Source organism: Frigoribacterium sp. Leaf415 (genome assembly GCF_001424645.1).
GTDB lineage: Bacteria > Actinomycetota > Actinomycetes > Actinomycetales > Microbacteriaceae > Frigoribacterium.
This window is the reverse complement of record NZ_LMQR01000001.1, coordinates 1-112372: the sequence shown is the minus strand read 5'-3', so window position 1 is coordinate 112372 and position 112372 is coordinate 1. Positions and strand designations below refer to the sequence as shown.

Sequence of the window (112372 nt, the reverse complement as noted above, 5' to 3'; positions counted from 1 at the left end):
GTGACGATCGCGAGAACGCGGCGTCCGGTGAGTTCGGTGCTTGCCATGGTGATGCTCCTCTCGGGGCCCCTCGAGGGCCCGGTACGCGACCGCTCCCGTCTACGCGGGCGGGCTGGGTCGCGGCTGGTGCGACGTACCCCACTCGCGCCTCCTCGTCCGGGACGACGCCGGCTCAGCTGGCCAGCAGCGCCCTGGCGGTGCCCTCGTCGAGGATCAGGTCGGTGACCAGGCCCGCGGCGAGCGCACCGCGGACGCTGACGACCTTGGCCTCGCCGGCGACGACGCAGACGCGACGCGGCGTGCGCCGGATGGTCGCCAGGTCGGGCCCCGTGGCGCGCTGGTTGAGCTCGATGTCGGCCGACGAGCCGTCCTCGCGGAAGAACACGGTCGCGACGTCGCCCACCACGTGGTCGTGGCCGAGGCTGTCGTGGTCGCTCTGCTCGAGGTACCCGCCCGAGTAGACGTGGCTCGGCACGTGCGCCTCGCGCGAGCCGACGCCGAAGACGACGAGGTCCATGGCGCCCTGCAACGAGAGGACGCGTCGGGTGCTGCGCTCCCGCCAGAGGGCGCGCTTGGTGGCCGGGTCGTCGAAGAACGCCGGCACGGGGAACTGCTGGATCAGGGCGCCGTACGCGTGACCGAACCGCCGCAGGATCTCGCTGGCGTACTCGATGCCCGTGGTGCGGGTGTTCGCCGCACCGTTCAGCTGGACGAAGACGGTGTTGTGCGTGGCCTTGGGCACCAGGTACCGGCTGACCGCGCTGACGGTGGACCCCCAGGCGACGCCGACGACCATGTTCGAGTCGACGTACTGCGTGAGCGTTCGTGCAGCCGACAGCGCGACCCGGTCGAGCCGGTCGACGTCGCTCGTCTGGTCGGGCACCGGGACCACGTGCGCGACCACGCCGAAGCGCCGGTGCAGCCCCTCGCCCACGGCCGTCGGCTGGTCGAGCGGCGACTTGATCTGGATGTCGACGAGGCCCGTCTCGCGAGCCGACTTCAGGAGGCGCGAGACCGACGAGCGGGACGTCTGCAGTTCGTGCGCGATCGCCTCCATCGTGAGGTCCTGCATGTAGTACAGATGCGCGGCACGCAGGGCCTCCTGCGTGCGTTCGGACGTGTCGCCAGCGACCAACGGGACCTCCTTGCACGTTCGTGCAGATCCGTTGCACCCTGTGTGCATCGGGACGACGATGAATCTACCGGCCCGCAGGACGAGTCGGTCACCACCACCTGACATCGCATCTCGAAAGAAGCAGTGACCATGTCGAAGAAGACAGACTCGATCCGTCCCAACGTGCAGCGCATCGTCGACCGCCCGACCGCACAGGTGCTCGTCGTCGGCGGTGGCATCAACGGCATCGCGACCTTCCGCGACCTCGCCCTCCAGGGCGTCGACGTCGTGCTGGTCGAACGCGCCGACTACGCGTCGGGCGCGTCCGCCGCCTCGTCGCACATGATCCACGGCGGCATCCGCTACCTCGAGAACGGCGAGTTCCGCCTCGTCCGCGAGAGCGTGGAAGAGCGCAACGGTCTGCTGAAGATCGCCCCTCACTACGTCAAGCCGCTGCAGACCACGATGCCGATCTTCTCGACGTTCAGCGGCATCATGAACGCCCCGCTGCGCATGCTGACGCACAAGCAGCGCTCCACGAAAGAGCGCGGCGCACTGCTGATCAAGGTCGGCATGACGATGTACGACTCGTTCTCGCGCGACGGCGGCTCGGTGCCGCGTCACAAGTTCCTCGGGCGCAAGAAGGCCCTCGCCGAGATGCCGCACCTCAACAAGGCGCTCAAGTACACGGGCACCTACTACGACGCATCGGTGCACGAGCCCGAGCGCCTCGCGCTCGACGTGTTGAAGGACGGCCTGGCCGCCGGCGACAACGCCCGCAGCGCCAACTACCTCGAGGCCGTCGGCACCGCCGACGGAGGCGTGACCCTGCGCGACGTCGTCACCGGCACCGAGTTCACGGTGAAGGCCGACGTCGTCATCAACGCCTCGGGCCCCTGGACCGACCTCACCAACAAGGCCTTCGGCGCCGAGTCCCAGTACATGGGCGGCACCAAGGGGTCGCACATCGTCGTCGACAGCCCCGAGCTGCTCGAGGCCACCAACGGTCGCGAGATCTTCTTCGAGAACAACGACGGCCGCATCGTCCTGATCTACCCGCTCAAGGGGCGCGTGCTCATCGGCACGACCGACCTCGAGGCCGACATGGCCGAGCCGGCCGTCTGCACCGAGGAAGAGGTGGACTACTTCTTCGACCTGGTGAAGCACGTCTACCCCGACATCGAGCTCGACCGCGACCACATCGTCTACCGCTACTCGGGCGTCCGCCCGCTGCCGAAGCACGACGACCTCGCCGCGGGCTTCGTGTCACGCGACTACCGCATCGTCGAGACCGAGGTCGCCGAGCTGCCCGGCACGACCGTCCTCAGCCTCGTCGGCGGCAAGTGGACCACGTTCCGCGCCCTGTCGGCGCACCTCTCGACCGAGGCGACGACGAAGCTCGGCGTGAAGCGGTCGGTCGACACGACGGGCATGGCGATCGGCGGGGGCAAGGGCTTCCCGACGACCGACGGCGCCCGCACCACCTGGGTGGCGGCCCACGCCGACGAGCTCGACCGCGACCAGGTCGACCGTCTGCTGACCCGGTACGGCACCCGCGCCTCCGACGTCATCGAGGTGCTGCTCGACCAGCCGTCGCAGGCCCTCGAGGCCGACTCGACGCTGACCACGGCCGAGATCGCGTACTTCGCCGAGCACGAGGACGCCGTCCACCTGGCCGACGTCGTGTTGCGCCGCACGAACCTCGCGTTCGTCGGTGGCGTCACCATCGAGCTGCTGACCGAGATCGCCGACGTCATGGCCGGCTCGCTCGGCTGGACGACCGAGCAGCGCGACGACGAGATCGAGCAGACCCTCACGATCCTGCGCGACTCGCACGGCGTCGAGGTCGCCTCGCAGCACGTGCCCGCAGCGACCCCCGCCGCCGCGAAGTAACCGCACCGACCCGAGTCACGAAGCCCCGCCCCCGTCGAGGAGGCGGGGCTTCGTCGTTCCTGGCTCCTGGTTCTCCCACTGGAATTGACATGTGAACTTCGCTGCCCAACGGGTAAAATGCGACGTTTTCGTATTAGGATGCTGGCCGGGCACCCGCCCGTGAGGATCTAGGAGGCCGCATGCCGATTCCCGTCACTCCCCCTGCCGCCGAGCGACAGCTGCTGCGCGACACGGTCCGCAGCCGCATCCGTGACGCGATCATCGACGGAACGCTCGAGCCCGGCGAGCGCCTGCACGACGACGAGCTGATCGCCTGGCTGCAGGTGTCGCGCACACCGATCCGCGAGGCCCTCGGCGACCTCGTGCGTGCCGGTCTCGTCGAGATGGCCCCGAACCGCTACACGAAGGTCGCGACGCCGAAGGCCGAAGAGGCCGTCGAGGCGGTCCAGACCCTCGGCGTACTCTTCGGCGGAGCGGTCCGCCTGGCCGTCCCCAACCTGCCGTCCGCCGTCAAGCGAGAGATCGTCCGGGCGATCGACGTCTGCCTCGCCGACCTCGACCGCGAAGACGGCCCGGCCCTCAACGCCCACGCCATCGCGCTCTTCTCGACCTACGTCGACCACTGTGGCAATCCGGCACTGGTCAAGGTCTGCACCGACGTCACCGACGGCCTCGCCTACAAACTGCGCGTGCCGAACATCGTGCAGGTGCTGAACTGGGACTCGATGGCGGACTCGTTCGTCGCCCTGCGCGAGGCGACCGAGGCCGGTGACCCCATCGCGGCCGAACTCGCCGCCGAAGACCTGCACGCCCTGCCCGGGCACCGCCCCGTCGACTGAGCCTGCGCGCCCGGTCGGCCGGGCACGGACGCCCGACCGGCCGGCGGCCTGTCAGACCGCCGACCCCTCAGACCGCCGACCCGTCAGACCGCCGTGACGTCGTCCACCTCGCCGACGAGCTCTTCGATTATGTCCTCCAGGAACAGCACCCCGGTGGTGACGCCCTCGGGCGAGACGGATCGCGCCACGTGCGCGCCGACCCGACGCATCGAGGCCAGGGCGTCCTCGAGGTCGGTGTCGCGACCCACGGCGCCCAGGCGGCGGATGCGCTTCTCGGGCACGGGTGCCTCGAAGGCCCCGTCGTCGGTGAGGTCCATGACGTCCTTGAGGTGCAGGTAGCCCGTGGGCTGACCGTCACCGTCGGTGAGCACGTACCGCGAGTACCCCCGGGCGGCCACGGCACGCTGCACGTCCGCCGGCGTCGCCCCCGGCGCCAGGTGCACCATCTCGTCGAGGGGCACCTCGACGTCGCGCACCTTGCGGGTGGTGAACTCGAACGCTGCCGACAGGGTGCCCGACGAGTCCGTCAGCGTGCCCTCGCGGGTCGACTGCTGGACGATCGTGGCGACCTCGTCGAGGGTGTACGAGCTCGTCGCCTCGTCCTTCGGCTCGACCCGGAAGAGCCTCAGCACGCCGTTGGCGACCGCGTTGAGCGACCAGATGACCGGCTTGAAGACCGTGGCCACGAAGACCAGCGGAGGCGCCAGGATGAGCGCCGCCCGGTCGGGCACCGAGAACGACAGGTTCTTCGGGATCATCTCGCCGACGACCACGTGCAAGAAGGTCACGAGCACGAGCGCCACGACGAACGCGACGACGCCGATCGCCTCGGCCGAGAGGCTGGTGAGGCCGAGCGGGATCTCGAGCAGGTGGTGGATCGCCGGCTCGGACACGTTCAAGATGACGAGCGAGCAGACGGTGATGCCCAGCTGGCTGGTGGCCAGCATGAGCGTGGCGTGCTCCATCGCCCAGAGGGTCTTCTTTGCGGCCTTGCTGCCGGCCTCGGCACGGGGCTCGATCTGCGAGCGGCGGGCCGAGATGACGGCGAACTCGGCGCCGACGAAGAATCCGTTGACGATCAGCAGCACGACGAGCCAGACGATGCCGGGCAGGTACTCGTTCATCGGGTCACCCCTTCTCTCAGCGAGGCGACGACGCGGTCGTGCTCGGTCGTGGGCGCGACGGCGCCGAGGCCGTCGTCAGGTGGGGCCGGAACGAAGCGCAGCCGCTCGAGGCGTCCGTTCGCGACGCGTTCGACCCGCAGGCTGCCGCTGCCGCTCTCGAGGGCGATCTCGTCGCCCACCTCGGGCAGACGGTCGAGGCGGTCGATGACGAACCCGGCCACCGTCTCGTAATCGCCGTCGTCGGGCACGCGGATGCCGGCCCGGTCGGCCAGTTCGTCGGGCCGGAGGGCACCGTCGAAGAGCACGGTGCCGGCCTGGCGCACGATGCCCACGCGGGCGCGGTCGTGCTCGTCCTCGAGCTCGCCGACCAGTTCTTCGACGACGTCCTCGAGGGTGACGAGGCCGGCGGTGCCGCCGAACTCGTCACGCACCACGGCCATCTGCAGGCCGCCGTGGCGCAGCAGGCCGAGCAGCGAGTCGGTTCCCATGCTCTCGGGCACGAAGCGCGCCTCCTGCATGAGCACGGTCGAGCCGACGGAGGCGCGCTCGGCGAGCGGGACGGCGAACGCGTGCTTCACGTGCACGACGCCGACGATGTCGTCGCTGTCGTCGCCGATCACGGGGAACCGCGAGAACCCCGAGGCCAGGGCGGCCTCGACGATGTCGGCGGCCGAGCCGGTGGAGGCGATCGTGGTCATGCGGACGCGCGGCGTCATCACCTGGGAGGCGTCGTGCTGCGAGAAGCGCAGGGTGCGCCCCAGCAGGGTCGCGTGGTCCTCGTCGAGCTGCCCTTCGAGGGCCGACCGGCGCACGAGCGAGCTCAGTTCTTCGGCCGAGCGGGCACCCGACAGTTCCTCCTTGGGCTCGATGCCCATGGCGCGGATGGCGGCGTTGGCGGTGTTGTTGAACAGCAGGATGAGCGGCTTGAAGACCGTGGTGAACGCCGCCTGGAACGGCACGACGAACTTCGCGGTGGCGAGCGGCAGCGCGAGGGCGAAGTTCTTCGGCACGAGCTCGCCGACCACCATCGAGAAGAGGGTGGCGAGCACGATGCCCGTGATGCTGCCGACGATCGGCACCACCGTCGCCGGCATGCCGAGCGAGTCGAGCGGGCCGCTCAGCATCGAGCTGATCGCGGGTTCGAAGGTGTACCCGGTCAACAGCGTCGTCAGCGTGATGCCGAGCTGCGCGCCGGAGAGGTGCGTCGAGGTGATGCGCAACGCCTTGATCGTGGGACCGAGACGTTTCTCGCCCCGGTCGCGCCGCGCCTCCAGCTCGTTGCGGTCGAGGTTGACCAGCGAGAACTCGGACGCGACGAAGAAGCCGGTGCCGACGGTGAGCACGAGGCCGATGCCGACCATGACCCAGTCATCCATGTCGCCCCTCCCCGTCTGTGACGACCGCACGGGCGGTCAGGCGTGGGAGAGGCCAGGGCATGTGAGAGGGAGGTTCGTCCATGACCGAGAACAGTAAGGAGATCCGCCGACCGATGCCTGAGAACGTGCACCCGCTGCACGCCCCTGTGGGGCTAGCCGAGGAGGCGCGGGTCAGGCCGTCGGGATCGTCGGCGTCGAGATCGTCGGCGGCAGGGCGGGCGGCGTGGCCCGCAGATCGGCCACCCGGTCGGCGGGCTCGGTGCGGGCGAGGAACCCGATGCGCGACTCGCGGACGTGCCAGCCCATCAGCTCGGCGGCGCCGGCCTCGTCGCCCGCGTCGATCGCCGCGAGGATGCGGCGGTGGTCCGGCCAGAGCCGCTTGCCGCGCGAGAAGGTGTCGAGCGCGTACAGCCACTCGATCTTGTTCGACAGCTGGCGCAGCAGGGTCGCCAGGGTGGCGCTCCCGCTCAGGTGCGCCACGCCGACGTGGAACCGGTCGTTGAGCTCGACGAGTCGGTCGAGGTCGCCGGCCTCGACGGCGGCGTCCCCGTCGTCGAGCAGTTGCCCGAGCATGCGCCGCGTCCGCCACCACTCCTCGGGCGGGCGGGGCTCGCCGAACAGCTCGCGTGCCCGCAGGGCGGCACGTCGCGCCGTCGAGATCTCGAGGGCCTCGCGGACGGCGAAGAGGTCGTCCGCCTCGTCGACCGGGATCGCCGCGACCCGACTGCCCACGTGCGGCGTCGACTCGACGAACCCCTCGGCCTCGAGCGCCCGCAGCGCCTCGCGCACCGGGACCCGCGAGACGCCGTGGCGGCGGGCGACCGAGGCCTCGGTGATGCGCGTCCCCGGCACGAGGATGCCCTCGACGACCTCGCGACGCAGGGCGTCGACGAGGACGACGGGCGGTGGGCCCTCAGAGGGCGAGGCTGGCACCGGGGATGGCTCCCAACAGTTCGGTCGTGTACTCGGCACGGGGCGACAAGAAGATGTCGTCGACGCTACCGCGCTCGACCACGGCGCCCTTGCGCATCACCACCACGTCGTGGGCGATCTGGCGCACGACCGCCAGGTCGTGCGTGATGAACAGGTAGCTGAGGCCGAGCCGACTCTGCAGGTCGCCGAGCAGCTCGAGGATCTGCTCCTGGACGAGCACGTCGAGCGCCGAGACGGCCTCGTCGCAGATCAGCAGCTCGGGCTCGAGCGCGAGCGCCCGCGCGATGGCCACCCGCTGGCGCTGACCGCCCGACAGCTCGTTCGGCCGGCTCTGGGCGACCGACCGGGGCAGGGCGACCTGGTCGAGCAGCTCGGCGACCCGCTGCCTGCGGGAGGCCCGGTCGCCGACGCCGAAGATGCGCAACGGCTCGTCGATCAGCCGCTCGACGCTGTAGGACGGGTCGAGCGAACCGTAGGGGTCCTGGAAGACGGGCTGCACCCGGCGACGCAGCGCGCGACGGGACGCACCCCGGCTCGCCGTGATGCTCTCGCCGTCGATCAGCGCCGACCCGCTCGTCGCCGACTCGAGGCCGAGCACGATGCGGGCCACGGTCGTCTTGCCCGAGCCGGACTCCCCCACGATCGCCGTCGTGGTGCCGCGCGGCACCTCGAACGAGACGTGGTCGACGGCTCGCACCTGCTCACCACGGCGACCACGGAGGCGGAACTCCTTGACCAGGTCGGTGACGGTCAGGATCGAGTCGACCCGCGCCTCCTTCGCGTCCGTCGTGTCGTCGAGGACGGCCTCGCCGCGACGGAGGGCGGTGGCCGAGGCCAGCGTCGGCGCGGCCGCGACGAGGCGCTTCGTGTACTCGTGTTGCGGGCGACGCAGGATCTGCTCGGGCGTGCCCTGCTCGACGACGCGACCCTCGAGCATCACGACGATGCGGTCGGTGCGGTCGGCGGCGAGCCCCAGGTCGTGCGTGATGAAGAGCAGCGACGTGCCACGGCTCTCGACCAGCGTCTGCAGGTGGTTGAGGATCTGCCGCTGCACCGTCACGTCGAGCGCGCTGGTCGGTTCGTCGGCGATCAACAGCTGCGGCTCGCGGGCCAGGGCGATCGCGATGAGCACGCGCTGGCGCATGCCTCCCGAGAACTCGTGGGGGAATTGCCCCGCCCGGCGCTCGGCCTCGGGGATGCCCGCCTCGGTCATCAGCGCGACGACCCGGCCCTGCACCTCGTCGTGGCCGCGGAGCCCGTGGGTGCGCAGCGCGTCCGCGATCTGGGCGCCGACCTTCATCGACGGGTTCAGGTTGGTCGACGGGTCCTGCGGCACGAGGCCGATGCGCGCGCCGCGCACCTGGCGCATGGGCGCCTCGGTGGCCTGCGCGAGGTCGAGGGTGCTGCCGTCGGGGCCCGCGAGCTCGATCGTGCCGCCCGTGATGTGACCGGCCCCGGGCAGCAGGCGCAGGATGGCCGCGACCACCGTCGACTTGCCCGAGCCGGACTGGCCGACGATCGCGACCCGCTCGCCCGGCAGGACGTCGAGGTCGACGCCGTGCACGGCGGGGGTGTCGCCGAACGAGACGCGCAGGTCGCGCACGCTCAGCAGCGGGGAGGTCGGGTTCTCAGCGTCCTGCGGCATAGGCCTGGGCTCCTCGGGGGTTGGCGGCGGCGGAGAGCACGCCGGTCTCGGGGTCTCGCGAGACGCTCGACAGCCGGCCCAGGGACCAGCCGCCGGCGCGGGTGACGACGTGGCCGCGGGCGACCAGCGCGTCGATGACGTCGTCGCCCAGGCGGTCCTCGACGACGACGCCCCCGGGCTCCCAGGTGCGGGGCCAGAAGCTGCCGGGGAACGACGTGGTGTGCAGCGCGGGGGCGTCGATCGCCTGCTGCGGGGTGTACCCGCCGACGATCGTGCGCAACAGGTAGAGCAGCTGCCACTGGTCCTGCTGGTCGCCGCCGGGCGAACCGAGCGCGACGACGGGCTCGCCGTCCTTGAGCACGAGCGTGGGCGTCAGCGTCGTGCGCGGGCGGGTGCCGGGCTCGAGGGTCGACGCCGTGCCCTCGTCCAGCCACGACATCTGCAGCCGGCTGCCCAGGCAGAAGCCGAGCTCGGGGATCGTCGGCGACGACTGCAACCAGCCGCCCGACGGGGTCGCCGAGACGACGTTTCCCCAGCGGTCGACGACGTCGAGGTGGCAGGTGTCGCCGCGCGTCTCGCCGGTCGGCTCGGTGAACGGCTCGGCCAGTCGGTCGGCAGGAGGTGCGGTGCCGGTCGGCGGGGCGTCCTCGGCCGGTGCGACGGGTGCGACGGGTGCGGCGGGTGCGGCGGGTGCGGCGGGTGCGGCGGGTGCGTCGGCGGGTGCCTGTGCCCGCCCGGGGGCGGCGACCGTGGGCTCGCCGACGCCGGCGGGTGCCTCGCTGAGCGCAGGAGGGAGGTACTCGGTGCGCATCGTGGGCAGGGCGAACGGCTCGCGCCCGGGGACGTCGCCGGGTCGCAGCTCGTGCGACGCCCGGTCGCCGATCAGCGCGCGGCGCTCGTCGGCGTAGTCCGCGGACAAGAGGGTCTCGAGGGGCACGTCCCCGGGGCCGTACCAGGCCTCGCGATCGGCCATGGCGAGCTTCTGCGCCTCGACGATGGTGTGGGCGCCGTCCGCGGTCGAGGGGTCGAGCAGCTCGTCGTCGAGCGGCTCGAGCAGCGCCAGCACCTGCAGCAGGGCGGGACCCTGGCCCCAGGCGCCGGTCTTGGCGATCGTGTGGCCCCGGAACTCGATCGTGGTCGCCGGTTCGGTCGTGGCGCGGAACGCGGCGAGGTCCGCGGCCGTGACGACCCCCGCGTGGTCGGTGCCCGACGAGTGACGGTGCGGAGTGCGGACGAACTCGTCGATCGCCTGCGCGACGTGTCCGCTGCCCCACTCGACCCGCGCCTCCTCGATCTTCGCCTCGCGCGACGCGTCGGGGCCGAGGGCCTCGCCGGCCGCGACCAGCTCGTCGAGGACGGCCGCGTAGGCCGGGTTCGTCAGCAGGTCGCCCTCGCGGGGCACCTCGCCACCGGGCATCCACTGGGCGGCCGAGGTGGGCCAGTGCTCGGTGAAGAGGTCGGCGACGGTCTCGATGGTGGACGCCACGCGGGCCACGATCGGGTGGCCGTCGCGGGCGTAGCCGATCGCGTAGGCGAGGACGTCGGCGAGGGACCAGGTGCCGTGCTCGGCCAGCAGCTTCAGCCAGGCGTCGACGGCACCGGGGACGGCGGCGGCCAGGGCTCCCGACCCGGGGACGAGCTCGAGGCCCTCGGCCAGGTAGTGCTCACGGGTCGCGGCCGCCGGGGCCGGGCCCTGGCCGACGAGCACCGTCGGCGCGTCGGGGGCTTCGGCCGTCGCGTAGATCGCCGTGAGGTCGCCGCCGGGGCCGTTGAGGTGCGGCTCGACGACGTGCAGCACGAAGGCGCCCGCGACGGCCGCGTCGAAGGCGTTGCCGCCGCGCTCGAGGACCGACTGGGCCGAGGCCGTCGCCAGCCAGTGCGTCGACGACGTCATGCCGAACGTTCCGCGCAGGTCGGGGCGGGTGACGAACTCGTCGGGGGTGGTGTAGGTCACGAGGGGGTCACTTCCGGTCGCTGGCGGTGGGGTCGAGGGCGTCGCGCAGGGCGTCCCCGAACAGGTTGAAGCCCAGGCAGATCACGGCGATCGCGAGACCCGGCACGACGGCCGCGAACGGCGCCTTGGCCAGGTACTGCTGCGCGTCGCTGAGCATGATGCCCAGACTGGCCGTCGGCGGCTGGATGCCCAGCCCGAGGAACGACAACAGGGCCTCGCCGATGACGGCGACCGGCATGATGACCGTCGCCTGCACGATGATGGCCGAGACGCAGTTGGGCAGGACGTGCTGGAAGATCACCCGCAGACCCGTGGCGTCCATGGTCGTGGCGGCGAGGACGAAGTCGGTCGACTTGATGCGCAGCGTCTCGCCGCGCACCACGCGGATCATCGTCGGCACCTGGGCGATGCCGAGGGCGACCACGGCGTTCGTCAGGCTCGGACCGCTGATCGCGGCGAGCGCCACGGCGATGATCAGGAACGGGAACGCCAGCATGACGTCGGTGAGGCGCGAGATGACGCCGTCGAGCCAGCGCCAGTAGCCCGCCAGCAACCCGAGGGGCGTGCCGACCACGACGGCCAGCAGCACCGAGAGCACGCCGACCTGCAGCGAGACGCGGATGCCGTACACGGTGCGCGACAGGATGTCGCGGCCGAGGTCGTCGGCGCCGAGCACGTAGCCGACCGTGCCGGGCACCTGGAACGGCAGCTCGAAGTTCACCCGGGTCGGGTCGTACGGGGCGATCAGCGGGGCGGCGAGGCCGGCGACGAGGACGACGAGCAGCATGACGCCGCCCGTGACGCCCAGCTTGTTGCGGACGAGGCCGCGCCAGACGCGTCCCCGCGCCGAGCCGAGCCCCGCCCCTGCCGCGGTGGGTGTCTCGATGACGGTCACGATGCGCCTCCTACCCTGATGCGCGGGTTGATGACGGAGTACAGGACGTCCACCGCCAGGTTGATCACGATGTAGCCGACCGTGATGATCAGCACGACGGCCTGGATCACCGGGTAGTCGCGGGTGAAGACCGAGTCGAGCGTGAGCTTGCCGAAGCCCGGCAGCGCGAAGATGCGCTCGGTGACGACGGCGCCCGAGATCAGGCCGCCGAGCTGCAGGCCGACGATCGTGACGACCACGATCATCGAGTTGCGGAGGCCGTAGCGCATCAGCACCCGGCCGCGACCGAGACCCTTGGCCCGCGCGGTGCGCACGTAGTCGGTCTTCATCGTCTCGATCATCGAGGCGCGGGTCTGCCGCATGATGACCGCGGCGAGGCTCGTGCCGAGGATCAGCGCGGGCAGGGTCAGGTGGTAGAACGCGCTCGCCGGGTTCTCGGCCACCGGCACGTAGCCCGACGCCGGGAACAGGCCGAGGCCGGCCGCGAGCCAGAGGATCGCGAGGATGCCGAGCCAGAAGTTCGGCACCGAGAGCCCCACCAGGGCGGCGGCGTTGGCCATCCACTCGGGCCAGCGGCCCCGATACCGCTCGGCGACGACGCCCAGGGCGACGCCCACGACGACGGCGACGACGATCGCGTAGAGGGCCAGCCACAGCGTGACCGGCAGGGTGGCGCCGATCAGCTCGGTGACCGGTGTGCCGGTACGGATGGACTCGCCGAAGTCACCGCGGACGAAGTTGCCGACGAACCGGCCGTACTGCACGAGCAACGAGTCGTCGAGGCCGAGGTCGGCACGGATGGCGGCGACGCGCTCGGGCGTCGCCTCTTCTCCGGCCAGGGCCAGGGCCGGGTCGCCGGGCAGCTGGCGCACGCCCCAGAACACGACGATCGAGGCGATCACGAGCGTGACGGCCGACTGCCAGAGCCGGGTCAACAGGTAACGGGTCATCGGGTCACTCCCCCTCGACGAAGGCGGCGTCGCTGAGGCGCACGACGCCGTCGGCGTAGGTGGACACCCCGGCGACCTCGTTCGTCAGCGCGGTCAGGCTGCGGGTGCGGTACAGGTAGATGAGCGGTTCGTCCTCTTGGACCTGCGTCACGGCCTCGCCGTAGAGCGCCGCACGCTCGTCGACGTCGATGGACGCGGCCGCGTCGGCCAGCAGCTCGTCGACCCGGGGGTTGCTGTAGCCCGAGTAGTTGTTGCCGCCACCGGTGCGGAGGAAGTTGACCATGTTGCCGTTCGGGTCGACGCGACCCGACCAACCGAGCTGCAGCGCGTCGAAGTCGCCACGCGACTGCACGTCGAGCAGGGTCGAGTACTCGACCGGGGTGATCGACAGGCGGAACCCGCCGTCGGCGACCTGGGCCTGCAACGCCTGGGCGAGGCGCAGCGTGTCGGCGTTGTTGCTGACCTGCATCTCGATCTCGTACGGCGTGGTCACACCCGCCTCGTCGAGGAGGCGCTTCGCCCCCTCGGGGTCGTAAGCCGGGCAGGCCTCGCTCGCGGGTGTCACGAAGGGACTGCTGGGCGGGATGGGCGAGCACGCGGTGTCGTTCCACCCGCCGAACACGCTCTGCACGAGCGAGTCGCGGTCGATCGACATGGCCAACGCCTGACGGATGCGCACGTCACTCGCCAGCGGGGTGTCGATCTGCACGGGGTCGGTTCCGACGCCGTCCTGGTTGCCGATGTTCACCGTCAGGCCCTGGTAGCCGAAGGAACCGACCTGCAGCACCGTCAGGCCGTCGTCGGCCATGAGGGAGTCGACGTCCATCGTCGACATCGAGTCGGCGACCTGCACGTCACCCGCCCGCACGTTCGCGGCCCGGATGCTCGCATCGGTGATGATGCGGTAGGTGATCGTGTCGAGGTGCACGTCCTCGGCGTCGTAGTAGAGCGGGTCGCGCTCGACCGAGATCGAGGTCTGCGGCACGCGGTCGACGAACTTGAACGGGCCGACGCAGACCGGGGCGTCGCCGAAGTCGTCACCCTCGGCCTCGAGCGCCGTCGGCGACATGATCATGCCCGCCCGGTCCGCGAGGGCCGCGGTGAGCGGGGCGAAGGGGCGCTCGTACGTCAGGCGCACCGTGTCGTCGTCGAGGGCCTCGACCCCGGTGACGGGGCCCAGCTCGCTGGCCCGCGACGAGTCGGGCTTGTCGAGGTGGCGGCGCAGCGTGGTGACCACGGCCTCGGCGTCGAGCGGGGTCCCGTCGGCGAACACGGCGTCGGTGCGCACGGGGATGTCGACCGTCAGCCCGCCGTCCGACAGCGTCGGCAGCTCGGTCGCCAGCAACGGCACCAGGTCGCCCTCGGCGTCGATGTCGTACAGCTTCTGGCAGACCGTCTCCATGACGTACCGCGTGTAGAGCGACGACGACGTGGTGGGATCGAGGGCGTCCGGCTCGGCCGACAGCGCCATGACCAGGTCGCCGCCCTCGACGATCGTCTTGTCGCCGATGGGGGCGGTGGTGACGTCGGTCTTGTCGGGCGGGTTCGTGCCGGCGGGCTGCTGCGGGACGCAGGCCGTCAGCGCGAGCGTCGCGGCGGCGGCGAGGGCCGGGAGCGAGAGGGCTCGGCGCAGGCGGCGACGGCCGGCCGGAACGCTCGGGGTCGCGGCACGGGACGGGCTCGCGGCGCGGGTCGCGCTCGCGGCACGGGTCGGGCGGGGTGGGCGGGCCATCGGGCCTCCGATGCTCGGGTGGTATCGGTCTCTGCGGCGCGGATTGCATACAATCCTGCCGCACGCCCCAGTTTTGTATACGAATTGTTTCGCGCGGGTAAAACGTGTGGCAGACGCACCACCCGGAACCATCGATGCGCCGTCGAACCACGCAGGTGGATGGTTCGTCGGCGCATCGGTGGTGTCGTCCCGGTGCCTGACTCGCAGGACCACCGGCCACGGGGCGTCAGCCCAGGGGCAGTCCGGCTGCGCGCAGGTTCATCGCGAGGCGCGTCGGGTGCATGACCTCGTCCCACACCGTGCGAGCGAATCCGTCGACCTCGGGCCGGTTGCGGATGCGGTCCTCGCGGATCTTCTCGTCCACGACGATCTGCTCCGGAGAACGCCCCTTCCGCCACCGGCCCTTCGCGTACTTGATCCGCCCGTCGAACTCGAGGACGACACCGAACCGGGGCCACCAGAAGTCGACCACGTCCACGAACTGACCGCGATCACCCCAGCGAAAGCTCTTCTGGAGAACCGGAGGAGGCGCACCCAGCTCGTGCAGGACGACCCGCGTAAGCGATTCCCCGGGGGACTCGGCCGCCGACGTCGCGAAGGCCACCGCACGACGAGCGCCCGTGCGACCCCGAGCCGTCGGGCGTGCATCCAGGAACCGACCGACCTCCTCCCGCGTGGTCGACCGACGGCGGAGCAACTGGTCGAGGGCGACGACGGCCTCCCGGAAGGTCCACGACAACGCGAGATCGGCAGCCGTGCGTGTCGGCGAGGTGACAAGCACCCCGCACTCCTCCCGCGCCTCCTGGGGCAATAGAGGTCCGGCGTGACGGACGACCGTCGGCGTGGACTGCGTCGTACGACGAGCGGGGTCGACGACGTGGACGCGTTCCGGCCAGTCACCCAGGATCGGAGCACCCCAGACGGCCGCCGCGGACGCGTGTGAGGCGGCGACCCGGCTCGACAGCTTGGGCAGGAGCGCGACCACGCGGAGGAGATGGCGTTGCCTCGGCGTGGCGGCCTGCCAGGCCTCCCGCTCGACGGCGACACCCGGGCACAGCCGGAGGAGCTCACCACGGTCGATCCGGCGACGGACCGAGGAGGACTCGCGCGTCCCGTGGCCCAGCTGGGACGAGCGAATGACGGGCGGTAGGGAATCGATCATCCCCACACCTTGCCGGTCGTGACCCCGCCCTGTCGTAGTTCTCCACAGGACCCTGACCCTCTGCGTGAGACGAACCGTCGATGCGCTGTCGAACCACCCATTCGGATGGTTCGACAGCGCATCGACGGCGCGATGCTGAGGGCGCCGCGCGCGGAGGTGGAGGGCGGCTACTCGAGGTTGGCGTGGCGGGGCCAGAGTTCGTCGGCGTCGGCACCCGAACGCTTCCACAGCGCGTGGAAGACGGCGTCGCCGAGCAGCACGACCGTCTGCTCGAACAGGCCGCCGGCGTACTGCGACGAGGCGGCTCCCGAGCGGTCCTGCTTGTCGGCGGCGGGGACCACGAGCACGGCCTCGGCCAGGTCGGCCAGCGGCGAGTCGGCGGCGGTGGTGATCGCGGCCACCCGGGCCCCGGCGTCGACGGCCGTGCGGGCCGCGGCGACGATGCCGGACGTCGTGCCCGAGCCGCTCGCGGTGAGCAGCACGTCTCCGTCGGCGATGGCGGGAGTCGTCACCTCGCCGACGACGTGCACCTCGAGACCGAGGTGCATCAGCCGCATCGCGGTCATGCGCAGGGCGAGCCCCGAGCGACCCGCGCCGTGGACGAAGACGCGCTCGGCGTCGTCGAGCAGGTCGGCGAAGGCGTCGAGCTGACCGGAGGTGTCGGACGAGTCGTCGCCCCCGGCGTCGGCGTCGAGCACCGCCGAGACGGCGGCGTCGACCTCGTCCGCGACGAGCTCGAGGGCGGTGGCGACGGAACCGTGGTCGTCGTCGGGGGACGTGCTGTCTGCGGGAGTCACGCGTACCAGCCTGCTCGCCCCGCGCCTCCTGCGTCCAGGTTCGGGCGGACTCCCCGGAACGACGGGGCCGCGCAGGGGTGCGACCACAAGGGGGGCCACCGCGGACCCGCACTGGGGGCAGCCCGGCGCACGCCCGCTGCCTACCCTGGGACGGGGGGACGAGACACCGAGAGACACCCGAGGAGCACCACGTGACCAGGACGGTCGACACACCCGCGCACCCGACGCGCAGCTACGAGCGGCTGAGGCCTGCCATGCGCCTGTTCTACCTGTGGACGCTCTCGCGCTCGCGCCACGTCCCTTCTCCGCGCGGCCGGCCGACCTACCGGGCGGACTCGCCCGACCCCGACACCGTGCTGCTGATCGGCACGGGCCCGACCCACGGTTTCGGCGTGACGAGCCACGAGCAGGCGCTCACAGGCCAGATCGCCAAGGAGACCTCGAAGAACACCGGACGTGCGTGCTCGGTGGACTACATCGGCGACGAGATGATGAACGCCGGGTCGGCCCGCTCGTGGATCGGCGACCACGACCTCAGCCTGTACGACACGGTCGTCGTGATGCTCGGCCTCAACGACGCCGTCATGCTCACCCCGCTCGACAGCTGGCAGCGCGACGTCACGTCGCTCGTCACCGACCTGACGCGCCGCGTCCACCCGACCGCCCGCATCGTCCTGGTCGGCGTGCAGCCCGTGCGCTCGGTGACGCGGTTCGACAACCCGTTCGGATCGGTCGCCGACCGGCACGCCGCGCGCATGAACGAGATCACCGAGCGGGTCGCCTCGCAGCACCCGTCGACCTCGTACTTCCGGCTGCCCCCGGGCGAGCTGCAGCCCGGGCGCCCGCACGGCTGCGAGACGATGTACCGGCAGTGGGGCGCCGTGGTCGCCGACCGGGTGGCCCCGACCCTCGACGTGGTGCGCCGCGGCGAATCGGTCGAGCACATCCCGCGCACCTCGGTGGCACCCCTCGTGCCCGAGCGCGTCGCGGCCCAGCTCGAGGTGGCCCGACTGGCGGCGTCGGTGGCCGCGCCGGCCCCGGTCGACCCGGTCGTCGCACGGCTCGAGGCCGCGCGGGCGGCCGTCGCCCGGCTCGAGGCCGAGCAGGCCGTCGCGGCGCGCCCGGCAGCCGTACCCGCACCCGCACCGCTGCCGACACCTGCCACGACGCCCGCGCCGATGCCGACGCCTGCACCCGTGAGCGCATCCCTGAGCACGCCCGCGACCACCGCAGGAACCGCGTCCGTCCCGTCGACCGGCACCGCGCCTCCTGCCCGTCCGCGGCGGGCACTGCCCGAGCCGACCTTCGAGTGGTCGGGCGCCGAGACGCTGGTCGAGCTCGCGAGCACCGGCGGCTCGGACACCCTGCAGGACCTCGCCCGCCGCGCCGAGAAGGAGTTCGGCGTCGACGTCGCCGTCGTCTCGCTGCTCGACGGCAAGAAGCTGTACTACGCCGTCAACACCGAGCTGCTGCCGGTGTCGATCCCGCGCGAGCTGACCTTCTGCGACGTGACCGTGGCGGCCGACGCGCCCGTGATCGTCGAGGACGCCCGCAAGGACGACCGGTTCAAGGACAACCCCTACCTCGACCTGAACCACGGGTACTTCTACGCAGGACACCCGATCCACTCGTCGACGGGCGAGGCGATCGGCACGTTCTGCCTGCACAACACCCGCCCCCGCAAGGCGAAGAGCGTGTCGTCCGAGAAGCTGGCCGAGTTCGCCCGCCTCGCCGAGATCGAGCTGCAGAGCTACGAGACGGCCGACGGGGGCCACGACCTGCCGACGATGTACGAGACCCGGGAGGCGGCGGTCGCGGCGGCCGTGTCGGGTCGCGCCCCGCAGGCGGCCGCGCTGGCCCAGGACGTGGCCGACGCCGCGGGCGCCGTCCCCGTGGGCGCCATCCCCGTGGCCGCCGCTGTCGCCGCACTGACCGCGCCGGCCCCCACGCGCGTCGGGCGCCACGCCGCCCCCTGACGCGACCCGCGAGCGAGGACGCACCACGTCCGCGTCGTCGAACCACCCGGGAGCACGGTTCGACGACGCGACGGTGGTGCGACCGTCACGCCGTCACGCCGTCACGCCGTCACCCCGGCACGCCGTCACGGTCGCCGCGGCCCCTTCCGCTGCTTCAGCCACAACACGAGCATGAAGCTGAAGATCACGAGCACCATCCACGAGCCGATCTTGCTGGGGTGCACGAGGCTCCAGCCGTCGGCCTGCGAGGCGTAGGTCCAGGCGCCGAGCAGGGTCGCGGCGTTCTCGGCGACCCAGATGAACAGCCCGATCAGGGCGAACGAGACGAGCAACGGCATGCGGCGATCGAGGCCCCGCACGCGGAAGGTCACCGACCGCCGGGCGATCAGCAGCGCGGCGACGCCGAGCAGCACCCAGCGCAGGTCGGTGATCCAGTGGTTCGTGAAGAAGTTGACGTAGAAGCCGACCGCGACGGCCATGGTCGCCACCATCGGCACGGGGTCGACGCGCAGGTCGAGCCGTCGCCACGCCTGGCAGATGTAGCTCGCGACGGCCGCGTACATGAAGCCGCTGTAGAGCGGCACGTCACCCAGGCGCAGCACGCCGGGCTCCGGGTACGACCACGATCCGATCGCCACCTTGAACACCTCGAGCCCGAGGCCCAGGACGTGGAAGACGCAGATGACGAGCAGTTCGTCCCGGGTCTCGAGCCGCGTCGCGACGAGGACGACCTGCACGAGCAGACACCAGATCAGCAGGGCGTCGTAGCGCGGGATGCCCACGTCCACCACGCGGGTCACGGCGAGCCCGGCGAAGATCGCGACGGCGAACGCGCACGAGAGGGCCTGGTCGCGGCCGAAGGCCAGCAGGTCGAGCAGGGACTCACGCGTGCGGGCGGCGCGACCCAGGCGGTGACGCGGGACGATCTCGACGGCGGACACCGCGCCTCCTCGGTTCGTCGTCGGCACGGGCCGGGTGGCCGCACCGTCGCCCCGACGGGTGCGACCTCGTCCACGCTACGAACCCCGAGGAGGCGCGGCGTCCGTCCCGAGGACCACCCGCCTCCTCCGCGGGTCGCGAGATCCGCAGGGCCGATCGGTCCGGTCTCGATCGGGTGACGACGGTTTCGCGACGAAACCTCGTCTTCTAGGCTCGGCGGCATGGAGCACAGCCGCCGCACCTCCGGGCCCTGGGCCGGGTACGCCCTCGTCGTCCCGGGCCTCGTCGCGGCGGCCTGCGTCGGCCTTCTCGTCGCGGCGTGTGCCCGGGTGATGCCCGGCGAGCCGATCGATCGTCCGGTCGCCGAGGTCGTGGGCGCCGCACCCGACTGCACGACCTCGGGGGCCGGTTTCGCGATGCCGCCCCCGACCTCGGACGACGAGGCGCCCTCACGGCCCGAGCCCCCACGCTCGGGATCGGTGCCGGAGGGGTTCGTGCCGACCTCGGTCGTGGAGTGCGGCCTCGCGTCGACGACCGTCCTGGACCGGCCCGACGGCCTCTGGAGTTCGGTCACCGAGACGACCCGCGGCGGAGACCTCGGCCGACTGCTCGCGGCCCTGTCCGAGCCGAACGGCCGGAGCCTGCCGGTCTGCACGGCGGACTTCGAGCTCGTGGCCGACCTCTGGCTCGTGGACGCATCCGGTGCCTCGATGCGCGCAGCCCACCCCGTCGACGGGTGCGGCAAGACGACGGGCGACACGCGACCGGCCGTCGCCGCCCTCCCCGTGTCGGCCGAACGGGACGTCCCCGTGAATCTGATCGAGAGCCGCGACGCCCTCGACGCGGGGTGCAGCACGTCCGCGACGACACCGACGTTCGTCGACGCGAACGATCTCGGCGTCGAGGGGCTCCCGCCCGACGGCGACGCGACGGACCACGACGACGGGGGCGCCACGTCCCTGCCCGCCGCGCCGGCGCTGCCCGAACCGGCCGTCGTCGACCCCGCCGATCTCGACCGGGTGTGCCTGTACCGCGTCGCCGCGCCGCACGACGAGCCCGTCCCGGCCGGCAGCCCCGGGGTCGGTGACGCCGACGCAGGCTTCGGCTCCGGATCCTCCGTGCCGACGAAGTCCGGGGTGTCGGCGACCTTCCATCGTGTCGTCCCGCTCGACCCGACCACGGCCGAGGCACTCGTCGAGGCGATGGACGGCCCTCCCGTCGGTGGCGACTGCTCCGACCGCCCGACCTCGATCGCCACCCTCCCGCTCTCGGAGCCCGGCGCGTGGCCGGTCGACGTCGCCCTGACGATCGAACTCGACGGGTGCCGGCGGCTCTCCGCGGGCGGCGGGCAGGCGCACGCCCTGCCGCCCGTCCTCGCCGAAGCGCTGCTCGTCCGTTGACACGCGAGAGCCCCCTCGCCGTGCGGCGAGGGGGCTCTCGTGGGGTGCTCGTCGGCGTCCCGCGCTGCGGGCCGCTGGTACGCACCGTCGACGGGCCGGGCGTCAGCCCGTCCGAAGTCGTGCACCGGGCCGAGGCCCGGGACGGTCAGATCTGGTCGTCGTCCACCAGGCCGGCCACGAAGGGGTAACGGTCGGCCACGTACTCGTGGAGGTCGGGGTGGACGAGGGTGTCGAGCGAGGGAAGCGAGGAGGTCATGGTCGGGCCGTTCAGTCGAGGTCGTCGGTGTCGTCGAGTGCCGTGTCGAAGTAGGACACGTGGTCGCCGACCTGATCGGCGAGGATGCGCTGTGCGAACGTCATCGTGCCCGCCTCAGGCCGACATCGCGTGAGCCGGGGCGGCCACGAGGAAGTCGGCGTAGGTGGGCTCGTCGAGCCGGGGGACGGCCGAGACGGCTGCCGAGATCGGTGCGGCCAGGGCGACGGCCGCGACACGCGCCCGACGGCGACGGGGGTAGGTCTCGATGCGGACGGCCGGCACGCGGGGGTCGCGGCGGTAGAGACCGGCGTCGACGCGACCGGTGGTCGGGCGGGTCGTCGCGGGGCGGGCCGAAGCGACCGTTCCGCGGACGAGGGAGACGAGTTGCTCGTGGCCGAGGCCCTGGAGCGAGGCGCTGCTGGTGTTCATGTTCTTCTCATTTCTGGCGACCCTGCGTCACCTGAGGAACTTGCTGGAACTGCGGGCACCGCCCGTGAAGTCGGTGCCCGTACCGCCGTGAACCGGTACGTCCCTCACTGTGACAGGTGGATAGCTAGAGGAACTAGCCAGATCGGCAAGAGTGCGCATTGCGGACATGGCCGACCGTCGCGGATGCGCGATCTGCGTTCTTCTTCGTTTTTCTGGTTTTGTCTTGTTTTCTCTGTGGAAGCGTCGTACAGTCGGCCCACACGGCACGGAACACCGCCGAATGGACAGCAGCAGCACGAGCAACGGCAGCACCGCGAGACGACGAGGAGGTCGCATGTACGCCACCGAACGGCACGAGTCGATCGCCGAAGCCCTGCGCTCGGCCGGCCGGGTGTCGGTCAGCGACCTCGCCCTGCGCCTCGACGTCACGGCCGAGACGGTCCGCCGCGACCTCGACGCCCTCGAGCAGGCGGGTCTGCTGCAGCGCGTGCACGGCGGTGCCGTCGCCGCCGGCCGCTCCAGCGTCAGCGAGCTGAGCCTGAGCGAGCGCGAGACCCGACACAGCCCCGAGAAGACGTCCGTCGCCCAGGCCGCCGCGCACCTCGTGCCCCCGACGTTCACGGGGTCGATCGCCCTCGATGCCGGCACCACCACGGCCGCCGTCGCCGCCGAGCTCGCCCGCTGGGCCCCGGCGACACCCGGCACCGTCCTCACCGTCATCACCAACGCCGTCCCGATCGCGGCGCTGCTGCAGCACAGCCCCCATGTCGACCTGCACCTGCTCGGCGGACGCGTCCGCGGCCTGACCAGCGCCGCCGTCGGCACGAGCACGGTCGAGCAGATCCAGGCCCTGCGACCCGACATCGTCTTCGTCGGCGCCAACGGCCTCAGCGCCGGCTTCGGCCTGTCGACCCCCGACGAGTTCGAGGGCGCCGTCAAGTCGGCCTACGTCCGCGCCGGACGTCGCGTCGTCGCCGTGGTCGACCAGACCAAGCACGGCGAGGAGGCGCTGGTGCGGTTCGCGCGCCTGGCCGAGATCGACACCGTGGTCACCGACGCGCTCCCCGCGCCCGACCTGGGCGAGGCGCTCGAGCTCGCCGACGTCGAGGTGATCGTCGCATGAGCGCCTCGACCCCCGCGCCACGCCCCGTCGTGGCCCCGCTCGACCCCGCACCGCTGCCAGGAGGCACCCGCATGATCCTCACCGTCACCGCGAACCCCTCGCTCGACCGCACGATCGAGCTGCCGGGCACCCTGCAGCGGGGTGCCGTGCAGCGCTCGGTCAGCACGACGGACGAGCCCGGCGGCAAGGGCGTCAACGTGTCCCGGGCCCTCGCGGCGTCGGGCGCCGAGACCGTGGCCCTGCTGCCCGGTGCCCTCGACGACCCGGTCCTCGTCGCCCTGCGCGAGCGGGGCGTGCCGACCGTCAACCTGCCGATCGACCAGCGCCTCCGGGCCAACGTCACCCTGACCGAGCCCGGCGGCACGACCACCAAGATCAACGAGCTCGGCCCCGACCTCGGCGCCCACGTGGACGAGCTCACCGCGCTCGTCGTCGAGCACGCGGCCCTCGCCTCGTGGCTGGTGCTCGCGGGCTCGCTGCCGCCCGGCCTGCCGACGACCTGGCTGGCCGACGTCGTCCGGGCCGTGCGCGCCTCCTGCGGTGACGCCGCCCCGCGCATCGCGGTCGACTCGTCGGGCGAGCCGTTCGCGGCCCTGATCGCGTCGGGCGTCGGGATCGACCTCGTCAAGCCCAACGCCGACGAACTCGCCGAGATCGTCGGCGGCGACCCCGAGGCGTACGAGGCCGACCCGGCCTCGGCCGTCGCCGGAGCCCGACGCCTGCGCGAACTCGGCGTCGAGACCGTGCTGCTCACCCTCGGCAGCGCGGGCGCCCTGTTGATCGACGACGAGGGGTCGTGGTTCGCCGCCGCCCCCGTCATCACCGCCCTGAGCACGGTGGGCGCCGGCGACTCGTCGCTGTCCGGCTACCTGCTCGCCGAGACGGCCGGGGCCCCCGCCCCGGCCCGCCTCGCCCAGGCCGTCGCGTCCGGGGCCGCCGCCGCGGCCCTGCCCGGCAGCATCGTCCCCCGCCTCGACCAGACCTTCCCTGACGACATCGACGTCGTCCCGATGGCCCCCGCGGCCGTCGGGCACCTCTGAGCAGCGTCGCCCAACCCCAAGGAGCAGAACAGCATGTCATCCCTCATCAGCACCGACCTCGTCGGTCTCGACGAAGACCTGGGCGGCACGTCGACCGACGTCATCCGCGCCCTGGCCGCGCGCGTCGCGGCCTCGGGCCGCGCCGGCTCGGCCGACTCGCTCGCCGACGACGCCATCAAGCGTGAGGCCTCGGTCGGCACCGGCGTCCCCGGCGGCATCGCGATCCCCCACGCCCGGTCGGCCTCGGTCACCGAGCCCACCCTCGCCTTCTCCCGGCTCGCGCGCACGGTCGGCTTCGGAGCCCCCGACGGCGATGCCGACATCGTCTTCATGATCGCGGTGCCCGAGGGCGCCGACGGCGACCACCTGACGGTCCTCTCGACCCTCGCCCGCGCCCTCATCCGCGACGACTTCACCGCCGCCCTCCGCGCCGCGAAGACGCCCGCCGACATCGTGCAGCTCGTCGACGACGAGGTCAGCGGCGAGGTCGCCGAGACGCGCGGCACCACCGCCACCTCCGCGGCCGGCGCGACCAGCGCCTCCTCGTCCGCGGCCGAACCCACGGGTGACGGCGCGCGTCGCCCGAAGCTGGTCGGCGTCACCGCCTGCCCCACCGGCATCGCTCACACCTTCATGGCCGCCGACGCCCTCGTCGCCGCGGCGAAGCGCCTCGGCGCCGACCTGCAGATCGAACCGCAGGGCTCGGGCACGGTCACCCCCCTCGACCCGGCCGTCATCGCCGAGGCCGACGCCGTGATCTTCGCCGTCGACGTCGACGTGCGCGACCAGGGCCGCTTCGCCGGCAAGCCCGTCGTCCGCGGACCGGTCAAGCGCGGCGTCGACGCTCCCGACGCCATGGTGAAGGAGGCGCTGGCCGCCGCCAAGGACCCGAACGCCGCCCGCGTGGGCGGCACGGCCGGCGCCGCCGGTGCCGCCGCGGGCTCCGCCACCGAGAAGCAGGGCTTCGGCTCGTCGCTCAAGCGCTGGCTGCTGACCGGCGTCTCGTACATGATCCCGTTCGTCGCCGGTGGCGGCCTGCTGCTCGCCCTGGGCTTCCTGCTCTCGGGCTACGAGATCGCCGGCAACGCCGCCACGGTGCTGACCGACTACTCGCTGTTCAACCTGCCGCCCGAGGGCCTGATGTACTTCCTCGGTGCCGCCGCGTTCCAGATCGGCAACCTGTCGATGGGCTTCCTCGTCGCCGCCTTGGCCGGTTACATCGCCTACGCGATCGCCGATCGACCCGGCATCGCCCCCGGTTTCGTCGCCGGCGCCGTCGCCGTCTTCATGGGCGCCGGCTTCATCGGCGGTCTCGTCGGTGGTCTGCTCGCCGGCTTCGCCGCCTACTGGATCGGCAAGCCCGACGTGCCCCGCTGGCTGCGCGGCCTGATGCCCGTCGTGATCATCCCGCTGCTCGCGTCGATCTTCGCCTCGGGTCTGCTCGTGCTCGTGCTCGGCGGCCCGATCGCCGCCCTGACGGTCGCCCTGACCGACTTCCTCAACGGCCTCAGCGGCACCGGGGCGATCGTCCTCGGCGTCATCCTCGGCCTCATGATGTGCATCGACCTCGGTGGCCCGGTCAACAAGGTCGCGTACTCGTTCGCCGTCGCCGGCCTGTCGGCGGGCTCCATCAGCGACAACCCCGCTCCGCTGATGATCATGGCCGCCGTGATGGGCGCCGGCATGGTGCCGCCCCTGGCCATGGCCCTCGCCTCGACCGTGCTCTACCGCAAGGGCTTCTCGCAGGTCGAGCGCTCCAACGGCACGGCCGCCTGGCTGCTCGGCGCCTCGTTCATCTCGGAGGGCGCCATCCCGTTCGCCGCGGCCGACCCGCTGCGCGTCATCCCCGCGAGCATGGTCGGAGGCGCGGTGACCGGAGCCATCTCGATGGCCGCCGGCGTCACGTCGCAGGCACCCCACGGTGGCATCTTCGTGTTCTTCGCGATCGGCAACCTGGGCATGTGGGCGCTGGCGATCGTCGCCGGCACCGTGGTGAGCGCGTTCGTGCTCGTCCTGCTGAAGAAGTTCGTCCGCCGCGGCGCGGCCGCCGGGGCCGACGCGTCGGCCGAGGCCGCCGAGGCCGGTTCGGTCGTCGGCCAGCGCAGCCCCGTCGCCGCGTAGGCGCGGAGGCGCGTCGCCGCTGAGGTGACCACACGAGGAGGCGCGCTCCGGGGAGTCCCGGAGCGCGCCTCCTTCGCCGTGGACGGGCCGCGGACGGGCGGTCGCGTCCTCTACCCTGGCGTGAGCAACCGATTGGACCCCACGCCGTGACCGACATGAGCCTGAGGCTCCCCACCACCCATTTCCGTGCCGTGCTCGACCTGGGCCAGCGCCCGGCCGCGCAGACGCCGCTGCCGACCGCGCTCGGCAAGCCGAACCTCTACGCCGAGTACGACGACGACGACCTGATCACCGCGCTGTACGTCGGCTACGAGACCGGGCAGGTGCACCTCGAGACCACGCCCTCCGGCGACGTCGAGCACCACTTCCACCTCGCGAACGGCGACGACAGCGACCTCAGCCCCTTCGGCGTCGCCGACACGCGGGTGCTCGTCGAGTGGTCGACCCGGCTGATCGTCGACCTGCACCGCCGCATGCCCGACCTGCTCGACGAGGTCGACGAGGCCGCCGCCTGGCACGACGCCGGCTTCGACCTCTACGTCTGCGAGGTCGAGGAGCCCCGCAAGCTCGACCTGATCGAGGTCGACATCGAAGGCGAGCTGCTCACCCTGCCGTGGCTCGGCTCGGGCGCCGTCGAGCACGACCACATCGAGGGCGACGACCACCCGATCGCGCTGAGCTGGACGCCGCAGGGCGCGTCCGACGCCGTGCCGATCGCCGAGGCCTGGCTCGACCCGCGGACCGACCAGCCCCTCACGAAGGCCCTGCCCGGCATCGACTGGGACGCCGTCGGCTGGGGTCGCGACGAGGTGCTCCCCTGGCTCGAGGCGATCTACATGAACCACCACGTGCTGCCCGACGCGGCCGGCACGATCCTCACGGGCGTGCTCGAACGGCTCGGCGGGATCGACGGCACCGACTAGCGACCCGTCGCGCCCGGCTCCGCGGGGCCGGGGCGGGGACGGCGTCGCGGGGCCGGGGCCGGGGCCGGGCTGCCAGGATGGCGAGATGAGCGACTCGCCCACACCGCGCCTCCTGAACCTGTTGGTCCTCGACGTGACCGACGAGGCCCGCGACGACCCCGCGTTCGAGCGCGAGCTCGACGAGCTGTCGACCTCCGTGGTCGCCGCCGCCGAGCAGGTCGGCTTCGCGGTGCGCCGGGTGCCCGCGAACCGGCTCGGCGACGTGCACGCCGCCCTCGCCGAGGCCGACGCGGTGCTCGTCACCGGCGGTGAGGACGTCGACCCGAGCCACTACGGCGGCCCCGCCGACTACCCGGGGCGGGGCCAGACCTTCGCCGACGCCGACCGGGTGCAGTTCGAGGTGGTGCGCGGGTCCGTGGAGGCGCGGGTGCCGCTGGTCGGCATCTGTCGCGGCATGCAGGTGGTCGACGTGGCGCTCGGCGGCGACCTCGTGCAGCACCTCGACCACCCCGGCCACGTGAACCCCGACAGCGTCGAGGACAGCATGGTCGACCACCCGGTCCGCCTCGCGGACGGCAGCACGCTCGCGACGATGCTCGGCACGACGTCGCTCGTCGTGCGCAGCTCGCACCACCAGGCGGTGGGACGCCTGGGCGAGGGGCTGCGCGCGGTGGCCTGGGCCGACGACGGCACGGTCGAGGCCGTCGAACACGACACGGCGCCGGTGTGGTGCGTCCAGTGGCACCCCGAGGACCGCGGGGCGACCGGCACGGTGCTGACCGACCTGCTCGTCGCGGCACGCGACGCCGCCCTCGTTCGTCGAGAGAACGTTTGATCCACTAACCATGGCTAAGGTGGATGGCATGCCCATGGTTCCTCCGCCCTCGTGGCCGCGGGTCGAGTACGAGAGCCACCCCTGGGACGACGACGAGGACGCCCCGCTCTCCCGCCGAGCTCGACTGCGGTCACGCGGGCCGTACGAGGCCGCCGTCACCCCGGCCATCGCCGGGGCGGCCGCGCCGAACCTGCCCGCGGACCTCGTGGTCGACTGCGAGGACGCCGTCGCCGAGCTGGCCCGCTTCGACGCCGAGGTGGGAGCGTTCACCGCCCCTTTCGCGGCGATCCTGCTGCGGAGCGAGAGCGCGTCGAGCTCCGAGATCGAGAACCTCACGGCCATGCCCCGTGGCATCGCCCTCGCCGCCCTCGGCCGCAAGGCCGGGACGAACGCCCGGCTCGTCATCGCCAACGCCCACGCGATGGAGGCCGCCGTCGCCCTGGCCGACGACCTCGACGACGCTGCCGTGATCGCGATGCACGCGGCCCTCCTGGGCGACGAGCAACCGCATCACACGGGCCGCTGGCGCGATCAGCAGGTGTGGATCGGCGGCACGGGAACGAGCCCGCACACGGCGGACTTCGTGCCGCCCCGCGCCGAGAGGGTGACGCGAGCCATGGAGGACGTGCTCGCCTTCGCCCGTCGTGACGACCTGCCGGCCCTCGTGCACGTCGCGCTGACCCACGCGCAGTTCGAGACCATCCACCCCTTCCCCGACGGCAACGGCAGGACGGGTCGCGCGATCGTCCACTCGATGCTGCGACGGCTGGGCGTCATGCGTCAGGTGACGGTGCCGGTCTCGGCCGGCCTCCTGCGGGACGCCTCGGGGTACTTCGACGCACTCGGGGCCTATCGCGACGGCGACGTCGAGCCGATCGTCCGCGCCTTCACCCGCGCGACCGTCGAGGCGGTCGACAACGGCCGTTCGCTCGTGACCGACCTGACCCGGCTCCGCCTGCAGTGGGACGAACTCACGACCGCCCGCGCGGGGTCGGTCGGTCGACGCCTGCTCGACGTGCTGCAACGCCAGCCCGTCGTCGACGTGCCGTCGGTCGCCCGCGAACTCGGGGTCGCGACGAACAACGCCCGGGCCGGCATCGAGCGACTCGTCGACGACGGCATCGTGCGGCCGATCGGTGAGGCACGCCGCGGACGCCTGTACGAGGCGCCCGACGTGCTCGTCGCCCTCGACGCGTTCGCCGTGCGGGCCAAGCGCGGCCGACGACCCGGGCCCGGCGCCTAGCGCTCGCGGACGATCAGGGCCGAGGCCGCGGTCACGAGCCGGCGGGGCAGGAAGCGGTGCGCCTGGGCGCCGATCGCGTTGCCGAGCCCGCTGACCACGACGGGACGACGGCGGCGCACGGCCCGCAGTGCCGCGGTGACGACCTGCTCGGGCGTCTGGCGACCGCTCGTGAGGAAGTCGCTCCCGGTCGCGGCGAAGAACCCGGTCTCGGTCGCCCCCGGGCAGAGGGCCGTGACGGTGACGCCCGACCCGCGCACCTCGGCGTGCAGCGCCTCGCTGAACGAGAGCACGAACGCCTTGGTCGCCCCGTAGACCGCCATCGTCGGGATCGGCTGGAACGCCGCGGTCGAGGCGACGTTGACCACCGTGCCGCGTCGGCGGGCCGTCATGCCGGGCAGCAGCGCGCGCGTCAGCGCGACCACCTGCGAGCAGTTGAGGTGTACCTGCCCCTGGACGGCGGCGGGGTCGGACTCGGCGAACGCCCCGTGCGAGCCGACGCCGGCGTTGTTCACCAGCACGTCGATCGCGCGGTCGGCGACCGCGGCCAGGACGGTCTCGACCCCGTCGGGCGTCGACAGGTCGGCGACCACGGCCGTGAACGACCCGGAGGCGCGGGTCGCCTCGAGCTCGGCCCTCACCTGCTCGAGGCGGTCGCCGCTACGCGCCACGATCACCACATCGTGGTCGGGCGCGAGCCGCCGGGCGAACTCGGCGCCGATGCCGCCGGACGCGCCGGTGACGAGGGCGGTGGGCAGGGACGCGGTGGGTGCGGGCATGCGCCCATCCTGCCCGACGGGGTGCCGGCCCTCCGACGAGGACGCACCACCGTCGCGTCGTCGAACCACCCGCGGGGGTGGTTCGACGACGCGAGCGTGGTGCGGCCTCGAGCAGGAGGCGCGGCTCGGGGCGCGCGGGGCGGGCGGCACGTCCTGGCCGAGAAACGAGGATCGGCCCGCATTGTTTTGAATCCTTCAAAAGAAGGCGTATGGTGGGGACAACGCCGACGGAGGCCAGGGCCACCGTCGAGCATCTCGGCGCAGCCCTCCCCGCCATCGGCCGCCCGCTCGATCCCCCGATCGCGGGCCCCCGACCAGCACGATCCGCCCAGCCCCGAGGAGTCACCGTGAACACCACCGCCACGACCACCCGCACCGCCGTCACCCCGCTCGGCGGCCGCTACGTCAGCACGACCGCCGCCCCGACGGTCGGCTCCTACGTCGGCTCGCTCGCCGCCGACGTCGCCCCCGGCTCGTACGTCAGCACCTCGGCTCGCCGCGACCTGTCGATCGGCCGGTACACCGCCAGCGCGCTGCGTCGCCTCTCGGCCGCCACGGCATCCGTTCGCACGGCCACGGGCACGATCCACACCGCGACCGGTTCGATCCGCACCGCGTAGTCGGCACCGGCCGGTCGGGGTCGCCCCACCCCGACTGTCCCGCCCGGGCGGCCCGTCCGGGCTGCCCCATGAGACCCGGGCCCGCCGCGCGACCTGAATCCGCGCGGCGGGCCCGTTCCTGCACCCAGGAGACACGACGTGCCGCCCACCTCCGAAGGTGAGCGGCACGTCGTGACATCCCGGCGGCCAGGCCCGGCCCGCCCGCCCGCCGGACTAGAGCGTCGCGGCCGAGGGGTCCCAGCTCTCGTCGAGCGGCACCGGCTGCTGCACGGCGGACTCGACCGAGACCGGCGCACCCTGCTCGGCGGCCGACGAGATCGCCAGCAGCACGTCGAGCACGTGCGAGGCGACGGCCCCGCTGGCGCGCTCGGCATCGCCACCGCGGATCGCCCGTGCCAGGTCGAGCACGCCCGAGCCACGGCCGTAGGTCGACCCCGCGGCGGCGAGCGTCTCGGGTTCGTCCTGGCCGAAGCGCCACAGGCTCGAGTCGCCCTCGAACGTGTTGGGGTCGGGCAGCACGAGGGTGCCCTCGGTGCCGCTGATCTCGACGAAGCCCATGCGGGGCAGCGCGTTCTGGAACGAGAACGTGGACTGGGCCGACTGCCCGCCCGCGAACTCGATGAGCGCCGCGTGGTGCGTCGGCACCTCGACCGGGAACGTCTGACCCGCGCGCGGGCCGCTGCCGATGGTGCGGGTGTCGAACGACTTCGACGAGACCGCGCTGACGCGGCTGGCCGAGCCGAACGCGTGCACCAAGGTCGTCACGTAGTACGGCCCCATGTCGAAGAGCGGGCCGGCCCCGAGTGCGAACAGGAAGTCGGGGTTGGGGTGCCACGACTCGGGCCCGGGCACGTGGAACATCGTGGTCGCCGTCAGGGGCTGGCCGATGTCACCACGGGCGATGGCGCGCATCGCGGTCTGGATGCCGGCGCCGAGCACCGTGTCGGGCGCACACGCGACGCGCACGCCGGCCGCCTCGGCGGCGGCGAGCAGGTCACGCGCGGACTCGTGGTCGAGGGCGAGGGGCTTCTCGCTCCAGACGTTCTTGCCGGCGGCGATGATCTGACGTCCGACCTCGGCGTGCACGGCCGGGATCGTCAGGTTGACGACGATCTCGATCTCGTCGATCGCGAGCAGCTCGTCGACCGTGCCGTGACCCGGGACGCCGTACGTCTCGGCCTGCGCCTTGGCACGGTCGAGGTCGAGGTCGGCGACGAAGAGCACCTCGAGGTCGGCGAACTGCGTCATGTTCTCGAAGTAGGTGCCGCTGATGACGCCCGCGCCGATGACGCCGACGCCGACGCGTCCCGTGCGACCGGCGGTCGTGTCGACGCCGCTCACTTGTCGTTCTCCTGCAGCCAGGCGAAGGACTCGGCGACGCCTTCGAAGACGTCCTTCGCGTAGTCGTCGAACTCGACGACGCGCAGCGCGTGCGGCGCGGCGGCGAGCACGGCGGCGACGTCCACGTCGCCCTGTCCGGCCGGGGTCTGGTTCTTGAAGGCGGCGGCGAGCGCGTCGGGCACCTCGAGGGCGCTCTCGCTGCTGGGCAGGGCGGTCGCGATGTCGCCCGAGATCTTGCCGTCCTTGACGTGCAGGAACTGCACGCGGTCACCCAGCGAACGCAGCAGCGCCGGGGTGTCCATGCCGCCGACGGTCGACCAGAAGGTGTCGATCTCGAGGACGACGTCGTCGTTCAGGCGCTCGAGGAAGAAGTCGTAGACGGGACGGCCGTCGACCTTGTTCGCGAACTCCCACTGGTGGTTGTGGTAGCCGAACTTCAGGCCCGACGCCGCGGCGAGCACCTGCAGCTCGTTGACGCGGTCGGCGATCTTCGCGGCGTCGTCGGCGGTCTGCCAGCGGTCGCTCGGGATGAACGGGTCGATCACGGTGCCGATGCCGAGCTGGGCCGCGGCGGCGAAAGCGCGCTCGGGCTCGTCGGAGTCGATCACGGGGGCGTGACCGGAGGGGGCGGTGACGCCGGAGGCGGCGAAGGCCTTCTCGAACTCGTCGGCGCGCTCGACGAACGAGTAGGGCTCGACCTGGGTGAAGCCGATCTCGGCGATGCGGGCGACGGCGCCCTGCAGGTCGGCCGAGACGGCGTCTCGGACCGTGTAGAGCTGGACGGAGGGTGACGAGGTCATGGGATGACTCCTTTGTCGTGAGGGGTTCCGGTGGTCTGCGCCCAACTCTGTCACTTATGTCGACCGATGACAAAAGTTCGTCCGAAATCGACGCATCGGCTTGCCCGGGCGACACCCGCTGTGTATTCTGCGAACACCTAGCGCGACTAGGTTTTGACTCGAGGAGGCGTCATGGCCAACCCAGGCCCCATCGGCACGCAGGGCGTGCTCACCCAACCCGTCAGCACCGTGAGGGTGTCGCGGGGCTACATGATCGCGCTGGGGCTGGCTCAGTTCGGCCTGTTCGCGGCCTTGCTGTCACCGGTGTACGTGAGCATGCAGCTCAAGGCGCAGCAGCTGAACCCCGACGACCCGGCGAGCATCATCGGGCTCGTCCTGCCGTTCGGCGCCTTCGGTGCACTGCTCGCCAACCCCCTCGTCGGCGCGCTGAGTGACCGCACGCGCACCCGCTGGGGGCGCCGCCGGCCCTACCTGGTGGGCGGCATCGTCGTCTTCACGCTCGCCCTCGCCTGGCTCGCATTCGCCCCCACCGTGCTGCAGCTCGGAATCGCCTGGGTCATCGCGCAGGTCGCGGCCAACGCCGTGCTCGCCGCCCTGACCGCGAGCTTCGCCGACAACGTGCCGCAGTTCCAGCGAGGCAAGGCCTCGAGCGTGATCGCGCTGGCGCAGAACATCGCCGTGCTCGCGGGCACCTACCTCGCCGTGCTCTTCGTCGCGAACCTGCCGGTGCTCTTCATCGCGCCGGGCATCCTCGCGATCGTCCTGATCCTCGTCTACGCCGTCGTCGCTCGCGACGACCTGCCCGAGTACGACCTCAAGCCCTTCACCTTCGTCAACCTGGTCAGCTCGTTCTGGACGAACCCGCTGAAGCACCGCGACTTCGCCTTCGCCTGGTGGTCGCGGTTCCTGATCATCCTCGCGACGTTCATGTTCACGACCTACCGGCTGCTCTACATGCAGGAGCACCTCGGCATCGCGGACGTCGCCGACGCCACGGCCGCGGTCGCCTTCGGCGTCCTGCTCTACACGATCGCGTTGATGGCGAGCGCCGCGCTCTCGGGCTGGCTGAGCGACAAGCTCAAGATGCGCAAGGTCTTCGTCGGAGGTTCGACCGCCCTCTTCGCGGTCGGCCTGATCCTGCTGGCCCATGCCGAGACGGTCACCGGCTTCTACGTCGCCGAGATCGTCATGGGCTTCGCCTACGGCATCTACGCCGCCGTCGACACGGCACTCGTCGTCGACGTCCTGCCGAACGCCGACCGCCCGGGCAAGGACCTCGGCGTCATCAACATCGCCAACGCCCTGCCGCAGTCTCTCGCACCGGCGATCGCGCTGTTCTTCCTCGGCATCGGCAACGCCGGCTCGGGGAACTACACCCTGATGCTCTGGGCCGCCGGCGTCGCGGCGATCCTCGGCGCCCTGGCCGTCATCCCCATCAAGCGCGTGCGCTGAGTCGGGCGGTGGCGTGTGCGACGGCCTACCGTCGCACACGCCATGACGCCCCCGACCGACACCTCCGCCGCCACCCCCGCCACCACCGGTCCGGGTGACCACAGGGTCGTGCCGACAGTCGGCCCGGTCGCCGCCCCCGACCTGCACCTCATGACCTACAACGTGCGGCGGCGCATGCCGCAGGTCCTGGGCACCCGTCACGCGCTGGCCGACCGGTGGTCGACCCGCCTGCCGACACTGCGCCTCCTGCTCGAGGCCGAGCGCCCCTCGGTGCTGGGCATCCAGGAGGCGCTGCCCGACCAGTCCGCGCAACTCGCGGACGCCCTCGGCGCCGACTACGCCTCGGTCGGCACGGGTCGCGACCGCGACCGCGGCGGCGAGCGCGTCGAACTGCACGTCGACACCGCCCGGCTGAGGATCGTCCGTCACGAGGCACTCTGGCTCTCGGCCACCCCCACGGTGCCCGGGTCACGCTCGTACGGCAACATGATCCCCCGCACGGCCGTCCACGCCGAGCTCGACGACCTCGCGACCGGGGCCCGACTGCACGTCGTCGTGACGCACTTCGACCACCTCTCCGCCCGCTCGCGGCGGCACTCGGCCGTGCAGCTGCGCACCTTCACCGACGCCCTCGACGGGCCCGTCGTCGTGATGGGCGACTTCAACGCCGGTGTCGGCTCCCCCGCGCACCGCGAACTGACCCGCGATCGCCTCGTCGACAGCCGCGAGGTCGCCGACGAACGCCTCGACCCCGGCTGGGGCTCGTACTCGAACTACGGCCCGCCACGCACCGGCGGCCGACGCCTGGACTGGCTCCTCGTCGACACCGGGGCCCACGTCGATCGGGCCGGCGTCGGCGGGGTCCGTCCCGGCGGCGTCGCCCCGTCCGACCACGACCCGGTGCACGCCGTCGTGCGCTGGCCGTCCGGGCACGCCGCACAGCGCCCCGCCGAGCACCGTCCCGCCGAACAGCGCCCCGCCGAGCACCGCCCCCAGGAGTCCTGAGATGTCCACCGTCGCCGAGACCTTCCTCCGCCGCCCGCACGGAGTCCTCGAGTACGCCGCCGACGCCGTCCGAGTGGTCGCCGCCCTGAGCGTCGTCGTGGTGGGCGTCGGCTGGGGCGTCGTCGAGATCGCCGTGCTGATGCTGGCCTTGCTCGGCACCCTCGTGCCCCGCATGCTCGGCCTGCGGACGACGTTCGACCTGATGATGGGCATCGCGGCGCTCGGCGCCGCCTGGAGCAGCGTCTTCGAGCTCTACACCCGCATCGTCGGTTACGACACGGTCGTGCACTTCGTGCTCAACGGCCTTCTGGCCGCGGTGTTCGTCGTCCTCGCCCACCGCGCCGGTTGGGTCGTGTCGCCGGGCCACGGCGACGGACGAGGAGGCGCGGGTCGCTCCGCGCGCGTCGGCTCAGTCCTGGTGACGGTCGCGTTCGGCCTGGCGGCCGGCACCCTGTGGGAGATGGGCGAGTGGGCGGGCCACACCCTCGTCGACTCGGCGATCTTCGTCGGCTACGACGACACGATCGGCGACCTCGCCGCCGGAGGCCTCGGCTCGCTGCTGGCCGGGCTGGCGCTGCCGTTCCTCGTGGGAGGCGACGTCCGCGGCCGGGCCGCGCGCGCCTCCTCGTCCGGAGCCGGGGACGACGGAGTCGACGGTGCCGACGGGCACGGGGCCGACGGACCGGGGGTCGACGCCGTCGGCCACGGCCGCCCGCGCATCCACCACCGCTGAGGGCGCCCAGCCGAGCCGCGTGAAGAGGCCGGCCGGATCGGCGCGCAGCCAGCGCGACCACGGAAGGCCGTCGGTGCCGTGCACCGTGAACGAGTGCAGCGCCCGGTACGTGCGCAACCACGGGGCGTTGCCCGGGTTCAGGGGACGAGCCGAGATGCCCGTGACGACGTCGCGCCGGTAGGCGATGCGGCCCCGGCCGGCGAGCTGGCGGTCACCGAGGTGCAGGGCGAGGTCCATGTCGTCGTGCAGCAGGGTCTCGTGCCGGTGCACCTCGTCGCGGACGTCGAGCCAGGCGGTGCGGCGCATCATCATCGTCGAACCGAACAGCGGCCAGTGCGCCAGGGCGGCCCCGATCACGAGGTGGTACGCGCCGACGTAGAGGGCCGAGAGCAGGCGTTCGGCACCGACGGGCGCGTCGTAGAAACGGGCGTTCGTGCTGACGGCGAGCACGTCCGGCTCGTCGACGAGGGTGCCGACCAGGTCGGCGACCCAGGTGCGGGGCAGGACGCTGTCGGCGTCGACCCGCCCGATCAGGTCGGCGGGTGCGCGGGTGCCCGCCTCGGAACCCACGCCGGCGGCGGCGTCGTAGCCCGTGCTGGCGGCCGCGGCGATGCCGACCTCGGCCTCGGTGACGACGCGGGCACCGTGCCGTAGGGCCACCTCGACGGTGTCGTCCGTGCTGCCGTTGTCGACGACGATCACCTCGTCGGGCACGCGCGTCTGCCGCGCGAGCGACCGGAGGCACGCGTCGAGCAGGGCTCCGTCGTCTCGGACGGGGACGACCACACAGACACGCACCCGCCCATCCAACCCGGTCGCGGGCGTTCCCGTCGATCGCTCACACCCCAGAAAGTCGCCGAGACCCCTCGGCGCGCACGAGGGTCTCGGCGGTTTCCCGGGGTCTGGCCGCACGTGCGCCCGGCGAGAGCAGACTCGGCGCATGATCCCGACCGCCGCCGAACCGATCGTCCCGATGCTCGCCAAGGCCGCGGCCGACGTGCCCGAGCCCGACTCCGTCGAGGGCGGGCTCGTCTACGAACCCAAGTGGGACGGGTTCCGCGGCATCGTCTACGCCGAGCGCGCCGCCGCCGCCGCCGCCGACGCCGACGGCCCCGACGCCGAAGCCGGGCCCGCCGACACCGACGGCCCCGACGGCCCCGACGCCACCCCGCTCACGATCGAGATCGGCAGCCGCGGCTCGAAGATGCTGACCCGGTACTTCCCCGAGCTGGTCGAGGCCCTCGCCCGCCTGCTGCCGGGGCCCTGTGTGCTCGACGGCGAGATCGTCGTGCGCACCGGCGAGCCCGGCCACGAACGCCTCGACTGGGACGCCCTCGGCCAGCGCATCCACCCCGCGGCCTCGCGCGTCGCGAAGCTCAGCGTCGAGACCCCCGCGATGTTCGTAGCGTTCGACCTGCTCGCCCTGGGCGACCGCGACCTGCTCGACGCCCCGTTCGCCGAGCGCCGCGCGCTGCTGCTCGATACGGTCGGCACCGACGGCGGTGCCGACGCCACGGCAGGAGGCGCGGGTCACCCCCTGCACGTCAGCCAGGCCACCGACGACGTCGCGACCGCACGTCGGTGGCTGACCGAGTTCGAGGGCGCCGGGCTCGACGGGGTCGTCGCGAAGCCGACCCGCGCCTCCTACGCTCCGGGCAAGCGGACGATGCTCAAGGTCAAGCACCACCGCACCGCGGACGTCGTGGTGCTCGGCTACCGCGTCCACAAGAGCGGCTCGGGCGTGGGGTCGCTGCTGCTCGGGCTCTACGACGACGAGGGCGAACTGCGCAACGTCGGAGGCGCGTCCGCCTTCTCGGACGCCCGTCGCCTCGAGCTCGTCGACGAGCTGGCGCCTTTCGTCGACCGCGACGACGACGGTGAGGTGCGGCACGCCGAGACCGAGCGCAGCCGCTTCTCGTCGGGCAAGGACGTGTCGTTCGTCCCGCTGCGCCCCGAGCGCGTGGTCGAGGTGCGGTACGACCAGATGGAGGGCTCCCGGTTCCGGCACACCGTGCAGGTCGAACGGTGGCGCGACGACCGCGAGGCCTGCTCGTGCGGGTTCGACCAGCTCGAGGTGCCGGCGGCGTACGACCTGGGCGAGGTGCTGACCTAGGCGGGCGTCGGCGAGCGCGACGTGCTCGCGGTGGCGACCCGCGCCTCCTCGGCCCTCGCCTCCTCGGCCCTCGCGCCTCAGTCGGCGGCGGGCTGGCGCGCCCGGCTGGGTTGCACACGGGGCGGCTCGCCGGGCATCTTGGGGAAGTCCGGCGGGAAGGGCAGCTCGCCGAGGCCGTCGGCGACGTCGCGCTCCCACCAGGCGAGCAGCGTGTCGATGCGCCCGGGCGACTCGTGCATCGTGGCCCACGGGTCGCCGTGCGTCTGCAGCCGCTCGGGCACCGTCAGCACGGTGTGCTCGGCGGGGTCGACGCCCGGCAGGTCGTCCCAGGTGACCGGCAGGGACACGGAGGCGCGGGGCAGCGCCCGAGGAGACCACGCCCCCGCCATGGTGCGGTCGCGGTTGGCCTGGTTGTAGTCGACGAAGAGGCGGTCGCCGCGCTCCTCCTTCCACCACGCGGTGGTGACGCGGTCGGGGGTGCGGCGCTCGAGCTCCCGGGCGGCGGCGATCACGGCGTGCCTCACGTCGAGGAACTCGTGCGTCGGCTCGATCGGCGCGAAGACGTGCAGGCCGCGGTTGCCGCTCGTCTTGACGAAGGCGGTGAGGCCCGCCTCGTCGAGCACGGCCCGGAGGTCGAGTGCGGCGGTCACGGCGTCGGCGAAGTCCGTGCCCGGCTGGGGGTCGAGATCGATGCGCAGCTGGTCGGGCAGGTCGGGTTGCTCGGCGCGCGACGCCCACGGATGGAAGACCAGGGTGTTCATCTGGGCGGCCCAGACCGCGGCGGCGGGCTCGTCGACGACGAGCTGGGGATGCACGCGGCCGCTCGGGTAGGTGACGTCGACCGCTCGCACGTAGTCGGGGGTGCCGCGCGGCGGGTTCTTCGAGAAGTACTGGTCACCGTCGACGTCGCCGCCGAAGCGCTGCAGCGAGATCGGGCGGTCGCCGTTGGCCGCGACGAAGGGCGTGCCGACCTCGGCCAGGTACCGGGCCAGGTCGAGCTTCGTCACGCCGAGGTCGGGCCAGAGCACGCGCGACGGACTGCTGATGCGGACGTCGCGGTCGCCCACCCGCAGGGTCGTCGCCTCGGATGCCATGTGCGTGACGCTAGTCCTGCCGCGCCGTCGCGGGGCGGGCCGGACCTGCCGGGTCGGGCCGGACCGGCCGGGTCGGGCCGGACCGGCCGGGTCGGGCCGAACCGGCCGCGGCGGGGCGGCGCCGTTCACGGGGTGTTCACCCGGGCGTCGCTTCCGTCCGAGATGGTTCGGTCCACACCCGACCGAACGGACCCCCGCATGCGCACGCCCCTGCTCCGCCTCGGCGCCCTGACCCTGGCCGGCTCGATCGCCGCCGCCGGGCTCGTGGCCACGAGCGCCCTGCCCGCCCTGGCGGCCGACGCCGACGTCGTCGTCAACGAGATCGACACCACCGACGACTGGGTCGAGCTGCTCAACACGGGCGCCACCCCGACCGACGTGTCGGGCTTCGTCCTGCGCGACAACAACGACACGCGCACCCTGGCGTTGCCCGCGGGCACCGTCCTGGCCGCCGGAGCACGCCTCGTCGTCGACGTCAACGACGACGCCGTCTGGGGCGCCGCCGCCTACGGGCTCGGACGCGACGACGCCGTCCGCCTCTACGCCGCCGACGGCACGACCCTGCTCGACTCGTACGCCTGGACGCAGTTCCCGACGACGACCTACGGCCGCTGCGCCGACGGCACCGGCGAGTTCGCGACGACGGCCGCGGGCACGCGGGGCACCGCCAACGAGTGTGCGACGACACCGGCACCGACCGACCCGACGGACCCCGATCCGACGACCCCGGCACCGGCTCCGGCCGAACCCGCCACCACCGACGTCGTGATCAACGAGGTCGAGTCGAACGGCGACGACACCGACTGGGTGGAACTGACGAACGTGGGCACGGCGCCCGTCGACATCTCGGGCTACACCTTCCGCGACGAGGACGACGTCCGCACCCCCTTCACCCTGCCCACCGGTTCGGTCGTGCAGCCCGGCGCGTTCTTCGTGATCGACCAGGCCTCGGGCTCGAACCCGGTCGGCTTCGACTTCGGCCTCGGCCAGCCCGACTCGGCACGGCTGTTCGACCCGGCGGGCACGCTCGTCGCGTCGTACGCCTGGACCGTCCACAGCACCGTCAGCTACGGCCGCTGCCCCGACGGAGCCGGCGAGCTGACGACGACGACCGCGACCACGAAGGGCGCGGCGAACGACTGCTCGTCGCCCGTGCGCGTCAACGAGGTCGAGAGCCAGGGAGGCGCGCCCGGCGACTGGGTCGAGCTCACCACCGTGGGCACCTCGTCGGTCGACCTCGGCGGCTACGTGCTGACCGACTCCGACCCGACGCACCGCTACGTCATCCCGGCCGGGACGACCGTCGCCCCCGGCGGGTTCGTCGTGTTCGACGAGCAGACCCCGACCTCGGTCGGCTTCGACTTCGGCCTGGGCGGTGCCGACTCGGTGCGCCTGCTGCTGCCGGACGGCACGACGGCGGCCGACGGATCGACCGTCGCCGACGAGTACTCGTGGACCTCGCACGCCGCCACCACCTACGGCCGCGGCCCCGACGGCACGGGCGACTTCGCCGTCACGTCGGCCGCCACCAAGGGCACGGCGAACACCTTCGCCGGCGTCTCCGTGCCGACGGCCTGGCCCGGCGGACCCGACGAGGTCCCCCTGGACGACGAGGGCACCTTCACGGGCGACCTGAGCGGTCTCGACTACGAGCCGACCGGCACGGCCACCCCCGGCACGCTCTGGGCGGTGCAGAACGGAGACGGCCTGCTCTACCGCATCGTCCCGGACGGCGCCGGCGGCTGGGCTCCGCAGACGACCGACGGCTGGGTCGCCGGCAAGAAGCTGCTGTACCCGAGCGGCGTCGCGACCGACATCGTGGACGCCGAGGGCGTCACGGTCGCCGACGACTCGTCGGCCGGTGGCGTCTACGTGTCGACCGAGCGCAACAACGCGTCCGGGTCGGTCAGCCGCCCCTCGGTGCTGCGGTACGACACCACGGCGGCCGGCTCGGCGACGGCGCTCGTCGCGACCGACGAGTGGAACCTCGCCGCGGACTTCCCCGGCCTGGGGGCGAACGCGGGTCTCGAGGGCATCACCTGGGTGCCCGACTCGTGGCTTACCGAGGCGGGGTTCGTCGACGAGGCGACCGGCGCCTCCTACGATCCGGCCACCTACGCCGGCCACGGCGACGGGCTGTTCTTCGTCGGCGTCGAGGGCACCGCGAGCGTCTACGCCTACGCCCTGATGGACGACGGTTCGTTCGAGCGCGTCGCGACGATCGCGACGTCGTTCGCCCTGGTCGCCGACCTGCAGTTCGACGCCGACCTCGACGCGCTCTGGGTCGTCTGCGACGAGGCCTGCTCGGGCCGCACGGCGCTCTTCTCGGTCGACGAGTCGGGAGCGTTCGCCGAGGACGTCGTCTACGAGGCGCCGGCGAACGCCGACCGGGGGTTGGCCAACGAGGGCTTCGCGATCGCCCCGGCGGCGACGAGCGTCGACGGGTTCCGTCAGACGTTCTACGCGGACGACAACGACACGGACGGGTTCTCGCTGCGGGCCGGGACCTTCCCCGGTGTGGCGGCCGAGCCCGGCACGCCCGGTGACCCCGGGACGCCCGGCACGCCCGGTGCGCCCGGCTCTCCCGTCGACCCCGGCGCGGGCGTGACGCCGATCGGTCAGGGTCAGGGCCCGGCGGCGGTCGACGGGCAGCTCGCCTTCACCGGTTCGGACGCCCGGTGGGCAGCGGCTGCGGCCCTGCTGCTCGTGCTCGCCGGGGCGGGCACCCTGATCGCCCGTCGCCGTCGACTCACCCGCGACTGAGGCACGACGCCCCACGAACCCCGTTTCGAACGTTGCACCCGGAAGCTTCCGGGTTCATCGTTCGAAACGGGGTTCATCGTCGTGCGGGGCCCGGGCGACGGCGGTCCTCGACGCCACCTCCGCCTCACACGACGCGACCGGCCTCGAGCCGGACGATGCGATGTGCCGCGTCGAGCAACAGGGGATCGTGCGAGACGCCGAGGACGGCCGTGCCCCGGGCCGCCTCGTCGAGCAGCGTCACCCGGATGCGTTCGGCGCTCACCGCGTCGAGCCCGGTCGTGGGCTCGTCGAGCAGCAGCAGGTCGGCCCCGCGCGCCAGACCGTGGGCGAGGAGCGTGCGCTGCCGCTGACCACCCGAGAGCGCGGCGAACGGTCGCTGCGCGAGGTCGGCGACGTCCAGGCGGTCGAGCGCCTCGTCGACGACGGCGCGGGCCCGACGGTCGAGGGGACGCCACCGGCCCACGCGGCCCCAGGCGCCGACCGTCACGACGTCGCGCACGGTGACCGGCAGTCCGTCCGGGATCGCCGTGCGCTGCGGGACGAACGCGATCGTCGCGGTCACGGACCGCGTGCCCGACGTCGGCCGCCGGACGCCCGCGACCACCTCGAGCAACGTCGACTTGCCGGCCCCGTTCGGACCGGCCACCACCGTGACGGCGCCGGCGGGCACGTCGAGGTCGACATCGGCCAGGGCCGTCCGCTCACCGAACGAGACGCCCACCCCCAGGAGGCGCGCCAGGGTCGCGCGAGCGGCGGCGGTGTTCGTCGTCATGCGCCCACTCTAGTTGATAAGCGTTCTCATTCTCAGCTACGGTCGTGTCTCATGCCCCTCCTCTCCACCGCCGTCCTCGAGCCGTTCTCGCTCGACTTCGTCCAGCGCGCCCTCGTCGGCGGCGGCCTCGTCGCGGTCCTCTGCGGGGTCGTCGGCACGTGGGTCGTGGTGCGCGGCATGGCCTTCCTCGGCGAGGCGCTCGCGCACGGCATGCTGCCCGGCGTCGCCCTCGCGACCGTGCTCGGGGCGCCCGTCCTCGTCGGCGGGGCGCTCAGCGCCGTCGTCATGAGCCTGGGCGTCGCGGCACTGCAACGGCGCGGTCGCCTGTCATACGACACGAGCATCGGCCTGCTCTTCGTCGCGATGCTCGCGCTCGGCGTCGTCGTCATCTCGCACTCGGGCAGCTTCGCGACCGACGCCACCTCGATCCTGTTCGGCGACGTCCTCGCGATCACGACAGCTGACCTCGGCCTGCTCGCCGGCGCGGCCGTCGTCGGCGTCGGCCTCGCCGTCGCCTTCCACCGCTCCCTGCTCGCCCTCGCCCTCGACCCGCGGCTGGCCGCCGTGCTGGGGCTCGGCCCGCGCTCGGCCCAGGCCGTGCTCGTGGGCCTGGTCACGCTCGCCGTCGTCGCCTCGTACCAGGCCGTCGGGTCGCTGCTCGTCGTCGGGCTGCTGCTCGCGCCGGCCGTCGCCGCGGGCCACTGGACGACGCGCCTGCCGACGCGGATGGTCCTCTCCGCGGTGATCGGCGTGCTCGCGGTCGCCGTCGGGTTGCTCGTCTCGTGGCACGCCGCCACGGCCGCGGGTGCCTCGATCGCGGCGACGGCCATCGCGTTCGCCGGCCTGTCGGGCGTCGGCCACGCCGCCGTGGGCCGACGCCGGAAGCGACGGGCCGACACCGCCGCCCCGGGGCCGGCGAGCACGGCACCCGTCGTGACCCGCGCCTCCTGACCCGCCCGCACTCCCCCACCCACGCCCCCACCACGCCCACCCGGAAGGACCGCATGCGATCCCCCCTCCTCTCGACCTGCCTGCTCGGCGCGCTCGCCCTCGGGCTGACCGCCTGTTCGACCGGCACCGCCCCGGGCGGCGACGGCGCCGACCGGGAGTCGTCGACCGACTCGAGCGACACCACGGGCGAGGGCCACGGTGCCGTCTCCGGTGCCGAGGAACTCGCCGAACCGCGCCTCGGCCTCACCACGATCGACCCGGAGGGCACGGTCGCCCACCTGGACCTGCTCGACGAGAGCGTCGTCGAGCTCGGCTCGATCGAGGCCCCGACCGCCGTGGAGACCGACGGGCGGTACCTCTTCGCCGAGACCTCTCGCGGCCTCGAGATCGTCGACAGCGGGGTCTGGACGTGGGACCACGTGGACCACTTCCACTACTACCGGGCCGACCCGCGCCTCCTCGGCACGGTCGAGGGCGACGGCCCGGTCACCGTCGCGACCACCAACCTGTCGACCTCGGGCTCGACCGGCGTGCACTTCGCCGGCTCGGGCGACGCGGTGCTGCTCGACACCGAGGCGCTGTCACGGGGCGAGCTGCGCGAACGATTCCGCCTCGACGGCGAACCCGGCGCCGGCCTGGTCGTGCCCGTGGGGTCGTACGCCCTGGTGACCGAGGGACGCGGCGAGGCGACGACGCTCGTCGGGCACACCGCCGACGGCGACGAGACGGGCCTGCGCGAGGCCTGCCCGGACGCCTCCGGCACGATCACGACCCGCGTCGGGGCCGTCGTCGGCTGCTCGGACGGCGCGCTGCTCGCGACCGTCGACGACGACGAGCTCGTCGTCGAGCACATCCCCTACCCCGCCGGCACGGTCCTGTCGTCGGGAGGCACGGCGGCCCCGGCCACCGCGTTCGACAACAGGGAGGGGCGACCCACCGTGGCCGGGCTCGCCGGCTCCGAGGGCGTCTGGCTGCTCGACACCCGTGCCCGGGCCTGGACGCTGCTGGCGGCGCCGACGCCGCTGGTCACGGTGACCGCCGTGGACGACGCCGACCAGCGCCTCCTGGCCCTCGCGCAGGACGGCCGGGTGCTCGTCCTCGACGGCACCACCGGCCAGGTCGTCGCCGAGACCGCGCCGCTCGTCGCGGACTCGCTCGCCGCGGGCCGCACGCCGACGCTGATCGCCGACCAGCAGCGCGCGTACCTCTCGGCCCCGGTCGAAGGGCGGCTGTACGAGATCGACCCCGCCGACGGCGCACGGATCGCCCGCAGCTTCGACACGACGACCGAACCGGCCTTCGTCGCGGAGACCGGACGATGACGGCACCGTCGACGGCCCGCCACAGGACCGGACTCGCCACCGCCCGACCCGCCGCCACCCGCATCGCCGCCCGCATCGCCGCCGTGACCGTCGCGGCCGCGCTGGCCCTGACCGGCTGTGCGCCCGCCGGCGACGACCGCCCGGTCGTCTTCGTGTCGACGAACATCCTCGGCGACGTCGTCGACGAGCTCGTCGGCGACCAGGCCGAGGTCGTCACCCTGATGAAGCCGGACGCCGACCCGCACTCGTTCGAGATCTCGGCGCAGCAGGCGGCGCGGATGCGGGCGGCCGACCTCGTCGTCTCGAACGGCCTCGGCCTCGAGGAAGGCCTCCAGCAGCACCTCGACGCGGCGGTCGACGCCGGCGTGCCCTCGTTCGTCGCGGCCGACGCGATCGACGTGCTCGACTACCGCGAGGGCGACGCCGCCGGCACCCCCGACCCGCACTTCTGGACCGACCCGGGACGCATGCTCGACGTCGTCGACGCCCTCGGTCCGGTGCTCGCCGAGGTCGACGGCGTCGACACCGCGGCGCTCACCGCCCGCACCGCCGACTACCGGGCCGAGCTCGACCGGCTCGACGCCGAGATGACCACGGCGTTCGCGGCGATCCCGGCCGAGCGTCGCGCGCTCGTGACGAACCATCACGTCTTCGGCTACCTCGCCGACCGCTTCGACTTCGACGTCGTCGGGGCCGTGATCCCCGGCGGGACGACGCTCGCGGCGCCGTCGGCCTCCGACCTCGCCGACCTGGTCGACGCCGTCGAGACGACGGGCGTCCCGACCGTGTTCGCCGAGTCGTCGTCGCCCGACCGGCTCGTGCAGGCCCTGGCGAGCGAGGCGGACGTCCACGTCGACGTCGTCGAGCTCTTCACCGAGTCGCTCACCGCGGCCGACGGCGACGCCCCCGACTACCTGACCATGATGCGCGTCGACACCGAGCGCATCGCCACCGGGCTCTCGCCCTGAGCGCCCGACCACCAGAAAGAGGAACACCCATGCGCACCACCCACCTGCGACGAACCGGCGGCACACTGCTCGCCCTCGGCGTCGCCGCGACCCTCGTCGCCTGCTCGACCGGCGGACCCGGAACCGCGTCCGACGGCACCGACGGCACCGACGCGACCGGCGCCTCCTCGTCCGGCCCCCGCCTCGCGGTCTCGTCCGAGGGCCGCGTCACCGTGCTCGACGGCGAGACCCTCGAGACCGTCGGCGAGTTCGACTCCGAGGAATTCACCCGCCTGAACCCCGCCGGCGACGGCCGACACGTCATGGTGACGACGAGCGAGGGCTTCCAGGTGCTCGACACCGCGGCCGGCAGCTCGGACGACCCCGCCCTGACCGACCTCGTCTTCGACGCCGACACCGCGGGCCACGTCGTCCGCCACGGCGGCAAGACGATCCTCTACGCCGACGGCACGAGCGACACCACCGTGTTCGAGTCCGCCGACCTGACGGCCGCGGTCGCGGACGGCGAGCTGCCCGCGGTCGAGACGATCGAGGGCGTCGAGCCGCACCACGGCGTCTCGGTCGTGCTCGAGGACGGCACCTTCCTGACGACGGTCGGCGACTCCGACGGCCGCACGGGCATCGAGGTCCGCGACGCCGACGGCACGGTCGTCGCGCAGAGCGACGAGTGCCCGGGCGTCCACGGCGAGGGCACCGCGGCCGACGAGACCGTCGTGTTCGGCTGCGAGGACGGCGCGCTGGTGTACCACGACGGCACGATCACCGAGCTCGACTCCCCCTCGCAGCCCTACGGCCGCATGGGCAACGCCTGGGTGAGCGAGACCAGCCCGATCGTCGTCGGCGACCACAAGGACGACCCCGACGCCGAGGGCTACCTGCTGCACGCCGTCACCCTGATCGACACCGCCGCCGACACCCTCGACGTGGTCGACCTGCCCGAGGGCGTCGAGTACACCTTCCGTGGCGTGGCCCGCGGCCCGGGCGACCTCGCGTACCTGATCGGCACCGACGGCGCCGTGCACGTGCTCGACCCCGCGACGGGCGAGCTCACGGCCTCGTGGCCCGTTGTCGCCCCCTGGGAGGGCCCGGCCGAGTGGCAGGACGCCCACCCCGCGATCGTCGTCGCGGGTGACGTCGGCTACGTCACCGAGCCGGCCACGAACAGCGTGCACGCGGTCGACCTGAGCACCGGCGAGGTGCTGTCGTCGCGCGAACTCGACGTCACCCCGAACGAGATCGCGGTGGCCACGGCCGACTGACGCGACCACCCCGGGGACGAGGAGGCGCGGTGCGACGGCACCGCGCCTCCTTCGTCGTCCGGGGCTGCGCACGGCCCGCTGCGATGCCCCCGGCCCGCCCCCGCTGGCCCGCCGATTGGGGGCACCTCGAGTCCCGTCGCCGAGTCCCGCCGCACCGAAGCTCGGGAGAGTCCGACGATTTCGTGACGTTTCGCCCTCGGGCATCGTCTCCATCGTGTGCCGCCCTTCACCGCGGCGGTGCAGCAGGACGACGGATCGAGAGGACCACCATGCCGAGCTTCTACGTCAGTGAGCCCGACGGAGAACCGGACCCCACGGGCGGAGTCACCTCGCACCCCGTCGACCTCACGGGCGGCACCGCGTCGACCTACCGGCGCGTGCAGGACGGCGGCACCGACCTGCGCGAGGCGACCCGCCGCCTCGAGACGCACTACCGGGGCCGACGTTTCCGGGCCCAGCCGGGCGGCACCCCCTTCGAGTACTCGTACGTGCTCGCCGGCGACCACCGTCTCGTGCTGCAGACCTCGTCGTTCGCCGCCCCGATGCAGGGCGAGATCCCCTTCCCGGGGCAGTACATCGTCGCGTGGAACCGCAGTGGTCGCACCACGCTGCACCAGCGCGGCCACACCTTCACGAGCGAGGGCTCCACGCCGTTCCTCATGCCGGCGGAGGAGGCCTTCTCGTTCGAGTCGACCCCGCGGACGAACAGCATGGTGCAGGTCGGCAGCGCGTTCCTCGAGCAGACCGCCGCCGAACGCCACGGCGGACCGTCGCAGCGCATCGTGTTCGACTACGCGGTCACCCCGCGGCCCGAGGCGGTCGCGGCCTGGCGCGCCGCCGTCGGCTCGAGCGCCGCGGCCGTCGTGGCCGAGCAGGCGTCCCCCCTCGTGCGGCTCGAGGCCCAGCTCGCCCTGGCCCGGGCCATGCTCGACCTCTTCCCGTGGCGGGCCGTCGACGTGCCGGTCGGCCTCCGCACGCAGGAGGCCGCCCGCGTCCGGCACGCGGTCGAGTACATCCACGCCCACGCCGCCGAACCGATCACCCCCGCCGACATCGCCGAGGCGTCGGGCATGCACACCCGCACCCTGCAGACGTCGATGAAGGAGCACCTCGGCACGTCGCCCGCGGCGTACCTGCGGCAGGTGCGGCTCGACCGCGTCCGGGACGACCTGCTGGCGGCGTCGCCGAACGAGACCCGTGTGTCGGACGTCGCCCGGCGCTGGGGCTTCGGCAACTTCGGCCGCTTCGCCGGCGCCTACGCCGAGCGGTTCGACGAGTACCCGCGCGACACGCTCGCCCGCTGAGCACCCGGGCGACGGCTCAGTCCGTCGCGTGGGGCGGCGTGGGTGCGAGAGCGGTGGCGTCGAGGTGCCCGCGACCCTCGTAGCTCGTCGTGACGAGGGCCCGCACCACGGACGAGTCGATCGCCCCGACGGGCTCGTCGTACCGGAACACCAGCGGGATGCCCGGGGCGCACCAGAGGCTCAGGCGGCCCGAGCCCTCGTCGGGGCTCAGCCGCCAGGTCAGCAGGAAGCCCTCGCCGTTGCGCAGCTTCCCCGCCATCGCGCGTTGGACGTGGCCGAGCGTCCGGTCGTCCATCGAGATCGCCTCGGCGCCGTAGCGCAGTGTGCCCACGCGGCCATCATGAGCCATCCTCGGGCTTCGCGCCCGACGGGGCGGTGGTCGAGTGGGCAGAAATCGTCCTTCCCGGTCGCACCAAGGACGACTTCTGCCCACTCGATCGTCAGGCGCCGCGCGGGTCGACGCCCTGCGGGTCGACGCCCTGCTGCTGCGCGTAGGCCTCGGGGCCCTGTTCGGCGGCGGCCGGTTCCATCCAGCCGAACTCGAGGATGTTGCCGTCCGGGTCGGTCAGCTGACGTTGGTACATGAAGCCGTAGTCGGTCGCGGGGCGCGCTTCCGCACCTCCGGCGTCGAGGCCGGCCGTGACCGTCGAGTCGACCTCGTCCCGCGAGTCGAGCATGACGGCCGTGGCGACCGAGGCCGCGGCGGTCGGGTCGCCGATGGGCAGGTCGGTGAAGGTCTGGAAGAAGTCGCGCGTGAGGATCATGAACGCGCTGTGGTCCTCCTCCACGACCATGCAGGCGGCGTTCTCGTCGGTGAAGTGCGGGTTGACGGTGAACCCGAGCGCCGTGTAGAACGACTTCGCCCGGTCGAGGTCGGTCACGGGCAGGTTGACGAAGATCATGGGCACGGGGTTCTCCTTCGAACGGTCCACGAGTGGTGAGCCACACAGGGGACCCGCCCCGGCGCACCGTCAAGACCCAGGGCCCGCTCAGAAGTCGAGCAGGCGCAACCTCACGGCGACGGTGTCGCCGACCGCGACGCCCTCGGCATCGCGCACGGCCCGCTTGACAGGCAGCGCGTAGGCATTGTCGTCACCGAGGGGGAAGACCGACGTGGCGAACGTCGACGAGCCGACCCGCGCCTCCACCCGGACGGAACCCCAGCCGCGCAGCAGATCGCCGGCCACCATCAGGACGTGGTCCTCGACCTCGGGCGGCAGGCTGACGAACGTGTAGAAGGCCCGACGACTCTCCCACCGCCACAGGTCGGCGTCGAACGCGAACTCCATGGCCACCCCCTTTTCGCCGCGAGCCGTCCCTCGAACCTAGTGCCGGTGCCCCGGCCCGGCCCCCGGCCCGCTCCACACCGGGAACGGGTCGGCGAAGTCGCGCCAGCCGGCCGGGTCGCCCAGCAACTCGTCGTCGGTCAGGAGGCACGCGTCGAGCTCTCGACGGATCGTCGCGACGTCGAGGTCGAGACCGAAGAAGGCGATCTGCTGGCCGTGTGGCGAATCGGGGTGCCACGACGGGCTCGAGGTCGGGTCGAGGCTCAGCATCTGCCCGACGCTCGACCACGAGCCCACCCGGTCGCAGCGCGTCGCGAACTGCGTGAACCCGCGGGAGCGCAGCACCGTGCCGACGGCGCCCGGGGCGAAGGTGTGCTCGACCGCCACGGCGAGGCGGCCGGGGTGGAACGGTCGCTCGTCCCGGTAGACGCACGTCGTGATGACCCCGTCGTGGTCGAGGTCGGGGGTGTGCTCCGAGAGGGCCTGCATCCAGCCGGCGGCGCCACCGAGCTGCGCCGCGCCTCCCGGGCTCTCGAGGGTCTCGCGTCGCACGGCGTCGACGCTCGTCACGCGGCTCTCCGGTGCCAGTCGTGCGAGCAACCGGCGGATCGTCCGCAGGTCGCGCGGGGGTACGGCGGCCGTGTCGACCAGGACGATCACGGTCGCGTACTCGACGAGGTCGACGACGTGCTCGGCGGCGAGGAATCGGTCGTCGACACCGCCCAGCACGAGGTCGACCAGGTCGACCGCGCTGACGACCGAGACGACGTGCTGCAGCAGCGAGCGACCGTCGGGGCGACCCAGGGACGAGTCGAGCAGGGAACCGAGCAGCAGCCCGGCGGCGCGGCTCGGCGTGCCGGCCGCGAGCGTGGCGACGACGTCGATCGGCTGCCCGTCGTGCGCGAGGTCGAGCGCGAGCCGGTGCACGGCGTCCGCGGCGTCGTGCACGTCCGGCCCCGAGTCCACCTGACGGGTCGTCGACCCGGCCAGCCGGTCGGCCACCCGGTCCACCACCGTGGGGCTCTGCCCCGTCACGAGGACGACGCCCCGGTGGCGTGAGGACGAGGAGGCGCGGGTCGATTCGGTCATGCCCCCACGCTAGGTGATAATGGTTCTCACTAACAACCGGCACCACCACACCGACACCAGGAGGCACCCATGAAGGTCCGCAACTCACTCAAGGCACTCAAGGCCATCCCCGGCTCGCAGGTCGTCCGCCGCCGCGGTCGGGTCTACGTCATCAACAAGAAGGACCCGCGGTGGAACACCCGCCAGGGGTGAGGCTCACTCCGCCGTCGGGCGCGCGAGCGGCAGGGTGACCTCGATCGTCGTGCCGGTGTCCGACGTCGCCGCGACCCGGACGTCACCGCCGTGACGGCGGGCGATCTCGCGGACGAGGGCGAGACCGATGCCGAAGCCCGGGCGCGCAGAGGCCGGGCCCGACGGCTGGTCGGCCCGGGCGAAGCGGTCGAAGACCCGCGCGGGGTCGATCCCGGTGATGCCGGGTCCCCGGTCGGCGACCGCGATCACCACGGTCGCCGCGGCGTCCCGGCCGTCGGCGCGGACGGTCGTCACGACCACCGATCCCTCGGGGGCGTGGCCGAGGGCGTTGTCGACCAGGGCGAGGACCGACCGTCGCAGGCTCGTCCTCGGCACGGCGACCCGCGCCTCCCCACCGCCGGCGACGAGCTCGAGACGGACCGCCCGCTCGTCGGCCAGCACGGCCATCGACCCGAGGACCTCCGCCACCACGGCGTCCACGTCGACGACCCCGGGTGCACCCCCGTCGTGGTCCTCGCCACCGGCGGCCTCCAGCAGGTCGCCGACGATGTCGATCAGCGCCCGAGAATCCTCGCGGAGGTGCGCGACGTCCGACGCGACCTGCGCGTCGGCCGCCACCGCGCCTCCGGAGATCTTGCGCTCGAGGGCCTGGAGCCGCGCGTCGAGGACGGCCAGCGGGGTGCGCAGCTCGTGGCTGGCGTCGGCGACGAACCGGCGTTGCCGGCGCAGGGCGTCGCCGAGCGGCCGGACGGCGCGTCGGGCGATGACGACGCTCACGACCCCGGCGAAGACCACGCCGGCGAGTCCGAGCACGACCAGACCGGCCACGACGTCGGTGGCGCTGATGAAGACCTCGCCGCGGCGGGCCGCCGCGACCTGCTCGAGCCGCTCGCTCGGCACCGTCTGGTGCAGCACCCACGCGATCGTCAGCGCGAGGGCGGCCACGACCACCACGGCCGAGACGAGCACGATCTGGCGGCCGACCGACCGCGCCGCCGCGTGGAGCGCCGCCGCGTCGGGGTCGGGCCCCCGCACGATCGGCGGCCGGCCGGAGGGACGTCGGCCCGGCCACCCCGCCCCCCGGGGTCGCCCGGTCACAACGCTCCGATCCGGTAGCCGCGCCCGCGCACGGTCAGCACGACGTCGCGGTCGAGCTTGCGCCGGAGGTAGCTGACGTAGGTGTCGACGGTGCCGAGCTGCTCCCCGCGGGGGAACACCGCGGCCAACAGCTCGGCCCGGTCGAAGGTGTGGTCGGGCCGCTCGGCGAGCGCGGCCAGCAGCCCGGCCTCGCGGTCGCTCAGCACCACCCGGCTCGACCACGGAGTGACCACGATGCGGCTGTCGGGGAAGAACCGCCCGGCACCGACGTCGAGCCACGGCTCGTGGGAAGCGAACGACCGGGTCAAGGCGCGCAGCCGCGCGAACAGCTCGTCGAACTCGAACGGCTTGACGAGGTAGTCGTCGGCGCCGAGGTCGAGGCCCTCGACCCGGTCGGCCGTCGAGCCGAGCGCGGTCAGCATCAGCACCGGGGTGGTCACGTGCTCGCGACGCAGGGTCGCGACGAGTGCGGTGCCGTCGAGCCCGGGCAGGCGTCGGTCGACGACCAGCACGGCGTGGACGCCGCTGCGGGCGACGTCGAGCCCTCGACGGCCGTCGGCCACGAGGTCGACGCGCCACGCCTCGGCGAGCACGTCGGCGACGATCGGCCCCAGCGCGGGGTCGTCCTCGACCAGCAGGAGGCGCGGGCGCGGATCAGGATCGGTCACCCAGGGCCTCCTTCCGCCGTCGTGTCCCTGCCGATCGTCGCACGGCGGCGATCACGACGGGCCCCCGTCGACACATCGCCGGTCGAACCGGTCGAGGACTCGACGCCAGAAGGGAAGAGCGAGCGCGACGACCGAGCAGCCGAGCACGACCGACGCGATCGTGTCGGTGGGGTAGTGCACGCCGATCCAGACCCGTGACGCCGCCACGACGACGACGCCAAGCGCGGCCACGACGGCGACCAGGCGCCGCCCGCTCCGCCCTCGGACGACGATCACGATCGCCAGCGCGAGACCGGTCGCCAGGGCGGTGTGGCCGCTGGGGAACGAGAACGAGTGCGCTTCGACCAGCAGAGGGTCGACGAGGAGGCGCGGGTCGGGTCGGTCGCGTCCGACGATCAGCTTGACGGTCTCGGCCGCTGCCCACGGCAGCACCGAGACGCCGAGGACGGTCAGCGCTTCGGCGGCCCGCCGTGTCGTCACCCACACGGCGACGGCGAACAGCAGGACGAGCGCCGCCCCGAGCTGCGGCCCGAGAAGTCGGTCGATCAGCAGCGCCGCCCCGTCGAGCAGGGGCGAGTGCATCCCACTGACGTCCTCGACGACGGCGAGGTCGGCTGCCGTGACTCCCCCGGCACCCGACGTGATCACGAGTCCCGCCGCGACGACCGCGACGATGCCGATCCCACCCGCCGCCGCGATCCCGACGCCGCGGCGGACCGGCCGACGAGCAGGACGAGAGGCAGGAGGCGCGGGTCGTCCACCCGGGGACGTCACCGGGGGTCTTCCGTCGAGTGCGGTCATGGTCCGAGGGTCGCCGCGCCCCTCCCAGAAAGCGCCCAGCGGCGGGATCGAGCCGACCCGCGCCTCCTCGATCCGCTGTCTGGGGGGTTTCTGGGACGCCCCCGATCAGGATCACGCCATGGACTGGCAACTGAACGGACTCCCCCTCCACCCGCTGATCGTGCACCTCGTCACGGTCGCCTTCCCGACGGCCTCGCTGCTGATCGTGGCCGGCGCCGTGTCGACGCGGCTGCGCCGACGACTGGGCATCATCACGCCGCTCGTCGCCCTCGTCTCGCTCGTCGCGGTGCCCCTGGCGACGTCGTCGGGCGAATCGCTCGAGGAGCGGGTCGGCCACAGCGCCCTGCTCGAGACGCACACGCAGCTCGGCGACACACTGTTGCCCTGGGCGATCGCCGTGTTCGTCGTCGCCGTGGCGCAGTGGGCCTGGCAGCACTACGTGCTGACCCCGGACGCGAAGCGACCGCATCCCACCCTGAAGAAGGGCACGCGCACGATCGTCGGGGTCGCGCTCACCGTGGCGGTCGCCGTCGCCGCGATCGGCGGCATCGTCACGACGGTGCGCATCGGGGACTCGGGCGCGAAGGCGGTCTGGTCGGATTCGAGCGAGGGCTGACGGATGACCGACGTCTCCTCCGTTCTGCCCACGCACCCGGACGAACCGCACGCCGGCAGTCTCGCCGGGCGTCTCAACTGGCTGCGCGCCGGAGTGCTCGGCGCCAACGACGGGATCGTGTCGGTCGCCGCCGTCGTCGTCGGCGTCGCGGGTGCGACCACGTCGACGTCGGCCGTCGCGACGGCCGGTGCCGCGGCACTGGTCGGCGGCGCCATCTCGATGGCCCTCGGCGAGTACGTGTCCGTCAGCAGCCAGAGCGACAGCCAGCGAGCCCTGATCGAGAAGGAACGCGCCGAGCTGGCCGACGACCCCGAGGCCGAACTCGCCGAGTTGACGGCTCTCTGGCGCGCACAGGGACTCAGCGAGCAGACGGCGTCCCTCGTGGCGACCGAACTGACCGAGCGCGACGCCCTCGCGGCGCACCTCTCGGCCGAGTTGCACATCGACCAGGACGACGTCGCCAACCCGTGGCACGCCGCCCTGTCGTCGGCCGTGGCCTTCCTCGCCGGCGCGATCCTGCCGCTGCTCGCCGTGCTGCTGACGCCCGAGGGGCTGCGGATTCCGGTGACGGTCGCGGTGGTCCTGCTCGCGCTGGCGGCGACCGGCGCACTCGGGGCACGCCTCGGACGTGGGGCCGTCGGCCGTGCCACGCTCCGCGTCGTCGTCGGCGGTGCCCTCGCCCTCGCGGCGACCTACCTCGTGGGCAGCCTGCTCGGCACTGCGGGCATCGGATGACCGACACCTCGCCCCGTCGTGGCACGACCGCCCCGAACCGCCCACCAGGAGAGATCGAGGACAGCATGACCCAGATCACCGTCGACCGGTTGGCTGCCCTCCCGGCCCCGTTCGTCGTCGACGTGAGGAGCGCCGACCGGTTCGCCGAGGGCCACCTCCCCGGCGCGCTCAACCTCCACCCCTCGCAGCTCGCCGACCGGCTCGACGAGATGCCCCACGGAGTCGCCGTGTACCTCGTCTGCCAGGGCGGGATGCGGAGCGCCCGCGCGGCACGGGTCTTGCGGTCTCGCGGCATCGACGCCGTCGACGTCGTCGGAGGAACGACCGCCTGGGCAGCGGCAGGACTGCCCCTCGTTCAGTCCTGAGGGGCGACCCGGGCGACCGGTACCGGGGTGATCGTGAAGGCGTCGAGGTTCGGGAGCGCCCCTCGGACGCGTAGGCAGGCGTGGTCGGCGATGCCCGATGCGTCGACAAGGTCGTCGGTGGCGACCTCGACGGTCGCCGAGCCCGTCAGCCGGTGCCCGATCCACCGGAGTCGGAGGTCGCGCACGGCGACGACCCTGGCGGCGTGCTCGAGCGCGTGCTCGACCCGGTCGAGCAGGTCGGGGTCGACGGCGTCCATCAGGCGGGCACCGACGGACTTCACGGTGCCCCACAACAGGATCATGATCGACACGGCGATCAGCAGGCCGATGATCGGGTCCGCGAGGGGGAAGCCGAGCAGCACACCGACGGCCCCCAGCACCACCGACAGCGACGTGAACCCGTCGAGGCGAGCGTGCACGCCGTCCGCCACCAGCGCGGCCGAACCGATCCGGCGGCCGACCCGGATGCGGTAGATCGCGACCACCTCGTTGCCGGCGAAGCCGACGACGCCGGCCAGGACGAGCAACCAAGGCGCCTGGACGGGCTGCGGGTGGACGAGACGGTCGACCGCCTCCCACCCGGCGACCACGGCCGAGAGGGCCACGACGATGACGATGAAGAGACCGGCGAGGTCCTCGGCGCGGCCGAAACCGAAGGTGTGACGGCGGGTGGCGACTCGTCGACCGAGGACGAAGGCGATCCAGAGCGGCACCGCGGTCAGCGCGTCGGCGAAGTTGTGGATCGTGTCGGCCAGGAGGGCGACGGACCCGGTGGCCACGACGAGGACGGCCTGCAACACCGTCGTCGCGAGCAGGACGAACAAGCTGATCTTGACCGCTCGGATGCCCGCCGTCGATGCCTCGAGGGCGTCGTCGACGGAATCGGCGGAGTCGTGCGTGTGCGGGACGAACAGGTCGTAGAGCCAGGCCTTCACCCGACCGTGCGGGTGCCCGTGCTCATGCTCGTGCTCGTGCTCGTGCTCGTGGCTGTGTTCGTGCTCATGGCTGTGTTCGTGTTCGTGTTCGGCCACCTCACTGCCCCCCGGCGTGGTGGGGTGCGTTGCCGACGGCGTGCTCGGCCTGTCTCACGGCGTCGCTGACGAGCTCGGACGCGTGCTCGTCCGTCAGACGGTAGAAGGCGGTCGTCCCCTCGCGGCGCGGCTGCACCATGCGAGCGAGTCGCAGCTTGGCCAGGTGCTGTGACACCGCCGCCGGGCTCTTGTCGACTATGTCGGCGAGGTGGTTCACCGACAGCTCTTCGGCGTTCCGCAGCGCCAGGATGATGCGGATGCGGGTCGCGTCGGCGAGCATCGCGAACACCTCGACGGCGAGTTCGACGTACTCGGAATCGGGGTCGAGTCCGCAAACCTTCTTATCTACGTGCATGCGCAGATGTTAGTACAGGGTCGACCGGTTCCGGCGTCTGGCAGGATCTCCTGATGCCTGCCGACCGGACCCCCCGCCGACCCGACGTCACGACCACCGAGATCGTGGGCGGTGCCGAGGCCGTCCACGTCTCGTTGCACGAGTACGACGAGCGCTGGCCCTCGGTGTTCGTGGAGCACCGACGCCGCATCGTCGAGGCCCTCGCGCCGTCGGGGATCGCGGCCGACGTCGAACACATCGGCTCGACGTCGGTGCCCGGCCTGGCCGCGAAGCCGATCGTCGACGTCGTGGTCGCGGTGCCCGACATCACCGCCGAGGAGGACTACCTCGCCCCGCTGCTCACCGCGGGCTACGAGCTGCGGGTGCGCGAACCCGGGCACCGACTCGTGCGGACGCCCGAGCGCAGCGTGCACGTGCACGTCTACGAGCAGGGCGCCGACGCGATCGACGGGTACCTGCTGCTGCGCGACCACCTGCGCACCGACGTCGCCGACCGCGAGCTCTACGCGAGCGTCAAGCGTGACCTGCTCGGCCGCCGCTGGGAGGACATGAACGACTACGCCGATGCCAAGACCGAGGTCATCGCCGCGATCAAGGCGCGGGCTCGCGCGGCCCGGGCAGCGGCCCGGGAAGGGGCCCGCGAGCGCTGACCACGCCACGGCCTCCGCGGTCGGCCGGGCCGAGGTGTCAGACGACCGGCGTCGCCGCCAACGACTGCAGCCCGGTCACGCGCAACAGGTCGAGTCGCGCCTCGTCATCGGAGCCCGGTGCGACCGTGTAGACGACGATCCGCAGGTCGCCGGGTGCGGTCAGCACGTCGCAGTCGATCGTGATCGGGCCGGCCGGCGTGTCCGTCACCGTCTTGCGGCTGGCCCGGTGCTCGGCCACCTTGGCCTCGGCCCAGCGGCGTGCGAACTCGGGAGACGTCTCGAGCAGGCGCGACACGAGGTGGTCGAGCGAGCGGTCCGACGGGTAGCGCCCCACGGCGGCCCGCAGGTCGGCGGCCAGGTCGCTCGCGAAGTCCTCTTCGTGCTGCGCGTCGAAGTCGGTGCCCGCGTGGCCCGACGTGAAGTGCCGCCAGACGAGGTTGCGCTCGAGCCCGACGAGGCGCGACGGGTCGCCGTTCACCGCGGCCCACAGCGGGTTCCACAGCAGGATGTCGTGGGTCGCCGAGAAGACGGCCAGGGGCACGTCGCCGAGCCGGTCGACGATGCGCTGCACGCCGGGCCCCACGTGGCGCGGGACGACCCCGGCGGACGGAGGCGCGGCGCCGGCCGAGCGGTAGAGATGGTCGCGTTCGTCGTCGCTCAGGCGCAGGGCGACCGCCAGGGCACGGAGCATCTGCGGTGACGGGTTCGTCGCCCGCCCTTGCTCGAGGCGGACGACGTAGTCGACGCTCACCCCGGCGAGCGCCGCCAGCTCTTCGCGGCGCAGGCCCGTCGTCCGGCGTCCCGCCCCCGCCGGCAGCCCCACGTCGGCCGGGTTCACCCGGTCACGCCACGACCGCAAGACATCCGCGAACTCGCTCATGCGCCCATCCTCCCCCGGTCCGGTCGCCCGAGGGTGGTACCGGCAGTCCTCCCGTCGTGCGGGGCCTGGGTGCCGGGGCGGTGTCGGGCGCAGCATGGACCCATGACCACCACACTCATCACCGGGGCCAACAAGAGCCTCGGCCTCGAGACCGCCCGCCGCCTCCTCGAGGCGGGCCACACCGTCTACGCCGGCATGCGCGACCTCGACTCGGGGGACGCCGTCCGGGCCCTCGGCGCCCGTGCCGTGCAGCTCGACGTCACCGACCAGGCGAGCGTCGACGCGGCGCTCGCCTCCCTGCCCGAGCTCGACGTCCTCGTCAACAACGCGGGCGTGCTCGGCTCGTCGTTCGGCGTCGACGACCTCAGCCCCGAGACGATGCAGGAGGTGCTCGACGTCAACGTCGTCGGGCTCGTCCGCGTCACCCAGGCCGCGCTGCCGCTGCTGCGCCGCTCCGACCGGCCCGTGATCGTCAACGTCGCCTCGGGCGTCGGCTGGCCGCGCTGGCTGAGCACGGAGGGCCACGACGAGCACCCCGTCGCCGCGGTGCCCTACGCGTCCTCGAAGGCGGCCGTGATCGCCCTGACCGTGCAGTACGCCAAGAACCTGCCCACCTTCCGCGTGAACGTCAGCGACCCCGGCTACACCGCCACCGACTTCAACGGTCACGGCGGCCACCAGACCGTCACCGAGGGCACGGACGCCACCGTCGCCCTCGCCCTGCTCGGCCCCGACGGGCCGACCGGCGAGTTCCACGACCGCCGGGGCCGCATCGACTACTGAACGGTGACCGCAGGAGGCGCGGTGCCGGTCCTCGGGGCCGGCACCGCGCCTCCTGCGTTCCGGGCCGGGCCGGGCGGCCCGCACGCGTGTAGCTTCGGCCTCATCCGGACATCGAGGGCGTGCCCGTCGGGCGGCCCGGCGACGCGACGACGCAGGAGGCCCGATGGCGAGCAACCGACGCCTCACGGCGGTCGCCGGACGCGTCGAGGAGTTCGGTTGGTCCGCGCTGAGGCCGGTCCTCCGGCTCCGACTCGCCTACTTCCGGCACGTCATCCGGACGGGGACCTTCCCGCCCCGGCGTCCTGACGCGATGACCTGCGCGGCCGACCACGTGGGCTACCTCGGCAGTGCCGCCGCGGCGCGTTTCGGCGTGCTCGACGACGACCTGACGACCCTGAGCCGGGTCGCGTCGCAGGTGGGAGCCCTGCGCGGCAGGCCGTTCGCCTGGATCGAGGTGGCTCCGGGAGTGCTGACGGTGCACGACGCCGCCGAGTCGTCGTCGTCCCTGGCGGAGGCCGACGTCGACGCGGTGGTCGTGGCACTGGGCTTCAGCGACGTGCTGCTGATGACCTCGGCACGGGCGTGGCAGCGCGACCTCGACCGACTGCTCGACCATGCGCGACGTCCGGGCCGGGGGCTCAGCCCGGTGATCGTGGCGGGCATCCCGCCGATGCACCGCTTCGCGCAGACCGCCCGACTCGGCCGGGGACGCATCCGACGCCAGGTGGCTCGTCTCGACGCCGCGACCCGGACCGTCGTGGGTCGCCGCGGGGACTGCGTGTTCGTGCCGTTCCCCGACCCCGACGGCCCCGCCCGGGTCGGACCCGAGTTCTACTCGTGGGCGCAGGTGCACAAGTCCTGGGCCTCGGCCCTCGCACCCGAGCTCGCGCGCCTCCTCGACACGCACGCCTGACGGCCCCCGCGGGCCCGCGGCACCGCCGGCGGCACCGCCCGCGGCGACCGTCACGGCCCCGAACGGGGTCATCCGTTTCGCGCCGCCCTGGCGACACCGGGGGCGACGCTCGAATAACCTGCTGTCGTGAGCCCCGACCTTCCCGCCACTCCGGAGAACCACCCGGAGTCCGTCCGGCGTCTCGCCGCGACCCTGCAGAGCCTGGACGAGGCACACCGCCGCTACCGACTCCACGCCGCGAAGGTCGTCGGCATGGGCCACACCGAACTGGCCGCGCTGCTCGCCGTCGCCGATGCCCCGGGACTCACCCCGGGCGCGCTCGCCCAAGAGCTCCTGCTCAGCACGGGGGCGACGACGGCCGTGGTCGACCGGCTCGAGAAGTCGGGGCACGTCACGCGCAGCCGGCACCCGGGCGACCGCCGCAGCCTCTTCCTGCACCTGACCGCGCAGGGCGAGGACACCACGACCACCCTGCGCGAGGCCTACCAGTACGTCCTCTCGACCACGGGCACGGACGAGACCATCGGCGAGGCCCTCCCCCAGCTCGACAGCATCGCCGCGGCGCTCGACGCGGCCGCCCGCGAATCCGCGTCCTGACCCGCGCCGCGCCTCCTCGAGGTCGAGGTCGAGGTCGAGGTCGAGGTCGCACCACCGATGTGTCGTCGAACCACGGAACACGATGGTTCGACGACCCATCGATGGTTCGACTGCGAGTCCCGACTGCGCGGCAGGCCTCCTAGGATGCGGGGCATGACACGGGAGGTCGGGGCACGCTACGCCGCGCGGGCCCGTGAGTACGTCGACCACCTCGGCTCGATGTCGTCGGTGCACCCGTCCGACGAGCACCTGGTCACGTCGTGGGCGACCGCGGTCGAGGGCCCCGTGCTCGACGCGGGCTGTGGGCCGGGCCACTGGTCGGGACACCTCGCCGCGCGGGGCGTCCACGTGCGCGGACTCGACCAGGTCCCGGCCTTCGTCGAGCACGCGCGCCGCACCCACCCGGGCGTCTCGTTCGACCTGGGCGACGTCGACGCCCTGCCCTACGAGCCCGACGCGTTCTCGGGAGTCCTCGCCTGGTACTCGCTGATCCATCACGACCCGAGCAGCATCCGGCGCCCCCTCCGCGAGTTCGCGCGCGTCCTCCGACCGGGCGGTGGGCTGCTCGTCGGTTTCTTCACCGGGTCGGGCAACGAACCGTTCGACCACGCGATCGCGACCGCGTGGCGCTGGGCGCCCGACCTGCTCGCGGACGAGCTGCGCGCCTCCGGGTTCGTCGTGCTCGAGACCCACACGCGGACGGGACCACCGTCCGGCCCGAGGCCCCACGGCGCGATCGTCGCCCGTGTCGCACCGTGAACTGAGCATCGCACCGTCCATTTCCGCGGTGCGATGTCCAATCGGTGGTGCGACTTCCGCGTGACCGGCACCGAGGCCGGCGCGGCGTCCGTCAGCCGCCCTGCCGCACCTGTCGCACGTACCGGTACACCGTCGGCTCGGACACGTGCAACGCCTCGGCCACCTGAGCCACCGCCCCCTTGAGCAGGAACACCCCCGCCCGTTCGATCTCGCGCACCGCCGCGACCTTCTCGTCGGGCGTCATGCGGTGCGGCTCGACGCCCTGGGCGGCGACGATGCGGGCGACACCGTCGAGGGCGAGCTCGTCGACGTTCATGCTCAGCCGCTCGGCGACCGGCCCCGACGACGACGTCGAGGCAGGGCCCGCCTCGGAGCCGGAGCCCAAGGTCGCCCCCTTGACCAACCCCGTCGTCGCCGTGATGGCCGCGAGCAGGTCGCGGGCCCGGGTCAACGGCTCGTCGTCGATGTTGAGGCACAACATGCCGACGACGTCGCCGCCGGCGTCGCGGATGAAGAAGGTCGACGAGCGGAACGTGCCGCCGGTGCGGGACTCGGCCAGGTAGTTCGCCAGGTAGTCGCGGTCGTCGTGCTCGTGGTTCTGCAACACCTTGAGCACGAGGTCGGTCGCCGGCCCGCCGACGCTGCGACCGCTCACGTGGCCGTTCGTCAGGGCGACGATCGACCGACTCAGGTCGCTCGTGTCGTGCAGCACGACCTCGGTCCGAGGCCCGAGCAACTCGGCGAAGAAGTCCATGAGCGGCAGATAGGGCTCGAACTCGGCCCGCAGGACGCGGCTGGCGTCGACCACGGTGGCGCTGCTGGCTCTCGACATGGGTCCAGGTTACCGGCATGTAACGAAATCGTCGCACTGTGATAATTTCTTCTCACCCGGCCGATCACTCGGCTAGCTTGCGATGACCGACGATGCTCACGAAAGGCTCGACCATGACCCGAACCCGCTCCCGCTCCGCCCTCTGGGGCACCGTCGCCACGGGCGCCGTCCTGGCCCTGGGCCTGACGGCGTGCGGCGGCCCGAGCGCACCTCAGCCCGGCGACGCGTCCGGCGACGCCTCGTCGTCGTCGTCGTCGACCATCCCCGACACGAGCGCACTGCTCGACGCGGTCCAGGTCGACGACACCCTCGCCGCCCAGGTGCCCACGGACATCAAGGACAAGGGCACGCTCGTCGTCGGCTCGAACGTCCAGTCCGCGCCGAACAACTTCTACGCGGCCGACGGCTCGACCGTCATCGGCTCGGACCACGACCTCATCACCGCGGTCGGCAAGAAGCTCGGCCTCGACGTCGAGTACCAGAACCAGGACTTCGGCTCACTCATCACCAGCCTGCAGTCCGGCCGCGTCGACGTGACGATCGCCGCGATGAACGACACGGCCGAGCGCCAGCAGGCGATCGACTTCGTCGACTACCTGACCTCGGGCATCACGCTGATGGTGCAGAAGGGCAACCCCGACGACATCACCGGCCCCGACGCGCTCTGCGGCAAGTCGATCGCCGTCGTCACCGGCACCAGCCAGCAGGAGTTCGCCGAGGCGACCAGCACGCAGTGCGAGTCCGACGGCGACGAGGCACTCGACATCACGGTGACCGACAGCGACAGCCAGAACCAGACGCAGCTGCGCACCGGCCGCATCGACGCCATCGTCAACGACCTGCCCAGCGCGGTCTACATCTCGAAGACCGCCCAGGACGGCCAGGCCTTCGAGGTCGTCCCCGGTGACGTCATCGACGGCGCCCCCTACGGCATCGGCGTCAACAAGGACGACGCCGAGCTGCGCGACGCCATCGCCGCCGCCCTCGACTCGCTCATCGACGACGGCACCTACGGCGAGGTGCTCGACGCCTGGGGCATCACCTCGGGCAGCGTCGCCGAGGCCACCGTCAACGGCGGCAAGTAGGTGGCGACCGCACGACCGACGGGAACCGACCCGGGCGACACGACCCGCGCCTCCTCGGGTGGACGCGACGGCGGGCCCGCAGGCGGCCGCGAGCTGCTGCCCCAGGTCCGCCTGAAGCACTGGGGCCGCTGGGTCAGCGCCGTCGTCATCGTGGTGCTGCTCGTCGCCCTGGTCTACGGGGCGTCGCAGGGCGACATCTCGTACCGCGACATCCCGTACTACCTGGTGTCGCCGATCATCCTGCAGGGCCTCGTCGGCACGATCGTGCTCGCCGTGGTCGCCCAGGTGAGCGCGGTGGTCATCGGCGTCGTCATCGCCCTGATGCGCATCTCGAAGAACCCGGTCGCGCAGGCCTTCGCGGCCGGCTACACCTGGCTGTTCCGCGGCCTGCCCGTGCTGCTGCAGATCCTGCTCTGGTACAACCTGGCGCTGATCTTCCCGCGCCTGACCGTCGGGGTGCCGTTCACCGACGTGGTGTTCCTCGACGTCAGCACGAACGACGTCATGACCACGTTCGTCGCGGCATTCCTCGGCCTCGCCCTCAACGAGAGCGCCTACATGGCCGAGATCGTGCGTGCCGGCCTGAAGAGCGTCGACCGCGGCCAGATCGAGGCCGCCCAGTCGATCGGGCAGACCCCGATGCAGCGGATGGCCCGCATCGTGCTGCCCCAGGCGATGCGCATCATCATCCCGCCGACCGGCAACGACTTCATCAACATGCTCAAGGGCACGGCGATGGCGTCGGTCATCGGCTACCTCGAGCTGATCAAGGCGGCGAACAACATCGCCTCGTTCAACCTGCAGGTGATGGAGACCCTGATCGCCGCGGCCATCTGGTACATGGTCATCGTCAGCGTCGCGAGCGTCGGCCAGTTCTACCTCGAGCGCAGCTTCGACCGGCAGGACCGCCGCCCCGGCGGGCCGCCCAACGCCCGCGCCCTCCGCCGCAAAGTCGCCGCCGACCTCGGCCGCGCACCCCTCGTGAGGAGCACCCCGTGACCACGACCGACACGACGACCGCAGGAGGCGCGGGTCCCGCCGCCGAGGCGGCCCCCGTCCTCGAGGCCATCGGCATCGGCAAGTCGTACGGCAGCCACGAGGTGTTGCGCGACGTCTCGATGACGGTGCGCAGCGGCGAGGTGGTCTGCATCATCGGCCCGTCCGGAGCCGGCAAGTCGACGTTCCTCCGCACCCTGAACCGGCTCGAGGAACCCGACGCGGGCGAGGTCTGGGTCGGAGGCGAACCGATGGGCTTCGAGCTGCGCGACGGCAGGCTGCACGAGCTCAGCGAACGCCGCCTGTCGGCTCAGCGGGCACGCACGGCCATGGTGTTCCAGCACTTCAACCTGTTCCCGCACCTGACCGTGCTGGGCAACGTGCTCGAGGGCCCCGTCCGCGTGCAGCGCCGGTCGGCGAAGGAGGCGCGGCGCGAGGCCGTCGAGATCCTCGAGCGGGTGGGCCTCGGCGACAAGGTCGACGCCTACCCCGGTCAGCTCTCGGGCGGGCAGCGACAGCGCGTGGCGATCGCCCGGGCCGTCGCGATGAAGCCGCTGTTCCTTCTTTTCGACGAGCCGACCTCGGCCCTCGACCCCGAGCTGGTCGGCGAGGTGCTGAAGGTGATGGGCGACCTGGCCCGGGACGGCATGACCATGCTCGTCGTGACGCACGAGATCCAGTTCGCCCGCGAGGTCGCCGACCGCGTCGTCTTCATGGCCGACGGCGGCATCGTCGAGCAAGGGCCGGTCGACCAGGTGCTCGGCACCCCGCGCGAGGCCCGCACGAAGCAGTTCCTGCAGCGGGTGCTGGCGTGACGTCGGGCACGGCGACGGGCTCGGGCCCGGGGACGGGCTCGGGCCCGGCGGCGACCCCCGGCTCGGCGCTCGACGCCTACCTCGCGTCGTTCGCCGAGCCGGTCGGCTACCTGAACTTCGGCAGCTACGGGCCGCCGTCACGGGACGTCGTCGAGACGATCGGCCGCCTCGCCTCCGCGGCGAGCGCCGGCGTCCCCTCGTCCGGCCTGCACGCCGAGGACGAGCGGGCCCTCGCCGCGGTCTCGCGCCTCACCGGGTTCGACCGCGGCGGGGTCGCCCTCACCGGCAGCACGTCGCTGGGGCTGATGCAGATCGCGTTCGGCCTGCCCCGGGGCGAGGTCGTGGTCAGCAGCGCCGAGTTCCCGTCGAACCTGTACGCGTGGTGGCGCTCGGAAGAGGCAGGGCTCACGACGGTCCGGCCGTTGCCCGCCGTCCCGGGGCAGCCGCTCGCGCCCGTCACGCCCGAGCGCGTGGCCGACGCGGTCGGGCCCGACACCGTGGCCGTCGCGGTGAGCGCGGTCGACTTCCGCACCGGCACCGTCGCCGACCTCGCCGGGCTGAGGGAGGCCGTGGGCGACCGTCTGCTCGTCGTCGACGGCATCCAGGGGTTCGGCGTCCTCGACGCCGACTGGACCCTCGCCGACGCCCTCGTCGTCGGCGGCCAGAAGTGGCTGCGCGCGGGCTGGGGAACCGGGTTCGTGGCGCTGTCCTCGCGGGCACTCGCGCGCCTCCGTCCGGTCCTCGGGGGGTGGACGGGCGTCGAGGGTGCCTCGCGCTACGACGGCCTGCCGCACGCCCCGCTGCCCGGGGCGCAGCGCCTGTCGGTGACCAACGGATCGCCGTTCGCGTCGGGGGCGTTGGCCACGGCGCTCGAGCAGCTCGAGTCGGTGGGGGTCGACGTCGTGGCGTCCCGCGTGGCCGACACGGCGGGCGACCTGATCGGCCGACTCGAGTCCACCGGGGTGCCCGTGCTCTCCCCCGTCGACCGATCGCGGCGGGCAGGACTCGTCGTGGCGGGCGTTCCGGCTGGTGAGGCCGCCGCCGCCGGGGCACGACTCGAGACCGCCGGCGTCACGGCGACCGTCCACGGCGACGACCGCGTGCGCCTCAGCGTGCACGCCACCACCACCCCGGCCGCGATCGACGCGGCCCTGACCGTCCTGGGAGGACGCCGATGACCCTCGACCCGAACCCCCTCCACGCCGTGCACACCGACGAGGCCCCGGCCGCGATCGGCCCCTACTCACAGGCCGTCCGCGTCGGCGACCTGGTCTTCGTGTCGGGCCAGCTGCCGATCGACCCGGCCACGGGCGAGTTCGCCGGGCCGGACGTCCGCGACGAGGCGGCCCAGTCGTTGCGCAACGGTGCCGCCGTGCTCGAGGCCGCGGGATCGGGCATGGACCTCGTCGTCAAGACGACGGTGCTGCTGGCCGACATCGCCGACTTCGCCGTCGTGAACGAGGCCTACGCCGAGGTGTTCCACGGTGCGGTGCTGCCGGCCCGCGCCGCGTACCAGGTCGCCGCCCTGCCCAAGGGCGCCCGGGTCGAGATCGAGTTCGTCGCGGCGGTCGCCCCGAGGCACGCCGCGTAGCATCGCGGCATGCCCGAGGGTGACAGCGTCCACCTGCTGGCGGCGCGCCTCCGTCCCTCGCTCGTCGACCGCGTCGTCGTCGACGGCGAGCTGCGGTCGGGCGGCCGGGCGGGCGAGTCGCTCGCCGGTCGGCGCATCGTCGAGGTCGACACCCACGGCAAGCACCTGCTGACCCGCTTCGACGACGCCACCACCCTCCACACGCACCTGCGCATGCAGGGGTCGTGGACGCTGACCCGACCCGGTCGCGTCCTGCCGTCGCGGCTGCAGCGGCAGGTCCGCGTGCGCGCCCGGCTCGACGACGGCCACACCCTCTGGGGCGTCGACCTGCCGGTCGTCGACCTCGTGCCGACCCGGGACGAGCACGCCCTCATCGGCCACCTGGGCCCCGACCCGCTGCGCCCCGACTGGGACCCCGAGGAGGCGCGACGTCGCCTGGCCGCGCTGCCGGACGTCACGATCCGTGCCGCCCTGCTCGACCAACGTCCGATGGCCGGCCTCGGCAACCTCTGGGTCAACGAGGTGGGCTACCTGCGCGGGGTGCACCCGGCCACGCCGATCGGCGAGGTCGACCTGGTGAAGCTCGTCGACGTCGCCGCGCGCGCCCTGCGCTTCTCGGCCACGACGCCCGGCGCGTACCAGGTCACGACGGGCCGGACCCACCGCGGCGAGACGCACTGGGTGGTCGGCCGCGCCGGACGCCCGTGCCTGCGCTGCGGCACCCGCGTCGAGGCGCGCGACGACCCGCCGACGCCGGACGGGCGCACGCGTCGGGCCTGGTGGTGCCCGCGATGTCAGCCCGCGACGTGACGTGGGTCGGTCGCGACGACGGCCCCCAGGGGTGAGCCGCGGTCGGCTCAGCGCACGCTGACGAAGATCGGGTTCGCGTAGAGCCAGGTGTCGGCCCACGGGTCGGCCGGGGCGACGGGGTACGGCTGGGGCGCGCGGGGGTCGACCTCGGAGCCGAGCGGGCCGACGCCGTGCACCCGGCCGTCGCTGCCGCGGAGGCGCACGTAACCGTCCTCGGTGGCGGGCTCGAGCGGCACCACGACGCGGAACGGAGCGGCGGAGCGGTCGGCGACGTCGAGCAGCTCGACGACCCGGGTGCCGGGCGCGCGCTGCTCGTCACGGTCGGCCGCGGGTCCGGTGACGCGGCCGCGGATCACGTCCAGGTGGGCGAGCCGCGGGACGGTGCCCCGCGAGGTGGGCGTCGTCGTGGGCACGACGTCCACCACGAGCTCGAGGGCGGTACCGCGCGGGACGGTGAGGGTCCCGCCCAGGGTGGCCTGCGCCTCCTGACCGCCGGTGGCCCGGAGCACGACGGAGAGCCCGGCGACCAGGTGCCCGTGGTCGACCCAGAGCCGACCGGCACGGACGGCGTCGAGCAGGGCGGCGGACGACCGGTCGACGGCCCCGACGTGGTTCCGGCTGAACTCGCCCGGCCAGAAGTCGGCGCCGTTCTGGGGCGTGGCCGTGGCGACCGGGTCGGGCCGACGGCCGGCACGGTCGAAGTTGGCGAGCGTCGCCCCGGCCTCCCAGCCGGGCCCGGTCGGGAAGTCGCCGACGCGCGTCGAGTCGGACTCCTTGAGGTGGAGGTCGCTGTTCGAGGTGACCCACCAGCGCCGCCCCTCGCTGAGCAACGAGTCCCACACGCCGCCGACGACGGCCGTCGTCCAGTCGAAGCCACCGTGGGTGAGGTAGGCCTCGGTGGGGTAGCCGGCGAACGAGAACTCGCTGGGGGCGTTCTCGTACTCTCCCCGCCGCGAGCGCTCGCCGGCGTTCGCGGCGATCGCGCCGGCCTGGGCGCCGGGAGCACCTTCCATGCCGACGAACACTTCGGGGTCGGCGTCCTGCCAGGCACGCAGCTCACCGGGCGAGTCGATGCCGAGACGGCTCGGGTGGTTCGCCAGGACGATCACGTCGTCGACGACGCCCGCGCTCTTCTGGGCGCCGAGCCAGGCGATGGCGTCGGTGGCGTGCACGAGCCACTCGGCGGCGTCGTCGGTGCCGGGGCGCGGTTTCTCCCAGCCGTTGAGCTTGCCGTCGTGGTCGAGCTCGAAGCGGCGCAGCACGCGGGTCGTCGCGGGCCCGGGAGCGACGAGCACGGTGGCGTGCTCGGCGCCGGGGATGTACCACTCGAGACCCTGCAGCACGAGCAGGTCGGGGCGCGCCGCCCGCGCGGTCTCGATCTCGCGGGCGGCGTTGAACACCCCGCCGACGTTGGCGTGGCCCTTGTTGCTGTGCTCGGTGAAGGCGATCGCGTCGACCCCGAAGCGCTGCGCCTGGTCGAGGATCGTCGTCATGGGGTACTTCGCGTCGTGCGAGTAGACCGAGTGCACGTGGTGGTCGAACACCAACCACGAGAGCGCGGCCGGGTCGACCACGGCGGACGCCGACGGCAGCGGCGCGGCCTCGGCGGGGTCCGCTCCCCGCAGTCCCTGGGCGGTCGCCCCCACGGCGACCGTCGCGGCGACGGAGGCCCCCAGGAAGGCCCGGCGGGAGAAGCCCGATCCGGTCGGGGCGGACTGCTCGGGGCGGGGGTCGAGGGACATGGCATCACTTTCGTCGGGTGGGCGTCCCGACCGTAGGCATCGGGCCTGAACCGCAGGCCAACGGTCGGGGACGTGGGCGACACCCGGCGTTCACGAACCGTTCCCCCGGGTGCGCGACAGTCCTGGCGTCGCCGCGCGCTCCCCGCCGCGGGGGCCCACCGCACCCACCGAAGGTCCCGATGCCCTCCTCCGCCCCCACCGCCCGCCGCCTCCCCTCGCGCGCCTCCGTCCCGGCCGCCCGCCGCCTCGCCTCGCGCGCCTCCGGACGGGCCCTGCTCGTCGGGGCGGTCCTCGCCGCCGGCACGGTCGCGGGCCTGGCCGGGCCCGGTGCCGCCGTCGCCGCCCAGGCAGCCGCCGGCCCCGCACCGCTCGTGCTGCGCGACGCCGCCGGCACCGCGGTCGTGTCGGGCGACGCCCGTGCCGACCCGTCGTTCGCCTCGGCGCTGTTCGCCGCGGGCTGCCCGTCCGACGCGGACGATGCCGCCCGACTCTCGGTGACGTCAGGAGGCGCGACCGTCGTCACGTCGCCGAGTGTCGCGGTGGCCGCGGGGCAGCCGGTCGAGGTGCCCATGGCGATCTCGCTCGAGGAGGTCGTCGCCGCCGGCGTCGAGGCGGGCGGAGCGACGCTCTCGCTGGAATGCCTCGTCGTCGAGTCGGGCATCCCGTCGACGGTCGTTGTGGCCGCGACGCTGCCGGTGACCTTCGCCGCAGGGACCTGGTCGGTGCCCGGCGCCGAGGTCGACCCGGCGCCGCCGACGGACGACCCGACCGCGGTGCCGACCGATCCCGGCACGGAGCCCTCCCCCGCGCCCACGGACGGTGCCGGGGCGGGAACGGGCTCGACGCCGCGCCCCTCGGCCACGGCCCGGCCCTCCGCCGACGGAGCCCTCGCCTTCACCGGCGGACAGGTCGCCGGGGTCGGCGCCCTCGCCGCCGGCCTGCTCGCGGCAGGCACCACCCTCGTGCTGCGACGACGTCGGACCGTGCCCGTCGACGGGCCGCCCGCGGAGTAGGACTACAGCGCGCTCGGTGCCTGCTCGTCCGCGGCGACGTCCTTCTGCACGGCGAACTGCGTGCGGTGCAGTTCTTCGTAGCGTCCCCCCGCGGCCAGCAACTCCTCGTGCGTGCCGCGCTCCACGATCGAGCCGTCCTCGACCACGAGGATCTGGTCCGCGCTGCGGATGGTGGACAGGCGGTGCGCGATGACCAGGGCGGTCCGCCCCTCGAGCGCCTCACTGAGGGCGGCCTGCACGGCGGCCTCGGACGTCGAGTCGAGAGCCGCGGTCGCCTCGTCGAGGATGACGACGCGGGGCTGTGCCAGCAGGAGGCGCGCGATGGTCATCCGCTGACGCTCGCCTCCCGAGAGCCGGTAGCCGCGCTCGCCCACCATCGTGTCGAGCTGGTCCGGCAGGGACCGGATGAGCGGCTCGAGCCGCGCACGGCGGACGGCGTCCCACACCTCCTCGTCGGTCGCCTCGGGTCTCGCGAGGCGCAGGTTGCTGAGGATGGTCTCGTGGAACAGGTGGCCGTCCTGCGTCACCATGCCCAGGGTGTGACGCATCGAGGCGAAGGTCACGTCGCGGACGTCCGTGCCCGCGAGACGCACGGCGCCGCCGTCGACGTCGTACAGACGCGACATCAGCTGCGCGATCGTGGATTTCCCGGCACCGGACGTACCCACGAGCGCGACGGTCTGCCCCGGCTCGATCCGGAAGGACACGCCGTGCAGCACCTCCTCACCGCCGCGGGTGTCCAGGGTGGAGACCTCTTCGAGGGAGGCGAGGGACACCTTGTCGGCGGACGGGTACGCGAAGCGGACGTCGTCGAACTCGACGCTGACCGGGCCCTCGGGGACGGAGGCGGCGGCGGGCTTCTCCTGGATCAGCGGTTCGAGGTCCAAGACCTCGAAGACGCGCTCGAAGCTGACCACCGCGCTCATGATCTCGACCCGCGCGTTCGCGAGTCCGGTCAGCGGAACGTAGAGGCGGGTGAGGAGGAGGGCCAGGGTGACGACTTCTCCGGTGTCGAGCTGGCCGGCGAGCGCGAGGGCACCGCCGAGCCCGTAGACGAGTGCGAGGGCGAGAGCGGAGACGAGCGTCAGCGCGGTGACGAAGACGAACTGCAGCAGCGCGGTCCGGACCCCGATGTCGCGGACGCGGGCGGCGCGGACGCGGAACTCCTCGGCCTCTTCGTCGGGGCGGCCGAACAGCTTCACGAGCGTGGCGCCGGGCGCGGAGAAGCGCTCGGTCATCTGCGTGCTCATCGCGGAGTTGTGGTCGGCGGCCTCGCGGCGGAGGGCCGCGAGACGGCTGCCCATGCGCCGCGCGGGCACCAGGAAGATCGGGAGCATGACCACGGCGAGGACCGTCACGAGCCAGGAGGTGCTGAGCATGACGATCAGGGTGAGGACGAGGGCAACCACGTTCGTGACGACGCCCGAGAGGGTGCCGCTGAAGGCCTGCTGGGCGCCGATGACGTCGTTGTTGAGACGGCTCACGAGGGCGCCCGTCCGGGTGCGGGTGAAGAACGCGATCGGCATCTTCTGCACGTGGTCGAAGACGGCCGTGCGGAGGTCGAGGATCACGCCCTCGCCGATCCGGGCCGAGAACCAGCGCGTCACGAGCGAGACGCCGGCGTCGGCCAACGCCACGACGGCGATGAGGACGGCGAGCCGCACGATGGCCGCGAGTTCGCCCCGCGCGACGATGACGTCGACCACGCGGCCGGCCAGCACCGGTGTCGCGACCGCGAGGAAGGCGCCCACGACGGAGAGGGCGATGAAGATCACCAGCTTGGACCGGTAGGGCACGGCGAACGTCATGATCCGCCGGACGGACTCGCGGGAGATGCCGTGCCCGCCGTCTCGTGCCGACGAGATCTTGTAGAGCGAGCTCCAGGCCGCGCCTTCCATGCTCATGGGGGTTCCTTCCGTGGGGGCCTGGCCCAATGTAGACGGCAGGCCGCCCCGGGCTCGCAGCAGCAGCATCCGTCGGGCGGTCGTGACCGGTGATGCGGGAGGATCGAGGTCATGGACACGGACACGCTGGCGACGACTGCCCGGTTGATCCTCCGCCTGCACCGGGAGAGCGATCTGGGTCGACTCGTTTCGATCTACTCACGACCGGACGTCGCGCGGTACCTCCTGGAGGAGCCCTGGACGGTCGAGTCCGCGCGGGTGCAACTCGAACGACGCCTGGGTCGGACGGACCTGGCCGAGCCCGTCGGGGCACTCGCTCTCGTCGTCGAGCGGGAGGGGTCGGCGATCGGCACGGTGTCGCTGTGGCGCACGGAGCAGGAACGGCGCACGCTCGAGATCGGGTGGACGCTCGATCCCGAGCACGGGGGCCGGGGGTACGCGAGCGAGGCGGTCGCGGCCGCTCTGCAGCTCGCGTTCGCGCGCGACGACGTCCACCGTGTGACCGCGCAGATGGACGCTCGCAACACGTCGTCCGCGCGCCTCGCGGCCCGGGTCGGCATGCGGCAGGAGGCACACCACCGGCAGGACTTCTGGAGCAAGGGCGAGTGGACCGACACCCTCGTCTTCGCGATGCTCGCCGACGAACTCCCCGCGTGACGCGTCGGTCCTGGAGGGGCCGCCGCCGGACAGACTCGGCCTGGCTCGCCTGCGCGTGCGGCCGCGATCCGATCCCCTATCGGCCGCGGGAGAACCGTTCATCGAGCAGCATCGCCAGCCGATCGAGGTCACCGCGCACGAGGTGAGCGTCTGACGCGAGGTCCGCCTCCGACATGCCGTCACGGCGGAAGAGGGTGAAGACGGCCTCGCTGCCCTCGTCGTTGGCCACGACACGGAAGGGGTTGCTCACGACCGATCCGTCCGGCAGGGTCACGTCGTGGTCGAGGATGCCGAGCTCGACCGGCCCGGTGAACGCGACCTCGACGACCCCCATGGGTGAGTCCGTGATCCACCGCCCCTCGTCCTGACGGATGCCGGCACTCAGACCGGCCGCCCACGCGGGGAGGTTCTCCGGGTCGCCGGCGATGCTCGAGACGGCGGCGACGTCGTGGTCGAACGCGCGCGAGATGTGGACGACGGGCCAGGTCATGCAGGGAAGCTAGCAGCGTTCCGTTCGGCGAGCGACCCTCACGACGTCGAGTCGGGGTCGGCGTTCCGGGACCGCTCGGGTTGCAGGTGCCGCAGCGTCATGTGGTCTGCTCGAAGCACGTCCCGTCTCGTCCCGCGTCGAAAGGCCCGCCATGCACGCCATCCCCGTTCCGCCCCGTCAGGTCCTGATCGGTGACGCCGCGGCGTTCGTGGGCATCACTCCCCGGGCGATCCGCCATTACCACCAGATCGGCCTGCTGCCCGAGCGCGAGCGGGGTGCCGACGGCAGGCGCCGTTACGGCTACGCCGAGATCATCCGGCTGCTGTGGATCCGACGGATGGCCGACGCCGGGATCGCCCTCGAGGACATCCGTGACGCGTTCGCCGGGGCCGCGTCGGGCGGGGCCGACGGTGCTGACACCGGCGTGTCCGACGGCACGGACGAGGTCGCCGGCGTTCTCGCCCGACTGGAAGACGCCCTCGAGGCGCAGGAGGACGAGCTGCGACGGAAGCGGGACTCGGTTCGGCGCATGCGAACGCTCGGCAGCCGTCTGGGGCTGCTCGACGACATCGTCTCCACCCGCCTCGAGGCCGCGCCCGAGGGCTCCCTGCGCGAGGACGACCTCGACACGCTGCTGGTCACCGAGCGGATCTTCGGTCCGCTCGGTGCCGTCCTCCAGGCGAGCCGGTTCCTCGTGCTGGCCCTCCATCCCGACCTCCGCGCCGAGTCCGACCGCGTCGACGCCGCAGAGGAGGCGCTCGACGACTCGGTCGCCGTCGACGATCCCCGGGTCGCACAGGTGGCGGCCGAACGTCACGCCTTCGACACCAGACTGCTGGGCATGATCGAGGAGTCCGGCCAGCCGGACGAGGACGACGCGATCTTCGACGCCTGGGACGAGCGGCACCCACCCGAGGACGCCGCCGGGGCACCGGCCCCCGGGAAGGCAGGGGACTCTCGCGCCAGGAGCGCGGGAGACATCATCCGGAGCATGCCCTACGACTTCTCCCCGGCCCGCCTGCGCTGCATGGAACTGGCACTGCGACTCGCGATGGACGAGACGGAGACGGAGACGGCGGCACCCTGACGGGCCTGCAGGCGTTCAGATCAGGGGCCCCTCGGGCCGCGTCGCAGCTCTAGGAGTTCTCGCCGACGTGTTCGACGGCGTCGTCGACGATGTGCGAGACGTGCCGGTCACTCACGGAGTAGATCGCCTCGCGACCCACACGGGTGACCTCGACGAGGCCTGCCGATCGGAGGACGCGCAGGTGCTGGGACACGAGCGGTTGCGCCAGGCCCGAGGACTCGACGAGGGCGGTCACCCCGGCCTCGCCCTGCCCGAGGCGACGGAGGAGGCGGAGCCTCGAGGCCGATGAGAGAGCTTTGAAGAGCTCCGCGGCGGACTCGAGGGCATCGGTGCTCATGACGGACACATTAGCGCCGACGAATGTGACCGAGGGCCCCACCAGCCGGTGGGGCCCTCGGTCACGCGGCGCCGATCGGCGCCCGACGATCAGTGCTCGTCGTAGTGGTCGCCGTGCTGGGCGTGCTTGTGGTCGCCGTGGACGTAGTCCACGTGGTCGTCGTGCATCACCGTCTCGTGACCACAGGCGCTGCCGTGCTCGTGCTCCGTGACGGTGTGCTCTGCGTGGACTTCGGTGTCAGCCATGGTGGTGCCTCTCTCAGCGGGTGGATGGGTCCATGACACCAGATGCATGCACGTATGGCAATGCGTTGACGTAATCGATATCGACAACCGGAATCACCGACCTCGCCGGTCGCTGCGTCAGGGCCGGCGGCGCACACCCCGTCGGTAGCCGAACCATGCGGCGAGCACGAGCAAGCCGAGGACGAGGACGCCCGCGCCCACGAGGCTCGTGGTCGAGAACAGGTGCACACCGTCAGGGGTGAACGTCGTGTCCGACGAGGGCGCGTACGCGAACCACCCGAAGGACACGGGTCGCGCCGAGGCCACGGCGAAGACGACGACGCCCACGACCGACAGGGCCGAGCCGGCAGCCAGGACGAGGCGGGAGGTCTGGAAGGCACGACGCGTCATGCCCGGACCCTAGCGCGCCGTCGGGGTCGGTCGGTGCCGTGGCCGGCCGTGCTCCGGAGGGTCGTGCGGACGCAGAAGTCTCTGCGGTCCCGGACCGGTTCGGACGCGTGTGAGCACTACTCGCGTAGGACACGCCGCACGGAAGCGTTCGCGAGCGTCCCGATCCTGCGCGGGCGGTGCAGGCGGTTCCACGATTCCGACATCCACGTGAGTGGCTTACGAGAAAGTGCGTACCTCCGTTCGACGGGGCTTCCTGAGATGCTGCGATCACCCGCCGACCATCGCTGAAGGAGCCTTCATGTCCGTCGCATCCAGCCGCCTCGCCCGCGGCACGGCCGTCCTCGCCGGAGCCGCCCTCCTCGCCGGACTCGGCGTCTCCACGCCGGCAGCCGCTGCTCCCGGATCCACACCGAAGCCGACCGTGACGACTGCCGCGGACCGGCGGGACACCACCACCGAACGCCGCAACGCCTGCGCCGTGCGGACGCTCATCACCACGACCTTCGCCGATCCCGACAGCACGTCCTCCCAGCAGCTCGCGGGGCGGTTCGTCTCCCCGGGCGCGGTCGCGCACGGAGCAGGGACCACCGCCGGGCCGCAGGGACTCCTCGCCCAGTTCGCGGCGGACCGGACCCGCGTCCCCGGTGCTCACGCCGTGATCAAGCGCGTCGCAGCCGACGGCGACCTCGTCGCGGTGCACTGGCAGATCACCCCCGACCCGCGCGACGAACGACGCGGTGACGCCGCCGTCGACCTGTTCCGCCTCGAGCACGGCCGGATCGTCGAGCACTGGTCGCTCGAGCAGCCCGTTCCGACCGGCACGCCGGCCAGCGGGAACACGAACACCATGTTCAGCGACCTGTACCGGCCGGCACGTCCGACCGCCGCGCCGTCGGAACGTCAGGAAGAACGCAATCGCGTCCTCGCGGTGTCGGCGTACGACACGCTGTTCCGTGACCACGACGCGTCAATCCTCGACCGCGCCTTCGACCCCGCGTACCTGCAGCACAACCCGGTCGCTCCGAACGGGACGGCGGCGCTGAAGCAGCTGTTCGGCAGCGGTTCGCAGTTCCCGGCGCAGCAGTCCGTCATCTCGCTCTCCGACGGCGACATCGTCTGGACCTTCTCCCAGGCGGTCGGCGCGAAACCCGGCGACCCGCTGCTCGCTGCCGACCTGTTCCGCGTCGACGACGGCCTCATCCGCGAGCACTGGGACGTGGTCCCGACGAACTAGCCGCGACGGTCTCGGTGACGGGGGCTCATCGAGGTCGTAGCTGGGTGGCGGCCGGGCAGTCGAACACGTCGCCCCCGGTCGCGAGTCCGACCCGGTTCAGGTACCGGATCACGATGCCGTAGGACTGCCACAGCGTCGTCTCGGTGTACGGGATGCCGTGCTCGGCGCAATGCCGCTTGACGAGCACGCTGGCCTGACGGAGGTGCGGCCTGGCCATGCTCGGGAAGAGGTGGTGCTCGACCTGGAAGTTCAGCCCGCCCAGCGCGGCGTTCATGAGGGGGCTGCCCCCGACGTTCCGCGAGGTGAGCACCTGCTTGGACAGGAAGTCCACCCGCGTGCCCTCGGGGATCATCGCCATCCCCTTGTGGTTCGGAGCGAACGACGCGCCCATGTAGAGGCCGAAGACCCCGAGTTGCACGCCGACGAACGCCACGGCCATGCCAGGGTCCAGCAGCCAGAACACCAGCCCGAGGTAGACGGCGAAGCGTGCGGTGATCAAGCCGATCTCGTGCCAGCGTTTGTCGACGCGTCCCCGACCGACGAGGGTCTTGTACGACGTCACGTGCAGGTTGACGCCCTCCAGCAAGATTATCGGGAAGAACGCGTACCCCTGGCGGTGCGCGAACCACCGGGCGACGCCGGTCTTGCCGACCGCGTCCTCTTCCCGGAAGACGATCACGTCGGGGGCGATGTCGGGGTCCTTGCCCACCGTGTTCGGGTTGCCGTGGTGACGGGTGTGCTTGCTCATCCACCACGCGTACGACATGCCGACCACGCCCGCGGCGAGCACGCGACCGACCCGCTCACTGGCACGGCCCGACTCGAACACCTGCTTGTGCGCCGTCTCGTGGGCGAGGAACGCGTACTGGGTGAAGATGACGCCGAGGGCCGCCGCGATCAGCAGCTGGAACCAGCTGTCGCCGAGCAGGGCCGACCCGGTCACGGCGGCTGCCAAACAGACGGTGACGAGCACGAACGCCGTCACGTAGAAGCCCGTCCGTCGGCGCATCAGGCCGGCGTCGCGCACCTGGGACAGAAGGGTCGAATACGTGCTCACCGGAGTCGACGGCGTGCCGGCGACGGTGGGTCGGAACCCGGGAGGCGCGTGCCCGTCGACGGGGTCAGGTCCGGTCGCCGAGACGGGCGTGGTGGTCGTGGTGGTCGTCATGGTGCCCGCCTTCGAGTCGCGTGGGCAGCCGTCGTCGAGCACGCGGGAGCGGAGGGAGCGCTCGCTCGGACGGGGCTGCGACGGCGTCCGCCGGGTGCGGAAGGGGCCGTCAGGTCGCGGCCTGGGTCTCGGGGCGCTGACCTCCGACGCTAGGCCTCCGGGCGCCTCCGTTCACGTCCGGTCGGTGCATTGTCAGCTTCCGGCGGTTCGGTGAGCTCGAGGACGAGGCCGCCTTCGACGATGGCTCGGGCGACCTCGCCGATCTTGGTCTGGGTCTTCCGGGCCTCGTGCCTGATGAGCCGGTACGAAGCCTCCATGTCCAGATCGTGGGTGTGCGCGACGAAACCCTTCGCCTGCTCGATCAGGACGCGACTGTCGAGGGCCCGTTGCAGCTGCTGCTTGGTCACCGACAGATCGGAGACGACCCGCTCCTGCAGGATGCTGATCGTCGCCACGTCCGCCAAGGCCTGCGCGGCGACGGCGTCGGCGTCGTTGAGCTCGCCCTCTCGGTCGCGGAAGAGGTTCAACGAACCGATCGTCTCGTCCCGTAGCCGCAACGGGATGGCGTGGACGGCGACGAAGCCGAGCCCTTCGGACATCGTCGCGAACGTCGGCCACCGCTCCTGGATCTCACGGGCAGAGCCGACGGAGACGACCCGCGCCGAAGTGATGGCCTCCACACACGGACCTTCGTCCGCGCGCAGCTGCATCAGCCCGACGAACTGGCTGCGCTCGCTGGTGGACGCGACGACGTCGTACCCGTCGGAGGCGTTGCCGAGGACGATGCCCGCCGCCGAGGCGTGGAACAGGCCGATGGACCGGTCGACGAGGGACTGCAGCAGGCCGATGAGGTCGTAATCGCGGACGAGGCTGTCGGCGACGGTCACGAACGCATCGACGAGTTGCCGTTCTCGATGGATCTGTGTGGCGCTCATGGAACGATGCCCCCTCGGGGTGTCGTGGGCTGGATGAAGGTCAGGGTGCGGTCGAGGACCCGCTGGGCGGTCTCGTCGACCGTCTCGCCGGCGCTGTAGGCATGGCTGCGGAGCATCAACAATGCATCCGCTGCCGACACCGACGCCTGGGCGATCACCATGCCGGTGGCCTGGTGGATCTCGCGGCGACTGAAGGTCGCCGGAGCTGCGGCGTCGTCGCCCTGTGCTGTTGCCTGCTCGATCCCGCGGACCAGGAGCGTCCTGCCCACCATCGCGGCCATCCGCTGGACGTCGGGCGTCCGGGTGAGGTCGAAGGTGTGGGTGGTGTCGTCGTAGAGGTCGAGCACCCCGATGGGGATGGTGCCGACCGAGAGCGGGAACGAGTACACCGCGGAGAGCCCCTCGGCGACGAGCGCAGACAACGCGAACGGCCAGGCCTCGCCGGCGGCCGAGCGGAGATCGGGTTCCAGGACCGCCCGGTGGGAGGCGGCGGCCTGCCATGCCGGCCCTTCCCCGAGGTCCAGCTGGATCTCCTCCCACCGGGCGGAGCGAGCATCGGAGGCCGAGAGGGTCTCGACCCCCAGGGGATCGCCGAGGGACGAGACGGCAGCACCGGTCACCCCGAAGGCCGCGACGAAAGGCGAGGTCAGGTCCGAGGCCCTGTCGGTGGGTTCGTCGCCGGCCGCCCGGGCGAGGGCGACCAGTCCGACATCGGTGCGGGACAGGTCAACCATGAGCCGACGGGGGTTCGTTGAAGGTGTGCATCAGGACCGATCTCGCGATGACGGTGACGGGGTCGCGAGGTCTTGGCGAGAGCCGATAGCCCCCGAGCATGGCACACCGACACCACCGACGGGAAGCCCGTGATTGCCCGTTGTGCACACCCCTTTGATCGCTCCTCGACGTCCTGCCCGCCCCCTTCCCGGTCCGGTGATGACGAGAGAAGGTTGCGGTCGTGTGGCCATCGGCCCTACCGTGAAGCACGGCCACCCCAGACCACAGGCAGCCGGCACCCCACGAGCGCGAGCCCTGCCCGAACCACGGTCTGAAGTCACCTTCCTCCGTTCTCGAGCCAGGCCACGACCGGCCCCGCCCCGAACAGGCCTGAACGACACCTCGCCGTCCGGCGCCCCGGCACCAGGCTCCGGTCGCCCCTGACTTGCACCCTCGTGATCTCACCCGTTGGTCTCGAGGATGCAAGCGGTCCTCCCGACGGGACGACAGGTCGTGCCCTCATCGACTCCGGTCACAGCGGGGGTGGTCTGCTCCTCGCGGCCGAGCCCTGCGAAGTCCCCATCGACGCGGGGGTTCGTTGCCGCTAGGGTCAGGTCGTCGGCCGAGACCCCGCTGATGGCACGTCGCACTGTGTTGCGCTCCCCGGGGACCGGTTCCGCCTTCTCTCGTGGTCGCATCCACAGTCGCACCGCCTGGCGGTCGAGCAGACGAGAGCGGGCATCCGGCACCTGAACCGCCGGATGCCCACTCTTCTCGACGGCGAACCGTGCCTCCCCCGCAGCGCGCCGGCGCGGCGTTCGACGAGCGATCGGATGACGAGGCCCACATGACGAACGGTTCTCCTGCAGCGAAGCCACTCCGTCTGGCGGCGACTGCCGTGCACTGGGTCGAGTTCTTCTTCCGCCGAGCCGACCGCTCCGGCGACATCTACCCGGACGACGAGCCTCACGGGCAGGTCCCGGGAGTGGACCCTGACCGGATCATGGTGATGGGTGAACGAGGCGAGATCAGCCTCGGGGTCGTGACCCACGAACTGTCGATCGCCGGATACACCGCTCGAGAGCACCACCAGCGAACGGGACGCGGCTGCGCCTGGTCCGTCGCCACGCTTCCCGGCGACAGCATCGACGACGGGCGAGTCCTCGTGGGCAGGCACGCCGGTGACATCGCGAAGACCGATCTCGTCGTCGTCCTGGCCGGGATCTCCGACTGCCTGACCTTGACCTCGGCAGCGCGGTGGCACCGGGGCCTCGACGAGATGCTGACGGCTCTCTTCGAGCACCTTCCCCTCGACGCACACGTCGCGGTCGCCGAGATCCCCCCGCTCGAGAACGCCGGCAGTCTGAGCCGATCAGCCCGCCTCGCAGCCGGATACCGCTCGACGCTGCTCAACCACCGGACGAGGAAACTCCTCCGGTCCCACCCGCGCGCGACGGCGGTCCCGTTCCCGCCGGAGCTCACCGATCGACTCTGGGTCCCCCAGTCCCAGCAGGAGCGGTACACCCGCACCTATTCCCTGTGGAGCCGGAGCCTCATGGCGGCGTGCCTCGAGGCACGAGAGCTCGTCTCCTCGTCCGGACGTCACTCCTCCCTGCGCAACCCCCCACCGGTCCACGACCCGGACCGTGAGGTTCGGTGACGAGCCCGTCCGCGGCGCCACGGGCATGCTCTTGGGTCGAGCACAGGAGCTGGGTGCGTAATCTCGATTCATGACGCGCATCTCAGATCCTTCGTCCGACTGCCATAGTCCGGGCGCCCGGAAGACCCCGGGCACCCCCCGGCCGATCGACCTCCCCGCCCGATGAACGGCGACCTGCTCCTCAACATCGTCCTGGTCGTCGTCTTCGTCCTGGTCGGCGGTGTCTTCGCCGCCACCGAGATGGCGCTCGTCACCCTCCGCGAGAGCCAGGTCAACGCGATCGCCGCGCGCGGCAAGCGCGGCGAGAAGGTCGCGGGCCTCGCCCGCGACCCGAACATGTTCCTCGCCGCCGTCCAGATCGGCGTCACGGTCGCCGGGTTCGCGTCCGCGGCGTACGGCGCTTCCTCCATCGCCCCCTCGGTCACGCCGGTACTCATCGGGTTCGGGCTCGGCGAACAGGCCGCCTCCACGGTCGCGACCATCGTCCTCACCCTCGTGATCGCCTACCTGTCCCTGGTGCTCGGAGAACTGGCACCGAAGCGGCTCGCGATCCAGCGGAACGCCTCCTTCGCCTACGCCGTCGCCCCCGTCCTCGCGGTGTTCGCCGTGCTGATGCGGCCCGTCATCTGGTTGCTGTCGATCTCGACCAACCTCGTGGTCCGCCTGCTCGGAGGCGACCCGCACAAGACGGGCGAGGAGATGACCGAGGAGGAGCTGCGCGACATCGTCTCGAGCCACGAGGGGCTCCCCGAGGACGAACGCCGCATCCTCGACGACGTGCTCTCCCTCCGGCACCGTCAGCTCAGCCAGGTCATGCGCCCTCGCCCCGAGGTCACGGCCGTCGACGGCACCGGGAGCGTCAGCGACGCCGCCCGCGAGGTCCACGACCAGCCCTATTCGCGCTACCCGGTCATCGACCGGTCCATCGACGACATCATCGGCTTCGTGCACGTCCGCGACCTGTTCGAGGCGATCACCAAGGACTCGGCGACGCCGGTCCGCGACATCGTGCGGACGATCTCGTACCTGCCGGCCACGGCGCGCGTCCTCCCGACGCTCACCTCGATGCGGGCGGACGGCCACCACATCGCGGTCATCGTCGACGAGTACGGCGGAACCGACGGCATCGTCACCCTCGAGGATCTCGTCGAGGAAGTCGTCGGCGAGATCTTCGACGAGTACGACACCGAGTTCGCCGCTGCCGACCTCGAGGCGGGCGGCGGGATCGTGGACGGCCGCCTGAACTTCCAGGACTTCGAGGAGGCGACCGGCATCCACCTGCCCGAGAGCGCCTCCGACACCGTCGCCGGCTACGTCATCGAGACCCTCGGGCGCCTGGCGGCCGTGGGCGACGTCGTCGAGATCGACGGCGCCCGCCTGCAGGTGACCCAGATGGACCGACGCCGCATCTCCGAGCTGCTCGTCATCCCCGACGTCGACGAGACACCCGCGGACGACGCGACCACCCCGGACACCACGCGGAACTGAGCCCGGGCCATCGGGGCGTGTGGCCCGTAGGTGGCGTGCATGCGTCCCGATGACGATCGGTTGCGCTCCGTCCCGACTGGCGAGCTGGGGGTGATCGATTGACGTCCGCATCGCCCAGCGGCGCGACTCACTGCACGCCAGCGGTCTCGAGTCGAGTCGTCGCGGGCAAGTCGGTGTCCGTGATCTTGCCGTCCACGACGGTGACGAGAGCGTCGAGTGCGTCACGGTGGATGAGTTCGTGGGTGACGAGCATCGTCGCGGAGCTTTGCTCGTGGGCGAGTCGTGCGATGAGGTCCATGATCTCCGCACCACGGTCCTGGTCGAGGGCGCTGGTGGGTTCGTCGACGAGCAGGACGGAGGGGTTGTTCACCAGTGCTCGAACGATGGAGACTCGTTGACGTTGACCGCCGGAGAGCTGTGCGGGACGTTTCCGACCGTGCTTGGCGAGACCGACTGCGTCCAGCAGCTCATCAGCAGGAGCGCGGACCTGGTCACGGTGACGGCGTCTGCCGCCGAACGCTCGCGACAGGATCGGCACCACTGAACGCTGTCTTACCACGGACACCGATTTTTACGACCGAGGGCAGGGGTCGTGAACGAGTGATGCCCACGGGCGGAGATCGCGCGTGGGCATCGCTGTTGCTCAGGAAGGGAAACTAGGCCGCGAGCTCGCAGTGGAGCCCGTTGTGAACGACTTCGAAGGCGGTGCCGCGTTTGGTTCCGAGGTCGTTGCCGAAGAAGTTGACGCTTACGTCGTAGTTGTATGTGTACCCGGCCGCGTAGGCGAAGTACTTCGAGTTGGCCGGCAGCTCTGGTGAGGTGCATTGGACTTCGACTGAGGCGGAGTGGGTCCAGGTCTTGGAGAGCGATCCGGTCAGCCAGCCGTAGAACTCTGCCGCGATGCCGACGTCGACGGAACTCTCGGAGCTTTTCGTCGAGGCGATGCTGCAGACACCTCCGCCGTTCCCGATGGAGCAGAACGCTAGTGGCTGGTCGTAGTCGACGGAGAGGGTTCCGTCCTTGTGGGCGCCAGATACCTGCTTGGACGCATCCCAGTTCTGGTCACTGTGGCATTTGGACGACGACCCCATCATGCCGGCGTCGAACCAGAGCCCGAGGGTCGAGGCTCGTGACAAGTCGATCTTGTGACTGATGGTGTTCGCCTCGACCGAGTGCCAGGCCCCGTCCATGGAAAGGTAATTAGCTGACGATCTGTCCTGTCCGTAGTCGATGAGTGAGCCACCCGCCATCGCCGCGACACTGATGACGCCACGAGCCATCGATGGCTGCTTTCCGAAGCGATAGTCGGTCCCTTGAGATGTCCACGTGACGTTCGAGGCCCATGGGTCGCCGTCTGCGGTCACCTTGACCTTGACGTCGGCCGTCACGGAGCCTGTGCAGCTCACGGTGAGAACTGCGGACGGGGGCGTTGCCGCCACAGCCGCAGGCGCACCCGCCACGAGAACGACCGCCGAGGTGGCGACGACGGCAAGAGCCGCCACCCCACCGGTGACGACTCGAGCCACTCCCGACCGACCGTGAGAAGAGAACCAGTGTCTTACATTATTTATGTTTCCGATCAAATCAGACTGAGCGCGCACAGACAAACATTTCACTCATATTTCTGAAGGGGCTCGCATGACCGTCCGGCTGCGACCACCGGCGCCCAGTAGGACTTCGTCGGCGTGCGTCCGCCCCCTCGCCAGATAAGCGGCTCGGCTGACTCGAAGTGCGGGATGACAGCCGATGCGAGCTGCGGACTCCGCCTCGACTACACACGCCAGATCGAGGAGTCCTCATATGATGTGGCCCATGGGGAGACTGACGACGAGGGTCGCCGTCGCGGCGCTTGCACTGCTGCTGACGGGGTGTGCCGGGACGGGCGGCGAGGCAGGCGGCCCGCCCAGCTCGAGCGGCACGGCGACGACCGCGGCCGGGGTGCCGGACCGGCAGGCCGTCCTCGACGCGCTCGGCGCGCCTCCTGCCTCGGGGCCACCCGACCGGACCCGCCTCGCCGAACTGCGGCAGGAAGCCACCGACCAGCGCTGGGACCAGGTGACACAGCAGTTCCCCGACGCGGTCCGACCCGAGGTCGCCCTGGTCCACGAGATCGACGGCGGCGACCTCGAGCCGCTCGTCTCGTGCCTGCGCGAGGCCGGCCTGCCGGTGGTCGACGACGACGGGGTCGGCGAGGACGGCTCGATCGCCCAGGGCTACTCCATCGAGATGCCCGACGGCGGGCCGCTGCCCGAGTGGGGCGAGCTCGCCAGGTACCGGTGCGACGTCATGTACCCGAGCCCCGTCGGCGAATCACTCACGGTCGATCAAGCGGCGTGGTTGTTCGACTACCTGACGACGTTCCAGCTGCCGTGCTTCGAGGCGCTCGGCGCCCCCTCGACCGAGCCGGGCATGACCCGCGAGGAGTTCGCGACGACGTGGCCCCACCAGGGCTGGTACCCGAGCGCGGGCTCGAAATCCAACCGAGGACTGTCGAATGCCGAGCTGGCACGTGTCGAGGCGGCGTGCCCGGCACTGGACCCGGACACCTTCGGCTGAAGCCGGGGCGGACCGGTCTCTCTCCGGCTCGTCTGCTCGTCGACCCGCCGGCCATCCGGTCCGTCACCCCGAGAAGGCGTGCAGCTCGACGGTGACTCGCAGGCCGCCGCCGACCCGCGGCCGCACCTCGAGCGTCCCGTCGTGGGCGCGCACGATCGCGTCGACGATCGCCAGACCGAGCCCGGAGCCCTGGTGGTCGCCCCGCACGCGGGCGTCGCCGCGCTGGAACGGCTCGACCAGCGTCGCCACGAGACTCGGCGACACGACCGGCCCCGAGTTCTCCACGACGAGGACGGCCCCACCACCCTGCGGGGCCGCGGCGACCGACACCCACGCCGCCGATCGACCGACCACCGACCCCACTTCGGGCGCCGATCGACCGACCACCGACCCCACTTCGGGCGCCGATCCCGCCGAGTCCGTGACCCCGGAGCCCGCCCGCTCCGCGGTCCCCGCCAAGACGTTGTGGACGATGCCGTTGTGCACGAGGTTCGTGACCACCTGACGCAGCAGGGCGGACGACCCGGTCGTCGGCGTCACCTCGCCCTCGACCTCGAGGGCGACGCCCCGTGCGTCGGCGAGAGGCGCGAGCAGCTCCACGGCCTCGTCCGCGAGCAGCGACAGGTCGACGGGTGACCGGTCGAACGATCGCTGGTCGGCCCGGCTCAACACCAGCAGCGCCTCGGTCAGGTCGATCGCCCGGTCGTTGACCTCGCGCAGTCGACCCGCGAGCACCCGGGCGTCCGCCGCCGGGTCGTCGTGCGCGACCTCGAGCAGGGTCCGCGAGATGGCGAGGGGCGTGCGCAACTCGTGCGAGGCGTTCGCCGCGAACCGGCGTTGCGCCGAGACGTGGGCCTCGAGCCGCTCGAGCATCGTGTCGAACGCGTCGGCCAGCTCGCGGAACTCGTCGGCCCGACCGGGCAACGCGATGCGGTGCGACAGCGACCCCTCGGCCGCCCGCCGCGCCGCCCCGGTCATCCGGTCGAGCGGTGCGAGCAGGCGCCCCGCGAGCAGCCAACCACCCAGCAGCCCCACCGCGAGCAGCACGACCAGCGCGCCCACGGCCCGCGGCAGGAACGCCCGGGTCAGGTCGCCCCGGTTCGGCACGAACCCTGCCGAGACACCCGAGAGCGACTCCTGCGGGACGTAGCGCAACAGGAACAACCACACCACGCCGAGCAGCAGCACCCCCGTCACCACGACGACCGCGGCGTAGCTGAGGGCCAGACGCAGGCGGACGCTGGGGCCGCGCGTCCTACCCACGACCCCGCGCCTCCTCGACGGGGTCGACGCCGACGGGGTCGACACCGGCGTGGTCGACGCCCACGGGGTCGACGCCGACGGGAGCGATGCCGACAGGGTCGGCCTCGATGCGGTAGCCGACGCCGGGCACCGTCGCGATCACCCAGGGCTCGCCGAGCCGCTTGCGCAGCGCCGAGACCGTGATGCGGACGGCGTTCGTGAACGGGTCGGCGTTCTCGTCCCAGGCCCGCTCGAGCAGCTGCTCGGCGCTGACCACCCCGCCACCCGCCGCCACGAGCACCTCGAGCACGGCGAACTGCTTGCGGGTGAGCGCCACGTAGCGACCGTCACGGTGCACCTCGCGGCGGAACGGGTCGACGCGCAGGCCCGCCAGTTCGGTGACCGGTGGCCGATGGTGCGCCCGACGCCGGTCGAGCGCGCGCAGCCGCAGCACCAGTTCGCGCAGCTCGAACGGCTTGGTGAGGTAGTCGTCCGCCCCCGCCTCGAAGCCCGAGGCCTTGTCGTCGAGGCGGTCGGCGGCCGTCAGCATCAGGATCGGCGTACCGCTGCCGGTCGCGACGAGGTGCTCGGCGATCTCGTCGCCCGAGGGCCCGGGCACGTCGCGGTCGAGGACGGCGACGTCGTACTCGTTCACGCTCAGCAACTCGAGCGCGGTGTCGCCGTCGCCCGCGACGTCGGACGCGATGGCCGCGAGACGGAGTCCGTCGCGGATGGCCTCGGCCAACAGGGGCTCGTCCTCGACGATCAGCACACGCACGTCCCGATGCTACGAGCCGGGCCGTATCGTCCGCGTATCGAGAAACGCATACGGGCCGGCAACGGCGGATCCCGTCGACTGAGGGCATGCGAAACCTCGACACGTCGCCCTCCACACGCCCCGTCCCCGCCCGGCACCGACGACGCCCCGCCGTCGTCCTGGCCGTCGTCGCCGGCGCGATCGCGTTCTCGCTCGTCGTCCTGCTGGCCGTGGCCGTCGCGGTCTCCCGCGCCGCGACGGTGGACGGACCAGGAGGCGCGGGCCGGCTCCTCGGGACCGCCGCGGTCGGTGCCGCCCTCGGTCGCGACGAGGCGACGGGCGAGGCGGGCGGCGTCGTCCCGCCCGGGACCTCGCCGTTCGACGAGGACGTGCCGGCCGTCTCGGGACTCGACCCGCGCCTCCTCGACGCCCTGCAGCGGGCCACGACGGACGCGACCGCCGCCGGCGTCGTGGTCGTCGTGAACGGCGGCTGGCGGTCGGCGGCCTACCAGGAGCAGTTGTTGGACGACGCGGTGGTCCAGTACGGCTCGCGCACCGAGGCGGCCCGCTGGGTCGCGACCCCCGAGACGTCGGCCCACGTGCACGGCGACGCGGTCGACGTCGGCTCGTGGGACGCGACGTCGTGGCTGTCGGGGAACGGGGCCGCCTACGGCCTCTGCCAGATCTACGAGAACGAGTCGTGGCACTACGAGCTGCGCCCCGAGGCCGCCGACCAGGGCTGCCCGCCGATGTTCCGCGACCCGACCGAGGACCCGCGGATGAATCCGTAGGCGGTCGGGCCGCGCCCGGGTCAGCGGGCGGCGAGCGCCTCGACCGGGGTGACCGACGTGGCACGGCGGGCCGGGACGAGGGCGGCGGCCCCGGCCAGCACGGCAGCCGTCACGGCCAGCCCGAGCAGCAGCGGCACGGGCAGCGTCGGCGCGATCAGCAGGCCCTGGTTGGCCGAACCGAGCAGCGCCTGGGCTCCGGCCCAGCCGTAGACGACGCCGAGCACGACCCCGACGACGATCGCCGTCAGCGCCATCTGGGTCGCCTCGAGCAGGATCATGCGGCGCACCTGACCCGCGGTCGAGCCGATCGCGCGCAGCAGACCCAGCTCGCGCCTCCGTTGCATGACGCTCAGCGACATGTCGTTGACCATGCCGACGGCGGCGATCACGGCCGAGAAACCGACCAGGGCGGCGACGATCAGCAGCGTCGTGGTGAACATCTGGTCGAGCTCGGCGGCGTACGACGGGTCCTGCTCGATCGAGTAGATGAAGGAGCGCAGCGTCTCGAGGGCGACCGACAGGGTGGTGACGAGGGTCACGCCGATGACGATGCCGATCGTCGCCCGGGTGCTGCGCTCGGGCTGACGCACCGCGTTCTCGGCGGCGAGGCGTGCCACCTGGCTCGTGCCGAAGGCGCGGCCGACGGCGCTCAGCACGGTGGGCATCAGCGCGTGGGCGCCGACGACGACCCCGGTGAACGACAGCACGCCACCGAAGAACGCGATCAGCACGCCCATCGCGTCGGCGAGCCCGACGACGACCCCGGCGACGAGCAGCAGACCACCGCCTCCGACGAGCAGGGCGGCGAAGACCGTCCGGACGACGCGTCGTGACCGAGCCGCGACGGGCGCGTCCTGTGCGGCGTCGGTCGCCTGCAGCGGCGTCACCTGGAGGACGCGGCGCGAACCGACCCAGGCCGCGGCGACCGTGGTCAGCACGACCGCGACGGCCGGGACGAGACCGCCCACCGAGGCGTACGAGTACGCGAGGTCGGGCAGTTGACCCCGACCGACGAGTACCCGCACGGCGACGACGACGAGGGCGAGCCCCACGATCGTTCCGAGCACGGCCCCGGCGACGCCGACCACGAGACCCTCCCGGGCGACGGCCCGACGCTGGTCGCGAGCGGACGAGCCGAGCAGGCGCATCAGGGCGATCGTCGGCGTGCGGCCGGCGACCACGGTGGCGAAGGTGTTGGCCGTCACGATCGCGCCGACGTAGAGCGCGAGGCCGACGAAGACCGCGGCGACGAAGCCGAGCATCGTCGAGACCGTGCCGCTCGTGGCGACCGCGGCGTCGGAGGCGATGACCTGCTCGAGCACGTGGGTGACGCCGAGCAGCCCGACGCCGAACGTCGTGCCGAGCCCGGCGACGAGGATGCTCGGACGGTGCTCGACCAGCTGGTCGCGGGCGCTCACGCGACACGCTCCAGATCGAGCATGACGCCCGAGATCTCGGTGGCGCTGCTGCGGTCGATCTCGTGCACGATGCGGCCGTCGGCGAGGAAGACCACGCGGTCGGCGTAACTCGCCGCGACCGGGTCGTGGGTCACCATGGCGATGCTCTGGCCGTGGTCGGTCGACGCGGTGCGCAGCACGTCGAGCACGTCGCGGCCGGCCTTCGAGTCGAGGTTGCCGGTGGGCTCGTCCGCGAAGATCAGGTCGGGCCTCGTGGCCAGGGCGCGGGCGATCGCGACGCGCTGCTGCTGCCCGCCCGAGAGCTGGTGGGGGCGGTGGGTCAGCCGGGCGCCGAGGCCGAGCGTGGCGACGAGCCAGTCGATCCAGGCCCGCTCGTCGGCGGTGGCGCGGCGTCCGTCGAGACGGAACGGCAGCTCGATGTTGGCCGACACGTCGAGGGTCGGCACGAGGTTGAACGCCTGGAAGACGAAGCCGATGCGACGGCGGCGCAGCAGGGTCAGCTGCGTGTCGTCGAGGCCGGTGATGTCGGTGTCGCCGAGCAGCACCCGGCCCGAGGTGGCCGAGTCGAGGCCTGCGGTGATGTGCATCAGCGTCGACTTGCCCGAACCGCTCGGGCCCATGACGGCGGTGAACTGTCCGGCCTGCAGGTCGAGCGAGACGTCGCGCAGCGCGTCGACGCGGCCGTCGCCCTGGCCGAAGGACTTCGTGACGTTCCGGACGCGGGCGACGGGGCCCGCGCCTCCTCGGGTCGGGTCGGCGGGACGGGCGGACGGGACGCCCTGGGGCTGGTCGGGACGGGACATGGTGGTCTTCCTGTTCGTGAGGCGGGTGCGTGAGGCGGGAGCGGGTGAAGGCGTCGGGCGATCAGTGGCGCAGCGTCGAGTTGACGTCGTCGCCGGGCACCGCGTCGACGGTCGTCCAGCTGGCCCAGCGGCCGTCGACCTGGGCGACGACGCGGCCGTCGCCACAGCTGACGAGCCCCGAGGTCGGCAGGGGCTCGGGCAGCGTGGTCGGCTCGAGGGCCGGGCCGCCGAGGTCGCCGTCGACGGGGGTGCACGCCGCGAGGTCGGGGCCGGTCTCCGACGTGAACGAGAGCTCGTAGCCGGGCTCCTGCGTGTCGAGGCGCACGTCGACGTCGCGCGCGTCGGTGGGCACCCACTCGGGCAGGAACCAGGCGACGTCGGTCGAGTCGGCCGAGCTCGGCGCGTCGGCCGCGGTGTCGAAGTGGCGCTCCTGCACCTGCTCGGCACCGAGGGCGCTCTTCGCGGCGTCGACCGCGCCCGAGCAGCCGGTGAGCGTGACGGCGGCGAGCGCCGCGAGGCCGAGACCGGCGGCGAGGGCGCCACGGCGGCGGGTGGTGGTCGTGGTGGGGGACGAGGAGGCGCGGGTCGCGATGGTCGCGGAGGTCGTGTCGTTCATGTCCACGATCCTCGCCGCGGGGCCCGGTACCGGAACATCACGTGCACCCACGGACTCGCCCGGGGGTTATCCCCCGACGGTCCGCCGGCGAGGTCGACGCCCTAGGGTGGGCAGCAGGTCCCGGGACGCAGACGTCCGGGCGGACGACGGGCGGGTGGACTCCCACCCGGGAACGAGGGGGACATCGTGACCGACCACCGAGGCCTCGGCCAGGGCGACATCGCGTCAGGGGCAGCCGCGGCCGAACCGCGGATCGCCCTCACGGCGACCCCGTTCGTCACCGCGATCGCGCTGTCGCCGATCATCACGATGGGCTTGGTCGTGGTGACCATGCGACGCGCTCTCGAACTGGCGATCCCGGGCCGGACGGGCGTCGACGCCGGCGACCTGGGCGTCGTGCAGATCGCCTCGCTCGTGCTCTGGATCGGGACCGTGGTGCTCGCCTGGCTCGACCACCGCACCCTGCGCGACCGCGGGGTCGACCGGCCCTTCCCGTGGGGGTGGTCGATCATCGGCCCGCTGGTCTACCTGATCGGACGCAGCGTCGTCGTCCGCCGCCGCGCCGGCGGCAGTGCCGCGCCTCTCTGGCTCTACCTCGGATTGACCGTTCTCGGATTCGCCGTCGCCATGATCGTCGTCGTGTCGTCGGGGGTGCCGACACCGTGAGCATCGTGGACGTCAGCACCGTCGTCGTCGTCTCCCTGATCGTCGCCGTCGGCATCGTGGCCGCCGTCGGCGTCGTGCGGCGCGGGCGACGTGACCGGGCGATCGCCGCCCGCCTCGACGCCACCGACCCCGGGGCCGGTGTCCGCGCGCAGGCCGAGTCCGAGCGCCGGCACGAGGGCCCTCGCGGCGAAGCGGCCGGCATGTCCCGCTCGGCCGGCGGCAAGAACTCGGCCTGATCCGCGACGACCTGAGAACACGTTCGGCGACGACCGCGTACCGTCCCACGGGTCGAAGGCGTTTCTTGCGTCTTCATTGGCCGGTGTTGCTCGCATCCCTGCCCGTGAAGCTCATGCGACAACATCGGCATCCGGGGCACGGCTGCGGACTCTTCCGCGGCCGTGCCCCTCTCTCGTCTCCCGCCGAGATGTCACGACATGCCGCTCACCTCTCGCAGGACGCGGCATGTCGTGACATCTCGAGGCTCGCCCCTCAGCGCCCCGAGCCGTAGGCCCCGGCGTCGAGGTCCTCGAGCAGGGTCGGTCCGGTCGGAGTCCACCCGAGCAGGCGACGCGTGGCCTCGGACGACGCAGCTAGGTCGAGGCCGAAGAAGCCCCCGATCCACCCGAAGTGCTCGGTCACGCGCTCGGTCGGCACCGACTCGACGGGCAGGCCGTAAGCGCGACCGATGGCCCCGGCGATGGCACGCGTCGACACGCCCTCCTCGGCCACGACGTGCAACACGTCGCCGGCCGCGGCCTTCTCGAGCCCGAGCGCGACCGCGCGCGCGGCGTCCGACCGGTGCACGGCCGGCCACCGGTTCGATCCGTCGCCCGGGTAGGCCGAGACGCCCTTCTCCCGTGCGACGGCGACGAGCGACGCGACGAACCCGTGGTCGCCTGCTCCGTGCACGGTCGGTCCGAAGCGGACGCTCACCGTGTGGACTCCCCGCTCGGCCGCGTCCAGGGCGAGGTTCTCGCTCCCGCCGCGCGGGGCGTCGGGACCGCGGAACGGCGTGCGGTCCGCCTCGGTGGCGAGTCGACCCTGGGCGAGACCGGCGGTGCCCGAGGCGAGCAGCAGCGGGCGGCCGCTGCCCTCGACGACCGCGACCAGCGCCTCCACGGCTCCGCGTTCTGCGCGGTTCGACGCCGCCATGTCCGACCAGTCGTGCTTGTTCGCCAGGTGCAGCACGGCGTCGGCGTCAGTCGCGCCCGCGCGGACGGCGCCCAGGTCGTCGAGGTCGCCCCGTCGGACCGAGGCGCCCTTCGCCTCGAGCGAGGCCGCCGAGGCGTCGGATCGCGCGAGGCCCGTGACGCGGTGGCCCGCGGCGAGGAGTTCGTCGACGACGGCCGACCCGATCCAGCCGGATGCTCCGGTGACGAAGACGTTCATGAGTGCTCCCTTGTCCCTGCCCACCCTCGGAACGGCGCCCGGAGGTGAGCATGATGTCAGCGACTGTCATCAGCCGCGACCGTGACGTTACACCCGATGTCAGCGACTGACAACACTCGGCCCGGAACCCGTAGACTCGCGCCATGGTCCGCTGGCAACCCGACACCCGAGCCCGCCTGCAGGCGGCGGCGCTCGAGTTGTTCGTCGACCGCGGCTACGACGAGACGACCGCCGCCGACATCGCCGACGCCGCCGGCGTCACCGAGCGCACCTTCTTCCGACACTTCGCCGACAAGCGCGAGGTGCTCTTCGACGGGCAGCAGTTCTTCTCCAGAGCGTTCCTCGACGGCGTCCAGGCCGCCCGGCCCGACGACGCGCCGCTCACGGTCGTGGCCTCGGCCCTCGAGGGGGCGGCAGCGTTCTTCCCCGACGAACGGCGCGAGTGGTCACGCAGCCGTCAGGCGATCATCGACGCGCACCCCGCCCTGCAAGAACGCGAGCTGCTCAAGCTGTCGGGGCTCGCGATCGAGGTGGCCGCCGCCCTGCGCGCCCACGGGGTCGCCGAGCCCGCGGCCACGCTGGCGGCCCAGTCGTGCCTCACGGTGTTCGGCGTCTCGTTCACGAGCTGGATCGCCGACGGCGAGACCCGCCCGTTCGCCGAGATCTCGCGCGACACGCTCGCGCAGCTGCGCGCGCTCGCCGGCTGACGCAGACCCGCGAGCGGAAGCCCGAGACCCCAGGAAGTCGCCGAGACCCTCTCGCGCGCGCGGGTGTCTCGGCGACTTCCTGGGGTCTCGGCGGCCACGGAAGGAGGCGCGGTGCGAGACCCGCTCGCACCGCGCCTCCTTCATGGCCGGTTCATCGGAGGCGCAGGGCCGGGTCATCGGGACCGGCGTCAGGCTGACGGCGATCCCATCCGAGGCGACCAGCCCCGAGCCGAGAGCGTGACCATGAGCGACCCCCGCCCCACCCGCATCCCCGAACCCGACCGCACCCCCGAGGGCCCGGCCTACGAGGGCCGACTGCTCGACCGCGTCGACGACGAGGTCGTCGACCAGGGCGTCGCCTTCGACCTGCGGACGCTGGTCTCGCGCCGCGGCGTGCTGAGCCTGATCGGGCTCGGCGCGGGCAGCGTCGTGCTCGCCGCCTGCACGTCGGCCACGGGGACCGGCGGAACCGGCGCCTCCTCGACCGCCACGGCGACGCCGAGCCCGAGCGCGTCCGCGGGCACGGCGACCACCCTGCCGGCGGGTGAGATCCCCGACGAGACCGCCGGACCCTATCCGGGCGACGGGTCGAACGGCGCCGACGTGCTCGAGCGGTCGGGCATCGTGCGCAGCGACATCCGGTCGAGCCTCGACGGCGGCACCACCGCGGCGGGGGTGCCCATCACGCTGAGCATGACGGTGCTCGACATGGCGAACGGCGACGTGCCGTTCGCCGACGTCGCCGTCTACGTCTGGCACTGCGACGCGGCCGGCGGGTACTCGATGTACTCGGACGGCATCACGGACGAGACGTACCTGCGCGGCGTGCAGGTCGCCGACGCCTCCGGCACCGTGACCTTCTCGTCGGTCTTCCCGGCCTGCTACTCGGGGCGGTGGCCGCACATCCACTTCGAGGTCTACCCCGACGTGGGGTCGATCATCGATTCGACGAACGCGATCGCCACGTCACAGCTCGCCCTGCCCGAGGACGCGTGTCGGACCGTCTACGCACTCTCGGACTACGACGGGTCGACGGCCAACCTCGCGCAGGTGAGCCTCGCGAGCGACAACGTGTTCAGCGACGACAGCGGGGCGCTGCAGCTGCCGACGGTGACCGGAGACGCGACCTCGGGCTACGCGCTGGCCCTGACCGTCCGCGTCGACACGGGCACCGCGCCCACCGCCGGTGCCGCACCCGGCGGCGGCACCCCCGGCTCGCGCTGAGCCACCGAGACCCCAGGAAGTCGCCGAGACCCTCTCGCGCGCGCGGGTGTCTCGGCGACTTCCTGGGGTCTCGAGGCCACGGAAGGAGGCGCGGTGCGAGACCTCCTCGCACCGCGCCTCCTTCGTCACCGAGACGGCACGACTTGCCGCTCACCTCTGAAGGTGAGCGGCAAGTCGTGACATCTCGGGCGGCCGGTCCGGGCCCGGCCGGCCGGCCCGGTCACCGGTACACGCGCACGTAGTCGACCTTCATCTGCTGCGGCAGCTGGGTGCTGCCGTCGGGGTAGCCGGGCCACGCACCCCCGACCGCCACGTTGAGGATGAGGAAGAACGGCTTGTCGAAGACCCACGGGTCACCGCCGGTGCTGGCCGGGGTGACCTGGTGGTAGACCTGCCCGTCGACCGACCACGTGATCGAGCCGGGTGCCCAGTCGACCGCGAAGGTGTGGAAGTCGTCGGCGATCGACCAGCCCTGCGGGTGCTGCCACGTGCTGGTCAGGCCCTCACCGCCCGAGTAGCCGGGGCCGTGCACGGTCCCGTGCACGCGGTGCGGTTCGAAGCCGACGTTCTCCATGATGTCGATCTCGCCCGCGCTCGGCCAGGCGTTCGTCGGCAGGTCGGCGCCGAGCATCCAGAAGGCCGGCCAGATGCCCTGACCACGCGGGATCTGGATGCGCGCCTCCACCCGGCCGTACTGCGCCGTGTACTTGTTCTGCGTCGTGAGTCGGGCCGAGGTGTACGACCCGTCACTCTCACGCTTGGCCGTGATCACGAGGTTGCCGTTGCCGTCGAGCGCCGAGTTCGAGCGCGACGACGTGTAGTTCTGCAACTCGCCGTTGCCCCAGCCGCCCCCACCGGTCTCGAGGTTCCAGACCGAGGGGTCGGGCGCGCTGCCGGCGCCGCCGTCGAACTCCTGCGACCAGACGATCGCCTGCTGGGCCGAGGTCTCGGCCGAGGCCGGGGCGGGTGCGGCGGCTACCGTGGTCGCGGCGAGCGCGGCAGCGGCCGCCAGGCCGACGCCGGTCAGGGCGCGGCGCGTCAGGTGCTGGTGGGTTCTCATGATGTCTCCGCTCGTCGTCGTGCGTCGATCAGTGTCCGTACGTGGCTTGGTGTCGCTCCGTGGGTCCGTGTCGATCGGGCGTGCGCTCACGGGTACGTCACCACCCGGCTGGGGACGGTGTTGCCCGCGGGCGTCGGCACCGAGTCGCCGACGCCGTTGATGACGCTCGAGATCGTGCCGACGTCACCGAGCGAGACCGTGAAGACGCCGTGGGCCTTCACGCCCGACGTGCGGGGCACCTCGAACGCCTGGGCCAGGCGCACCTGCGGGTTCGCGTTGAAGAACGAGTAGACGCCGCCACCCCAGATCTCGTGGCTGGTCACGCCGTCCGCGACCTTGTAGGCCGCCCACCCCTCGCCGGTCGGGCTCTGCCACGAGGCGTTGTCGGGCACGTCGTACGGCAGCTCGTTCTGGAAGAAGACCGTGCGACCACGCTCCCCGTTCCACACCACCTGGTACTGCTGGTAGTGCTCGACGAACAGGCCGGTGGCCAGCACGTCGTCGCCGTTCACCTCGACGCCCGTCGCGCCGCGGTTGACGGTCCAGCCCGTGGGGGCACCGCCGTGGTCGGCGCGCCAGGCCCAGATGTGGTCGACGATCGTGTCGTCGCTGTTCACCTGCAGCGTGGTGGTCGCGTTGCCCTGGATGCTCGAGCCGACGCGGAAGTACACGTCCTGCACGCTCTGCGGGTTCGCCGCGTGGTCGACGTGCGAGCCCGTGGTGCCGAGCCGCATCAGCTGGTCGCTGTTCTGCGTGCCGGCGTCGACGACGAGGCCCGAGACGGTCACCCCGGCCACGTCGGCCGTGGTCAGGACCGCGTTTCCGCTGGTCGGGACGAGCGTCGGGAAGCCGATGCCGGTGACGACGGTGTCGGCCCGCGTGACCTCGATCGCCTGGTCGAGCCGGTAGGTGCCCGGCGTGAGGAACAGGTTCAGGCCCTGCGCCAGCGCACCGTTCAGGGTCGCGGCCGAGTCACCGGGGTGGGCGACGTAGAAGTCGTGCATCGGCAGGTCGGTGCCGGCCGTGTCGGGCCAGGTGACCCCGGCCGAGTCCCGTCGCAGCGCGGGGACGAACACGTGGTAATCACCCGCGTCGTCGACGTAGAGGTACGGCTTCTCGCGCGTGACCGGCGTCGTGGCGAGGGTCGTGTAGCTCTTCGAGAAGTCGTTCGCGGGGGCGCCCTGCACACCCGAGAAGGTCATGTTCCAGTTGCCGCCCTGCCACGACCCGAGGGTCGAGTCCCGGGTGTACCACTGCTGCTGCGAACCCGAGGTGACGGTGCCGTCGACCTTGCTGTCGGCGATGTACCCGCCGGACGAGTAGCCCTGTCCGCCGTCCTGGTTCGACGGCCCCATGGTCAGGTCGCCCTTGATGTGGACGCGGCGCATGGGGGCAGCCTGCGACACGGCCCACCGGTCGACGCCCGACTCGGGCTCGACGGCCAGGTTCTCGACCGACCGCCAGAAGTTCTGTGTCGCGTTCTTCTCGTCGCCGTAGTTCCAGCCCGAGTCGACGTTGACCGCACCCTGGATCGTGACGTCGTCGGGGTTCTTGCCGAGGCCCTGAAGGGCCGTGTAGAAGCCGAGGTTGGCGAAGACCCGGCCGTAGGTGCCGGGCTCGAACAGGAAGGCGTGGCGCTGGTCGCCGAACTGCGCCGTGGGGTTGCGCAGCTGCGCGTCGAAGGCCGCGTCGATGTCGGCCTGGATCGTCGAGGCCGGCACGCTCGGGTCGTACACGGTCACGTTCGGCCCGAAGTCCGGCCGGTCGCTGGTGGTCACGGCCGGTGCCGACTGCGCGGCGAGCGCGGGCACCACCGCCCCCACTACGCTCGCGGCGACCCCCGCCGCGATCAGAGTCCTCATCCGTCTGTGCATGATCTTCTCGTCTCCGGTGGCGTCGTTGCCACCCGATCCGGACGCTACGCCCGCCTCGACGACGAAACAAGACCTCCCTGTCCAGTACGCGAACGGGGGGCACGAGAAAAGTGCGGAGACTGCAGGAGGCGCGGTTCCGGCCCCGCCGACACCGCGCCTCCTCGGGTCCCTCGGTTCAGAGCACCTGGTCGAGGAACGTCTTCAGCCGGTCGGTGCGCGGGTGGTCGAAGAGTTGGGCCGGCGGCCCGGCCTCGACGACGACGCCGCGGTCCATGAAGACGACCTGGTCGGCGGCCTCGCGGGCGAAGCCCATCTCGTGGGTGACCACGACCATGGTCATGCCCGCACCGGCCAGCCCCTTCATCAGGGCGAGCACGCCCTTCACCAGCTCGGGGTCGAGCGCCGACGTGGCCTCGTCGAAGAGCATCACCTCGGGTCCGAGCGCCAGGGCCCGGGCGATGGCGACGCGCTGCTTCTGGCCTCCCGAGAGCGACGCGGGCCGGACGTCGGCCTTCTCGGCGAGCCCGACCTCGGTGAGGCGTTCGAGCGCGACCCGTCGGGCCTCGGCCTTCGACACCCGACGGACCCGACGCAGCGGCAGCACGATGTTGTCGAGCACCGTCCGGTGCGGGAACAGGTTGAAGTGCTGGAACACCATGCCGACCCGACGACGCAACGCGTCCTCGGAGCCGTGCAGCACGTCCGTCCCGTCGAGCAGCACCTCGCCGCCCGAGGGCTCCTCGAGGCGGTTGACGCAGCGCAACACCGTCGACTTGCCCGACCCCGACGGGCCGATGATGCAGGTCGTCGTGCCGGCGGGCACCACGAGGTCGATGCCGTGCAGCACCCGGGTGGCCCCGAAGTCCTTGGTCAGCCCCCGGATCTCGAGGGCGCCGGCGGTCTGCACCGAGGGCACGGCCGGTGGCGCGGTGAGGGTGGTCATCGAGGGGCTCCTGACGTGGCGGGGGCGAGGGGTTCGGTGGTGGGGGCGCCCGCGGCCGAGGGGGCGCCCGCGGCGTCCGCGGCCGGTGCCGACGATGCCGAGGCCGAGGCCGATGCCAAGGCCGAGGGCGACGGCGGGGTGCCCGGCGGAACCGCGCCCGACGGACGCCGTCCGAACGAGCGGCCCTCGCGCAGCCGGCGGTCGATGACGTTGACCAGGTGCGTCAACGGCACCGTGATGATCAGGTAGAACACGCCCGCCAGCACCAGCGGAGAGAGGTTGCCGTTCGTGATGGCCGCGTCCTGGCCGATGCGGAACAGCTCGCGCTGCGACGTGATCAGCCCGAGGAAGTACACGAGCGACGAGTCCTTCACGATGGCGATGAACTGGTTCACCAGCGACGGCAGCACCTGACGGATGCCCTGCGGGATCACGACGAGCCGCATCGAGTCGCCGTGGCTCATGCCGAGCGCCCGGGACGCCTCGAGCTGGCCGCGGTCGACCGCGAGGATGCCGGCCCGGAAGATCTCGCCGATGTAGGCGCTGGCGATCAGGCTGAGCGCCAGGATGCCCAGCGGGTACGGGTTGCCCCGCGTGAACAGGTTGAACAGCGGCGACAAGCCCGTCCCGATGAGCAGGATCGTCAGGATGGCGGGGAGCCCACGGAACACGTCGGTGTAGATGCGGCTGAGCACGCGGGGCAGGAGGTGACGACTCGTGCCCATCACGGCGAGCAGCAGGCCGACCACGACGCCGATCGCCGTGGCGCAGATCGCCAGCAGCAGCGTGTTCCACACCCCGTAGGCGAGCATGTCGGGCAGCGTGCGCAGCATCGCCTCGCCGTCGAAGAAACTGCGTCCGATGTTGGCCAGCGCGTCGGAGAAGTTCACGGTCGCACCCCGCTCACTCGCTCGGCTGGAACTCGTCGGGGACGGGCTGGTCCGGGAAGAACTTCTGGTCGATCTCGAGCCAGGTGCCGTCGGCGACGATGTCGGCCACGGCCCCGTCCACGGCGGTCTTCAGCGCGTCGTTGCCCTTCGCGATCGGGAAGCCGACCGGGAACTCGGGCACGGCGACGTTGATCGCGATGCTCTGCGAGCCGTTCGACGCCGCCGCGTACTCCTCGGCCACGGGGAAGTCGAGGAAGTGCGCGTCGATCGTGCCCGAGCTCAGCGCCGCGACGGCACTGTTGTTGTCGGGGAAGCGGACGAGCTCGGCGCCGGTGAAGTTCTCCTGGGCGTAGCTGTCCTGGATCGTGCCCTGGACGATGCCGAGCCGCTTGCCGTCGAGCGAGGACTCGTCGTCGGTGATGCCCGAGCCGTCTGCGGCCAGCACCGAGATGTACCCGATGAAGTAGTGGTCGCTGAAGTCGACGGTCTTCTCGCGCTCCTCGGTGTCGCTGATGGACGCGGCGGCCATGTCGAGCTGCCCGTTGGCGACGGCGGGCAGCAGGGCCGAGAACTCCTGCGTGACGAACTCGGTCTTCAGCCCGAGGCGCTTGGCGACCTCCTTCGCCATCTCGACGTCGAAGCCCTGCAGCTCGCCGTCCTCGGTGTAGGCGTACGGCTTGGTGTCGCCGGTCGTGCCGATGCGCAGCGTGCCGGCCGAGATGGTGCCCAATTCGTTCGAGGCGCCGGCCTCGGCCCCGCCCGACGAGCAGGCGGTCAGGGCGAGGCCGAGGGCTGCGACCGCGGCGAGGGCGGCCGTGAGGCGGGTGGTCGTTCGTCTGGTCATGGTTCTCTCCTGTCGGGGCGATGCGAGGCGGGGCGATGCGAGGCGGTGCGGTGCGAGGGGAGTGCGGGGTGGGTTCGGGAGGCGCGGGTCGGCCGGGTCAGGACGGCACCGTCAGGCGCTCGGTCGCGTCGGCCGCCGCGGCCGGGTCTGCTGTCGCGGCGCGGGTGGCCTCGTGGTCGTCCTCGTCGAGCCAGGACGTGCCGTCGTAGCCGCGGTCCGGGCTCATGAAGTCGATGTCGGTGAACGGTTCCTCGTCGACGGCGAGCTGGGCGAGCAGCTCACCGATCGCGGGGGCGTGCTTGAAACCGTGGCCGCTGTCGCCGCCGGCGACGACGACGCGGGGGTCGCCGCCCGGGTGGCCGATGACGAACTGGCGGTCGGGCGAGTTCGTCACCATGCAGGCGATCGCCTTGGCGGGGGTCGGGTCGAGCCCCGGGAAGGCTCGGGCCACGGCCGCCGAGAGCATGCCGTAATCCGCCGCGGGGTGGATGTACCGGTCGACCGTGTCGGCCTCGGCGTCCTCGAAGGCGCCGCCCGAGTCCTCGAGCCCGATCTTGACGGCGTAGCCGTCGCCGTCGCCGTGGTCCGCGCCGTGACCCCAGAGGGTGGTGCCGTCGGGCAGCTGGCGGATGAACACCGGGAACGCCGCGAGGTCGAAGTCGCCGCCCGGTGCCGTCGCCTCGGGAGTCGTGCCCTCGAACCAGAACAGCGGGGTGCGGCGGGCGACGAGCGGATGGTCGACGAACTGCGGGGTCCAGGCGCCGAGCGTCACCACGACGCGGGCGGCCCGCAGCACCCGTCCGCCGGCCGTGACCTCGACTCCCCCTTCGACCGGGTCGATCGATGTCACCCGGGTGTCGGTCAGCACCGTCGCCCCGAGCGACCGGGCCACCTCGACCGCGGCCCGCACGCCCTTCTCGGGGTAGCTGATGCCGGCGGCCGGGTCCCACACGCCGATGTCGTCCGGGCCGAAACCGGCGTACTGCGGGAAGCGGGCGACGAGTTCGTCGTGCTCGAACACGGTCGACTCGAGCCCGGCCTCGTGGACGGCTCGCAGGGTGCCGGCGACGACGTGACCGTCGCGGGGGCCGACCATGACGCCGCCCGTCTGACGCAACAGGGTCTGTCCGGTGCGCTCACCCAGGTCGTACCAGAGGTCGCGGGCGCGGGTCGCGATCGGGGCGAGCCCCGGGTGCTCCATGCAGGCGATGCGGAACAGCCGGGTCGCGCCGTGGGTCGAGCCCATCGGGTGGCCGATGCCGAAGCGCTCGACGCCGATCACGCGCTGCCCGCGCTCGGCCAGCCGCCAGAGCGCCTGGGCTCCCCAGGCGCCGAGACCGACGACGATGACGTCGGCGTCGAGGGGCGGGTCGAGGGGTCCGGGTGCCGAGGAGGCGCTGGTGGCGTCGTTCATGGAGCCTGTCTATCGAGCCGACGCTTGCGCTCTCAAATACCAAAAAGGGATGATCTGATACCCGCTGCGTATGAGGCGTGACCGACGAGAGGCCGACGATGGAGATCCGAGAGCTCACCTACTTCATGGCGGTCGCCGACGACCTCTCGTTCACGAAGGCCGCGGCGCGGCTGCAGATGAGCCAGCCGCCGCTCAGCCAGGCGATCTCGCGGCTCGAGGCGAAGCTCGGCACGCGGTTGTTCGAGCGGCAGGCGCGCACGGCCCCGCGGTTGACCCCCGCGGGCGAGCTGCTCAAGCGTGAGGGCAAGCGCATCCTGCACCAGATCGAGCAGACCGAGTCGCTGCTCGACTCGGTCGTGGCCGACGTGCAGCCGCTGCGGGTGGGCAGCATCAGCTCGGTTCTCGCCGGGCTGCTGCCGACCGTGGTGCGGGCGTTCTCGGCGTCGCACCCGGGTGCCCGGGTGCTGGTCGAGGAGAGCGAGGAGCAGGCGATCCTGTCCGACCTCGTGCGGGGCTCGGTCGACCTGGGCTTCACGCGCGTGCGCTCGATCGACGACCGGTTCGAGGTCGAGCAGCTGGCGCTCGAGCCCTTGGTCGTGGCCCTGCCCGACACGCACCGGCTGGCCGGTGAGACCTCGGTACCCCTGGGCGAGCTGGCCGACGACGACTTCATCATGTTCAACCGCGAGGACGCACCCCAGGCCTACGACCGCATCGTGATGTCGTGCGTCCGGGCCGGTTTCAACCCGCGCATCCCCATCCACGCGGTGAACGACCTCTCGATGCTGAGCACGGTCGCCTGCGGCCTCGGCGTCTCGCTCATGCCCTACCTGTCGTCCTACATCCCGATCCCCGGCGTCCGGTTCGTCACGATCGCCGAGGACTGGGCCCGCACGGCCCTCTCGATGCTCTGGCTCTCGGGGCGACCGAACCCCATGACGACGGCGTTCACGGCCCAGATCCGCACCGAGCTCACCGTGATGCGCGACCGCGACCTGCGGGCCGGCCGCATCACCCTCGAGCTCATCGGCGCCTGAGGCCCGGACCAACCGACCGAGATGTCACGACCTGCCGCTCACGTCCGGAGCTGAGCGGCACGTCGTGACATCTCGGGGAGTGACGCCGTACCCGCTCGCGAGTCGTCCGGGGGACAAATCGGTCACGGTCTCATCACGGCGGACCCTGGGGACGATCCGCCCCCTCGACCTGCCCGACAGGGCTGTCTACAGTCGACCGACCGCGCTCACCCGACGCGCGGCACCACTCGTCCCGGGGGAACCATGTCCAGATCACGCCGCCTCGGCGCCGCCACCGCCCTGCCCGCCGTCGTCCTCGCCGCGGCCCTCGTCCTCACGCCCGCCACGGCCTTCGCCGCCGACGGCGACCCCGTGGCCGCCGAGGCCACGACCGACGCCACGACCGGCACCACGACGACGGGCGACTCGACGAGCGTCTCCGCCGTCGCCGTCCCGGGCGATGCCTCACCGGCAGCGGCCGAGCCAGCCGGACCCGGCGCCCAGGCCGTCGCCCCGGCAACACTCCCGACCGACGTCCCCGACGCGACAGGATCGTCGGAGGACGCGTCCGACGCAGCCGCTCCCGAGGTCGACGCCCCGGTCGAGACCTCTGCTCCGACCCGCGAGGTCGCCCCGACAGAAGTGGCGACCGACATGGTGGTCGACGACCTCTTCGTGTTCATCCCCGTCAACGCAGCCCACCCGGGCCAGGCCTTCCCCGTCTTCGCCCAGGGCTTCACGCCCGGTGATGTCGTCGGCGTCACGGTGTCGGGCGAAGGCGTGCCCGCCGATGCCGACTACGTCACCTTCGACGACTCCCCCGTTTTCGACGAGGACGGCTCGACCGTGTTCTTCGTGGAGCTGCCCGCGACCTTCGCCGTCGGGGGCTTCGTCACGGTCACGGTCACGGACGGCAGCGGCCTCTCGTCCTCGTCCGACGTGCCGGTGACGACCTCCGTCCCCGCCCCGGCGCTCACCGCACCGGTCGGCGCGACGGCCGGTGTCGTCACGGTGAACGGCCAGAACGGCGTACCCGGCGGCTATGCCCTCGTCGAGGTCTACGACGCCGACGAGCTGGTCACCGACCTGCCCGATCCGTCGACAGACGCGCCGTCGGACGCCGACCCGTCGGCTGAGCCCGACCCGGCGTCCGACGCCGAGCCCACCGGCGACGAGATCGCCTTCGAGATCCCGGTGGACGTCGACCCCGTCCCGTACGAGGTCTCGGGCTCCGCGACGGCCGTGGTGCCCGTGGACGCCGACGGACGCTTCGCGGCCCGCTTCGTCCTGCCCGTCGGCGACTTCGCGACGGACGCCTACACCTTCGACGCCGACCTGACGACGGAGAGCGATTTCTCGGCCGCCGTGGTGTTCTCGGTCGCCTCCGCCGCGACCGTCCCCGTCACCACGACGCCGAGCACCGTCGCCCCGGCCGCACTGCCGGTGCGTCGCGTCGCCGCCGTGACGCCGACCCGCGCGACGTCGCTCGCCTACACCGGGTCGGAGCCGTCGGGTGCGCTGACCTGGGCCCTCGGTGCGGTCCTCGCCGGTGCCGGGGCCCTCGTCGCCGGACGTCTGCGCCTGCGTCGCCGCTGAGCCGAGCCCGACCGACCGGTCACGCCGCCACGAAGTGAACAGCCCGCCACGACATCTCGTGGCGGGCTGTTCACTTCGTGGCGGGTAGGTCGTCGCGGGGTGGCTCGTGAGGACGTGCGTCAGGGCGGCGGTACGTCAGGACGGCGGCCCGTCACGGCGCGGACTCGCCCGGCGCCGGCGGGTCGCGGACGACCAGCTCGGCCCCGTCCTTGTCCAGCATCCCCGGGAAGTTGAACCGCCCGAAGGTCCCCGTCGGGTCGTGGGGGCTGACCGGGCGGGCGATCGAGGAGGCGCGGATCACCTCGATCAGCAGGTCGCGTCGGGCGTCGTCGAGCACGGGCGTCGAGCGCTCCCGCAGCAGCACGGACGCCGTGGGCCCCCGACGACGGCCGATCTTGAGCAGGAGGCCGGCCCGGTCGCCGTCGCTGAGTCCCACGAGCTCGGCCCGCTCGACCTGGTCGAACGGCACCACGCGATGGCGGATGCGCAGTCGACGACCCTCGAGGTCGATCGCGAAGGGGGCGTTGAGCCACAGCACGACGTTCCACCCGACCGCGGCGGCGGTCGCCCAGAACACGAACGAGATCGGCACGGCGATCGGGCCGAACAGATCGACCAGCGACTCGCCGCCTCGAGAGAAGAAGGCACCGGCCGTCCCGAGGATCACGATCGCCGGCAGGAACACCCGCATCGCCCGCACCAGCACGCGCTGCTTCGGCTCGTCGTCGAACACGACCCAGGTCTCGTCGGGCATGCGGTCACGGTACCGGCCGGCGGCTCCGGAGGCCCCGAGGTGGGCCCACCACACCCCCTGGTGTAGACAATCCCTCATGGACAAGGCCGTTCCCGACCCACCCCGGAGCCGCTCGGAGCAGAAGCTGCGGGGCGGTCAGTGGTGGACGCTCGGCTGGGGCGCGCTGCTGACCGTGCTCTTCGTCGCCCAGTCGTCCTGGCAATTTACGACCGATGGCCCCGACGGCCTCTGGTACGTCATGGTGGCCCTCATCATCGTGTACGTCGTCGCCCTGGTCCGCCAGGTCCGGCGCGTCTTCGCGATCACGTCCTGGCGACGACTCCCGGTCGGGCCGGACGAGCGCCTCCTCTGGGGCACCTTCGCCGACCGGGTCCTGCCGACAGGAGGCGCGGCCTACCCCGGTCGCTTCGCCCTGTCGACGACGCGGTTGCGCTACCTGCCCGACCCGATCTCGCGCCTCCGTGGGGTGACGGGCGAGGAGTGGCCCGCCACCGCCCTGCACGACGTCCGTGTCACCCCGGTCGACGAACGCCGGCGCCGCCGCGGCGGCCGCTGGGTGATGGTCGACGTCGACGGCGGCGCCCCGATCACGCTGATGTCGAACGAGGCGCACCTCGTCGCCGACGAGCTCTTCGAGGCGCTCCGAGTCGCCTCCCCGGCCATCCGCGACTGACGTCCCCGACGGACACGCGCCGCGTACGAAGCGGCCGCACTCCCGGTAACCGTCGCCATCGCCATCGCCATCGCCGTGGCCGTGGCCGTGGCCGTCACAGTCACCGTCGCGGACAGTCGTTCACCCTGCGCTTGATCCGGTACGTACCGGATCACCCCGGCCTGATCCGGTACGTACCGGATCATCGGTCCCTCATCCGGTACGTATCGGATCACCCTGCCTTGATCCGGTACGTACCGGATCAGAAGAAGAGAGGAAGCCCCGCGGGCGAGCGCGAGCACAGGCACGACGCGGGCACGAACACAGGCACGAGCACGGGCACGCGACCCACCCGCTCAGGCGAGCCGCGCCTCCAGACCGGCCCGCACGTCGGGCCATTCGCCACGCACGATCGAGAAGTAGGCCGTGTCGCCCACGGTGCCGTCGGCGGCGACCCGGTGCGACCGGAGCACCCCCTCGGGCACGGCGCCCAACCGGCGGATCGCCGCAGCGCTCCGCAGGTTGCGGGCGTCGCAGCGCAGCGCGACCCGGTTCAGCCCGAGGGTGTCGAACGCGTGCCCGAGCAGCAGCAGCTTCGTCGCCGGGTTCGTCCGTCCGCCCCAGAACGCACGGGCGTACCAGGTGCTGCCGATCTCGACCCGCCCCTGCGCCGGGACGAGGTCGTACAGCGTCGTCGTGCCCCGCACCTCGCCGTCGTCCGCGCCACGCACCGTGAACGCGAGGGTCGTCGGGTTCGCGACCTGCGCCTCCACGTGCTCGGCGTACGCCTCGACGCTCGCCGGACGCGGCGTCACCATGCCCGCCCACAGCGCGTCGTCGGTCAGCGGCCAGAGAGCGGCCGCGTCGGCGACCCCGAGCGGGTCGAGCCGCACGCCGTCACCGGCCAGCCGCACGTCGTGGATCACCGGACTCCGCCTCGCGCACTCATGCGCACGATCCTAGGGAACGGCCACGAGGAGGCGCGGTGCCGGTCCTCGATCGCCGGTCGCGACACCTCGTGCCGATCGGCTACGGTGATCGATCGACAGCCCACGAACTGGGGGCCGCGGCACGACCCCACCGTGCCGCACCATCGTCTGACGCGTCCGACCCGACGGCCCGCCCGAGGAGACATCCATGAGCACCCACAACACCCCCACGCGCCTGCGCGAGGACGACGTCGACGGCGTCGTCTGGGACACCGCCCAGGAGGCGCGACTCGCGTCCGCCCCCGCCCGCACCTCGACCGCGGCCGCGACCCTGCCCGCCCAGGGTCCCGCCGCCGTCTGACCCGGCGCCCCGCGCCCGCGTCGGCGCCCGCTCCTGCCCCTGCCCGAACGCAGAACACCGTCGAGTGGACAGGGCACCGTCGCAGAACGCGGTGTCCCGTCCACTCGACGGTGTCCTCGGGACCGGCTACCGCCGGTCGGCGTCGGCTCGCTCGTCCCGCTCGTCGACCCCGTCGAGCGGCGCGACCGGAGCCCCGGTGGCGACCGCACCGGCGGTCGCGGCCTCCGACGCCGTCCCGGCACCGCGCCTCGCGGCACGCCCCGCGCCACGCCCCTGCGCGGCCCGCTCGGCCGCCTCGAGCTGCTCGGCCTCGTCGCCCGACAGCGCCTCACCGCGTGACACCATGCCCGCCACGTCGGAGAGCTTGATCTGCGGCAGGAAGAGCGACAGGACGAACGCCACCGCGATGAACGGGATCAGGTAGGCGAAGACCGGCGCGAGCGAGTCGGCGTAGGCCTCGACGACCAGGCGACGGATCTGCTCGGGCAGCTGGTTCAGCGTCGCCGGGTCGAGGGTGGCCGTCGCCTGCGAGGCGTCACCGGCCGAGGCCCCGGCGCCCGTGAACACGTCCGTCAGGTTCGAGGTGAGCCGGCTCGTGAACAGCGCGCCGAAGATGGCGACGCCCAGGGCGGCACCGACCTCACGGAAGTAGTTGTTGGTACTGGTCGCCGTGCCGACGTTCTGCGCGTCGACCGAGTTCTGCACCACGAGGACGACGACCTGCATGATCAGGCCGAGGCCCGCACCGAAGAGGAAGAGGAACACGCAGATCAGCCAGAGCGGGGTGTCGGCGGTCAGGGTCGTGAACAGGGCCATGGCGATGCCGGTGAGGATCGTACCGACGACCGGGAAGACCTTGTACTTGCCGGTCTTGGTGATCAGGTTGCCCGACAGGATCGAGGTGCCGATCAGGCCGACCATCATCGGCAGCAGCAGCAGGCCCGAGACCGCGGCCGAGGCGCCCGACGACATCTGCAAGAAGGTGGGCACGAACGCGATGGCCGAGAACATGCCGATGCCGAGCACGAAGCCGACGGCGGTGGCGAGCACGAACACCTTGTTGCGGAAGAACGACAGCGGGATGATCGGGTCGTCCGCGCGCGACTCGACGAGTACGAACAGCGACGCCGCGATCACGACGCCGGCGCCCCACAGCCAGGTCTCGGGAGCACCCCAGCCGTGGTCGTCCTGCCCGCCGAACTCGGTGAAGAAGATCAGGCACGTGGTCGCCGCCGACAGCAGCACCACGCCCAGCACGTCGATGCGCTTGGTGGCCTTCTTGCTCGGCAGGGTCAGCGCCGCCCACGTGATGACGAACGCGGCGATGCCGACGGGGATGTTGATGTAGAACGCCCACTGCCAGGTGAGGTGGTCCACGAAGAATCCGCCGAGCAGGGGCCCGCCGATGGCCGAGAGGCCGAAGACCGCGCCGAGCGGGCCGAGGTACTTGCCTCGCTCCGAGGCGGGGACGATGTCGGCGATGATCGCCTGCGACAGGATCATCAGACCACCGCCGCCCAGGCCCTGGATCGCGCGGAAGACGACGAACATCCAGAAGTCGGTGGCGAAGGCGCAGCCGATGCTGGCGAGGGTGAAGATGGCGATCGCCGTGAGGAACAGGTTGCGTCGACCGAGGACGTCACCGAACTTGCCGTAGATCGGCATGACGATGGTCGTGGCGAGCAGGTACGCCGTGGTGATCCAGGCCTGGTGCTCGACGCCGCCGAGCTCGCCGACGATGGTCGGCATGGCCGTCGACACGATCGTCTGGTCGAGGCTCGACAGCAGCATGCCCGAGATGAGGGCGCCGAAGATGATCCAGATGCGCCTCTTGGTCAGGAGGAAGGGCGCGTCGGCCTTCGCTGTGGTGGTGGTCGTCATGGCTGGGTCACAGCGCCTTTCGGTCGTGGTCGGCAGGGAGGGTCGAGGAAGCAGAGGGGGCGAGGGGGCCACGAGGCGTGGCGGCCGACGTGGCGAACAGGTCGCGGGCGATGACGAGGTGCTCGTCGAGGACCGCCTCGAACCGTTCGTCGTCCCGTCCCTCGGTGAAGAAGAAGCGTTCGAAGGCCCGTTGCACGAGCCCGGTGAGCAGCGTCACCGCGACGTCGATGCGCGGATCGCCCTCGTCGAGCCCCTCGTGCGCGGCGACGGCCGAGACGAGGCGCCGGCGCTGCTCGTCGCCCTGGCGCATCATGGCGCCGAACAGGCGGGGCTCGCGGTCGAGGGCGGCCTTGAAGTCGGCCGCCCGACCGCGGGTGAGGCCGACGTTCTCGACCCGCTCGACGACGAGCGCACCGAGATCGTCGAAGACGGTCGACAAGGGCGGGAGGCGCGGGTCGCGTCGCGAGAACGCGTACCCGTCGAGCGTCTCGTCGTCCTCGTCGAGCGCGACGCCGACCACGACGTCGTCCTTCGAGGCGAAGTGGTTGAAGAAGGTGCGGCGCGAGATGCCGACCGAGGCGCACAGCTCTTCGATCGTGAACCCCGCGAGTCCGTGCTCGGCCGTCAGACGCCGGGCGGCGGCGGTCAGCTCGGACCGGGTGCGCGTCCGACGCTGGGCCGTCTTGCCGGTGGCCGTGACCATCGCGCGCCTCCTCGTCTCGTCGCTCCGTGTGATCGGCGACGTCGCCGGAGGCCTCGTGGCCGAAGACGATGATTGCACTTTGAGCGCCAGAGTGCAATTCTGCTTCCTGTGAACCCGCCGAGCCGCGGGACAGGCTGAGGGCTACGCGGCAGAACGATCCGCGTCCCCTGAGAACGCCGTTGCCGGACGGCAGGTGTTGCCTACGCTGGCCGGATGAGTGCACCGAGAGCCCGCCGCGTCTGCCTGTCGGTCGCCGGTTTCGCCCTCGTGGCGATCGGCCTGGCCGTGCTGGCGTTCACCTTCGACTGGAACGCCCCGACGATGTTCGGCCTGCCCACCGGTCTCGCCGGCTTCTCGCTGATGATCGCGGGCGCGATCGTCGCCGAGGTCGGCTTCCGCGGGGCGGTCAGAGCCCGGAGGCGCGAGGTCGCGATCCGCCGACGCTCCCACGTCACCGACCTCGAGCGCACCTCGTAGAGGCGACCGTCAGACGGTGAGCCACTTGATCGCCGGGTAGAGCACCCGGGCGATCTTGCGGGGGCACGGGAACGACGTGCTCGTGCCGTCGTGCTCGTTCAGCGTGATGACGGGCCGGTCGCCGACGGTCGAGTAGTCGACGGTGGAGAGCGAGTCGGCCGGGATCTCGCGGGTCGTGGGCCGCCCGGCGGTGTCGCGAAGGACGTAGACGAGGCGGTCGTCATGCACCTGCATGCCGTGCTGCGCGTCGCCTGCCGTCCAGGTCACCGAGAGTCTCACGAGCCGACCCTAGCGGGTCGTCGCACGGCAGGGCCGAGACCGTCGGACCCTCCGCCCCCACCCGACCCCGTGACCAGGAGGCGCGGTGGCGGTCGCCGTCACCAGGCCAGTGCCCGCAGCGCGTCGCCCAGGTCGCGGAAGACCGCCTCGGCGACGGGCCTGCGGGACGCGGGCAGCGCCTCCTGCACGGCCCGGCCGTAGGTGGCGCCGGCGTCGTTGACGCCCCGCGCCCCCTCGTCGGTCAGGGCGAGGACGAAGCTGCGACGGTCGGTGGGGTGCTGCAGCCTGGTCACGAGACCGCCCGCCTCGAGGCGGTCGGCGAGGGCCGTCATCGCCCCCGACGAGAGCCCCAGCGCCTCGCCGACCTTCTTCGGCGCGGTGTCGCCCTGCACCGAGAGGTGCACCAGGGCGAGGAAGTCGGTCGCGCCGACGCCGATGCGTTTGGCCATCTGGTCGTTGACGAACGCGATCTGCGACCGCAGGTGCTGAAGTGCGATGAGCACGGCGGCGACGTCACCGGACTGCGGCTCGGTGGGGGCGTCGCGGGTGGGTTCGGCGGACGTGGACGTCCGGGTTGCGGGGGTCATGGGGTCTCCGGGGGTTCGGGGCCACTGCGATCGGGGTCGGCGTGCCGTCGGGGGCACGTGTCACTTGGACGACAAGCAACTCGATCAGCGAGTAGTTCGATGAACGTAACATCTGATGGGCGTCCCGACAAGACCCCCAGCCGGGGCGAGGAGCATCGATCTCGGAGGTACGGACGGCCTCTCGAGGCGAGTAAACTCGCCGCGGACTCGCCGCTCGGGTCCGGCCAACCGGGGTCGACGACGATCCGACGACACGATCGACACCGCAGGAGCAACCCCCATGACCGCAGACCCCCGCCCCCACGTCGTCATCGTCGGCGGCGGCTTCGCCGGCATCGCGGCGATGAGGTCCTTGCGAGACGCCGACGTCCGCATCACCCTCATCGACCGCCACGTCTACAACATGTTCCAGCCGCTCATGTACCAGGTCGCCACGGGTGGCCTCAACGCCGGCGACGTCACCTACTTCCTGCGCAGCCTGCGGTCCAAGCAGTCGAACGCCGAGTTCCGTCACGGGTTGCTCACCACGATCCGGGCCGACGAGCGCATCATCACCCTGCGCGACGGCGAGGAGATCGCCTACGACGCCCTGGTCCTCGCCAACGGCGTCAACACCAGCTACTTCGGCACCAAGGGCGCCTACGAGTACGCCTACTCGATGTACTCCCGCTCGCAGGCGCTGCGCATCCGCGACGAGCTGTTCACGCAGCTCGAGAACGCGGCGGCCTCTGTGGGCAGCGGCGAGGTGCGAGTCGTCATCGTCGGCGGCGGCGCCACGGGCGTCGAGATGGCCGGCGCGCTGGCCGAACTGCGCGACCAGGCGTTGAAGGACGCCTACCCCGAGATCGACGCGTCGAGCATCACGATCACCCTCGTTCACCGCAGCGGTGAGTTGCTCAAGCCCTTCTCCCCCCGTCTGCGCAAGTACGCCGCCAAGGTGCTGCGCAAGCGCGGCGTCGACCTTCGGCTCGACACGGGTGTCGAAGAGGTCCGACCCGACGGCGTCGTCGCCGCCGACGGCGAGTTCATCCCGGCCGAGCTCGTCATCTGGGCCACCGGCGTCGCCGCGCACGCCGAGGTCGCGTCGTGGGGCGTGCCGCAGACCGACGGCGGACGCATCCAGGTCAACGACGACCTCACGGTCAAGGGACTCGACTGCATCTTCGCCGCGGGCGACATCGCCGCGACCGACGAGGCTCTCGCGCAGCTCGCCCAGCCCGCGATCCAGGGCGGCGAACACATCGGCGAGCAGATCGTCCGCCTGCTCGCCGGCAAGAAGCTCCTGCCGTTCAAGTACCACGACAAGGGCACCATGGCCACGGTCGGCACCAACGCCGCCGTGGTGCAGCTGCCCAACGGCTTCACGATGACCGGCCCCGTCGCCTGGCTGCTGTGGGTGTTCGTCCACATCACGAGCCTGCTCGGCAACGGCAACCGGCTCTCGACCCTCACGCACTTCTTCGTCCGCTACCTCTGGGCGCTGCGGAAGCGGGCGATCCCCATCGTGGGCGACGTCCGGCCGGTCCGCCCGAACGGTGACCGCGCACCCGAGAAGTGGCAGACCGAGAAGGTCGAGTAGCGGCCGAGCCGCCGGGTCGGGTCGTCGCGGTCTCGCCGGACCGCGCCTCCTGACCTGCGCGCTCCCTCCTGCCATACGCCGAACAACCCCGTTTCGAACCATGAACCCGGAAGAAAGCGGGTGCATGGTTCGAAACGGGGTTCGGGGGTGTTCCGGTACGTACCGGATCAGGCCGTGGCGGCGGTAGCCGGCCGGGCGGGCCGAGCCGGCGGTAGCCGACCGGACGGGTACTACTCCGTGGCGGCGGTGATCTTCGCGACGCCGACGAGCATCTCGTCCTGGACGGCGTCGGTCTTGAAGGTCTGGTTCAGCAGCGACGCGGCGTCGGGGCTGATGTGGACGGTGGTGCCCGATCAGCTTGTCGGCCTCGTCGACGACGCC

Annotated in this window: 113 protein-coding genes and 1 pseudogene (1 of these 114 cut by a window edge); 54 read left to right on the top strand and 60 right to left on the bottom strand. The window is 72.2% G+C overall.

Translation table 11 applies throughout. The features are described 5' to 3' along the window. A protein-coding gene (locus ASG28_RS00560) for a type 1 glutamine amidotransferase domain-containing protein (RefSeq protein ID WP_055970902.1) crosses the window boundary here: on the bottom strand, nt 1–47 show its beginning. 520 nt of this gene lie to the left of the window's left edge; the window shows 47 of its 567 coding nt (coding positions 1–47); the start codon lies at nt 45–47; the stop codon falls past the left edge of the window. Nucleotides 48–172: 125 nt separating this feature from the next. Further along, nucleotides 173–1072, bottom strand: a complete 900-nt coding sequence (locus ASG28_RS00555; RefSeq protein ID WP_235477807.1) for a sugar-binding transcriptional regulator — start codon at nt 1070–1072, stop codon at nt 173–175. Between the two features lie 192 nt (nt 1073–1264). Here ASG28_RS00555 and ASG28_RS00550 point away from each other — a divergent pair, with 192 nt between their 5' ends. Then, on the top strand, nt 1265–3007 hold the full coding sequence (locus ASG28_RS00550) for a glycerol-3-phosphate dehydrogenase/oxidase (RefSeq protein WP_055970898.1): 1743 nt from the start codon (nt 1265–1267) through the stop codon (nt 3005–3007). A 179-nt stretch (nt 3008–3186) separates the two neighbouring features. After that, the gene (locus ASG28_RS00545; protein WP_055970895.1) at nt 3187–3846 is read left to right on the top strand and encodes a GntR family transcriptional regulator; all 660 of its coding nucleotides are present in this window, start codon (nt 3187–3189) and stop codon (nt 3844–3846) included. A gap of 83 nt (nt 3847–3929) precedes the next feature. On the opposite strand, the gene ASG28_RS00540 is transcribed toward ASG28_RS00545, so the two are convergent. The 10 genes from ASG28_RS00540 to hxlB form a co-directional block, all read right to left on the bottom strand. Continuing rightward, nucleotides 3930–4970 (bottom strand): hemolysin family protein, encoded by a 1041-nt coding sequence (locus ASG28_RS00540; RefSeq protein WP_055970893.1) that lies wholly within the window; start codon nt 4968–4970, stop codon nt 3930–3932. After that, nucleotides 4967–6346 (bottom strand): hemolysin family protein, encoded by a 1380-nt coding sequence (locus tag ASG28_RS00535; RefSeq protein WP_055970892.1) that lies wholly within the window; start codon nt 6344–6346, stop codon nt 4967–4969. The genes ASG28_RS00540 and ASG28_RS00535 overlap by 4 nt, the downstream gene beginning before the upstream one ends. 171 nt (nt 6347–6517) lie before the next feature. Next, entirely contained in the window at nt 6518–7279 is a 762-nt protein-coding gene (locus ASG28_RS00530; RefSeq protein ID WP_200925227.1) for a GntR family transcriptional regulator, read from the bottom strand. Then, complete coding sequence (locus ASG28_RS00525; RefSeq protein WP_055970890.1) at nt 7260–8924, bottom strand: dipeptide ABC transporter ATP-binding protein; 1665 nt, start codon at nt 8922–8924, stop codon at nt 7260–7262. The genes ASG28_RS00530 and ASG28_RS00525 overlap by 20 nt, the downstream gene beginning before the upstream one ends. Continuing rightward, nucleotides 8908–10878 carry a gamma-glutamyltransferase family protein gene (locus ASG28_RS00520; RefSeq protein WP_082454147.1) on the bottom strand — a complete coding sequence of 657 codons (1971 nt, stop codon included), beginning with the start codon at nt 10876–10878 and terminating at the stop codon, nt 8908–8910. The genes ASG28_RS00525 and ASG28_RS00520 overlap by 17 nt, the downstream gene beginning before the upstream one ends. Nucleotides 10879–10885: 7 nt before the next feature. Then, nucleotides 10886–11773 carry an ABC transporter permease gene (locus tag ASG28_RS00515; protein ID WP_055970888.1) on the bottom strand — a complete coding sequence of 296 codons (888 nt, stop codon included), beginning with the start codon at nt 11771–11773 and terminating at the stop codon, nt 10886–10888. Next, nucleotides 11770–12723, bottom strand: a complete 954-nt coding sequence (locus tag ASG28_RS00510; RefSeq protein ID WP_055970886.1) for an ABC transporter permease — start codon at nt 12721–12723, stop codon at nt 11770–11772. Before ASG28_RS00510 ends, ASG28_RS00515 begins: the two co-directional genes overlap by 4 nt. A 4-nt stretch (nt 12724–12727) precedes the next feature. Continuing rightward, nucleotides 12728–14455, bottom strand: a complete 1728-nt coding sequence (locus tag ASG28_RS00505) for an ABC transporter substrate-binding protein (protein ID WP_082454145.1) — start codon at nt 14453–14455, stop codon at nt 12728–12730. 226 nt (nt 14456–14681) lie between these two features. Then, complete coding sequence (locus ASG28_RS00500) at nt 14682–15617, bottom strand: hypothetical protein (RefSeq protein WP_056051079.1); 936 nt, start codon at nt 15615–15617, stop codon at nt 14682–14684. Nucleotides 15618–15784: 167 nt separating this feature from the next. Beyond that, nucleotides 15785–16414, bottom strand: a complete 630-nt coding sequence (hxlB, locus tag ASG28_RS00495) for a 6-phospho-3-hexuloisomerase (RefSeq protein ID WP_055970883.1) — start codon at nt 16412–16414, stop codon at nt 15785–15787. 191 nt (nt 16415–16605) lie between these two features. Here hxlB and ASG28_RS00490 point away from each other — a divergent pair, with 191 nt between their 5' ends. Continuing rightward, nucleotides 16606–18390, top strand: a complete 1785-nt coding sequence (locus ASG28_RS00490) for a GAF domain-containing protein (RefSeq protein ID WP_157485590.1) — start codon at nt 16606–16608, stop codon at nt 18388–18390. Nucleotides 18391–18515: 125 nt separating this feature from the next. Here the strand turns inward: ASG28_RS00490 and ASG28_RS00485 are convergent, their stop codons facing one another. Next, entirely contained in the window at nt 18516–19331 is an 816-nt protein-coding gene (locus ASG28_RS00485; protein WP_200925226.1) for a DUF817 domain-containing protein, read from the bottom strand. Between the two features lie 219 nt (nt 19332–19550). On the opposite strand from ASG28_RS00485, the gene ASG28_RS00480 reads away from it, so the two are divergent. Continuing rightward, the gene (locus tag ASG28_RS00480; protein ID WP_055970879.1) at nt 19551–20729 is read left to right on the top strand and encodes a hypothetical protein; all 1179 of its coding nucleotides are present in this window, start codon (nt 19551–19553) and stop codon (nt 20727–20729) included. A gap of 370 nt (nt 20730–21099) precedes the next feature. Here ASG28_RS00480 and ASG28_RS00475 read toward each other — a convergent pair whose 3' ends face one another. After that, nucleotides 21100–21414 (bottom strand): hypothetical protein, encoded by a 315-nt coding sequence (locus tag ASG28_RS00475; protein WP_055970877.1) that lies wholly within the window; start codon nt 21412–21414, stop codon nt 21100–21102. Between the two features lie 334 nt (nt 21415–21748). Between ASG28_RS00475 and ASG28_RS00470 the strand changes: the two genes are divergently transcribed. The 6 genes from ASG28_RS00470 to ASG28_RS00445 all read left to right on the top strand — a co-directional run bounded on the left by ASG28_RS00470 (nt 21749) and on the right by ASG28_RS00445 (nt 28699). Then, the gene (locus ASG28_RS00470) at nt 21749–22537 is read left to right on the top strand and encodes a DeoR/GlpR family DNA-binding transcription regulator (protein WP_043595999.1); all 789 of its coding nucleotides are present in this window, start codon (nt 21749–21751) and stop codon (nt 22535–22537) included. A 71-nt stretch (nt 22538–22608) separates the two neighbouring features. Then, on the top strand, nt 22609–23577 hold the full coding sequence (locus ASG28_RS00465) for a 1-phosphofructokinase family hexose kinase (RefSeq protein ID WP_055970875.1): 969 nt from the start codon (nt 22609–22611) through the stop codon (nt 23575–23577). 33 nt (nt 23578–23610) lie between these two features. Then, the gene (locus ASG28_RS00460) at nt 23611–25698 is read left to right on the top strand and encodes a PTS fructose transporter subunit IIABC (protein ID WP_055970873.1); all 2088 of its coding nucleotides are present in this window, start codon (nt 23611–23613) and stop codon (nt 25696–25698) included. Nucleotides 25699–25844: 146 nt separating this feature from the next. Beyond that, nucleotides 25845–26621, top strand: a complete 777-nt coding sequence (locus ASG28_RS00455; protein WP_055970872.1) for a hypothetical protein — start codon at nt 25845–25847, stop codon at nt 26619–26621. 85 nt (nt 26622–26706) lie between these two features. Further along, nucleotides 26707–27456 (top strand): gamma-glutamyl-gamma-aminobutyrate hydrolase family protein, encoded by a 750-nt coding sequence (locus ASG28_RS00450; protein WP_055970869.1) that lies wholly within the window; start codon nt 26707–26709, stop codon nt 27454–27456. Between the two features lie 28 nt (nt 27457–27484). After that, nucleotides 27485–28699 carry a Fic family protein gene (locus ASG28_RS00445; protein ID WP_157485589.1) on the top strand — a complete coding sequence of 405 codons (1215 nt, stop codon included), beginning with the start codon at nt 27485–27487 and terminating at the stop codon, nt 28697–28699. Here ASG28_RS00445 and ASG28_RS00440 read toward each other — a convergent pair. Beyond that, a complete protein-coding gene (locus tag ASG28_RS00440) occupies nt 28696–29475 on the bottom strand; it encodes an SDR family NAD(P)-dependent oxidoreductase (protein WP_055970865.1) in 780 nt (259 codons plus the stop codon). The two genes, ASG28_RS00445 and ASG28_RS00440, sit on opposite strands and share 4 nt — an antisense overlap. Nucleotides 29476–29822: 347 nt before the next feature. Here ASG28_RS00440 and ASG28_RS16280 point away from each other — a divergent pair, with 347 nt between their 5' ends. Beyond that, on the top strand, nt 29823–30095 hold the full coding sequence (locus tag ASG28_RS16280) for a hypothetical protein (RefSeq protein ID WP_055970863.1): 273 nt from the start codon (nt 29823–29825) through the stop codon (nt 30093–30095). A 213-nt stretch (nt 30096–30308) separates the two neighbouring features. Here the strand turns inward: ASG28_RS16280 and ASG28_RS00430 are convergent, their stop codons facing one another. After that, nucleotides 30309–31436, bottom strand: coding sequence for a Gfo/Idh/MocA family protein (locus tag ASG28_RS00430; RefSeq protein WP_055970861.1), 1128 nt, complete (start codon nt 31434–31436; stop codon nt 30309–30311). After that, the gene (locus ASG28_RS00425) at nt 31433–32236 is read right to left on the bottom strand and encodes a sugar phosphate isomerase/epimerase family protein (RefSeq protein WP_055970859.1); all 804 of its coding nucleotides are present in this window, start codon (nt 32234–32236) and stop codon (nt 31433–31435) included. The genes ASG28_RS00430 and ASG28_RS00425 overlap by 4 nt, the downstream gene beginning before the upstream one ends. 171 nt (nt 32237–32407) lie before the next feature. Here ASG28_RS00425 and ASG28_RS00420 point away from each other — a divergent pair, with 171 nt between their 5' ends. Genes ASG28_RS00420 through ASG28_RS16815 form a run of 3 tightly spaced genes read left to right on the top strand, consistent with a single transcriptional unit; the run spans nt 32408 to nt 35426 of the window. Further along, nucleotides 32408–33688: an MFS transporter gene (locus ASG28_RS00420; RefSeq protein WP_055970857.1), complete on the top strand. Its 1281-nt coding sequence runs from the start codon at nt 32408–32410 to the stop codon at nt 33686–33688. A gap of 42 nt (nt 33689–33730) precedes the next feature. Continuing rightward, nucleotides 33731–34693 carry an endonuclease/exonuclease/phosphatase family protein gene (locus tag ASG28_RS00415; protein ID WP_055970855.1) on the top strand — a complete coding sequence of 321 codons (963 nt, stop codon included), beginning with the start codon at nt 33731–33733 and terminating at the stop codon, nt 34691–34693. 1 nt (nt 34694) lies between these two features. Beyond that, complete coding sequence (locus ASG28_RS16815; RefSeq protein ID WP_235477429.1) at nt 34695–35426, top strand: hypothetical protein; 732 nt, start codon at nt 34695–34697, stop codon at nt 35424–35426. 276 nt (nt 35427–35702) lie between these two features. Here ASG28_RS16815 and ASG28_RS17075 read toward each other — a convergent pair. Further along, nucleotides 35703–36368: pseudogene (locus ASG28_RS17075) on the bottom strand (glycosyltransferase family A protein); the annotation flags it as partial. On the opposite strand from ASG28_RS17075, the gene ASG28_RS00405 reads away from it, so the two are divergent. Further along, on the top strand, nt 36367–37539 hold the full coding sequence (locus tag ASG28_RS00405) for an ATP-dependent DNA ligase (RefSeq protein WP_055970849.1): 1173 nt from the start codon (nt 36367–36369) through the stop codon (nt 37537–37539). The pseudogene ASG28_RS17075 and the gene ASG28_RS00405 overlap by 2 nt on opposite strands. A 77-nt stretch (nt 37540–37616) precedes the next feature. Here the strand turns inward: ASG28_RS00405 and ligD are convergent, their stop codons facing one another. After that, the gene (gene ligD / locus ASG28_RS00400; protein ID WP_055970847.1) at nt 37617–38633 is read right to left on the bottom strand and encodes a non-homologous end-joining DNA ligase; all 1017 of its coding nucleotides are present in this window, start codon (nt 38631–38633) and stop codon (nt 37617–37619) included. A 198-nt stretch (nt 38634–38831) separates the two neighbouring features. Between ligD and ASG28_RS00395 the strand changes: the two genes are divergently transcribed. Next, nucleotides 38832–41396: a lamin tail domain-containing protein gene (locus ASG28_RS00395; protein ID WP_055970845.1), complete on the top strand. Its 2565-nt coding sequence runs from the start codon at nt 38832–38834 to the stop codon at nt 41394–41396. Nucleotides 41397–41520: 124 nt separating this feature from the next. On the opposite strand, the gene aztA is transcribed toward ASG28_RS00395, so the two are convergent. Next, nucleotides 41521–42168, bottom strand: a complete 648-nt coding sequence (gene aztA, locus ASG28_RS00390) for a zinc ABC transporter ATP-binding protein AztA (protein WP_055970842.1) — start codon at nt 42166–42168, stop codon at nt 41521–41523. A 51-nt stretch (nt 42169–42219) separates the two neighbouring features. Here aztA and aztB point away from each other — a divergent pair, with 51 nt between their 5' ends. From aztB to ASG28_RS00365, 5 genes are all read left to right on the top strand, one after another. Continuing rightward, nucleotides 42220–43119 carry a zinc ABC transporter permease AztB gene (gene aztB, locus ASG28_RS00385; protein ID WP_055970840.1) on the top strand — a complete coding sequence of 300 codons (900 nt, stop codon included), beginning with the start codon at nt 42220–42222 and terminating at the stop codon, nt 43117–43119. Nucleotides 43120–43172: 53 nt separating this feature from the next. Beyond that, on the top strand, nt 43173–44441 hold the full coding sequence (locus tag ASG28_RS00380; protein ID WP_055970838.1) for a hypothetical protein: 1269 nt from the start codon (nt 43173–43175) through the stop codon (nt 44439–44441). Continuing rightward, nucleotides 44438–45409, top strand: coding sequence for a zinc ABC transporter substrate-binding protein AztC (aztC, locus tag ASG28_RS00375; protein WP_082454141.1), 972 nt, complete (start codon nt 44438–44440; stop codon nt 45407–45409). The genes ASG28_RS00380 and aztC overlap by 4 nt, the downstream gene beginning before the upstream one ends. 29 nt (nt 45410–45438) lie before the next feature. Next, nucleotides 45439–46668 carry a zinc metallochaperone AztD gene (gene aztD, locus ASG28_RS00370; RefSeq protein WP_055970836.1) on the top strand — a complete coding sequence of 410 codons (1230 nt, stop codon included), beginning with the start codon at nt 45439–45441 and terminating at the stop codon, nt 46666–46668. Between the two features lie 269 nt (nt 46669–46937). Next, on the top strand, nt 46938–47972 hold the full coding sequence (locus ASG28_RS00365) for a helix-turn-helix transcriptional regulator (protein ID WP_055970834.1): 1035 nt from the start codon (nt 46938–46940) through the stop codon (nt 47970–47972). A gap of 16 nt (nt 47973–47988) precedes the next feature. Here ASG28_RS00365 and ASG28_RS00360 read toward each other — a convergent pair whose 3' ends face one another. The 4 genes from ASG28_RS00360 to ASG28_RS00345 all read right to left on the bottom strand — a co-directional run bounded on the left by ASG28_RS00360 (nt 47989) and on the right by ASG28_RS00345 (nt 50347). Further along, nucleotides 47989–48303, bottom strand: a complete 315-nt coding sequence (locus ASG28_RS00360; protein ID WP_055970832.1) for a DUF7882 family protein — start codon at nt 48301–48303, stop codon at nt 47989–47991. A 109-nt stretch (nt 48304–48412) separates the two neighbouring features. After that, nucleotides 48413–48880, bottom strand: a complete 468-nt coding sequence (locus ASG28_RS00355; RefSeq protein WP_157485587.1) for a VOC family protein — start codon at nt 48878–48880, stop codon at nt 48413–48415. 81 nt (nt 48881–48961) lie between these two features. Then, entirely contained in the window at nt 48962–49261 is a 300-nt protein-coding gene (locus tag ASG28_RS00350; RefSeq protein WP_055970830.1) for a DUF1905 domain-containing protein, read from the bottom strand. A gap of 36 nt (nt 49262–49297) precedes the next feature. Further along, a complete protein-coding gene (locus ASG28_RS00345) occupies nt 49298–50347 on the bottom strand; it encodes a GTP-binding protein (protein ID WP_055970828.1) in 1050 nt (349 codons plus the stop codon). Between the two features lie 69 nt (nt 50348–50416). Between ASG28_RS00345 and ykgO the strand changes: the two genes are divergently transcribed. Continuing rightward, entirely contained in the window at nt 50417–50539 is a 123-nt protein-coding gene (ykgO, locus tag ASG28_RS00340; RefSeq protein ID WP_055970826.1) for a type B 50S ribosomal protein L36, read from the top strand. A 3-nt stretch (nt 50540–50542) separates the two neighbouring features. On the opposite strand, the gene ASG28_RS00335 is transcribed toward ykgO, so the two are convergent. Genes ASG28_RS00335 through ASG28_RS00325 form a run of 3 tightly spaced genes read right to left on the bottom strand, consistent with a single transcriptional unit; the run spans nt 50543 to nt 53106 of the window. Next, a complete protein-coding gene (locus ASG28_RS00335) occupies nt 50543–51574 on the bottom strand; it encodes a sensor histidine kinase (protein ID WP_055970824.1) in 1032 nt (343 codons plus the stop codon). 59 nt (nt 51575–51633) lie between these two features. Then, nucleotides 51634–52305, bottom strand: coding sequence for a response regulator transcription factor (locus tag ASG28_RS00330; RefSeq protein WP_055970822.1), 672 nt, complete (start codon nt 52303–52305; stop codon nt 51634–51636). Nucleotides 52306–52356: 51 nt separating this feature from the next. Continuing rightward, on the bottom strand, nt 52357–53106 hold the full coding sequence (locus tag ASG28_RS00325) for a phosphatase PAP2 family protein (RefSeq protein WP_082454139.1): 750 nt from the start codon (nt 53104–53106) through the stop codon (nt 52357–52359). A gap of 118 nt (nt 53107–53224) precedes the next feature. Here ASG28_RS00325 and ASG28_RS00320 point away from each other — a divergent pair, with 118 nt between their 5' ends. The 3 genes from ASG28_RS00320 to ASG28_RS00310 all read left to right on the top strand — a co-directional run bounded on the left by ASG28_RS00320 (nt 53225) and on the right by ASG28_RS00310 (nt 54822). Beyond that, nucleotides 53225–53722, top strand: coding sequence for a DUF2231 domain-containing protein (locus ASG28_RS00320; RefSeq protein WP_055970818.1), 498 nt, complete (start codon nt 53225–53227; stop codon nt 53720–53722). Nucleotides 53723–53725: 3 nt separating this feature from the next. Further along, the gene (locus ASG28_RS00315; protein ID WP_055970816.1) at nt 53726–54457 is read left to right on the top strand and encodes a VIT1/CCC1 transporter family protein; all 732 of its coding nucleotides are present in this window, start codon (nt 53726–53728) and stop codon (nt 54455–54457) included. Nucleotides 54458–54522: 65 nt separating this feature from the next. Then, entirely contained in the window at nt 54523–54822 is a 300-nt protein-coding gene (locus ASG28_RS00310) for a rhodanese-like domain-containing protein (protein WP_055976570.1), read from the top strand. Here the strand turns inward: ASG28_RS00310 and ASG28_RS00305 are convergent. Next, nucleotides 54813–55853 carry a cation diffusion facilitator family transporter gene (locus ASG28_RS00305; RefSeq protein ID WP_055970814.1) on the bottom strand — a complete coding sequence of 347 codons (1041 nt, stop codon included), beginning with the start codon at nt 55851–55853 and terminating at the stop codon, nt 54813–54815. The two genes, ASG28_RS00310 and ASG28_RS00305, sit on opposite strands and share 10 nt — an antisense overlap. A gap of 1 nt (nt 55854) precedes the next feature. Further along, on the bottom strand, nt 55855–56208 hold the full coding sequence (locus tag ASG28_RS00300) for an ArsR/SmtB family transcription factor (RefSeq protein WP_055970812.1): 354 nt from the start codon (nt 56206–56208) through the stop codon (nt 55855–55857). Between the two features lie 53 nt (nt 56209–56261). On the opposite strand from ASG28_RS00300, the gene ASG28_RS00295 reads away from it, so the two are divergent. Beyond that, nucleotides 56262–56858, top strand: coding sequence for a GrpB family protein (locus ASG28_RS00295; protein WP_055970810.1), 597 nt, complete (start codon nt 56262–56264; stop codon nt 56856–56858). 37 nt (nt 56859–56895) lie between these two features. Here ASG28_RS00295 and ASG28_RS00290 read toward each other — a convergent pair whose 3' ends face one another. Further along, complete coding sequence (locus ASG28_RS00290) at nt 56896–57738, bottom strand: helix-turn-helix transcriptional regulator (RefSeq protein ID WP_055970808.1); 843 nt, start codon at nt 57736–57738, stop codon at nt 56896–56898. Nucleotides 57739–57840: 102 nt separating this feature from the next. Here ASG28_RS00290 and ASG28_RS00285 point away from each other — a divergent pair, with 102 nt between their 5' ends. The 4 genes from ASG28_RS00285 (at nt 57841) to ASG28_RS00270 (ending at nt 60790) form a co-directional block, all read left to right on the top strand. Next, nucleotides 57841–58521 carry an SDR family NAD(P)-dependent oxidoreductase gene (locus ASG28_RS00285; RefSeq protein WP_055970806.1) on the top strand — a complete coding sequence of 227 codons (681 nt, stop codon included), beginning with the start codon at nt 57841–57843 and terminating at the stop codon, nt 58519–58521. A gap of 163 nt (nt 58522–58684) precedes the next feature. After that, nucleotides 58685–59434, top strand: coding sequence for a hypothetical protein (locus ASG28_RS00280; protein WP_055970804.1), 750 nt, complete (start codon nt 58685–58687; stop codon nt 59432–59434). Nucleotides 59435–59560: 126 nt separating this feature from the next. Next, a complete protein-coding gene (locus tag ASG28_RS00275) occupies nt 59561–60031 on the top strand; it encodes a MarR family winged helix-turn-helix transcriptional regulator (protein ID WP_055970801.1) in 471 nt (156 codons plus the stop codon). Nucleotides 60032–60184: 153 nt separating this feature from the next. After that, nucleotides 60185–60790 (top strand): class I SAM-dependent methyltransferase, encoded by a 606-nt coding sequence (locus tag ASG28_RS00270; protein WP_055976567.1) that lies wholly within the window; start codon nt 60185–60187, stop codon nt 60788–60790. Nucleotides 60791–60881: 91 nt separating this feature from the next. Here the strand turns inward: ASG28_RS00270 and ASG28_RS00265 are convergent, their stop codons facing one another. Further along, complete coding sequence (locus tag ASG28_RS00265) at nt 60882–61622, bottom strand: helix-turn-helix transcriptional regulator (protein WP_055970799.1); 741 nt, start codon at nt 61620–61622, stop codon at nt 60882–60884. Between the two features lie 113 nt (nt 61623–61735). Here ASG28_RS00265 and ASG28_RS00260 point away from each other — a divergent pair, with 113 nt between their 5' ends. From ASG28_RS00260 to ASG28_RS00235, 6 genes are read left to right on the top strand one after another with little or no spacing between them, the layout of a single operon-like run. Further along, nucleotides 61736–62707, top strand: a complete 972-nt coding sequence (locus ASG28_RS00260; RefSeq protein WP_055976564.1) for an ABC transporter substrate-binding protein — start codon at nt 61736–61738, stop codon at nt 62705–62707. Continuing rightward, nucleotides 62708–63706: an amino acid ABC transporter permease gene (locus ASG28_RS00255; protein ID WP_082454138.1), complete on the top strand. Its 999-nt coding sequence runs from the start codon at nt 62708–62710 to the stop codon at nt 63704–63706. After that, nucleotides 63703–64518 (top strand): amino acid ABC transporter ATP-binding protein, encoded by an 816-nt coding sequence (locus ASG28_RS00250; protein ID WP_055970797.1) that lies wholly within the window; start codon nt 63703–63705, stop codon nt 64516–64518. The genes ASG28_RS00255 and ASG28_RS00250 overlap by 4 nt, the downstream gene beginning before the upstream one ends. Further along, nucleotides 64515–65696: an aminotransferase class V-fold PLP-dependent enzyme gene (locus tag ASG28_RS00245; RefSeq protein ID WP_055970795.1), complete on the top strand. Its 1182-nt coding sequence runs from the start codon at nt 64515–64517 to the stop codon at nt 65694–65696. The genes ASG28_RS00250 and ASG28_RS00245 overlap by 4 nt, the downstream gene beginning before the upstream one ends. After that, nucleotides 65693–66109 carry a RidA family protein gene (locus ASG28_RS00240; RefSeq protein WP_055970793.1) on the top strand — a complete coding sequence of 139 codons (417 nt, stop codon included), beginning with the start codon at nt 65693–65695 and terminating at the stop codon, nt 66107–66109. The genes ASG28_RS00245 and ASG28_RS00240 overlap by 4 nt, the downstream gene beginning before the upstream one ends. Before the next feature lie 9 nt (nt 66110–66118). Further along, nucleotides 66119–66919: an Fpg/Nei family DNA glycosylase gene (locus tag ASG28_RS00235; RefSeq protein WP_055970791.1), complete on the top strand. Its 801-nt coding sequence runs from the start codon at nt 66119–66121 to the stop codon at nt 66917–66919. A 47-nt stretch (nt 66920–66966) separates the two neighbouring features. Here ASG28_RS00235 and ASG28_RS00230 read toward each other — a convergent pair whose 3' ends face one another. Continuing rightward, entirely contained in the window at nt 66967–68661 is a 1695-nt protein-coding gene (locus ASG28_RS00230; protein WP_055970790.1) for a PHP domain-containing protein, read from the bottom strand. Between the two features lie 179 nt (nt 68662–68840). Between ASG28_RS00230 and ASG28_RS00225 the strand changes: the two genes are divergently transcribed. After that, nucleotides 68841–69674, top strand: coding sequence for a hypothetical protein (locus ASG28_RS00225; protein WP_055970788.1), 834 nt, complete (start codon nt 68841–68843; stop codon nt 69672–69674). Nucleotides 69675–69676: 2 nt separating this feature from the next. On the opposite strand, the gene ASG28_RS00220 is transcribed toward ASG28_RS00225, so the two are convergent. Next, nucleotides 69677–71578 (bottom strand): ABC transporter ATP-binding protein, encoded by a 1902-nt coding sequence (locus tag ASG28_RS00220; RefSeq protein WP_055970786.1) that lies wholly within the window; start codon nt 71576–71578, stop codon nt 69677–69679. 111 nt (nt 71579–71689) lie between these two features. Between ASG28_RS00220 and ASG28_RS00215 the strand changes: the two genes are divergently transcribed. Then, nucleotides 71690–72235: a GNAT family N-acetyltransferase gene (locus ASG28_RS00215; RefSeq protein ID WP_055970783.1), complete on the top strand. Its 546-nt coding sequence runs from the start codon at nt 71690–71692 to the stop codon at nt 72233–72235. Nucleotides 72236–72311: 76 nt separating this feature from the next. On the opposite strand, the gene ASG28_RS00210 is transcribed toward ASG28_RS00215, so the two are convergent. Further along, a complete protein-coding gene (locus ASG28_RS00210; protein WP_055970781.1) occupies nt 72312–72725 on the bottom strand; it encodes a hypothetical protein in 414 nt (137 codons plus the stop codon). A gap of 151 nt (nt 72726–72876) precedes the next feature. Here ASG28_RS00210 and ASG28_RS00205 point away from each other — a divergent pair, with 151 nt between their 5' ends. After that, nucleotides 72877–73812, top strand: coding sequence for a helix-turn-helix domain-containing protein (locus ASG28_RS00205; RefSeq protein WP_055970780.1), 936 nt, complete (start codon nt 72877–72879; stop codon nt 73810–73812). Between the two features lie 49 nt (nt 73813–73861). Here the strand turns inward: ASG28_RS00205 and ASG28_RS00200 are convergent, their stop codons facing one another. The 3 genes from ASG28_RS00200 to ASG28_RS00190 form a co-directional block, all read right to left on the bottom strand. Next, entirely contained in the window at nt 73862–74149 is a 288-nt protein-coding gene (locus ASG28_RS00200; RefSeq protein WP_055970778.1) for an ArsR/SmtB family transcription factor, read from the bottom strand. An 89-nt stretch (nt 74150–74238) separates the two neighbouring features. Next, on the bottom strand, nt 74239–74394 hold the full coding sequence (locus tag ASG28_RS00195) for a hypothetical protein (protein ID WP_055970776.1): 156 nt from the start codon (nt 74392–74394) through the stop codon (nt 74239–74241). A gap of 117 nt (nt 74395–74511) precedes the next feature. Then, nucleotides 74512–74784, bottom strand: a complete 273-nt coding sequence (locus tag ASG28_RS00190; RefSeq protein ID WP_055970774.1) for a hypothetical protein — start codon at nt 74782–74784, stop codon at nt 74512–74514. 298 nt (nt 74785–75082) lie between these two features. Between ASG28_RS00190 and ASG28_RS00185 the strand changes: the two genes are divergently transcribed. Further along, on the top strand, nt 75083–76018 hold the full coding sequence (locus tag ASG28_RS00185) for a nuclear transport factor 2 family protein (RefSeq protein WP_055970773.1): 936 nt from the start codon (nt 75083–75085) through the stop codon (nt 76016–76018). Nucleotides 76019–76043: 25 nt separating this feature from the next. On the opposite strand, the gene ASG28_RS00180 is transcribed toward ASG28_RS00185, so the two are convergent. The 3 genes from ASG28_RS00180 to ASG28_RS00170 all read right to left on the bottom strand — a co-directional run bounded on the left by ASG28_RS00180 (nt 76044) and on the right by ASG28_RS00170 (nt 78855). Continuing rightward, entirely contained in the window at nt 76044–77186 is a 1143-nt protein-coding gene (locus ASG28_RS00180; RefSeq protein WP_082454678.1) for a fatty acid desaturase family protein, read from the bottom strand. Nucleotides 77187–77335: 149 nt separating this feature from the next. Next, complete coding sequence (locus ASG28_RS00175; protein WP_055970770.1) at nt 77336–78121, bottom strand: ANTAR domain-containing protein; 786 nt, start codon at nt 78119–78121, stop codon at nt 77336–77338. Then, nucleotides 78118–78855 (bottom strand): ANTAR domain-containing protein, encoded by a 738-nt coding sequence (locus ASG28_RS00170; protein WP_055970769.1) that lies wholly within the window; start codon nt 78853–78855, stop codon nt 78118–78120. Before ASG28_RS00170 ends, ASG28_RS00175 begins: the two co-directional genes overlap by 4 nt. Before the next feature lie 827 nt (nt 78856–79682). Between ASG28_RS00170 and ASG28_RS00165 the strand changes: the two genes are divergently transcribed. Then, on the top strand, nt 79683–80495 hold the full coding sequence (locus ASG28_RS00165; protein WP_157485585.1) for a hypothetical protein: 813 nt from the start codon (nt 79683–79685) through the stop codon (nt 80493–80495). Between the two features lie 162 nt (nt 80496–80657). Further along, nucleotides 80658–81983 (top strand): hemolysin family protein, encoded by a 1326-nt coding sequence (locus tag ASG28_RS00160; RefSeq protein ID WP_055970766.1) that lies wholly within the window; start codon nt 80658–80660, stop codon nt 81981–81983. A 127-nt stretch (nt 81984–82110) separates the two neighbouring features. Here ASG28_RS00160 and ASG28_RS00155 read toward each other — a convergent pair whose 3' ends face one another. Together ASG28_RS00155 and ASG28_RS16275 are read right to left on the bottom strand one after the other, a co-directional pair. After that, complete coding sequence (locus ASG28_RS00155; protein WP_369814168.1) at nt 82111–82521, bottom strand: ATP-binding cassette domain-containing protein; 411 nt, start codon at nt 82519–82521, stop codon at nt 82111–82113. Between the two features lie 118 nt (nt 82522–82639). After that, complete coding sequence (locus ASG28_RS16275; RefSeq protein ID WP_157485584.1) at nt 82640–83509, bottom strand: hypothetical protein; 870 nt, start codon at nt 83507–83509, stop codon at nt 82640–82642. 286 nt (nt 83510–83795) lie between these two features. Between ASG28_RS16275 and ASG28_RS00145 the strand changes: the two genes are divergently transcribed. Continuing rightward, a complete protein-coding gene (locus ASG28_RS00145) occupies nt 83796–84539 on the top strand; it encodes a hypothetical protein (RefSeq protein WP_055970763.1) in 744 nt (247 codons plus the stop codon). A 63-nt stretch (nt 84540–84602) separates the two neighbouring features. Here the strand turns inward: ASG28_RS00145 and ASG28_RS00140 are convergent, their stop codons facing one another. Both ASG28_RS00140 and ASG28_RS00135 read right to left on the bottom strand, forming a co-directional pair. Further along, a complete protein-coding gene (locus ASG28_RS00140; RefSeq protein ID WP_055976557.1) occupies nt 84603–85802 on the bottom strand; it encodes a sensor histidine kinase in 1200 nt (399 codons plus the stop codon). Then, a complete protein-coding gene (locus tag ASG28_RS00135; protein ID WP_082454136.1) occupies nt 85795–86559 on the bottom strand; it encodes a response regulator transcription factor in 765 nt (254 codons plus the stop codon). Before ASG28_RS00135 ends, ASG28_RS00140 begins: the two co-directional genes overlap by 8 nt. An 86-nt stretch (nt 86560–86645) precedes the next feature. Here ASG28_RS00135 and ASG28_RS00130 point away from each other — a divergent pair, with 86 nt between their 5' ends. Beyond that, nucleotides 86646–87329: a M15 family metallopeptidase gene (locus ASG28_RS00130; protein ID WP_055970759.1), complete on the top strand. Its 684-nt coding sequence runs from the start codon at nt 86646–86648 to the stop codon at nt 87327–87329. Nucleotides 87330–87349: 20 nt separating this feature from the next. On the opposite strand, the gene ASG28_RS00125 is transcribed toward ASG28_RS00130, so the two are convergent. The 3 genes from ASG28_RS00125 to ASG28_RS00115 form a co-directional block, all read right to left on the bottom strand. Further along, on the bottom strand, nt 87350–88747 hold the full coding sequence (locus ASG28_RS00125; RefSeq protein ID WP_055970758.1) for an ABC transporter permease: 1398 nt from the start codon (nt 88745–88747) through the stop codon (nt 87350–87352). Next, nucleotides 88744–89550 carry an ABC transporter ATP-binding protein gene (locus ASG28_RS00120; protein WP_082454135.1) on the bottom strand — a complete coding sequence of 269 codons (807 nt, stop codon included), beginning with the start codon at nt 89548–89550 and terminating at the stop codon, nt 88744–88746. The genes ASG28_RS00125 and ASG28_RS00120 overlap by 4 nt, the downstream gene beginning before the upstream one ends. A 61-nt stretch (nt 89551–89611) precedes the next feature. Then, nucleotides 89612–90166: a hypothetical protein gene (locus ASG28_RS00115; RefSeq protein ID WP_055970756.1), complete on the bottom strand. Its 555-nt coding sequence runs from the start codon at nt 90164–90166 to the stop codon at nt 89612–89614. Nucleotides 90167–90352: 186 nt separating this feature from the next. Between ASG28_RS00115 and ASG28_RS00110 the strand changes: the two genes are divergently transcribed. Continuing rightward, nucleotides 90353–90832 (top strand): hypothetical protein, encoded by a 480-nt coding sequence (locus ASG28_RS00110; RefSeq protein WP_055970752.1) that lies wholly within the window; start codon nt 90353–90355, stop codon nt 90830–90832. Nucleotides 90833–90837: 5 nt separating this feature from the next. Further along, nucleotides 90838–91068 carry a hypothetical protein gene (locus ASG28_RS00105; protein WP_157485583.1) on the top strand — a complete coding sequence of 77 codons (231 nt, stop codon included), beginning with the start codon at nt 90838–90840 and terminating at the stop codon, nt 91066–91068. A gap of 253 nt (nt 91069–91321) precedes the next feature. Here ASG28_RS00105 and ASG28_RS00100 read toward each other — a convergent pair whose 3' ends face one another. After that, on the bottom strand, nt 91322–92221 hold the full coding sequence (locus tag ASG28_RS00100) for an SDR family oxidoreductase (RefSeq protein ID WP_055970748.1): 900 nt from the start codon (nt 92219–92221) through the stop codon (nt 91322–91324). Nucleotides 92222–92364: 143 nt separating this feature from the next. On the opposite strand from ASG28_RS00100, the gene ASG28_RS00095 reads away from it, so the two are divergent. After that, nucleotides 92365–92928 (top strand): TetR/AcrR family transcriptional regulator, encoded by a 564-nt coding sequence (locus ASG28_RS00095; protein ID WP_055970746.1) that lies wholly within the window; start codon nt 92365–92367, stop codon nt 92926–92928. A 243-nt stretch (nt 92929–93171) separates the two neighbouring features. Next, nucleotides 93172–94152 (top strand): intradiol ring-cleavage dioxygenase, encoded by a 981-nt coding sequence (locus tag ASG28_RS00090; protein WP_055970744.1) that lies wholly within the window; start codon nt 93172–93174, stop codon nt 94150–94152. Nucleotides 94153–94372: 220 nt separating this feature from the next. On the opposite strand, the gene ASG28_RS00085 is transcribed toward ASG28_RS00090, so the two are convergent. The 6 genes from ASG28_RS00085 to solA all read right to left on the bottom strand — a co-directional run bounded on the left by ASG28_RS00085 (nt 94373) and on the right by solA (nt 101177). Continuing rightward, on the bottom strand, nt 94373–95212 hold the full coding sequence (locus ASG28_RS00085; RefSeq protein WP_055970740.1) for a glycoside hydrolase family 16 protein: 840 nt from the start codon (nt 95210–95212) through the stop codon (nt 94373–94375). 86 nt (nt 95213–95298) lie between these two features. Next, the gene (locus ASG28_RS00080) at nt 95299–97074 is read right to left on the bottom strand and encodes a hypothetical protein (protein WP_055970739.1); all 1776 of its coding nucleotides are present in this window, start codon (nt 97072–97074) and stop codon (nt 95299–95301) included. Nucleotides 97075–97261: 187 nt separating this feature from the next. Beyond that, nucleotides 97262–98029, bottom strand: a complete 768-nt coding sequence (locus ASG28_RS00075; protein ID WP_055970737.1) for an amino acid ABC transporter ATP-binding protein — start codon at nt 98027–98029, stop codon at nt 97262–97264. Next, nucleotides 98026–98862, bottom strand: coding sequence for an amino acid ABC transporter permease (locus ASG28_RS00070; RefSeq protein WP_082454677.1), 837 nt, complete (start codon nt 98860–98862; stop codon nt 98026–98028). The genes ASG28_RS00075 and ASG28_RS00070 overlap by 4 nt, the downstream gene beginning before the upstream one ends. A gap of 70 nt (nt 98863–98932) precedes the next feature. Then, nucleotides 98933–99763: an ABC transporter substrate-binding protein gene (locus ASG28_RS00065; RefSeq protein WP_055970735.1), complete on the bottom strand. Its 831-nt coding sequence runs from the start codon at nt 99761–99763 to the stop codon at nt 98933–98935. A 97-nt stretch (nt 99764–99860) separates the two neighbouring features. Further along, entirely contained in the window at nt 99861–101177 is a 1317-nt protein-coding gene (solA, locus tag ASG28_RS00060) for an N-methyl-L-tryptophan oxidase (RefSeq protein ID WP_082454134.1), read from the bottom strand. Nucleotides 101178–101254: 77 nt separating this feature from the next. Between solA and ASG28_RS00055 the strand changes: the two genes are divergently transcribed. After that, nucleotides 101255–102214, top strand: coding sequence for a LysR family transcriptional regulator (locus ASG28_RS00055; protein WP_157485582.1), 960 nt, complete (start codon nt 101255–101257; stop codon nt 102212–102214). Nucleotides 102215–102457: 243 nt separating this feature from the next. After that, entirely contained in the window at nt 102458–103789 is a 1332-nt protein-coding gene (locus ASG28_RS00050) for a hypothetical protein (RefSeq protein WP_055970730.1), read from the top strand. Nucleotides 103790–103940: 151 nt separating this feature from the next. Here the strand turns inward: ASG28_RS00050 and ASG28_RS00045 are convergent, their stop codons facing one another. Further along, nucleotides 103941–104543 (bottom strand): hypothetical protein, encoded by a 603-nt coding sequence (locus ASG28_RS00045; RefSeq protein ID WP_157485581.1) that lies wholly within the window; start codon nt 104541–104543, stop codon nt 103941–103943. A gap of 76 nt (nt 104544–104619) precedes the next feature. Here ASG28_RS00045 and ASG28_RS00040 point away from each other — a divergent pair, with 76 nt between their 5' ends. Further along, nucleotides 104620–105216 (top strand): hypothetical protein, encoded by a 597-nt coding sequence (locus ASG28_RS00040; protein WP_055970725.1) that lies wholly within the window; start codon nt 104620–104622, stop codon nt 105214–105216. Between the two features lie 335 nt (nt 105217–105551). Here ASG28_RS00040 and ASG28_RS00035 read toward each other — a convergent pair whose 3' ends face one another. Further along, nucleotides 105552–106121, bottom strand: coding sequence for a GNAT family N-acetyltransferase (locus ASG28_RS00035; RefSeq protein ID WP_055970723.1), 570 nt, complete (start codon nt 106119–106121; stop codon nt 105552–105554). 211 nt (nt 106122–106332) lie between these two features. Here ASG28_RS00035 and ASG28_RS16270 point away from each other — a divergent pair, with 211 nt between their 5' ends. Beyond that, nucleotides 106333–106485 carry a hypothetical protein gene (locus ASG28_RS16270; RefSeq protein WP_157485580.1) on the top strand — a complete coding sequence of 51 codons (153 nt, stop codon included), beginning with the start codon at nt 106333–106335 and terminating at the stop codon, nt 106483–106485. A 126-nt stretch (nt 106486–106611) separates the two neighbouring features. Here ASG28_RS16270 and ASG28_RS00030 read toward each other — a convergent pair whose 3' ends face one another. Together ASG28_RS00030 and ASG28_RS00025 are read right to left on the bottom strand one after the other, a co-directional pair. Next, nucleotides 106612–108366 carry an MDR family MFS transporter gene (locus ASG28_RS00030; protein WP_082454133.1) on the bottom strand — a complete coding sequence of 585 codons (1755 nt, stop codon included), beginning with the start codon at nt 108364–108366 and terminating at the stop codon, nt 106612–106614. A gap of 7 nt (nt 108367–108373) precedes the next feature. Then, nucleotides 108374–109069, bottom strand: a complete 696-nt coding sequence (locus tag ASG28_RS00025; RefSeq protein WP_055970722.1) for a TetR/AcrR family transcriptional regulator — start codon at nt 109067–109069, stop codon at nt 108374–108376. A gap of 213 nt (nt 109070–109282) precedes the next feature. Here ASG28_RS00025 and ASG28_RS00020 point away from each other — a divergent pair, with 213 nt between their 5' ends. After that, the gene (locus ASG28_RS00020) at nt 109283–109546 is read left to right on the top strand and encodes a hypothetical protein (protein ID WP_055970720.1); all 264 of its coding nucleotides are present in this window, start codon (nt 109283–109285) and stop codon (nt 109544–109546) included. 9 nt (nt 109547–109555) lie between these two features. Here the strand turns inward: ASG28_RS00020 and ASG28_RS00015 are convergent, their stop codons facing one another. Both ASG28_RS00015 and ASG28_RS00010 read right to left on the bottom strand, forming a co-directional pair. Beyond that, a complete protein-coding gene (locus tag ASG28_RS00015; RefSeq protein WP_055970718.1) occupies nt 109556–109825 on the bottom strand; it encodes a hypothetical protein in 270 nt (89 codons plus the stop codon). Nucleotides 109826–109923: 98 nt separating this feature from the next. Continuing rightward, a complete protein-coding gene (locus tag ASG28_RS00010) occupies nt 109924–110412 on the bottom strand; it encodes a MarR family winged helix-turn-helix transcriptional regulator (protein WP_055970716.1) in 489 nt (162 codons plus the stop codon). 280 nt (nt 110413–110692) lie between these two features. Here ASG28_RS00010 and ASG28_RS00005 point away from each other — a divergent pair, with 280 nt between their 5' ends. Beyond that, a complete protein-coding gene (locus tag ASG28_RS00005) occupies nt 110693–111991 on the top strand; it encodes an NAD(P)/FAD-dependent oxidoreductase (RefSeq protein WP_055970714.1) in 1299 nt (432 codons plus the stop codon). Nucleotides 111992–112372: the final 381 nt, after the last annotated feature.

Bases quoted from the DNA above. Each gene is read 5' to 3' on its own strand.
- ASG28_RS00555 (WP_235477807.1), bottom strand. From the start codon at position 1,072: ATGCAGGACCTCACGATGGAGGCGATCGCGCACGAACTGCAGACGTCC.
- ASG28_RS00550 (WP_055970898.1), top strand. From the start codon at position 1,265: ATGTCGAAGAAGACAGACTCGATCCGTCCCAACGTGCAGCGCATCGTC.
- ASG28_RS00545 (WP_055970895.1), top strand. From the start codon at position 3,187: ATGCCGATTCCCGTCACTCCCCCTGCCGCCGAGCGACAGCTGCTGCGC.
- ASG28_RS00540 (WP_055970893.1), bottom strand. From the start codon at position 4,970: ATGAACGAGTACCTGCCCGGCATCGTCTGGCTCGTCGTGCTGCTGATC.
- ASG28_RS00535 (WP_055970892.1), bottom strand. From the start codon at position 6,346: ATGGATGACTGGGTCATGGTCGGCATCGGCCTCGTGCTCACCGTCGGC.
- ASG28_RS00525 (WP_055970890.1), bottom strand. From the start codon at position 8,924: ATGCCGCAGGACGCTGAGAACCCGACCTCCCCGCTGCTGAGCGTGCGC.
- ASG28_RS00510 (WP_055970886.1), bottom strand. From the start codon at position 12,723: ATGACCCGTTACCTGTTGACCCGGCTCTGGCAGTCGGCCGTCACGCTC.
- ASG28_RS00505 (WP_082454145.1), bottom strand. From the start codon at position 14,455: ATGGCCCGCCCACCCCGCCCGACCCGTGCCGCGAGCGCGACCCGCGCC.
- ASG28_RS00500 (WP_056051079.1), bottom strand. From the start codon at position 15,617: ATGATCGATTCCCTACCGCCCGTCATTCGCTCGTCCCAGCTGGGCCAC.
- ASG28_RS00480 (WP_055970879.1), top strand. From the start codon at position 19,551: ATGGAGCACAGCCGCCGCACCTCCGGGCCCTGGGCCGGGTACGCCCTC.
- ASG28_RS00475 (WP_055970877.1), bottom strand. From the start codon at position 21,414: ATGAACACCAGCAGCGCCTCGCTCCAGGGCCTCGGCCACGAGCAACTC.
- ASG28_RS00470 (WP_043595999.1), top strand. From the start codon at position 21,749: ATGTACGCCACCGAACGGCACGAGTCGATCGCCGAAGCCCTGCGCTCG.
- ASG28_RS00465 (WP_055970875.1), top strand. From the start codon at position 22,609: ATGATCCTCACCGTCACCGCGAACCCCTCGCTCGACCGCACGATCGAG.
- ASG28_RS00460 (WP_055970873.1), top strand. From the start codon at position 23,611: ATGTCATCCCTCATCAGCACCGACCTCGTCGGTCTCGACGAAGACCTG.
- ASG28_RS00450 (WP_055970869.1), top strand. From the start codon at position 26,707: ATGAGCGACTCGCCCACACCGCGCCTCCTGAACCTGTTGGTCCTCGAC.
- ASG28_RS00445 (WP_157485589.1), top strand. From the start codon at position 27,485: ATGCCCATGGTTCCTCCGCCCTCGTGGCCGCGGGTCGAGTACGAGAGC.
- ASG28_RS00440 (WP_055970865.1), bottom strand. From the start codon at position 29,475: ATGCCCGCACCCACCGCGTCCCTGCCCACCGCCCTCGTCACCGGCGCG.
- ASG28_RS00425 (WP_055970859.1), bottom strand. From the start codon at position 32,236: ATGACCTCGTCACCCTCCGTCCAGCTCTACACGGTCCGAGACGCCGTC.
- ASG28_RS00420 (WP_055970857.1), top strand. From the start codon at position 32,408: ATGGCCAACCCAGGCCCCATCGGCACGCAGGGCGTGCTCACCCAACCC.
- ASG28_RS00415 (WP_055970855.1), top strand. From the start codon at position 33,731: ATGACGCCCCCGACCGACACCTCCGCCGCCACCCCCGCCACCACCGGT.
- ASG28_RS16815 (WP_235477429.1), top strand. From the start codon at position 34,695: ATGTCCACCGTCGCCGAGACCTTCCTCCGCCGCCCGCACGGAGTCCTC.
- ASG28_RS00405 (WP_055970849.1), top strand. From the start codon at position 36,367: ATGATCCCGACCGCCGCCGAACCGATCGTCCCGATGCTCGCCAAGGCC.
- ligD (WP_055970847.1), bottom strand. From the start codon at position 38,633: ATGGCATCCGAGGCGACGACCCTGCGGGTGGGCGACCGCGACGTCCGC.
- ASG28_RS00395 (WP_055970845.1), top strand. From the start codon at position 38,832: ATGCGCACGCCCCTGCTCCGCCTCGGCGCCCTGACCCTGGCCGGCTCG.
- aztA (WP_055970842.1), bottom strand. From the start codon at position 42,168: ATGACGACGAACACCGCCGCCGCTCGCGCGACCCTGGCGCGCCTCCTG.
- aztB (WP_055970840.1), top strand. From the start codon at position 42,220: ATGCCCCTCCTCTCCACCGCCGTCCTCGAGCCGTTCTCGCTCGACTTC.
- ASG28_RS00380 (WP_055970838.1), top strand. From the start codon at position 43,173: ATGCGATCCCCCCTCCTCTCGACCTGCCTGCTCGGCGCGCTCGCCCTC.
- aztC (WP_082454141.1), top strand. From the start codon at position 44,438: ATGACGGCACCGTCGACGGCCCGCCACAGGACCGGACTCGCCACCGCC.
- aztD (WP_055970836.1), top strand. From the start codon at position 45,439: ATGCGCACCACCCACCTGCGACGAACCGGCGGCACACTGCTCGCCCTC.
- ASG28_RS00365 (WP_055970834.1), top strand. From the start codon at position 46,938: ATGCCGAGCTTCTACGTCAGTGAGCCCGACGGAGAACCGGACCCCACG.
- ASG28_RS00350 (WP_055970830.1), bottom strand. From the start codon at position 49,261: ATGGAGTTCGCGTTCGACGCCGACCTGTGGCGGTGGGAGAGTCGTCGG.
- ASG28_RS00345 (WP_055970828.1), bottom strand. From the start codon at position 50,347: ATGACCGAATCGACCCGCGCCTCCTCGTCCTCACGCCACCGGGGCGTC.
- ykgO (WP_055970826.1), top strand. From the start codon at position 50,417: ATGAAGGTCCGCAACTCACTCAAGGCACTCAAGGCCATCCCCGGCTCG.
- ASG28_RS00325 (WP_082454139.1), bottom strand. From the start codon at position 53,106: ATGACCGCACTCGACGGAAGACCCCCGGTGACGTCCCCGGGTGGACGA.
- ASG28_RS00320 (WP_055970818.1), top strand. From the start codon at position 53,225: ATGGACTGGCAACTGAACGGACTCCCCCTCCACCCGCTGATCGTGCAC.
- ASG28_RS00315 (WP_055970816.1), top strand. From the start codon at position 53,726: ATGACCGACGTCTCCTCCGTTCTGCCCACGCACCCGGACGAACCGCAC.
- ASG28_RS00310 (WP_055976570.1), top strand. From the start codon at position 54,523: ATGACCCAGATCACCGTCGACCGGTTGGCTGCCCTCCCGGCCCCGTTC.
- ASG28_RS00300 (WP_055970812.1), bottom strand. From the start codon at position 56,208: ATGCACGTAGATAAGAAGGTTTGCGGACTCGACCCCGATTCCGAGTAC.
- ASG28_RS00295 (WP_055970810.1), top strand. From the start codon at position 56,262: ATGCCTGCCGACCGGACCCCCCGCCGACCCGACGTCACGACCACCGAG.
- ASG28_RS00290 (WP_055970808.1), bottom strand. From the start codon at position 57,738: ATGAGCGAGTTCGCGGATGTCTTGCGGTCGTGGCGTGACCGGGTGAAC.
- ASG28_RS00285 (WP_055970806.1), top strand. From the start codon at position 57,841: ATGACCACCACACTCATCACCGGGGCCAACAAGAGCCTCGGCCTCGAG.
- ASG28_RS00280 (WP_055970804.1), top strand. From the start codon at position 58,685: ATGGCGAGCAACCGACGCCTCACGGCGGTCGCCGGACGCGTCGAGGAG.
- ASG28_RS00270 (WP_055976567.1), top strand. From the start codon at position 60,185: ATGACACGGGAGGTCGGGGCACGCTACGCCGCGCGGGCCCGTGAGTAC.
- ASG28_RS00265 (WP_055970799.1), bottom strand. From the start codon at position 61,622: ATGTCGAGAGCCAGCAGCGCCACCGTGGTCGACGCCAGCCGCGTCCTG.
- ASG28_RS00260 (WP_055976564.1), top strand. From the start codon at position 61,736: ATGACCCGAACCCGCTCCCGCTCCGCCCTCTGGGGCACCGTCGCCACG.
- ASG28_RS00240 (WP_055970793.1), top strand. From the start codon at position 65,693: ATGACCCTCGACCCGAACCCCCTCCACGCCGTGCACACCGACGAGGCC.
- ASG28_RS00235 (WP_055970791.1), top strand. From the start codon at position 66,119: ATGCCCGAGGGTGACAGCGTCCACCTGCTGGCGGCGCGCCTCCGTCCC.
- ASG28_RS00230 (WP_055970790.1), bottom strand. From the start codon at position 68,661: ATGTCCCTCGACCCCCGCCCCGAGCAGTCCGCCCCGACCGGATCGGGC.
- ASG28_RS00225 (WP_055970788.1), top strand. From the start codon at position 68,841: ATGCCCTCCTCCGCCCCCACCGCCCGCCGCCTCCCCTCGCGCGCCTCC.
- ASG28_RS00220 (WP_055970786.1), bottom strand. From the start codon at position 71,578: ATGAGCATGGAAGGCGCGGCCTGGAGCTCGCTCTACAAGATCTCGTCG.
- ASG28_RS00215 (WP_055970783.1), top strand. From the start codon at position 71,690: ATGGACACGGACACGCTGGCGACGACTGCCCGGTTGATCCTCCGCCTG.
- ASG28_RS00210 (WP_055970781.1), bottom strand. From the start codon at position 72,725: ATGACCTGGCCCGTCGTCCACATCTCGCGCGCGTTCGACCACGACGTC.
- ASG28_RS00205 (WP_055970780.1), top strand. From the start codon at position 72,877: ATGCACGCCATCCCCGTTCCGCCCCGTCAGGTCCTGATCGGTGACGCC.
- ASG28_RS00200 (WP_055970778.1), bottom strand. From the start codon at position 74,149: ATGAGCACCGATGCCCTCGAGTCCGCCGCGGAGCTCTTCAAAGCTCTC.
- ASG28_RS00195 (WP_055970776.1), bottom strand. From the start codon at position 74,394: ATGGCTGACACCGAAGTCCACGCAGAGCACACCGTCACGGAGCACGAG.
- ASG28_RS00190 (WP_055970774.1), bottom strand. From the start codon at position 74,784: ATGACGCGTCGTGCCTTCCAGACCTCCCGCCTCGTCCTGGCTGCCGGC.
- ASG28_RS00185 (WP_055970773.1), top strand. From the start codon at position 75,083: ATGTCCGTCGCATCCAGCCGCCTCGCCCGCGGCACGGCCGTCCTCGCC.
- ASG28_RS00180 (WP_082454678.1), bottom strand. From the start codon at position 77,186: ATGACGACCACCACGACCACCACGCCCGTCTCGGCGACCGGACCTGAC.
- ASG28_RS00175 (WP_055970770.1), bottom strand. From the start codon at position 78,121: ATGAGCGCCACACAGATCCATCGAGAACGGCAACTCGTCGATGCGTTC.
- ASG28_RS00170 (WP_055970769.1), bottom strand. From the start codon at position 78,855: ATGGTTGACCTGTCCCGCACCGATGTCGGACTGGTCGCCCTCGCCCGG.
- ASG28_RS00165 (WP_157485585.1), top strand. From the start codon at position 79,683: ATGACGAACGGTTCTCCTGCAGCGAAGCCACTCCGTCTGGCGGCGACT.
- ASG28_RS00160 (WP_055970766.1), top strand. From the start codon at position 80,658: ATGAACGGCGACCTGCTCCTCAACATCGTCCTGGTCGTCGTCTTCGTC.
- ASG28_RS00145 (WP_055970763.1), top strand. From the start codon at position 83,796: ATGGGGAGACTGACGACGAGGGTCGCCGTCGCGGCGCTTGCACTGCTG.
- ASG28_RS00130 (WP_055970759.1), top strand. From the start codon at position 86,646: ATGCGAAACCTCGACACGTCGCCCTCCACACGCCCCGTCCCCGCCCGG.
- ASG28_RS00120 (WP_082454135.1), bottom strand. From the start codon at position 89,550: ATGTCCCGTCCCGACCAGCCCCAGGGCGTCCCGTCCGCCCGTCCCGCC.
- ASG28_RS00115 (WP_055970756.1), bottom strand. From the start codon at position 90,166: ATGAACGACACGACCTCCGCGACCATCGCGACCCGCGCCTCCTCGTCC.
- ASG28_RS00100 (WP_055970748.1), bottom strand. From the start codon at position 92,221: ATGAACGTCTTCGTCACCGGAGCATCCGGCTGGATCGGGTCGGCCGTC.
- ASG28_RS00095 (WP_055970746.1), top strand. From the start codon at position 92,365: ATGGTCCGCTGGCAACCCGACACCCGAGCCCGCCTGCAGGCGGCGGCG.
- ASG28_RS00090 (WP_055970744.1), top strand. From the start codon at position 93,172: ATGAGCGACCCCCGCCCCACCCGCATCCCCGAACCCGACCGCACCCCC.
- ASG28_RS00085 (WP_055970740.1), bottom strand. From the start codon at position 95,212: ATGAGAACCCACCAGCACCTGACGCGCCGCGCCCTGACCGGCGTCGGC.
- ASG28_RS00080 (WP_055970739.1), bottom strand. From the start codon at position 97,074: ATGAGGACTCTGATCGCGGCGGGGGTCGCCGCGAGCGTAGTGGGGGCG.
- ASG28_RS00075 (WP_055970737.1), bottom strand. From the start codon at position 98,029: ATGACCACCCTCACCGCGCCACCGGCCGTGCCCTCGGTGCAGACCGCC.
- ASG28_RS00070 (WP_082454677.1), bottom strand. From the start codon at position 98,862: ATGCTGCGCACGCTGCCCGACATGCTCGCCTACGGGGTGTGGAACACG.
- ASG28_RS00065 (WP_055970735.1), bottom strand. From the start codon at position 99,763: ATGACCAGACGAACGACCACCCGCCTCACGGCCGCCCTCGCCGCGGTC.
- solA (WP_082454134.1), bottom strand. From the start codon at position 101,177: ATGAACGACGCCACCAGCGCCTCCTCGGCACCCGGACCCCTCGACCCG.
- ASG28_RS00050 (WP_055970730.1), top strand. From the start codon at position 102,458: ATGTCCAGATCACGCCGCCTCGGCGCCGCCACCGCCCTGCCCGCCGTC.
- ASG28_RS00045 (WP_157485581.1), bottom strand. From the start codon at position 104,543: ATGCCCGACGAGACCTGGGTCGTGTTCGACGACGAGCCGAAGCAGCGC.
- ASG28_RS00040 (WP_055970725.1), top strand. From the start codon at position 104,620: ATGGACAAGGCCGTTCCCGACCCACCCCGGAGCCGCTCGGAGCAGAAG.
- ASG28_RS16270 (WP_157485580.1), top strand. From the start codon at position 106,333: ATGAGCACCCACAACACCCCCACGCGCCTGCGCGAGGACGACGTCGAC.
- ASG28_RS00030 (WP_082454133.1), bottom strand. From the start codon at position 108,366: ATGACGACCACCACCACAGCGAAGGCCGACGCGCCCTTCCTCCTGACC.
- ASG28_RS00025 (WP_055970722.1), bottom strand. From the start codon at position 109,069: ATGGTCACGGCCACCGGCAAGACGGCCCAGCGTCGGACGCGCACCCGG.
- ASG28_RS00020 (WP_055970720.1), top strand. From the start codon at position 109,283: ATGAGTGCACCGAGAGCCCGCCGCGTCTGCCTGTCGGTCGCCGGTTTC.
- ASG28_RS00010 (WP_055970716.1), bottom strand. From the start codon at position 110,412: ATGACCCCCGCAACCCGGACGTCCACGTCCGCCGAACCCACCCGCGAC.
- ASG28_RS00005 (WP_055970714.1), top strand. From the start codon at position 110,693: ATGACCGCAGACCCCCGCCCCCACGTCGTCATCGTCGGCGGCGGCTTC.